Here is a 113,202-nt window from a genome sequence, read left to right on the forward strand (position 1 = left end):
ACGTCGTGCTGATGGACGTGCGGATGCCGGACGTCGACGGCATCCGCGCCACCGAGCAGCTGCTCCGCACCATGCCCGCGCCGCCCCGCATCGTCGTCGTCACGACCTTCGAGAACGACTCCTACGTCTACGACGCCCTCCGCGCCGGCGCCGCCGGCTTCCTCCTCAAGCGCTCGGCCGCCGAGGACCTGGTCCAGGCCGTGCGCCTGGTCGCCCGCACCGACTCGCTCCTCTTCCCCGCCGCCGTCCGCGCCCTGGCCGCCGAGCACGCCCGGTCCCACCGCACCACCGGGCTGCGCGCCCGGCTCACCGACCGCGAGGCGGGGGTGCTGCGGCTGATGGCGGAGGGGCTGACGAACGCGGAGATCGCCGCCCGGCTGGACGTCGGGCCGGCGACGGTGAAGTCGCACGTCGCCGCGGTGCTCGCGAAGCTGGGCGCGCGCGACCGGACGCAGGCGGTGATCGCGGCGTACGAGTCGGGCTTCGTCACCCCCGGCTGACGAGCCGGGCGCAGCGCACCCGCCCCTCGGTGACGTGCTGCCGGGGCAGGGCCAGGCCGAAGGCCCGTTCCAGCCCGGCGAAGAACAGCTCGAAGGGGTCGGTCCAGTGGGTCACCTCCTCCGCGCGGCGGAGGTGCCGGTTGAGGAAACCGAGCGGCGCGTCGGGGACGAAGGGCATCTCGCCGGGGGTGTACCAGATGAGTTCGTACATCTCGGGCCGCGGCACGAGGACGTCCTCGACCGGGAAGGGGTTCTGGTGCTCCCCGCCCCGTAGGTAGTGGAAGGAATAGATGGCCTTGGCCGCGGTCGCGACCAGGGTGATCCGCTCCGCGGGCGGCGGATCGAGGACTCCGGCGTAGTCGTCGTGGTGGTGGCCGAGCCACGTCCACCCGCCCGTCTCGCCGAAGGCGAGCACGTCCATCAGCTCCTCGGTGCCGTCGCCCAGGTCCCGCAGGAGCAGCCCGTCGGCGATGTCCCCGGGGTCGGCCCCGTAGGCGAGGGCGACGTCCTCGGCGGCGACGCCCTTGAGGAATTCGAGCACCCTGAAGGGCCGCTGTTCCCGCCAGTCGCCGGCGATCCACGCGATGCCGTCCGGGAACGGCGGCTGGCGGGCGAGGAACTCCTCGAACGCCGCCGCCTGCTCGGGCGGCATGGCGGTCGCGCGGCCGCCGTCCGCGGTGGCCTCCACCCACTCCAGCTCGGCCACCGACCGCAGCTCGGCCACCACCGCCCGGTCCCGCAGGAACGTCATCCGCACGCCGTCGCTGTGCACGAACCGGGTGTACGGGCCCTGCTCCGTCGGGCCGTGGGGCCGCCACCGCTCGTCCGTGGGCCGGGGCCGCCGGTGGACGTGGCGGTCCGGCTGCGCGAAGTGCTCCAGCTCGGCCAGCTCGCCGGCCGCGAGCAGCACCCGCGCCGGCTCGCCGCCGTCGGTGACCCGCACCCGCTCGCCGGTCTCCGCCACCCGGCGGACGGCCGGCGCGAAGTCCGCGACGAACTCGCTCAGTTCGACGCTCTCCATGCCGCGCACGCTACCCGGCGGCACCGACACCGGCCCTCACACCCCGAGCAGGTCCTCGATCGGCTCGATCGCGAAGTAGACCACGAACAGCGCCGACACGGCCCACATCAGCGGGTGCACCCGCCGGGCGCGGCCCATCACCGCCTGGAGGAGCACGTAGGCGATGAAGCCGGCGCCCAGACCGTTGGTGATGGAGTACGTGAAGGGCATCACGGCGATCGTCAGGAAGGCCGGGACGGCGATGTCGTAGCGGGTCCAGTCGACGTGGCGTACCTGCGTCATCAGCAGGAAGCCGACCGCGACCAGCGCCGGCGCCGCCGCCTGCGAGGGGACGACCAAGGCGAGCGGGGTGAACAGGAGCGCGAGCCCGAACAGGGCGCCGGTGACGAGGTTGGCCAGGCCGGTGCGGGCGCCCTCGCCGACGCCGGCGGCGGACTCGATGTAGCTGGTGTTGGAGGAGCCGGAGGCGGCGCCGCCGGCGACGGTGGCGAGGCCGTCGACGAACAGGAGGCGGCCCAGGCGGGGGACGCGGCCGCGGTCGTCGAGGAGCCCGGCCTCGCTGGTGACGCCGACGGCCGTGCCCATGGTGTCGAAGAAGTCGGTGAGGAAGAGGGTGAACACGAGCAGCACCACGGTCACCGCGCTGACCTCGTCGAACGCCCCGAAGAAGCTGAACTCCCCGAGCAGCCCGAAGTCCGGTGCCTCGACCACGTCGCCGGGCCAGTCGGGGACGGTCAGGCCCCACGCCTCGTCGGCGATGTCCGCGACCGAGTTGATGACGATGGCGACCACGGTCATCGCCAGGATGCTGAGGAGGATCGCGCCCTTCACGCCGCGGGCGAGCAGCGACACGGTGAGCAGCACCCCGGCGCAGAACACCACCACCGGCCAGCCGCTGAGCGTCCCGCCGCCGCCGAGTTGCAGCGGGACGGTGGTGTTGGCGGCGTCCGGGATGCGGGTGGCGAAGCCGGCGTCGATGAAGCCGATGAGCGCGATGAACATGCCGATGCCCACGCTGATCGCCATCTTCAGCGGCTGCGGGATGGCGTTCATGACGGCCTCGCGCACGCCGGTGGCGGCGAGCAGGCAGACGAGGATGCCCTCCAGCACGACGAGGCCCATCGCGTCGGGCCAGGTCATCAGCGGGGCGATCTGGTACGCGACGACGGCGTTGATGCCGAGCCCGGCGGCCAGCGCGAGCGGCAGGTTGGCGGTCAGCCCCATGAGGACCGTCATCACGGCGGCGACGAGCGCGGTGACGGTGACGAGCTGGCCGAAGTCGAGCTGGTTGCCGTACTTGTCCTCGGCGCCGCTGAGGATGATCGGGTTGAGCACGAGGATGTACGCCATCGTGAAGAAGGTGGCGAGACCGCCGCGTATCTCCCGGGCGGGGGTGGAGCCGCGGGCGCGGATGCGGAAGAGGCCCTCCAGGGCGGCAGGGCCCGGCGCCGGGGCCGGGGACGGGGACTTGTCGGTGACGTGGTCGGACACGGGGGTGCTCCTGAGCCGGGACGGGGACGGTGGCCGTGGGCACGGCAGCTGGCATTGTGCCTGCTGAGGAGCCTGATCGGATAGCCCGGGGCACGCCCCGGCGGCGGATCCGTACCGCTGCCGGGGCCGCGCCCACGGCCCGTCCCGCGTCAGCGGAGCCGGCCGGCGCCCGCCCGCGCGCGCACCACCCCCGGCACGGCCCGCGGGTGGTCGACCCGGGTGCGCAGCTCCGGGGTCCACCCGGCGCCGCATTGCAGCGGGGTGTCCGGGTTGGCCGCGTTGTGGGCGGCTACGAGGTCGGTCGGGACGCCGTTGACGTGGTTGCGGACGGCCGTCACGGGCGCCTCGCTCCACTTCTTCAGGATCCGGCCCGGGCCGATCCCGGCGGGCAGCCGGAAGGAGTTCTTCTCGGCGACCAGCCGCGACTCGAAGCCGATCCCGAAGGAGTACGCGTACGACTCGTCCGCCGTGCCGGTGACCACGTAGTGGTTGTTGTACGCGTCGACCCGGCCGAAGCGCACCCGCGGCGCCCGCTCGCCCACGCCGCGGAACAGGTTGTGGTGCAGCGTCACCCGCAGCCGGCCGCGGTCGGTGTCGCCCGCCGAGTCGCTGTTGCCGATGAGCATGGTCTTGCCGTGCTCCTCGAAGACGTTCCAGGAGACGGTCACCAGGTCGGCGCCGCGGACCACGTCCAGCTCGCCGTCGTGCTGCTGGTACAGCTCGCCGTAGTACCGCGGCAGGGAGCTGTCGGGGTGGCGGCCGTCGGTGAAGGTGTTGTGGTCCAGCCAGACGTGGGTGGAGTTGTGGACGACGGCCGCGTCGTACTCCGAGTTCCAGGCGCCGCGTTCGCCGTCCGTGGGGTCCCACTGCGGGAAGCAGTCGAGCGGGCTCTCCACGGTGAGGTTGCGGACGATGACGTTGTCGGCGTCCTTGATCTGCAGGCTGGCGCCGGTGATGCCGGCGTTTCTGCCGACGCCGACGATGGTGGTGTCGGAGGGCACGTACGCCTTGATCGCCGCGGCCTGGTTGGCGGCGGAGGCGGCGCGGGCGTCCTCCTGGGGGCCGCTGACGGGGGTGTCGTAGCCCCACACGGCGGGGTCGTAGTCGGCGAGGTAGGTGGCGAAGTCGTAGCCCGGGGCCTCGAACGAGGCGCAGCCGGCGGCGTTCGCGTCGATGGTGCCGACGACGCGGATGATCCGCGGCCCGCCGCCGCCCGCCGCCAGCGCGGCCCGGAACCCGTCCCAGGTGCGGACCGTGCGGACGTCGTCCCTCCCGGCCGCGGCGCCGCCCGTGGTGCCGCCGGCCGCCGAGGCCCAGCCGTCGCCGGCGGGGAGGGTCCCGCGGGCCGGGTCGTGCCCGGGCGCGGCGGCGGCCGTGGCCACCGCCGGTCCCAGGAGTGCTGCGCAGCACGCGAGCGACCCCGCCGCGTGCCGTGTCCGTTGACGCATGGTGCGGCTCCTTCTCTGAGCTGGTGCGGGCATGGGAAGGGCCGGCGGCGGTGCGCGACGCGACCTGTACGCGGGCCGCCGCCGGCCCGGTTCGAAAGGGACCGGGCGGTGCGCTACTGCTGCTGCTCCTGCCACTCCGCGCGGGCCTCGTTCAGCTGCTCCGCCAGCTGGTCGAGGAAGTCCTTCGCGCTCATCTCGCCGAGGAGCACCTTCTGGAAGGCGGGCTCGTTGTCCGTCTTGCTGATGCTGTTCCAGTCGGGCAGGTAGTACGGCAGCTGCACGAGGGTGGTGCTGCCGTCCGTCAGCGACGCGAAGGCGCCGTTCTCGCGCGCCGACTCCTTGACCCACGCGTCCTGGGCGGCCTCGGTGTTGGCGGGGATCTGCGCCGCCGACTCGTTCCACGTGCTGTTCGCCTCGTGGCCGGCGGCGAACTCGATGAACTTCCACGCGGCGGCCTTGTTGTCGCTCGACCTGAACAGCCCCAGGCCGTCCACCGGGTTGGAGACCTGCACCCGCTTCCCGCCCGGCCCGGTCGGCTGCGGCAGCCCGGCGAAGTCGTCGCCCAGCGCCTTCAGATGGTCCTGGTAGGAGCCGAGGTTGTGGCTGAGCATCCCGATGTCGCCGTTGTCGAACTGCGCGACCATCTTCACGAAGTCGTTGTTCACGTCCGCCTCGGGCGTGACCCTCTTGTACAGCCCGGTGTACTTCTCCAGCGCCGCGACGTTCTCCGGCGCGTTGACCGTGGTCTCGCCGCCCTCCCAGAACTCGGTGATGCCGGACTGCCCGTACATCACGTCGAGCGCCTGGGCGATGGAGCCCTCGCCGCCGCGGATGGTGTAGCCGAAGGCGTTGTTCTCGCGGTCGGTCAGCTTCTCCGCGGCCTCGTAGAAGGCGTCCCAGGTGGTCGGGGCGTCGAGCCCGGCCTCGGCGAACAGGTCGGTGCGGTACCACAGCGTGCCGTTGTTGGCGGAGGTCGGCACGGAGTACATCTTGTCGCCGCGCCCGCCCGCGGCCTGGACGCTCTCGGTCATGCTCTCGGCCAGCACGCCGTTCAGCGCTCCGGCCGCGATCCGGTCGCCGACGGGCTCCAGCGCGTCCTGCGCGACGATGTTGGCGAGGTACGAGGTGGCGACGCCGCCGACGTCGGGCAGGCCGCCGCCCGCGATGGCGGTGTCGTACTTGGACTGCACGTCGTTGATCGGGATCGGCACGTACTCGACGTCGATGTCCGGGTGCGCCTTCTCGAAGTCCGCGATGATCTCCTTCCACACCGGCGTGCGCACGCCGCCGTTGTTGTCCCAGAAGGTGATCGAGCCGGTGCCCTCCCCCTCGCTGCCGCCGCCGGCGGTGCCGTCGTCGCCGCAGGCGGACGCGGTGAGGGTGAGCGCGGTCGCCAGGCACACGGCGGCGGCCGCTCTGAGTGGTGTGGTCATGGTCATGTGTCGGCTCTTTCCGGTGGAGGATGTACGGGGTCGGTGGGGGGGGCGGCGGCGCACGGGCGGGGGCGCACGGGCGGGGGCGCACGGGCCCTCAGGCCACCGCCCTGCGGGCCAGCGCCGCCGCGGCGGCGCGGTCCAGCCGGCCGTCGGCCACCGCCGTGACGACCCGCCGCGTCAGCGTCGCCCCCGGCGCCAGCGGCACCCGCTCGGACCAGGCCAGCGCGGAGCCGACGCCGGGGTAGTCCCGGACGCGTACGAACCAGGGGTCGCGGCGCGTGGCGTCGGTGGCGCCGGCGAAGACCAGCGTCCAGTCGTCCGCCGCCAGCGCCAGCCAGCCCGCGGTGCGCCCGTGCACCGCCGCCTCGCCCTCGGCCGCCGCGGTGAACACCCGCGGCGGGCGGTCCGCGCGCGGCGCGCGCCAGAAGTAGCCGCCGTAGCCGGCGCCGGGGCGGCCGTTGACGGCGGGGCTGGCGAACGACAGCGGCGCGCCGGAGACGTTGGTCAGCGCGAACGACACGCCCAGCGCCCACGCCGCGTCGCCCGCCGGGGCGACGGCGACGGCCCGGCGCTCGCGCAGCACCTCGGCCCCGGCCGCGTACCAGCTCAGCTCCTCGACGAAGCCGTCCGGGTCGCGCAGCAGCCAGCCGGCGTGCCGCTGTTCGCCGTGGTTGTCCAGCTCGACGGGGCCCTGGCCGCGGACGAAGGTGCGCCCGCCCCAGAAGTTGCCGCCCGCGACGTCCGGGACGGCGATGCTGACGCCGAGGTGGTGCGGGTGGTCGGCGGGCATCAGCTCGGTGACCGGCAGGCCGGCCAGGGTGGTGAGCGGGTGGAGGTACGGGCGCGGGGCCAGCCGGTGGTCGAGGTGCGGGCGGTGGACGTAGCGGCCGACGCGGCGGCCGCCGCAGCACAGCAGGGTGGCGGCGTCGGCGGGGGTGCGGCCGGGCTGCCGGTCGCGGGAGGGGATCGTCATGCGGGGCTCACCTCGCTGCCGGCGGCCCAGGGGGCGCCGAGTTCGGAGTAGAGGGCCAGCCGCTCCGCGCCGGCGGCGACGAGCGCGTCGACGCCGGGCACGACGCGGCGCGCGCCGGCCGGCCCGGCGGCGGGCACCTCGCGCCAGGCGGCGGCGGGCAGCGGCACGGGGGCGGGGGCGGTGCGTACGGCCTCGGCCACCCGCATGAACGCGCCGGCGGCGGCGACGGGCGCGAGCAGCGGCGTGCCGTCGCGGAGGTGGTCGAGGAGATTGCCGAGGAGGTCGGTCCTGGGGTAGGTGATCTCCTCCGGGCCGTGCCCGGCGCGCTGGAGCAGGACGCGGTCCTCCTTGTACCAGAACGTGATCCGGCCGCGGGTGCCGTGCACCATCACGTACGGCTCGGCCGCGCGCTCGGCGCAGAGCGTGACGGCGGCGACGATCTCGGTGCCGCGGGCGGTGGTCAGCCGGACGGCGGAGGTGTCGTCGGCCTCGATGTCGTAGGCGCGGTACAGCTCCAGGTCGATGCCGGTGACGTCCCGGGCCCGGGCCGTGCCGTCGAGGGCGAGCGCGGTGGCGACGGTGTGCGCGAGCGGGTTGGTGAGGACGCCGTCGCCGACGTCGGCGCCGTCGAGGCGGCGCCGGCCGGTCCAGTGCGCGCGGCGGAAGTACGCCTCGTCGCGCACCCACGCGCCGGCGGCGCCGATGCCCCGTACCGCGCCGACGGCCCCCTCGGCGACGAGCGCGCGGACGGCGGGCAGGGCGTGCGAGCCGAGCGACTGGAAGCCGATCTGGCAGGCGACGCCGGCGGAGCGGCAGGCGGCCTCGATGCGCTCGTACAGCGCGAACGACGGCGCGGGCGGCTTCTCCAGCAGCAGGTGCACGCCGTGCCCGGCGGCGGCGACGGCGAAGTCGGTGTGGGTGGGGATCGGGGTGGAGACGACGGCCAGCGCCGCGCCGGTACGCCCCAGCAGCGCGGCGAAGTCGGCGTCCTGGGCGACGGGGGCGCCAGCGAACTCCGCGGCGGCCAGCGGCCGGGTCTCGCAGACGCCGGCCAGCTCGACCAGGCCCGCGCGCTCCAGCCTGCGGATGTTCTCCAGGTGCCGGCGGCCGTGGCCGCGGGCCCCGGCCAGCACGACGCGCACGGGGGTACGGGAACCGTTGCGGAGGATCATCCCTTCACCGCCCCCGCGCTGAAGCCGGTGATCAGCCACCGCTGGATGAACGCGAACACGATCACCACCGGCACCGCCGCGATCACCCCGCCCGCCGCCAGCGCGCCCAGGTCGACGCTGTCGGCGCCGATGAGCGTGTTGAGGCCGACGGGGATCGTCTGCTTGTCCTGCTCGCTGAGGAACATCAGCGCGAAGAGGAAGTGGTTCCAGCTGTGCACGAAGGCGAAGGAGCCGACGGCGATCAGCCCGGGCCGCAGCAGCGGCAGCACCACCGCGCAGAACGCCCGGAAGCGCCCGCAGCCGTCGACCCAGGCGGCCTCCTCCAGCGCGTACGGGACGTTCTTGACGAACGTGCTGAGGAGGATCAGCGACAGCGGGAGCTGGAAGACCGTCTCGGCGACGACGACGCTGCCCAGCGAGTTGATCATCTGGAGGTTGCGGAAGATCTCGAAGAGCGGGACGAGCATCAGCGCGCCGGGGATGAACTGCGAGCACAGCAGCCCGAGCAGGAAGACCTTCTTGATGCGGAAGTCGAAGCGGGCCAGCGCGTAGCCGCCGGCGAGCGCGACGCCGGTGGTCATCACCAGCGTGGCGAGGCCGACGTACATGCTGTTCTGGAAGAAGGTGGCGAAGCTGCGCTCCGTCCACACCTTCTCGAAGTGCTCGCCCGTCATCGGCCACGGCACCAGCGAGGTGGACCCGGCGGGGCGCAGCGCGAAGAGCAGCATCCAGTAGAACGGGACGAGCGTGAACAGCAGGTAGAACCCGAGCGGGAGCCAGATCTGCCAGCGCGGCACGGTGTTCATCGGTCGTCGCCTCCGAACTTGCTCAGGCGCAGGTAGAGGATCGAGCAGAAGAGGAGGATCACGAACGCGACGGTGGTCAGGGCCGCGGCGTAGCCGAAGTCGTGGCCGTGGATGCCGGTGTTGGCGACGTAGAGCGGCAGGGTGGTCGTCTCGCCCGCGGGGCCGCCGCCGGTGAGGGTGTAGAGGAGGTCGACGTTGTTGAACTCCCAGACCGCGCGCAGCAGCGTCGACAGGACGATCGCGTCCCGCAGGTGCGGCAGCGTGATGTGGACGAACTGCCGGAGCCGGCCGGCGCCGTCGACCGCGGCGGCCTCGTACAGGTCCTTCGGGACGGACTGGAGGTCGGCGAGGATGAGGATGGCGAAGAAGGGCACGCCGCGCCAGAGTTCGGCGAGGACGGCGGCCCAGAAGACGGTGCCGGTGTCGGAGAGGACGGATGTGCCGTACTCGCCGATGCCGGCGTCGGCGAGGTAGCGGCTGACGCCGGTGGCGGGGTTGTAGAGCAGCATCCAGATCGTGGTGGTGAGCACGCCGGAGACGGCCCACGGGGAGAACACCAGCGCCCGGGCGAACGCCCGGCCCAGGAAGGTCTGGTTGACGATCAGGGCGAGGGCGAGGCCGAACGCGAGTTGCAGCCCGACCTCGACGACGACCCACTTGGCGCTGAAGGCCAGGGAGTCCCAGAACAGCGGGTCGTCGGTGAGCAGGGTGGTGAAGTTGTCCAGGCCGGCGAAGCCGTTCCGCCAGGGCTTGGTGACGTTGTAGTGCCGCAGGCTGTAGTAGAAGACGCTGAGCATCGGGTACGCGATGAAGCCCAGCATCAGCAGCCCGGCGGGGGCGATCAGCAGATACGGAAGGTGCCGGGGCCCACCGCGCCGGCTGCCGCCGCGCCGGCTTCCCCCGCTGCGGGTCTCCGCGCGCCGCCGGGCCGTTCCGGGCGGCCGGGCCACGGCTTGGGCCATGTCTGCTCCTATCGATGCCGTCGAAGCGCTTCGCGAACGTCGTTCGGTGGGTCGGACAGGTGGAGCGGGGTCGGGCGGGGGCGGCTCGGGGGTCAGCCCGCGTAGGGCTCGGGCACCCGGCCCGTACGGGCCAGGAAGGCGAAGTCGCAGCCGGTGTCGGCCTGCGTGATCTGGTCGGCGTACAGGGCGCCGTAGCCGCGCCCGTAGCGCGGGGGCGGCGGGGTCCAGGCGGCGCGGCGGCGGGCCAGCTCCGCGTCGCCGACCTCCAGCCGCAGGGTGCGCGCGGGGACGTCGAGGGTGACGGGGTCGCCGTTCTCGACGAGGGCCAGCGGCCCGCCGACGTACGCCTCGGGGGCGATGTGCAGCACGCACGCGCCGTAACTGGTGCCGCTCATCCGGGCGTCGGAGATCCGCACCATGTCGCGTACGCCCTGCTTGAGCAGGTACGCGGGGATCGGCAGCATGCCGTACTCCGGCATGCCGGGGCCGCCCAGGGGGCCCGCGTTGCGCAGCACCAGCACGTGGTCGGCGGTGAGCGCGAGGGCGGGGTCGTCGATGGTGCGCTGCAGCTCGCGGTAGTCGTCGAAGACGGCGGCGGGGCCGGTGTGCACGAGCAGCCGGGGCTCGGCGGCGACGTGCTTGACGACGGCGCCGTCCGGGCAGAGGTTGCCGCGCAGCACGGCCACGCCGCCCTCGGCGGCGACGGGGTTGTCGCGGGGGCGTATCACCTCCGGGTCGTGCACCCGGGCCCCGGCGAGCTGCTCGCGCAGGGTGCCGGCGGCGGTGGGGCGGTCGAGGTGCAGCACGTCGGCCAGGCGGGACAGCAGCGCGGGCAGCCCGCCGGCGAAGTGGAAGTCCTCCATCAGGAACCGGCCGCCGGGGCGCACGTCGGCGAGCACCGGCACCGTGCGCGCGATCCGGTCGAAGTCGGCGGGGGCCAGGGCGACGCGGGAGCGGCCGGCCATGGCGACGAGGTGGATGACGGCGTTGGTGGAGCCGCCGAGGGCGAGGACGGTGGCGGCGGCGTCCTCGTACGCCTCGCGGGTGAGGATCCGCGCGGGCGTCAGGTCCTCCGCCACCATCGAGACGATCCGCGCGCCGGCCGCGGCGGCCATCCGCTCGTGCCCGGAGTCGACCGCGGGGATCGACGAGGCGCCGGGCAGGGTCATGCCGAGCGCCTCGGCGGCGGCGGTCATGGTGGAGGCGGTGCCCATCGTCATGCAGTGGCCGGGCGAGCGGGCGAGCCCGCACTCCAGCTCGGCCAGTTCGCAGTCGCCGATCAGCCCGGCGCGGTGGTCGTCCCAGTACTTCCACATGTCGGTGCCGGAGCCGAGGACCTCGCCGCGCCAGCGGCCGGGCAGCATCGGCCCGGACGGGACGAAGAGGGCCGGCAGGCCGGCGCTGGCGGCGCCCATGAGCAGCGCGGGCGTGGTCTTGTCGCAGCCGCCCATGAGCACGGCGCCGTCGACGGGGTACGAGCGCAGCAGCTCCTCGGTCTCCATCGCCAGGAGGTTGCGGTAGAGCATGGGCGTGGGCTTCTGGAAGGTCTCCGAGAGCGTGGCGACCGGGAACTCCAGCGGGAAGCCGCCGGCCTGCCACACGCCGCGCTTGACGGCCTGGGCGCGCTCGCGGAGGTGGGCGTGGCAGGGGTTGATGTCGGACCAGGTGTTGAGGATCGCGACGACCGGTTTGCCGAGGTGCTCCTCCGGCAGGTAGCCCAGCTGCCGGGTGCGGGCGCGGTGGCTGAAGGAGCGCAGTCCGGCGGCGACCCCGTCCCCGTACCAGCGGTGGCTGCGCAGCTCGCGCCCCCGGCCGGGGGCGTCGCCGGTCATATGTCCCACCCCCGTACGAGCCGCGCCACCCGCTCCCGCACCGGCTCCGGCAGCCGGCGGCCCGGCGGGCGCACGTCGCGGCGGGCGAGGCCGAGGGCGGCCAGGGCCTCCTTGACGACGGAGACGTTGTCGGCGGAGGCGTCGGCGGCGCGCAGCTCCTCGAAGGGGCGGATCTGCTCCCAGACCCGCATGGCGGCGGGGTAGTCGGCGGCGCGCAGCGCCGCCAGCATGGCGAGCGAGACCCCGGGCGCGACGTTGGCCAGGCCGGAGGTGAAGCCGGTGGCGCCGCAGGCCCAGTAGGCGGGCGCGTACAGCTCGGCGAGCCCGGCGACCCAGACGAACCGCTCCCCGCCGGCGTCGCGCGCGAAGGCGGCGAAGCGGGCGGCGTCGGGGACGGAGTACTTGACGCCGACGACGTTGGGGCACAGCTCGCCGAGCCGGGCCAGCCGGGCGCCGTCGAGGCGGTCGCTGCGGATGTACGGGACGACCCCGAGCCCGGGGACGGCATCGGCGACGGCCCGGTGGTAGTCGACCCAGCCGCTCTGCGAGACGTACGGGTGCACCGGCTGGTGCACCATCACCATCTCGGCGCCCGCGTCGCGGGCGTGCCGGGCGGCGTCGACGGCGGTGGGCAGGTCGTGGCCGACGCCGGCGACGACGACGGCCTCGCCGCCGGCCTCGGCGACGGTCAGCTCGGTGACGCGGCGGCGCTCGGCGGGGCCGAGGGAGTAGTACTCACCGGTGTTGCCGTTGGGGGTGAGGGTCCGCACGCCGGCGTCGAGGAGGCGGCGGAGCAGCGCGCGGTAGGTGTCCTCGTCGACGTCGCCGGCGGCGTCGAAGGGCGTGACGGGGACGGCGACGGCCTCGGCGAGCGCGGGCCTGAGGTGGTCCATGGGGCCGGCCTTCCTGTCGGTGTCGGCGGGGGCGCCGCGGGGGCGGCGGTGGTGCGGACCGTCGCCGGGGGTCACGCGGGGAACGCCCGGGCGAGGAAGGAGGCGATGTGGTCGTGGAGCGCCGCGCCGGCCGCCGCCGCGTCGCCGGCGGCGGCGAGCCGGAGGATCTCGCGGTGCTCCCCGGCCTCGCGCTCCCAGGAGGGGTTGGCGGACCAGGCGACGGTGGAGACCAGCGCGGCCTGGTCGCGGAGGTCGTCGAGCATGCGGCTGAGCAGCGGGTTGCCGCAGGGCAGGTAGAGGGCGCGGTGGAAGTCGCGGTTGGCGAGGCTGCGTTCGGCGGCGTCGGGGGCGGCCTCGGCGAGCTCCAGGGCGTCGGCGGCGGCCTGGAGCGAGGCGCGGAGCGCGACGGTGCGGCGCAGCGCCTCGGGTTCGAGGAGGAGCCGGACGTCGTAGACCTCGCGGGCCATGGTGGCGTCCACGGTGCGCACGGTGACGCCCTTGTACTGGCTCATCACCACCAGGCCGGAGCCGGCCAGGGTCTTGAGCGCCTCGCGCACCGGCGTCTTGGAGACCCCGAACTGCGCGGCGAGGTCGGCCTCGACGAGCGGCTGCCCGGGGGTGAGCTTGCCGGTGAGGATGGCGTGTTTGATCGCTTCCCGCACGTACTGCGTGCGGGAGGGGATCGGGCCGGGAGCGAAGGTCATGGCCGCCCTTAGGTGTCTCAGGTATCGCGTCTCATATATGACGTACGAAGTACGACGCGCCGAAGGTAGGACGGGGCCGGGAGTTCGTCAAGGGGTGCCGCGGCGACGACTTCCACGCCGGGCGGGGCGGCGGCGGGCGCGGTGGGAAAGCGCTTGCGCCCCGCCGCTGCCGCGACTGCGCCGCGGCCGGGCGCCGACCTGGGGTGACGTCAGGCGGTGCAGCCGGCGCGCAGCAGCGCGGCCTCGGCGAGCCGCCGGGAGACGGTGACGGGGTCGGGCACGGCCGACAGCCCGTAGAGCACGGTCGCGCCCTCGTGGATCAGCAGCAGCTCGTCGGCGAGCAGCCCGGGGTCGGCGGCGCCGGCCCACTCGCACAGGTCGCGCAGGTACCCGCGCAGCCAGTGCTTCTGATCGGCGATGACCTGGCGCCCCGCGTGCCCGGGGTCGGGCAGCTCGGCGGCGGCGTTGACGAAGCTGCACCCACGCGGGGACTGCCCGCCCATCCAGGTGCCGAGCGCGTCGAAGGTGGCCAGGATCCGGTCGCAGGCGCTGCCGCCGGCGGCGGTGCGCTCGACCTCGGCGGGCAGCCAGGTGCGCCAGCGCTCGTCGCGCCGGCGCAGGTAGGCGGCGACGAGGGCGTCCTTGGAGCCGTAGCGGTCGTAGATCGTCTTCTTGGTCACGCCCGCCCGGCGGGCGATGAGGTCCACGCCGACGGCGGTGATGCCGCGGCTGTAGAACAGCGCCTCCGCGGCGTCCAGGACCTTCCGCGCCGCGGGCGTGAGCCGCGTCGCCGGCGCCGCCGCTCCGGCCGTCTGCGTCGCCATCTCCGACCACCTCCGCCCGCGAGTATACCGACCTGTTTAGTACACTGGCCAGCGGCAGTAAACAGATCGGTTTAATCAAGGAGGTCGGCATGGGTGCGACGGCCGTGTCAGCCGGGCTGGTCGCCTTCTGGAGCTCCGGCTTCATCGGCGCCGAGCTGGGCACCCGCGAGGCCGCGGCGGACACCCTGCTGATGTGGCGGTTCCTCGCCGCCGCGGCGCTCTTCGGCGCCGGCTGGCTGCTGCTGCGCCGGCGCCGGCTGCCGCGCCGGGCGCTGGCCGAGCAGGCCGCGATCGGCGCCCTGTCGCAGGGCGGCTACCTGGGCGCCATCGTCTGGGCCGTGGGCCTCGGCGTCCCCGCCGGCACCGCCGCGCTGATCGCCGCGCTCCAGCCGCTGGCGGCCGGCGCGCTCGCCGGGCCGCTGCTCGGCGAGACGGTGACCCGGCGGCAGTGGGCGGGGCTCGCGGTCGGGCTCGCGGGGGTGGCCCTGGTCGTACGGGACGACCTCGGCGCCGGCGGCGCCGCCCCGCCGTGGGCGTACGCGCTGCCCTTCGCCGGCATGGCCGCGCTCCTGGGCGCCAGTTTCCTGGAGCGCCGGGCCCGCTCCCCGCTGCCGCCGGCGGACGCGGTGCCGGTGCACGTGCTGGTCAGCGCCGCGCTCTTCGGCGCGGTCGCGCTGGCCGGCGGGCGGGGCGCGCCGCCCGCGGGGGCCGGGTTCTGGCTGGCGGTGGCGTGGGTGGTGGTGCTGTCCACGGCCGGCGGGTACGGCTTCTACTGGCTGAGCCTGCGCCGCGGCGGCGTCACCCGGACCAGCGCGCTGATGTATCTGACGCCGCCGGTCACGGCGCTGTGGGCGTACGCGATGTTCGGCGAGGCGCCCGGGCTCGCGGCGGTGGCCGGAATGGCGGTGGCGGCGGCCGGGGTGGCGGCGGCGACCCTGCGCCCGCCGGGGGCGGCCGCGGCCGCCGGGGGCGCGGGGCGTACCAGCTCACGGACGGTCCTCTTCCGGCGTACCCGGGAGGAACCGCGGACCGGGGCCGTTCGTTAGCCGGGGCATGACTGCGATGACCCCTGGCTCGAACCTACCGCTCAGCGCCGCCCGGGTGGCCGTGGACGTCACCGCGCCGGTGCGGCTCGACGTCTCGGGCCTCCTGCTCACCACCGCCGGCAAGGTGCGCTCCGACGACGACTTCGTCTTCTACAACCAGCCCTCGGGTCCCGGGGTGAGCCACCAGTCGGCCGGCACCGCCGACACCATCACGGTGGACACCGCGGGCGTGCCCGCGGACATCGACAAGGTCGTGGTCACCGCCAGCCTGGACAGCGGGACGTTCGCGGGGACCGAGCCGACCGCGACGGTGCGGGACGCGGCCAGCGGCGCGGTCGTCGCCACGTTCACGCCGCCGCGGCTGTCGAGCGAGACGGCCCTGGTCGTGGTGGAGGTCTACCGCCGCGGCGACGCGTGGAAGGTGCGCGCCGTGGGCCAGGGGTACGCGAACGGGCTGGCCGGCATCGCCACCGACTTCGGCGTCAGCGTCGACGAGCCGGCCGCCCCCGCACAGGCAGCCCCCGCGCAGGCCGCGCCCGCCGCGGCGCCGCCGCCGGCCGCCCCGGCTCCGGCGGCTCCCCAGCCGCCGCCCGCCCCGCAGGCCCCGGCCGCCCCGCAGCCGCCGCCGGCGCCCGCCGCCCCGCAGCCGCCGGCCGCGCCCATGCCGGGCTCCGCCCCGGCACCGCTCCCGAACCGCTCCGCCCCCGGCGCCCCGCCCCCCGCTCCCCCGGCGCCCGCCGCCCCGGCCGCGCCCGCCGCCGGCGGCTTCGGCCCGCCGCCGGCCGCCGCCCCGCAGCAGCAGCCCGGCCCGCCGCCGGCGGGCGGGCAGCCCGGGAAGGTCAACCTCGACAAGGGCCGCGTCAACCTCCAGAAGAACCAGACGGTCTCCCTGGTCAAGGGCGGCCAGCCGCTGCTGACCACGGTGAAGATGGGCCTGGGCTGGGAGCCCGCCTTCGGCGGCGGCCGCCGCCGGGCCAAGTCCATCGACCTGGACGCCTCCGTCATCGCGTACGGCCCCCAGCGCAACAAGATCGACAACTGCTTCTTCGGCAAGCTCCAGATCCTGAACGGCGCCATCCAGCACTCCGGCGACAACCTCACCGGCGAGGGCTCGGGCGACGACGAGGTCATCACCGTCCACCTCGGCGGCCTGCCGCCGGACGTCACCGGCCTGGTCTTCACGGTGAACTCCTTCTCCGGCCAGAAGTTCACCGACGTCGCCAAGGCGTACTGCCGCCTGCTCGACGGCCAGACCGGCGAGGAGATGGTCCGCTTCGACCTCACCCACTCCGAGCCGCGCACCGGCGTGCTGATGGCGAAGTTCGTCAAGCAGTTCAGCGGCGAGTGGGAGATGACCGCCCTCGGCGAGTACGTCGACTCCCGCACCGTGAAGGGCATGGTCAAGCCCGCCGCCTTCGTGGGCGCCCCGGGCTACGCCAGGTCGCGTACCCGGATGTTGCGGAACTCCACGACCGACTGCGTGTCGTGGTTCTGCAGGCCGACGTAGCCCTCGGCGAACTGCCGGCCGCTGGTGCCCGGGTCGTCCGGGCGGCCCGGGAAGGGCAGGCCGGGCTCGTTCTCGAACTCGTTGATGACCTCGCCGTTGCGGATCACCGTGTAGTGCTGCCCGACCACCCGGATCTCCAGGTCGTTCCACACGCCCTTGTCGGCCGGCCGGGCGGCGGCGAGGTCCAGGTCGGCGAAGCCGTAGACCGAACCGGTCTTGCGCGGGTCGTTGCCGGCGGTCTCGGCCGAGTCGTTGATCTGGATCTCGTGCCCGCAGTTGACGGCCACCCACGCCGGGTCGTTCGTCCGGCACTCGGGGTGGGCCGCCGGGTCGACGCCCGGGAAGCGGACGAGGACGCCGCTGTTGGAGCGGCTGTCGTCGGCCCGCAGGTCGCGGAACTGGAGCCGCAGCGAGAAGTCGCCGAACTTCTCCTCCTCGTACCAGAGCATGCCGAGCCCGCCGGTGGCCGGCTCCGGCCCGGTGGCCATCGAGCCGTCGTCGTTCAGCTCGAAGCCGCGCCCGCCGACGTAGCCCCAGTCGTCGAACGACTCCCGGCTGCCGTCGAAGATCACGTCGTACGGCGCGGGCCCGTGCTTGCCGCCGATGCCGGACTTCGCCGCGGTCACGATCAGCCGCGCGTACTCCCACGGACTGACCACGTCGGCGCGCATCAGGGAGCGCGACACCCTCTCGGTGTGCGCCACGAACGCGCCCCGGCTCTTCCAGGCGCGCTCGTCGTCGATGAGGTCGTTGACCGTGCAGCCGCCCCCGGCGGTGCGGTTGGGCACCCCGCTGTCGTCGTCCAGGAAGCGGACGGTCGGGCGGGCGTCGGGGGCGGCGCAGGTCGTGTCGCCGGCGGCGCCGGCGGCGGACTCCCCGGCGGCGGCCGCCGTCGGGGCGAGCAGTCCGCCGGCGAGGGTGGCGGCGGCCAGGGCGGTGCCGGCGAGCGGCAGGCTCGTACGACGCATGGTGTGGCTCCTCGGGTGGTGTCGTCGGGCGTACGGGTGATGGCCTGAGGGGCCGTGGGGGGACGGGGTGCCGCGGCGCGGAAGGCGCCCGGAGCCGACCGGTGCGGACCCGGCTCCGGGTGGGCCGGGCGCGGGAACGTGCCGCGCCCGGCGCCGCCGTCTCCGCCCCGCCGCGCGGGTCTCCCGCGCGCGGCGGAGGCGCGTGCGTGCCTTCCCCGCCGCCGCGGCCCGCCGGCGCTCCCTCGGGGCGCCGGCGGCCGTGCGGTGGCGGTGCGGTGTGGCGCGCGGCGTCAGCCGCGGCCCAGGTGGAAGCTGTCCAGCGCGAACTCCCCTCCGGTGAGCACCAGGTACAGCGACGTCGTCCCGGCGGGCGCGTCCGTGACCTCGGCGCTCACCTCGCTCCAGCCGGCGGCCCCGCCCACCGGGGCGGTGGCGAGCACCGGCCCGTCGGGCGCGCCCGCGCGCAGCTCCAGCGCGCCGCCGGCGCCGCCGGCGGCGTCGACCCGGGCGGACAGGTGCGCGATGCCGCTCAGGACGTACGGCTCGAAGGCGATCCACTCGCCGCCCCCGCCGGTGACGGCCCGGCCGCCCTCGGCGCCGTCCGCGTCGGCGGCCGCGGCGCCCTCGGCGGTGTCGAAGTGCTCGGCCTGCCGGTGGGCGGGCTGAAGCTTGTGCTCGGCGCTGGTGTTCAGCGCGGGTACGCCGGCGGTGGCGCCGCCGCCGTCGGTGTAGGTGGCGCGGATGAGGCCGAAGAGGTTGGCGTGGTCGTCGTGCCGGTCCTCCGCGAAGATCTCGATGGTGCCGGTGCAGCCCTTCTCGAAGGTCATCGGGTGGCCGTGGGTGTCGTGCCCGAGCGCGTAGTCCACGCGCACCCGGGAGCAGTCGGCCTCGCCGTCCTCGGCGTCGGTGGCCGAGACCTCGAACGGGATGGCGTCCCCGTACTCGAAGACCGTGCCGTCCTCCGGCAGCTTCAGCTCCACCTCCGGCGGGGTGTTGCCGACGACGACGCGGACGGCGGAGGTGCCGGTGTTGCCGTCCGGGTCGGTGACGGTGAGGACGGCGGAGTACTCGCCGTCCTTGCTGTAGGTGTGCTTCGGGTTCGGCTTGCCGGAGGTCCTGCCGTCGCCGAAGTCCCAGCGGTAGGTGAGGTATTCGCTGTCCCGGTCGGCGGTCCCGGCCGAGGAGAACGCGACCTTCAGCGGCGCGTGCCCGCTGGTCGCGTCGGAGGAGGCGGCGGGTTCGGGGGCGAAGCCCTGGGCGGCGTTCTGGATGCGGTACAGCGCGGAGTTGGCGTCGCCGTTGAAGAAGCCGGTGCCGTAGTCGAGGAAGTACAGCGCCCCGTCCGGGCCGAACTCCATGTCCATGATCTTGCTGCCGGACGAGAAGTCCTCGATGCCGGCGACCCCGCCGTCCTCGCCCACGGCGACGGTCTTGATCCACTCGCGGCCGTGCTCGCCGGCGAAGAACAGCTCGTCGTAGCGCTCGGGGAGCTGGAGCCGGGAGTCGAGGTCCGGGTTGTGGCGGAAGACCGGGCCGGCCATCGGGGACTCCGAGCCGCTGCCGAACTCGGGCAGGGAGTCGCCGTCGTAGGCGATCCAGGCGGGCTGGGCCGGGGGCAGTTCGGTCAGGCCGGTGTTGCGCGGCGACTCGTTGCGGGGCGCGGCGCAGTCGAACGCCGCGCCGGAGGTGCCGGTGGCGAAGTCGTAGTCGATGTAGGCGTCGTTCTCGCCGTGGCAGTACGGCCAGCCGAAGTTCCCGGCTTCGGTGATCCGGTTGAACTCGACCTGGCCGCCGGGCCCGCGCGCCGGGTCGGCCGCGCCGGAGTCGGGGCCGTAGTCGCCGACGTAGACGGTGCCGGTGGCCTGGTCGACGCTCATCCGGAACGGGTTGCGGAAGCCCATGGCGTAGATCTCGGGCCTGGTCTTCTCGGTGCCGGGCGCGAAGAGGTTGCCGTCCGGGACGGTGTACGAGCCGTCGGCCGGGTCGACCTTGATCCGCAGGATCTTGCCGCGCAGGTCGTTGGTGTTGCCGGCGGAGCGCTGCCCGTCGAAGGACGGGTTGCGGGTCTCGCGCTCGTCGATGGGCGTGTAGCCGTCGGAGGCGAAGGGGTCGGTGTCGTCGCCGGTGGACAGCAGCAGGTTGCCGGCGCTGTCGAAGGCGATGTCGCCGCCGTTGTGGCAGCACCGGCCGCGGTCGGTGCCGACTTCGAGCACGGTCTTCTCGCTGCCGAGGTCGAGGGTGCCGTCCTCGTTCAGGGTGAAGCGCGAGAGGCGGTTGACGCCCTCGTACGCCTCGAAGTCGGCGGGCTGGCCGTCGCTCGGCGCGATGCCGTGCGGGGTGTCCATGACGGGGGCGTAGTAGAGGTAGACGGCGCGGTTGTCCTCGAAGTCCGGGTCCACGCCGACGCCCTGGAGGCCGTCCTCGTCGTGCGGGTAGACGGGCAGCCGGGCGGCGACGCGGGTGCCGCCCGCGGCGCCGGTGTGCCAGAGGGTGCCGTCGCGCGAGGTGTGCAGCACGGCGCCGTCGGGCAGCACGGCGAGCGCCATCGGCTCCCCGACCTGGTCGACGCCCTTGGCGAGGGTCACCTGTTGCAGGTCGGGGGCGACGGGCCCGTCGTCCCGGGCGGCCGGCGGCTCGTGCGCGGCGCCGGCGGCGGTCAGGCCGGGGGCGAGGCCGCTGCCGAGGAGCAGGGCTCCCGCGAAGGCGGCGAGTGCGGTGCGGAGTCTCGGTCGGGTCTTGTGCACGTTGCGTCCTCCCGTGAAGTGACGGGTGACTCGGATGCGGACGGGCGCGCGCCGCCGTCAGGACCGTAACCGCTTTCGCCCCGGCCGAAAAGAGCTTTGGCAGGAACGCCAGTCCACTTCATCCCGGCATAGGACAAAGGCCGCGTGGGGGCGCACGCGAGCGCCCGGCCGCGTACGGTACGGGGCCGGGCGCTCGCGGGCGCGTTACGCGGTGGGCCGGGAGCGGGCCTTGAAGGCCGCCTTGCGGGCGTCCTTGGCGATCTGGCGGTCCGGGTGGAGGCGGCCCATCGCCTCCAGCACCTCCGGGGTCGCCGGGTGGTCCACGCGCCAGGCCGCGCCGAAGAAGCCGCGGTGCCTGCCCACCAGGTGCTCCACCAGCTCGCGCAGCTCCGGGGTGTCGTCCCGCAGCCCGCCCAGCTGGGCGGCGACCGTGTCGATGGCCAGCCAGAAGACCATGTCCTCGTCGGGCTGCGGCACCCCGGCGACGCCGCGCTCGGTGAGCCAGACCCGGGCCAGACCGCCGAGTTCGCGATCGTGGAGCACCTCCCGCACCGCCGGCTCCGCGTCCGCGCCGGCGACGGCCAGCGCCTGCTGGCAGGCGAGCCGGCGGGCCGGGGCGCGGTCGTCCGCGCCGCGGGCGGCGTCGAGGAGGGCGGTGGCCGCCTCGGCGGGCTTGCGGTCCTCCAGCCAGGCCACCGCCTCCGTCTGCGCGACGGAGTCGGGCAGCCGGGGCAGGGCGTCGAGGAGGACGTAGGCGTCCTCGCCCGCCAGCTCGCCGACCAGCGGGGCGGCCAGCCCCTCGGCCAGCATCCGCTGGCGCAGCGCGTAGATGCCGAGGGGGGTGAGGCGGACGACGCCGTAGCGGGAGACGTCCCCCTCGTCCGCGTCGTCGTCCGGGGCGGCGCCGGCGGCTTCGAGGAGGATCTCCTCGGCCACCGGGCGGTACGCCACGGCGCCCACCGGCTCCAGCATCCGGAACTGCTCGTCGAGCCGCAGCACCGCCTCGGAGACCTCCGCGAGCACCTCCTCGGTCGGCTCGTCCATGTCGTCCGGTACGACCAGGGAGGCGGCCAGCGCCGGCAGCGGGACGGCGCCGTCGGCGCCGGGGCCCTCCATGGCGGTGAGCAGGTAGAGGTTGCCGAGCGCGCCGTCGAGGAAGTCCGCGTCGGCCTCCGGGTCCCAGTCCAGCCGGTCGAGGTCCGGCTCCTCGCCGGCGGTGATCTGCTCCACCAGCGCGCTCATGTCCGGCAGCGCCGCGTCGGACAGCACGCACTCGCAGGCGGCGGCCCACAGCTCCAGCACGTCGCCCGGGGCGCCGCCGGTGACCAGCCCGAGGTCGGCGCTCGGCGCCGCGGTGCCGAGGGCGTCGTCGCCGTCCTCCGGCGTGGTGACGTCGACCAGGCCGATGTCCACGGCGATACGCCACGCCTCGCCGGCGACGGCCCGCGCGTCGCCCTCGTCGCCGGCGCCCTCCGGCAGGCCCAGCTCCGCCGCGGCCGCGCGCACCTCGGCGTCGGGCAGCTCGCCGCCGGCGCCCACCCGCAGCCCCGGCCGGGCCCAGCGGGCCAGCCGGACGGCCCGCGCGAAGAGCGGCGCGGCCAGTGCCTCCCGCGCCAGCTGCGCCTCGGCGGGCAGCTGGACGGGCGGCAGGACGGTGCGGTCAGCGGTCATCGACAACTCCGAAGACTGGGGATCAATCGGACGCTGCCCAAGCGTAGCCCCCACCGGGCCGGGGAGCCGACGGCGCCGTTCCGGCGGCGGCCGCTCCCGGGCGGCACCCCGGTGTTCACTTCGCGTTCCTTGACAACACCCGTACGCGCGCACGACATTGACGCGCGTAGACGCACATCCCTTCGCCCCGTCCCGAACCTGTCATGCACCCGCTCGGTTCCCCGCCCCGTCCCCGGAGGACACCCCATGCACCGCAGCGCCCGCCCCGTCCCGTACGCCGTCGCCGCCGCGCTCGCCGCCGCGCTGCTCGCCGCCCCCGCCGCCGGGGCGGCGGGGGCCGGGGCCGGCCAGGACGCGCAGACCCGCATACGCGACATCCAGGGCGGCACCCGGATATCGCCGCTCGCCGGCGCGCAGGTGACCGGCGTGCCCGGCACCGTCACCGCCGTCCGCGCCTTCGGCTCCGCCCGCGGCTTCTGGATGCAGGACGCCCGGCCCGACACCGACGCCGCCACGAGCGAGGGCGTCTTCGTCTTCACCGGCTCCACGACCCCCGACGTCGCGCCCGGCGACGCGGTCGAGGTCTCCGGCTCCGTCGCCGAGTACTACCCGGGCGGCAAGGGCGCCGGGCTGCAGTCCGTCACCGAGCTGACCGACGCCGCCTGGACCGTCGTCTCCTCCGGCAACCCGCTCCCCCGCCCCTTCGCGCTCCGCGGCGCCACCGTCCCCGGCCGGTACGCGCCCGACGCGGACGGCGGCGGCATCGAGGAGCTGCGGCTGCGCCCCGGCTCGTACGCGCTCGACCGCTACGAGTCGCTGGAGGGCATGCGGGTCGCGGTGCGCGACGCCCGGGTCGTCGGGCCGACCAGCGAGTACCACGAGCTGTGGGTGACCGCCGAGCCCGCCCGCAACCGCACCGCCCGCGGCGGCGTGCTGTACTCCGGCTACCGCGACCCGAACGGCGGCCGGCTCAAGGTCGCCTCCCTCATCCCGTTCGCCGAGCGCCCGTTCCCGGTCCTCGACGTCGGCGACCACCTCGGCGGCGTCACCGCGGGCCCGCTGGACTACGACCAGTTCGGCGGCTACGAGCTCCAGGCCACCACCCTCGGCACCGGGGAGCAGACCGGCCCGGGCCGCGAGTCGACCCGCCCGCAGCGCGCCGCGGAGCTGTCGGTGGCCACGTACAACGTGGAGAACCTCTCCGCCCGCGACGGCGACGCGAAGTTCGACCGGCTGGCCCGCGCCCTCGTGGACCGCCTCGCCTCCCCCGACATCGTCGCCCTCCAGGAGGTGCAGGACGACAACGGCCCGGCCGACGACGGCGTCACCGGCGCCGGCGCGACCCTGCGCAAGCTCACCGACGCGATCGCCGCCGCCGGCGGGCCCGCGTACGAGTGGCGCCAGATCGACCCCGTGGACGACGCCGACGGCGGCCGGCCGGGCGGCAACATCCGGGTCGCGTTCCTCTTCGACCCGCGGCGGGTGTCCTTCACCGACCGCCCCGGCGGCGACGCCACGACCCCCGTCGAGGTCGGGGACGTCGGCGGCACCCCGGCGCTGTCCGCCTCCCCGGGCCGGATCGCCCCGGGAGACCCGGCGTGGAACGACAGCCGCAAGCCGCTCGCCGGCGAGTTCACCTTCCGCGGGCGCCCGGTCTTCGTCGTCGCCACCCACTTCAACTCCAAGGGCGGCGACCAGAGCCTCGACAGCCGCTTCCAGCCGCCCGCGCGCGGCTCGGAGGAGCAGCGGATCGCGCAGGCCGCGGCGGTGAACGGGTTCGTCCGGGACGTGCTGGCCGTCGACCGGAAGGCGGGGGTCGTCGTGGCCGGCGACATCAACGACTTCCCCTTCTCCCCGGCGGTGGAGCGGCTGACGGCCGGCCGCGCGCTCGTCGACCTGGTGAACCGGCTGCCGCGCGACGAGCGCTACGGGTACGTCTACAACGGCAACTCCCAGGTGCTCGACCACATCCTGACCAGCCCGGCGCTCGCCGCCCGGGCCGACTACGACATCGTGCACCTCAACGCCGAGTACGCCGACCAGGCAAGCGACCACGACCCCTCGGTCGCCCGGCTCAGGCCCTGACGGGCGGCGGCCCGGACGCGGGCGGCGGCCCGGCGGCGGGCGGTCCGCCGGGGACCGGCGGCCCCGCCGGCGGCGGGCCCGGGACCGGCGCCGGCCCCGGGGCCGCCACGTCGTCGCCGACGAGGTGGCGGGCGAGCAGCGTCGCGCCCGCCACCGCGCCCGGCATCACCACCACCGCGGCCAGCGGCACCAGGAACAGCAGCACCAACGGCACCCCGAAGCCGAGCGCGAGCATCTTGCGCCGCCGCAGCAGCGCCAGCCGCCCGCGCACGTCGATCCCCCGGCGCTGCAACGCGAACGAGGTCAGCTCGACGGTGAGGAAGAATCCGGCGACGGCGAAGCCGAGCGCGGGCACGACCGTCTGCCCGAGGAACGGCACGAACCCGAGGAAGAACAGCGGCACGCCGAACATCAGCGCCCGCGACAGCACATGGACGCTCTCCTTCAACGACCGCCACAGCCCCGGCAGCAGCGGCTCGTCCAAGCCCGGCGGGCAGTGGCCGGCGGACTCCTCGACGCGGCCGGACAGCGCCTCGTAGAACGGGTCCCCGATCAGCAGCGCGACCGCCGTGAACGTCAGCAGCGCGAACCCGATGCCGCCGAGCAGCAGCAGCGCGACGAAGACCCCGCGCAGCAGCCCCTGCCAGGGCGAGTCCCAGTCGTCGGCGAAGGGCGTGGCCCACACGGCGAGGTCGCCGGCCCAGTACGCGAGGGCGGCGAGCGCGGCGGCGTAGAGCACGAGCGCGATGAGCGCGGGCAGCAGCCCGAGGGCCCACGACCTCCCGTGCCCCGCGGCCCAGCGCAGCCCCTTGCCGACGTAGCCGAATCCGGTGGTGAAGTCACGCATGCCCGCCACCTTATGGGGTGGCGGGCATGCGTGGCGGCCGGGCGGGGAAGGCGGCCCGCGCCCTCAGCGCTCCGTGAACTCCGGGACCCAGCGGCCTGCGTCGCCGCCGTTGCCGGCGCGGGCGCCGGACAGCGGGATCACCGTGTCGCCGTCGAGGCCGATGACCACGAGCCGGTTCCTGAACTCGTTCTCCTGGCAGACCCCGGGGTCGCAGCCCCAGGCGATGAGCCGGTCGTCGTCGGCCCAGGCGAGGAGCTGCTGCCCGGGCACCTTCGTGACGCGCTCGCCCGTCTTCGCGTCGAGCACCTCGGAGGAGATCTCGTCGCCCTCGCCGGCGAACTCGCCGCCGACCAGCCGGCCGTTCGGCGACAGACCGGCCTCCGGGTACGAGACGTACTTCTCCCGCTCCGGCCGGTCGGCCTTCGTGCCGGACAGGTCGTAGTAGAGGCGCCCCGGCTCGTACGGGGAGTGCTCCCAGAGCAGTTCGCCGTCGCTGCTCCAGCTCAGGTCCTCGCGGCCGACCTCCGGGTCATCGGGCATATCGGGGTCCCCGCGGTGCGGCAGGGCCGCGTAGGCGGCGTCGCCGGAGTCCACGTCGACGACGTAGAAACCGGTGCGGCTGGGCTTGGCGCCGGGCACCTTGTCGTCGTTCAGCCAGTACGAGGCGTCCTTGAAGCGGCGGTCGGGGTTGTGCGAGTAGGCGGTGGCCAGGAGCCGTTCACCGTCCGGCGAGAACTCCACCGAGGCCACGCCGCCGCGGTCGAGCGGGATCCACCGCTCCACCTCGCCGCTGGCCAGGTCCAGCAGGCCGATGCGGTCCACGGGCAGGCCCCTTTCGAGGACGGCCGCGGTGCGCATGCCGGGGGCGACGTCGACCCAGGCCCAGTCGGTCTCCTCGTACCGGCCGGTGTCCGGGTCGTACAGGCGCCAGCTCCGCCCCTCGATGGTGTCGCCACCGGGGAGGGCCTCGGTCCTGCGGGTGTGGTACGCGGACAGGGCCAGGTCGCCGGCGGCGATGAGCTGCTGCGGCGGCGACTCCCCCGGCCGCCCGATCACGTCGTCCTGCGGGCTCGCGGCCGGCTCTCCCCCGCCGGAACCGGGCACGGCCAGCGGCACGGCGACGGCCACGGCGACGACGGCGGCGACGGCCGCCACGCCGCCGGCGAGCCCTCTCGCCCGGCGCCGGCGCCGCGTCCGCAGCGCCCGCCCGGCCAGTCCGGGGTCGGGGTGCGCGTCCGACTCCGCCATGTGGTGCAGCGATCGGCGCACCAGTTCCTCGACTCTCACGGCTTTACCTCCGTCAGCTGCTCTTCGCGTACGGGTCCGGGGGTGCCGGGCGGGTCGGGGTCGAGGGTGCCGGGTGGGGCGAGGGTGAGGGAGGCGAGCTCCGGGGACATGGCGCGCAGCTTGTCCAGCGACCGCCGGGTGGTGCTGCGCACGGTGCCGACCGAGCAGCCGAGGAGCGCGGCGACCTCGGCCTCCGGCAGGTCCTCGTAGTAGCGCAGCACGAGCATCGTGCGCTGCCGGGTGGTCAGCCGGCGCAGCGCCCGCGCCATGACGATCCGCAGCTCCGCGTCGTGCGCGGGGTCGCCGCCGGCCGCCGACCTGCCAGGTTCCGGCGGCTCGGCGACGACCTGCTCACGGGACCGCCAGCGCAGCCGCCACCGGCTGATCTGCTGGCGGTACAGCACCTGGCGGACGTACGCCTCCGGCTCGTCGATGCGCTGCCAGCGCCCCGCCGCCTTGATCAGCGCGTTCTGCAGCAGGTCCTCCGCCGCCGGGCGGTCGCCGCCGCTCAGCAGCAGCGCGGTCCTGAACAGCACGCCGGACCTGGACTCCACGAACTCGTGGAAGCCGGCCTCGCTCGCCGCGTCCATTCCCCTTGTCCTCCCTCGCCCGGGTCACCCTGCCCCTGTAGACGCCTCCCGCACACCCCCGCTATGCCTCGGGACGGCCCCGGATCCGAAAAAAGCCCGCCGCGCACGGAAACACCGTGCGCGGCGGGCTCGTACGCGGTGCCGGGCCGCGTCAGTCGTTGGCGTGGAGCGCCGCGTTCAGCCCGCCCCACGAGCCGGAGCGCTGCCGGGCCTGGACCGCGCCGGTGGTGGAGTCGCGCAGGAACAGCAGGTTGCTCGCGCCGGACAGCTCGCGGGCCTTGACCACGGCGCCGTCCGGCAGTGCGACCTTCGTGCCGGCGGTGACGTACAGCCCGGCCTCGACGACGCAGTCGTCGCCGAGCGAGATGCCGACGCCCGCCTGGGCGCCCAGCAGGCAGCGCTCGCCGAGGGAGATGACGTCCTTGCCGCCGCCGGAGAGCGTGCCCATGATCGACGCGCCGCCGCCGACGTCCGAGCCGTCGCCGACGACGACGCCCGCGGAGATGCGGCCCTCGACCATGGAGGTGCCGAGGGTGCCGGCGTTGAAGTTGACGAACCCCTCGTGCATGACGGTGGTGCCGGCGGCGAGGTGCGCGCCGAGGCGGACGCGGTCGGCGTCGCCGATGCGGACGCCGGCCGGGAGGACGTAGTCGACCATCCGCGGGAACTTGTCGAGGTGGGTGACCTGGAGGTGCTGGCCGGCGGCGCGGACCGCGAGCCGCGCCTCCTCGATCCGGTTGGGGGACACCGGGCCGTGGGAGGTCCAGGCGACGTTCGCCAGCAGCCCGAAGATGCCGTCGAGGCTCTGCCCGTGCGGGCGGACCAGCCGGTGGCTGAGCAGGTGGAGCCGCAGGTACGCGTCGTGGGCGTCGGCCGGCTTCTCGGCCAGCGAGGAGATCACCGTGCGCACCGCGACGACCTCCACCCCGCGCCGCGGGTCCGGGCCCAGCGCCGCCCGCGCGGGCTCCCCGAGCAGTTCGGCCGCGCGCTCGGCGGTCAGCCGCTCGGTGCCGGCGGGGCCGGGGTCGTCGGCGAGCGCGGGGGCGGGGAACCAGGTGTCGAGGACGGTGCCGTCGGGGGTGACGGTGGCCAGGCCGGTGGCGGCGGCGCCGGTGCGGTGGGTGGTGGAGGTCGCTGCGTCGGTCATACCCCGCACGCTAACCGGCGCCCGGCCGGGGAGGCGAGCCGGTCCGGATGGCGACACGCGCCGGCCGGCGCGGGGGCGGCGGGCCGCTCCGCCGCCGCGCCGCCCCCTCCCGCCGGTGACGCCCCCGGTCCCGTACGCCGCCGGCCGCTCAGGGGCGCACGCCCTCGCGGTCCACCAGCCCGGTGGTGACGATCGCCATGCTGATCACGACCTCGCCCTTCTTCGCCCGGTGCCCGGACTCCTGACCTTCCGTGTTCCTGGTGGCGACGTACCGGGTGCCCAGGTAGGCGTACGTGTCGGGGTCGATCAGCACCTCGTCCCGGAGCCCGTCCCCGTCGGGGTCCCGGGCGTCGTCGAGGGAGAACGCCAGGGCCTCCCGGCCGACCGCGTCGGCCACGACGGTGTCCGACACGCGCAGCCCCGGGAGGGTGGCCATCGCCTCGTAGACGCGGGACTGCCCCCGGGGGTGCATGGGGGTCGAGCGGAGCAGCAGGCGCAGCGCGTCGAAGTTCCAGCCGGCCAGCTCCTCGTCGCTGCGCCCGGCGCCGGGGTCCGCGGTGTCGGGCCGCCGGCCGTCCTCGGGGTAGAACCAGCGGGCCTTCTGGAGCACCTCGTCGGGGTCGTCGGGCAGCTCGGCGAGGTACTCGAAGCGCTCGCGCGGCGAGTGGTCGTCGCCCTCGTTCCAGTTCTCGAACTCGGGGTCGGCGTACTTGTACCACTGCTCGGTGGCGGCCGGGGACTCGTCCTCCGGGTTGCCGATCTCCATGTCGATGTCCCGCACGTACACCCAGTCCCCCGTCTCCGGCTTCGGCACCGGGTCGTCGGCGACCACCGCGGCGGCCTGCCGCAGCAGCTCCGGCGCGTCCTGGGCCACCGGCCTCGCCACCGTCACCCGGCCGCCGCCCTCCGCCGCGGACGCGCCCCGGTCGCCGCCCGGACCGCCGCCGTCCAGGTTCGTCGACAGCAGCGCCACCGCCGTGACGCCCGCGGCCACCGCGCCCGACACCACGCGCCAGTCGCCGAGCACCGGCAGCCGGCGGCGCTTGCGGCCGCCGGCGGCGTCGAGCAGGCGGCGGCGGCCGGGGGCGAGCCGGGCGCGGTCGGGGGCCGGCGCGTCGGCGCGCAGGTCGCGCAACTTCGACATCTCATCCATGGGTTGCCGCCTCCGGTGCGTCGTGAGGGGAGTGGGGATCGGAACCGACGGCCTCGCGGACCTTGCGCCGGGCCCGGCTCAGCCGGGAGCGCACGGTGCCGACGGGGATGCCGAGCGCCTCGGCGACCTCCGCGTAGGTGAGGTCGGCCCAGGCCACGAGCAGGAGCACGTGCCGGTCACCGGTCGCCAGCTGGGCGAGCGCACCCGCGAGCGGGGCGTGCGCGGCCTGCGCGGCGATCCGGTCGTCGGCCTCGTCCACCCAGGAGTGGGCCACCGGGTCGACGCCGGTACGGGCCAGGGCGCGCAGGCCCCGTACCTCGGCGCGGCGGTGCCGGCCGATGAGGTTGGCGGCGATGCCGTACAGCCACGGCCGGGCGCTGGTCCGGCCGGGGTCGAAGCGGGCGCGGGCGCGGAAGGCGGCCAGGAAGGTGTCCGCGGTGATGTCGTCCGCCGCGCCGGAGCCGAGCCGGCGGGCCGCGTAGCGGTGTATCGCGGGGGCGTACCTGTCGTAGAGCGCGGCGAACGCCTCGGGGTGATCCAGCGACTCCTCGATCACGGCGGCGTCTCCCTCGACGAGCGGCGAGACGTCCTCCGGCGGTTCCACAAATCTCTCCGTGATGTCGTGCGGTGGATCGATCACTGGTCGGTCCCCGATCGGGAAGGTGTGAGCGGAGTGCTGTCACCTCTTGTTGCCCGATCGGCCCGAACGCGTTCGCACGGGTTCTACGGTCCGTTCGCCCGCCCGGGTCCGCCGGAGTCACTTCAGACGCGACAGGCCCGCCCCGGACGTGCCGGGGCGGGCCTGCCGAGGGCTGCTCAGACGTTGAAGCCCAGGGCGCGCAGCTGTTCGCGGCCCTCGTCGGTGATCTTGTCGGGGCCCCACGGCGGCATCCAGACCCAATTGATCTTCAGGTCGTTGACGATGCCGTCGGTCGCGGCCTTCGCCTGGTCCTCGATGACGTCGGTCAGCGGACAGGCCGCCGAGGTCAGCGTCATGTCCAGGGTGGCGATGTTGCCCTCGTCGACGTGGATGCCGTAGACGAGGCCGAGGTTGACGACGTCGATACCCAGCTCGGGGTCGACCACGTCGTACAGCGCCTCGCGGATCTCCTCCTCCTCGGCGGGCTTCGTCGTCACGTCGGTGTCCGTCATGCTGCGGCCTCCTTCAGCGCCTGGGCCGTGGCGTCTTTCCACGCCATCCAGGACAGCAGGGCGCACTTCACGCGCGCCGGGTACTTGGAGACGCCGGCGAACGCGACCGCGTCCTCCAGCACCTCCTCCATGGCGTCGTCCGGCTCGATCCTCCCACGCGACTGCATCAGCTCCAGGAACCGCTCCTGGATCCGGTGCGCCTCGGCCAGCTCCTTGCCGACCAGCAGCTCGTTCAGCACGGAGGCGCTGGCCTGGCTGATGGAGCAGCCCTGGCCCTCGTACGAGACGTCCTCGATCGTCCCGCCGGCGAGCTTCACGCGCAGCGTGATCTCGTCGCCGCAGGTCGGGTTGACGTGGTGCACCTCGGCGTCGCCGGCCCGCAAGCCCCGGCCGTGCGGGTGCTTGTAGTGGTCGAGGATGACGTCCTGGTACATCGAGTCGAGCTTCACGCTGTTCCCACGCCCTTCAGCCGAAGAAGTTCCGGACGTACTCCAGGCCGTCGACCAGAGCGTCGACCTCGCCCGGGGTGGAGTACAGATAGAACGACGCCCGCGTGGTCGCGGGAATTCCGTACCGCAGGCAGACCGGCCGCGCGCAGTGGTGGCCGACCCGGACCGCGATGCCCTGTTCGTCGAGCACCTGGCCGACGTCGTGCGGGTGGATGTCGCCGAGCGTGAAGGAGATCGCGGCGCCGCGCTCCTCGGCCGTCGCCGGGCCGATGATCCTCAGGTCCGGCACCTCCTGGAGCCGCCGGAGCGCGTAGCCGGTGATGGCGTGCTCGTGCGCCTCGATCCGGTCCATGCCGATGCCGGCGAGGTAGTCCACCGCCGCGCCGAGGCCGACGGCCTGGGCGATCGGCGGCGTGCCGGCCTCGAACTTGTGCGGCGCGGGGGCGTAGGTCGAGGAGTGCATGGAGACGGTCTCGATCATCTCGCCGCCGCCGAGGAACGGCGGCAGGTCGTCCAGCAGCCCCTTGCGGCCCCAGAGCACGCCGATGCCGGTGGGCCCGGCCATCTTGTGCCCGGTGAAGGCGACGAAGTCGGCCTGGAGCGCCTGCACGTCCAGCGGCATGTGCGGGGCGGCCTGGGAGGCGTCCACGACGACCAGCGCGCCGACCTCCTGGGCGCGGCGGACGATGGCCTCGACGGGGTTGTGCGTGCCGAGGATGTTGGAGACCAGCACGAAGGACACGACCTTCGTCTTCTCCGTGATGACCTCGTCGAGGTCGCTCAGGTCGAGACGGCCGTCGTCGGTGAGGCCGAACCACTTCAGCTTCGCGCCGGTGCGCTGCGCGAGCAGCTGCCACGGGACGATGTTGGAGTGGTGCTCCATCTCCGTGATGACGATCTCGGTGTCGCGGTCCACGCGGTACGGCTCGTCGGCGAAGCCGAGCATGTTGGCCACGAGGTTCAGCGACTCGGAGGCGTTCTTGGTGAAGACGACCTCGTCCCGGCTGGGCGCGTTGATGAACTCGGCGACCGTGTCGCGGGCGCCCTCGTACAGCGCCGTGGCCTCCTCGGCGAGGACGTGCACGCCGCGGTGCACGTTGGCGTTGTACCGCTCGTAGTACGCGTTCAGCGCGTCGAGCACCTGGCGCGGCTTCTGCGAGGTCGCCGCGTTGTCCAGGTACACGACCTTCTTCCCGTCGTGGACGGTGCGGTCCAGGATCGGGAAGTCCTTGCGGATCGCCTCGGTGTCGAGGAGGCCCGGCAGCTGGCTCACTCGGATGCGCCGCCCTTCACGTAAGCCGCGTAGCCCTCTTCCTCCAGCTTGTCCGCCAGCTCCGCACCGCCGGACTCGGCGATCCGGCCGCCCGCGAAGACGTGCACGTGGTCGGGCTTGATGTAGCGCAGGATGCGGGTGTAGTGGGTGATCAGCAGGGTGCCGACCTGGCCGGTCTCCCGGACCCGGTTGACGCCCTCGGAGACGATGCGCAGCGCGTCGACGTCCAGGCCGGAGTCGGTCTCGTCGAGGATCGCGATCTTCGGCTTGAGCAGCTCCAGCTGGAGGATCTCGTGGCGCTTCTTCTCACCGCCGGAGAAGCCCTCGTTGACGTTGCGCTCGGCGAAGGCGGGGTCGATGTTCAGCCGCTCCATCGCCTCCTTGACCTCCTTGATCCACGTGCGGAGCTTGGGGGCCTCGCCGCGGATGGCGGTGGCGGCGGTGCGCAGGAAGTTGGAGACGGTGACGCCGGGGACCTCGACCGGGTACTGCATGGCGAGGAAGAGGCCGGCGCGGGCGCGTTCGTCGACGCTCATCTCCAGCACGTCCTCGCCATCGATGGTGACGGTTCCGGAGGTGATCTGGTATTTGGGGTGGCCGGCGACGGAGTAGGCCAGGGTGGACTTGCCGGAGCCGTTGGGGCCCATGATGGCGTGGGTCTCGCCCTGCTTCACGGTCAGGTCGACGCCCTTGAGGATCTCCTTCGTGGCGTTGTCGGCCTCGACGGAGACGTGCAGGTCGCGGATTTCAAGCGTTGCCATGGTGCCTTCAGGACTCCTGGGTGACGGAGACGAGCACGTCGTCCCCTTCGATCTTGACGGGGTACACGGGGACGGGGCGCGTCGCGGGCAGCCCGGAGGGCTTGCCGGTACGCAGGTCGAAGGTGGAGCCGTGCAGCCAGCACTCGATCTGGCAGTCCTCCACCTCGCCCTCGGAGAGCGAGACGTTCGCGTGCGAGCAGATGTCGTTGATCGCGAACACCTCGCCTCCGGTCAGCACGACCGAGACGGGCGTGCCGCCGAGTTCCACCCGCTTGGGGAGGTCCTCTTCCAGCTCGCTCAGCGCACAGGCGCGGACGTACGTCGCGTTGGTCGTGTCGGTCATGCCACGGACGCCTCCAGCTCGGCCTCGATCTTCTCGATGAGCCGCTCCTCGACGTCCCGGATGCCGATCTGCTGCACGAGCTCGGCGAAGAACCCGCGGACGACCAGGCGGCGGGCCTCGTCGGCGGGGATGCCGCGGGCCATCAGGTAGAACAGCTGCTCGTCCTCGAAGCGGCCGGTTGCCGACGCGTGCCCGGCGCCGACGATCTCGCCGGTCTCGATCTCCAGGTTGGGCACGGAGTCGACGCGGGCGCCGTCGGTGAGGACCAGGTTGCGGTTCAGCTCGTACGTGTCGGTGCCCTCGGCGCGCTTGCGGATCAGCACGTCGCCGATCCACACGGCGTGCGCGTCGGCGCCCTGGAGCGCGCCCTTGTACGCCACGTTGCTGCGGCAGTGCGGGGCGTCGTGGTCGACGAACAGCCGGTGCTCCTGGTGCTGGCCGGAGTCGGTGAAGTACAGCCCGTACAGCTCGGCCTCGGCGCCCGGGCCCGCGTAGTGCGCCCGGGGGTGCAGCCGGACCAGGTCGCCGCCGAAGGTGACGACGACGGACTTGAAGCTCGCGTCCCGGCCGATGAGCGCGGACTGCTGGGCGACGTGCACGGCGGTGTCGGCCCAGTCCTGCACGGAGACGACGGTGAGCTGGGCGCCGTCGCCGAGCACGTACTCGGTGTTCTCCGCGAGCACCGCGTCGCCGGTGTGGTCGATGACGACGACGGCCTCGGCGAAGGCGCCCAGCTCGATGAGCTGGTGCCCGTACGACACGCCGCCCTCGCCGTGCACCGAGATCCGGATGGGCTCGGTGAGCTGCGTGTCCTTCGGCACCGTCACGACGGTGGCCTTCTCGAACGAGGAGTACGCCTGGGCGGCGATCCGGTCCACCGGGGTGCCGGCCCGGCCGAGCCGGGCGTCGTCGCGGCCGACGGTCTCGACGGCGACGCCGTCGGGCGCGGTGATGGCCACCTTGGGCTCGCCGGTCGCGGCGGCGCTGCCGTCGTGCAGCCCGCGGGCCCGCTCCAGCGGGGTGAAGCGCCACTCCTCCTCCCGGCCGTGCGGGACCGGGAAGTCGGCCACGTCGAAGGACGGCGGCGCGCTCATCCTGGTGGCGACGGTGGACTCGGCGGCCACCGCGATGGTTCCGGCGGCGGTGGAGCCGGCCGGGATCTTCTGGGCGTCGGCCATGGCTGTTCTCGTACTCGCTTTCTGCCTCATCGTGTTCGCTGATCTCCGGGGACCCGGCTCCGGCGCGCGTTTCGCCACCGGCGGGCCCCCGGGCCGTGCGGTGCTGCCGGGGCGGCTAGCCCACGGCACCTTCCATCTGCAGCTCGATCAGCCGGTTGAGCTCCAGCGCGTACTCCATCGGCAGCTCCTTGGCGATCGGCTCGACGAAGCCGCGGACGATCATCGCCATCGCCTCGTCCTCGGACAGGCCGCGCTGCATCAGGTAGAACAGCTGGTCGTCGCTGACCTTGGAGACGGTGGCCTCGTGGCCCATCGTCACGTCGTCCTCGCGGACGTCGACGTAGGGGTAGGTGTCCGAGCGGGAGATCGTGTCGACCAGCAGGGCGTCGCAGAGCACGTTGGACTTGGAGTTCTCCGCGCCCTCGCCGATCTCGATCAGGCCGCGGTACGAGGTCCGCCCGCCGCCCCGCGCCACCGACTTGGAGACGATGTTGGACGAGGTGTTGGGCGCCATGTGCACCATCTTGGCGCCGGCGTCCTGGTGCTGGCCCTCGCCGGCGAAGGCGACGGACAGGGTCTCGCCCTTGGCGTGCTCGCCCATCAGGTAGATCGCCGGGTACTTCATGGTGACCTTGGAGCCGATGTTGCCGTCGACCCACTCCATCGTCGCGCCCTCGTAGGCCACCGCGCGCTTGGTGACCAGGTTGTAGACGTTGTTCGACCAGTTCTGGATGGTGGTGTAGCGGCAGCGGGCGTTCTTCTTCACGATGATCTCGACGACCGCGGAGTGCAGCGAGTCCGACTGGTAGATCGGCGCGGTGCAGCCCTCGACGTAGTGCACGTACGCGCCCTCGTCGACGATGATCAGCGTCCGCTCGAACTGGCCCATGTTCTCGGTGTTGATCCGGAAGTAGGCCTGCAGCGGGATCTCGACGTGCACGCCCTTCGGGACGTAGATGAACGAGCCGCCGGACCACACCGCGGTGTTCAGGGAGGCGAACTTGTTGTCACCGGGCGGGATGACCGTGCCGTAGTACTCCTTGAACAGCTCCGGGTGCTCCCTGAGCGCGGTGTCCGTGTCGAGGAAGAGGACGCCCTGCTCCTCCAGGTCCTCGCGGATCTGGTGGTAGACGACCTCGGACTCGTACTGCGCGGCGACGCCGGCGACCAGGCGCTGCTTCTCCGCCTCGGGGATGCCGAGCTTGTCGTAGGTGTTCTTGATGTCCTCCGGCAGGTCCTCCCAGGACTGGGCCTGCTTCTCGGTGGACCGGACGAAGTACTTGATGTTGTCGAAGTCGATGCCGGAGAGGTCGGAGCCCCAGGTGGGCATGGGCTTCTTGCCGAACAGACGCAGCCCCTTCAGGCGGGTCTTCAGCATCCAGTCGGGCTCGGACTTCTTGTCGGAGATGTCCCGGACGACGTCCTCGGACAGGCCGCGCTTCGCGGCGGCGCCGGCCGCGTCGGAGTCGGCCCAGCCGTACTCGTAGCGTCCCAGTCCTTCGAGCTCGGGATGCTCCGAGGAGGCGGTCTCGATGGGCGCAGTCATGCGGGGTTCCTCCCGGGGGTCGGTGGCTGCCTGCGAGCGTGGTGCTCGCGGTTTTCGGGGACGAACGTCGTACACACCCCGTCGCCGTGGGCGATCGTGGCCAGACGCTGCACATGGGTGCCGAGCAAGCGGGAGAAGACCTCGGTCTCCGCCTCGCAGAGCTGCGGGTATTGCTCGGCGGTGTGCGCCACCGGGCAGTGGTGCTGGCAGAGCTGCTCGCCGGGGGCCCCGGGCGCGCTGCGCGCGGTGGCAGCGTACCCGTCCTCGGAGAGCAGCCGGGCGAGAGCCTCGACCCGGCTCTCGGCGGGCATGCCGGCCAGCTGGGCGGCGTACCGCTCGGCCTGCTCGGCGACCCGGTCGCGGGCGAAGGCGGCCACGGCCTCCTCCCCCCGCACGCCACCGCCCGCGCTCTGGGCGATCCAGCGCAGGGCGTCGGCGGCGAGCTGGTCGTACGCCTGGTCGAAGGCGTCCCGGCCGCAGTCGGTCAGGGCGAAGACCTTGGCCGGGCGCCCGCGGCCGCGGGCCCCGTAGACCCGCTGGTCGCGGGGCTCCACGATGCCCTCGGCGACGAGCGCGTCGAGGTGCCGCCGGACGGCGGCGGGGGTGAGTTCGAGCCGGTGGGCCAGGTCGGCGGCGGTCGACGGGCCGTGGTCGAGGATGGAGCGGGCCACGCGGTTGCGCGTCCCGTCAGCGGGCACGGCAGCGCCGACGGCCGGCCCGGCCGCCTGCTCCTTCGCCGTGCTCCCACCCGGGTCCACGTTTTTCACAACGCCATTGTTGCTTAATTCGCCGGGGCGGGACAAGCCGGGTCCCGATCACCGTGCGGTGGGATGCATCACTAAGGGTTACCTAAGTTCTCTCCGCGGCCCGCACACCCCCTGGCGTGAACCCTCCCGGCCCGGCGCCGGGCGGGCCGCCGGGCTCTTTACACTCGCAGTCATGCAACAGCCCTCCACCGACGCGGCCGTCGAGGTGTCCGGCCTCGTCAAGCGGTACGGCGGGAAGACCGCCGTGGCCGGCCTCGGCCTCACCGCCGCCCGCGGCGACGTCACCGCCGTCCTCGGCCCCAACGGCGCGGGCAAGACGACCACCGTCGAGATCTGCGAGGGCTACCGCCGTCCGGACGCCGGCACCGCGCGCGTCCTCGGCCTCGACCCCCTCGCCGACGCCGCCCGGCTGCGGCCCCGGGTCGGCGTGATGCTCCAGTCCGGCGGCGTCTACCCCGCCGCGCGGGCCGACGAGATGCTGCACCACATCGCCCGGCTGCACGCCCACCCCCTCGACGTCGTGGCGCTGATCGAGCGGCTGGGCCTCGGCTCCTGCGGCCGCACCCCCTACCGCCGGCTCTCCGGCGGCCAGCAGCAGCGGCTCGCGCTCGCCATGGCCGTCGTCGGCCGCCCCGAGCTGGTCTTCCTCGACGAGCCGACCGCCGGCCTCGATCCGCAGGCCCGCCGCGCCACCTGGGAGCTGATCCGCGAGCTGCGCGCCGACGGGGTGTCCGTGCTGCTCACCACGCACCACATGGACGAGGCGGAGCAGCTCTCCGACCGGGTCGCGATCATCGACGGCGGCCGGCTGCTGGTCGACGGCACGCCGGAGGAGCTGTGCCGCGGCGGCGCGGAGAACACCATGCGCTTCACCGGCCGGCCCGGGCTCGACCTCGGCTCGCTGCTGAAGGCGCTGCCGCCGGAGACGGCGGCGCTGGAGCTGTCCCCGGGCTCGTACCGGATAAGCGGCGAGATCAACCCGGAGCTGCTGGCCACGGTCACCACCTGGTGCGCGCAGAACGGGGTGCTGCCGGAGCAGATGACGGTGGAGCGCCGCACGCTGGAGGACGTCTTCCTGGAACTGACGGGAAAGGAACTGCGCTCGTGAACCGGACCACCCGGGGGTACGGGGGTCGCCCCCCGGGAAACAGCAGCCTGGAACCGACGGGCAAGGAGCTGCGCGGATGAGTGCTCGGCAGGCCGGAACCGGCGTCCACGCGCCGCGTCCGGGGGCGGCGCCGCTGCCCCGCATGATCACCGCGCAGGCGGGCCTGGAGACCCGGCTGCTGCTGCGCAACGGCGAGCAGCTGCTCCTCACCATGGTCATCCCGGCGGTGCTGCTGCTGCTCTTCAGCGCCGTGGACGTCGTCGACACCGGCCCCGGCCAGCGCGTCGACTTCCTCACCCCCGGCGCCATCGCGCTCGCCGTCCTGGCCACCGCCTTCACCGGCCAGGCCATCGGCACCGGCTTCGACCGCCGCTACGGCGTCCTGAAGCGGCTCGGCGCCTCGCCGCTGCCGCGCGCCGGGCTGATGGCGGCGAAGGCGGCCGCGGTGCTGGTCACGATCGCGCTCCAGCTGGTGCTGCTGACCGCCATCGCGCTGGCGCTCGGCTGGTCGCCGCGCGGCGGGGCGGGCGGGGCGCTCGCGGCGGCGCTGCTCGTGGTGCTGGGCGCGGCGGCGTTCTCCGGTCTCGGGCTGCTGATGGCCGGCACGCTCCGGGCGGAGGCGACGCTCGCGGCGGCGAACCTGGTCTTCGTACTGCTGCTGGTGGCCGGGGGCGTGATCGTGCCGCTGGAGAAGTTCCCCGACGGCGCGCGGGCGGTGCTCGAAGTGCTGCCGGTCGCGGCGCTGTCGGACGGGCTGCGGGACGTCCTCCAGGACGGCGGCGGGGTGCCGTGGGGCGACCTGGGGCTGCTGGCCGGCTGGGCGGTGCTGGGGCTGGCGGCGGCCGCGCGGTTCTTCCGCTGGGAGTGAGCGGCCGGGCGGCGCGCACGGGCTCTCGCGTACGGACGGTCGCGCACCGGCGTACGGGACCCCCGCCGCACCCCTCGTGAAACCGCGCACAAGGGGCGTCATACGATAGGCGCCGTGCAGAACCCCCTCGCCCTCGTCGCCGAGCGCTGGACCCCGACGCAGCGGACGGTCCGGCGCGCGACGCTCTCCGCGCTGCTGATGAGCATCGTCATCGTCGTCACCGGGGGCGCGGTCCGGCTGACGGGCTCCGGGCTCGGCTGCGACACCTGGCCCAAGTGCTCCGACGACAGCCTGCTGGCGACGTCCGAGATGGGCGTGCACGGCGCCATCGAGTTCGGCAACCGGCTGCTGACGTACGTGCTGTGCGCGGCCGTCGGCTGGGCCATCGTCGCCGCCCGCGCCACCAAGCCGTGGCGCCGGGAGCTGACCCGGCTCGGCTGGGTGCAGTTCTGGGTGGTCATGGGCAACGCCGTCCTCGGCGGCGCCGCGGTGCTGACCGAGCTGAACCCGTACACCGTCGCGGCCCACTTCCTGCTCGCCACCGGGCTGATCACGATCACGTACCTCACCTGGCACCGCGCCCGCGAGGGCGACGGCGGGCCCGACATGCTCGTCGGCGCCGTGGTGCGCCGGCTGACCCGGGCGCTGGTGGCGGTCTCGGTGGTGCTGCTGGCCGCCGGGACCGTCGTGACCGGCACCGGGCCGCACGCGGGCGACTCCAGCGACGTGCCCCGGATGGGGTGGATCAGCTGGGAGAGCGCGGCGAAGGTGCACTCCTTCACGGCCTGGGCGGTGGTCGCCCTGACGGTCGCGATCTGGGTGACGCTGAAGCTCGTCGACGGCCCGCCGGGACCGCTGTCCCGCACCCGCGACCTGTTCTGGGTGCTGATGTCGCAGGCCGTCGTCGGCTACGCGCAGTACCTCACGGACGTGCCCGAGTTCCTGGTCATGATCCACTTGTTCGGCTCGACGCTGGTGTGGATCGCGGTGCTGCGGGTGGTCGTCTCGCTGCGGCACCGGCCGGAGACGGGCCCGGCGGAAATGCCGCCGCAGGCGGCACCGGCGGAGGCCCGGACGGTGGGTTCCGCGGCGCCGTAGGCGCGGGTCGCCTCCGGCGGGGACGGGGGCCCTCCGGGGGGCGAAAGCCGACGCGGACGGAACGGACGGGCGGCGGTCAGGAGCCCTTCTCCCCGGCGCCGCCGCCGCTCCCCGCGCCCGTGGCACCGCCTGCCGCCGTACCGTCGCCAGGCTCGGCTCGGTCCGCCGCGGCCCGGGCGGGGTCCGTGGGCGGGGCCACACTCCGCGGCCGGCGGACGGCGCTCAGGGGCTTTTCTGCCCGCCGCCGCCGGTACCGTCCGGGCCGGCCTCCCCCGGCTGCCCGGCGCCGGTCGCCGGCGGCTCGGCCGGCCCGCCCGCTTCCGGGCCGGAGGCCGCCGGCGCGGCCGGGTTCGCCGGGCCGCCCAGCTGGATTCCGGCCATCCGCGTCCACTCGTAGGGCCCGGTCCGCACCCCCGCCGCCAGCTCGCCGTCGAAGCTCTCCTGCAACGCCACCCCCGCGGCCTCCGCCGCCGCGGTCGCGCTCTCGGTGCTGGGCGCCACCAGGTCGCCCCACGCCCCGTCCGCCCCGACCAGCACCAGCCGCGCGCCGGGTTCGCCGAGGTACGCCACCTGCCCCCGCGCGCCGCCGTGGCGGCCCGCGAAGGACTCGATCTGCCGGGTGAGCCGGCGGGTCCTGCGGTCGTCGTCGCTCATGACGCAGATGCTACCCGTCGGTAATCAGCGCAGGAAAGGATCCACGGCCACCGCGATGAACAGCAGCGACACATAGGTGATGGACCAGTGGAAGAGCCGCATCTCCTTGAGCTTCCCGCCCACGACCCCGGCCCTCGCCCGCCGCAGCAGCCCGTGCGCCTCGCGCAGCCACACCGCGCCGAGCACCGCCGCCACCACCGGGTAGAACCAGCCGGTGTAGCCCAGCGGCCACAGCAGCAGCGAGACGCCGACCATCACCCAGCTGTAGGCGACGATCTGCCGGGCGACGACCTTGTTCGACGCCACCACCGGCAGCATCGGCACCTTCACGCGCGCGTAGTCGTCCCTGACCTTCATCGACAGCGGCCAGTAGTGCGGCGGCGTCCAGAAGAACATCACCAGGAAGAGGATCAGCGAGGCCCAGGAGACGGAGTTCGTCACCGCGGACCAGCCGATCGCGACCGGCATACAGCCGGCGATGCCGCCCCACACGATGTTCTGCGAGGTACGCCGCTTCAGCAGCATCGTGTAGACGAGGACGTAGAAGAGGTTCGCGCCCAGCGCGAGCGCCGCCGACAGCGGGTTGACGAGGGTGGCGAACCACACCGTGGACAGCACCGTCAGCGCCAGCCCGAAGGCGAGCCCCTCGGCCGGCCGGACCATCCCGGTCACCAGCGGCCGCTGCTCCGTGCGGTGCATCAGCGCGTCGATGTCGCGGTCCAGGTACATGTTGAGCGCGTTGGCCCCGCCGGCGGAGAGATAGCCGCCGATGCAGGTGACGAGCACCAGCCACAGGTCGGGCACGCCCTCGGCGGCCAGGAACATCACCGGAACGGTGGTGATGAGCAGCAGTTCGATGATGCGCGGCTTCGTCAGCGCCACGAACGCCTTGACCCGGGCACCGGCCGGCCGGTGCGCGGCCTCCTGCCCGAGCACACCCGCTGGTCGGGATTCGACGGCCGTCACGGACACCTCTGCTCGGGGTCAAGGGATTTCTGTACGTCGTCACTGTAGACGCTGCGTATCGGCCCCCGGCGCGGGGGGTGCCCCGTGTTGAGCGGGTACGCGTTCCGCCCGGGGCGCCCGCGCGGGGGGCTGCGTTCGGCGGAGGTCCGGCAGGCGGGAGCGGCCCGGCACCGGCAGTCTGGTACCAGCGGGATAGGCTCGAAGGCGCCCGGTGCTTTCCGGTCGCCGGAGTTCCCGACCGTGGAGAGAGGAGCCCTGAACAAGGGTGAGCACGCAGCCGACCACCGATCTCGAGTGGAACGAACTGGACGACCGCGCGGTGGACACCGTCCGCGTTCTGGCCATGGACGCCGTACAGAAAGTCGGCAACGGCCACCCCGGCACCGCGATGAGCCTGGCCCCCGCCGCGTACACCCTCTTCCAGAAGGTGATGCGCCACGACCCCGCCGACCCGCAGTGGACCGGCCGGGACCGCTTCGTGCTCTCCGCGGGCCACTCCAGCCTGACCCTCTACATCCAGCTCTACCTCGGCGGGTTCGGCCTGGAGCTGGCCGACCTGGAGGCGTTCCGCACCTGGGGCTCCAAGACCCCCGGGCACCCCGAGTACGGGCACACCACCGGCGTCGAGACGACGACGGGGCCGCTCGGCCAGGGCCTCGCCAACGCCGTCGGCATGGCGATGTCCGCGCGGTACGAGCGCGGCCTGTTCGACCCGGACGCGCCCGCCGGCACCTCCCCGTTCGACCACCACATCTGGGTGATCGCGGGCGACGGCTGCCTCCAGGAGGGCATCTCGCACGAGGCGTCCTCGCTGGCCGGCCACCAGAAGCTGGGCAACCTCATACTGCTCTGGGACGACAACCACATCTCCATCGAGGGCGACACCGCCGCCGCCGTCTCCGAGGACACGATCGCGCGCTACGAGGCGTACGGCTGGCACGTCCAGCGGGTCGACCAGAAGCCGAACGGCGACCTGGACCCCGAGGCGCTGTACCGGGCCTTCGAGGAGGCCCGGGCGGTCACCGACCGGCCGTCGTTCATCGCGGCCCGCTCGATCATCGCCTGGCCGGCCCCGAACGCGCAGAACACCGAGGCCGCGCACGGCTCGGCGCTGGGCGAGGAGGAGGTCGCCGCGACCAAGCGGATCCTCGGCTTCGACCCCGCCAAGCACTTCGAGGTCGACCCCGACGTGCTCACGCACGCCCGCGCGCTCGGTGAGCGCGGCGCGGAGGCGCACGCCGCGTGGGACAAGCAGTTCGCGGTCTGGCGGCAGACCAACCCCGGGCGCGCCGCCGAGTTCGACCGGATCCGCGCCGGCGAACTGCCCGCGGGCTGGGCGGACGAGCTGCCGTCCTTCCCGGCCGGCAAGGCCGTCGCCACCCGCAAGGCGTCGGGCGAGGTGCTGAAGGCGCTCGGCCCGGTGGTGCCCGAGCTGTGGGGCGGCTCCGCCGACCTCGCCGGGTCGAACAACACCACCATCCCCGGCTCGGCCTCGTTCCTGCCCGCCGACAACCCGCTGGCCGGCGCCGATCCGTACGGCCGGACCGTCCACAACGGCATCCGCGAGCACGCGATGGCCGCCGTCATGAACGGCGTCACGCTGCACGGCAACACCCGCGTGTACGGCGGCACCTTCCTGGTGTTCTCCGACTACATGCGCAACGCGGTGCGGCTGTCGGCGCTGATGCACCTGCCGGTGACGTACGTGTGGACGCACGACTCCATCGGCCTCGGCGAGGACGGCCCGACCCACCAGCCGGTCGAGCACCTGTCGAGCCTGCGCGCGATCCCCGGGCTGAACGTGGTCCGCCCGGCGGACGCCAACGAGACCGTCATCGCCTGGCGCGAGATCATGCGCCGCTACACCAAGGAGTTCGGCGTCGGCGCCCCGCACGGCCTGGCGCTGACCCGGCAGGGCGTGCCGACGTACGAGCCGAACGAGGAGGCGGCCCGCGGCGGCTACGTGATGTTCGAGGCCGAGGGCCCCGGCGGCGAGCGGGCCGAGCCGCAGGTGATCCTCATCGGCACCGGCTCCGAGGTGCAGCTCGCGGTCGGCGCCCGCGAGCAGTTGCAGGCCGAGGGCGTGCCGACGCGGGTGGTGTCCATGCCGTCGGTGGAGTGGTTCGACGAGCAGCCGCGGGAGTACCGCGACGCCGTGCTGCCGCCCGCCGTCCGGGCCCGGGTGGCGGTCGAGGCGGGCGTCGGGATGTCGTGGCACCGGTTCACCGGGGAGGCCGGACGCGTCGTCTCCCTGGAGCACTTCGGCGCCTCCGCCGACTACAAGGTCCTGTTCCGCGAGTACGGCCTCACCGCCGAGGCCGTCGCCGAGGCCGCCCGGGAATCCCTGCGGGGCTGAAGTCGCTGAACGCATACAGACGCGCACCCAGACGATAACGACGGCAGGAGATGCAATACCGATGACCGACGCACTAGAGCGCCTCTCCGGTGAGGGCGTCGCGATCTGGCTCGACGACCTGTCCCGCAAGCGCATCACGTCCGGCAACCTCGCCGAACTGATCGACGAGAGCCACGTCGTGGGCGTGACCACCAACCCCACGATCTTCCAGAAGGCCATCTCGGCGGGCGACGGCTACGACGGCCAGCTCACGGACCTCGCCGCCCGCGGCGTCACCGTCGAGGAGGCCGTCCGTATGATCACGACGGCCGACGTGCGCGACGCCACCGACGTGCTCCGCCCGGTGTACGACGCCACCGAGGGCCAGGACGGCCGGGTCTCCATCGAGGTCGACCCGCGCCTGGCCCACGACACCGCCGCCACGATCGCCGAGGCCAAGCAGCTGGCCTGGCTGGTGGACCGGCCCAACCTGTTCGTGAAGATCCCTGCCACCCGGGCGGGGCTGCCCGCCATCACCGAGGTGATCGGCAAGGGCATCAGCGTCAACGTCACGCTGATCTTCTCCCTGGAGCGCTACCGCGAGGTGATGGACGCCTTCCTCGCCGGTCTGGAGCGGGCGAAGGCCGCCGGCCTGGACCTGGCGGAGATCCGCTCGGTCGCCTCGTTCTTCGTCTCCCGGGTGGACACCGAGGTCGACAAGCGGCTCGACGCCCTGGGCACCCCCGAGGCGAAGGAGGCGCGCGGCAAGGCGGCCGTCGCCAACGCCCGGCTGGCGTACGAGGCGTACGAGGAGGTCTTCTCCTCGGACCGCTGGGCCGCGCTGGAGAAGGCCGGCGCCCACAAGCAGCGCCCCCTGTGGGCGTCGACGGGCGTGAAGGACAAGGCGTACAAGGACACGCTCTACGTGGACGAGCTGGTCGCGCCGGGCACGGTCAACACCATGCCGGAGCCGACCCTGCACGCCGTCGCCGACCACGGCGCGATCCGCGGCGACGCGGTACGCGGCACGTACGCGGAGGCCCGCGCCGACCTCGACGCCCTGGAGAAGCTGGGCATCTCGTACGACGAGGTGGTCGCCCTGCTGGAGGACGAGGGCGTGGAGAAGTTCGCGAAGTCCTGGACCGACCTGCTCGACTCCACCCGGACCGAGCTTGAGCGCCGCGCACCGAAGGGGGCGTAGTCGACGGTGACGGCCTCCGGCACCAACCCGCTGCGGGACCCGCAGGACCGGCGGCTGCCGCGGATCGCGGGCCCGTCGGGCCTGGTGATCTTCGGCGTCACCGGCGACCTGTCGCGCAAGAAGCTGATGCCCGCCGTGTACGACCTGGCGAACCGGGGGCTGCTGCCGCCCGGCTTCTCCCTCGTCGGCTTCGCCCGCCGCGAGTGGGAGAACGAGGACTTCGCGCAGGTCGTGCACGACTCGGTCAAGGAGCACGCCCGCACGCCGTTCCGCGAGGAGGTGTGGCAGCAGCTCTCCGAGGGCTTCCGGTTCGTCCAGGGCGACTTCGACGACGACGCGGCCTTCGAGCGGCTCCGCACCACCATCGAGGACCTGGACAAGGCGCGCGGCACGGGCGGCAACTTCGCGTTCTACCTCTCCGTGCCGCCGAAGTTCTTCCCGCTGGTCGTGCAGCAGCTCAAGGAGCACAACCTGGCCGACCCGGCGGGCGGCTCCTGGCGGCGCGCGGTCATCGAGAAGCCGTTCGGGCACGATCTGAAGAGCGCCGAGGAGCTCAACCGGATCGTGCACGAGGTCTTCGAGCCCGACCAGGTCTTCCGCATCGATCACTACCTGGGCAAGGAGACCGTCCAGAACATCCTGGCGCTGCGCTTCGCCAACACGATGTTCGAGCCGCTCTGGAACCGGTCGTACGTCGACCACGTGCAGATCACCATGGCCGAGGACATCGGCATCGGCGGCCGCGCCGGCTACTACGACGGCATCGGCGCGGCCCGCGACGTCATCCAGAACCACCTGCTGCAGCTGCTGGCGCTGACCGCGATGGAGGAGCCGACGGCCTTCGACGCGCAGCCGCTGGTGGCGGAGAAGATCAAGGTGCTGGAGTCGGTGCACCTCCCCGCCGACCTGGCCCGGCACACGGTACGCGGGCAGTACACGGCCGGCTGGCAGGGCGGCGAGAAGGTCCGCGGCTACCTGGAGGAGGAGGGCATCGACCCGAAGTCCGGGACCGACACCTACGCCGCGATCAAGCTGGAGATCGACAACCGCCGGTGGGCGGGCGTGCCGTTCTACCTGCGCGCCGGCAAGCGGCTCGGCCGCCGGGTCACGGAGATCGCCGTCGTCTTCCAGCGGGCGCCGCACCTGCCGTTCGACACCACCGACACGATGGAGCTGGGCCAGAACGCGCTGGTGATCCGCGTCCAGCCGGACGAGGGCATCACCGTGCGGTTCGGCTCCAAGGTGCCGGGCACCTCGATGGAGGTGCGGGACGTGACGATGGACTTCGCCTACGGCGAGTCCTTCACCGAGTCCAGCCCGGAGGCGTACGAGCGGCTGCTGCTGGACGTGCTCCTCGGCGACGCCAACCTCTTCCCGCGGCACCAGGAGGTCGAGCTGTCCTGGAAGATCCTCGACCCCATCGAGGAGCACTGGGCCGCGCACGGCAGGCCCGAGCCGTACACCGCGGGCACCTGGGGGCCGAGGGCGGCGGACGACATGCTGGCACGAGACGGACGGAGCTGGCGGCGGCCATGAACATCGACCTCACCGAGACCACCTCGGCCCAGATCAACTCCGCGCTCGTCGGCGCCCGGCGGGCCACCGGCACGCCGGCCGTCGGGATGGTGCTCACCCTCGTCATCGTCACCGACGAGGGCAACCACTACGACGCGCTCAAGGCCGCCAGCCAGGCGTCCAAGGAGCACCCGTCGCGCATCCTCGTCGTCATCAAGCGCCCCGGCCGCTCCCCGCGCGAGCGCGCGCTGGCGCGGCTGGACGCGGAGGTGCGCGTCGGCAACGAGACGGACACCGGCGAGACGGTGCTGCTGCGGCTGCACGGCGAGCTGGCCGGGCACGCGGCGAGCGTCGTGCTGCCGCTGCTGCTGCCGGACGCGCCGGTGGTGGTGTGGTGGCCGGAGGACGCGCCGGAGAACCCGGCGGAGGACCTGCTCGGCAAGCTCGCCACCCGCCGGATCACGGACGCGGCGGCCTGCGAGGACCCGGTCGGCGCGCTGCGCCAGCGGGCCGCGGCGTACGAGCCCGGGGACACCGACCTGGCGTGGACCCGGATCACGCCGTGGCGCAGCATGCTGGCGGCGGCGCTGGACCAGCGGCACGCGACCATCGAGTCGGCGGTGGTGGAGGGCGAGGAGTACAACCCCTCCACGGAGCTGCTGGCGCTGTGGCTGGCGGACCGGCTGGGCGTGCCGGTTGAGCGGACGGGCTCGCCGGGGCCGGGGCTGACCGCGGTGCGGCTGCTGACGACGGACGGCGTGATCTGCCTCGACCGGCCGAACGGGGCGCTGGCGGAGCTGGCGGTCCCGGGGCAGCCGGAGCGGCACGTGGCGCTCAAGCGGCGGACGACGGCGGAGCTGATCGCCGAGGAGCTGCGGCGGCTGGACCCGGACGAGGCGTACGCGCACGCGGTGGCGTACGGCGTGGAGCGGCTGGCGCCGCCGGGAGCGGTGGAGCGGGCCGTCGCGGGCTCCGCGGCCGCGGAGGCCCCCGCTGCGGCCACGGAGTCCGCGGAGTCCGCGGAGTCCGCGGCGGCCGGCGGGAAGAGGAAGCGGCCCGCGAAGAAGGCGGCGCCGGACTCGAAGCCGTCCTCGTGAGCGCGCCGCAGATCGTCGTCCACCGCGACCGGGAGCTGATGGCCGAGGCCGCCGCCGCCCGGCTGATCACCAAGGTCGTGGACGCGCAGGCCGCCCGCGGCGCCGTCTCGGTCGTGCTCACCGGCGGCCGCAACGGCAACGGCCTGCTGGCCGCGCTCGCCGCCGCGCCGGCCCGGGACGCGGTGGACTGGTCGCGGCTGGACCTGTGGTGGGGCGACGAGCGCTTCCTGCCGGCCGGCGACCCCGACCGCAATGCGACCCAGGCGCGCGCCGCGCTGCTGGACGCGGTGCCGGTCGACCCGGCGCGGGTGCACGAGATGCCGGCGGCGCAGGCGGAGTTCGGCGCCGACGCGGACGCGGCGGCGGCCGCGTACGCGCGCGACCTGGCCGCCGCGGCGCGGCCGGAGGACCACGGGCCGGTCCCGGCGTTCGACGTGCTGCTGCTGGGCGTCGGCCCGGACACGCACGTCGCGTCGCTGTTCCCGGAGCTGCCGGGGGTACGGGAGACGGAGCGCACGGTCGTCGGCGTGCACGGGGCGCCGAAGCCGCCGCCGACACGGATCTCGCTGACGCTGCCGGCGATCCGCGCGGCGCGGGAGGTGTGGCTGCTGGCGGCGGGCGAGGACAAGGCCCGGGCGGCGGCGATGGCGCTGTCCGGCGCGGGCGAGATCCAGACCCCGGCGGCGGGCGCGCGCGGCCTCCGGCGGACGCTGTGGCTCCTGGACCGCCCGGCGGCGGCCCTGCTGCCCCCGACGCTGTACCCGCCGGCGTCGCCGTAGCGCGCGCTGCGGCGGCCCCGGGCGGAGGGAGACACCGCCGCGGGCGGCGCCTTGCGGCCCCGCGACCGGCCGCCCGGCCGGAAGGGAAGCGGCACCCGGCCCGAAGCGACGCGCGGCGGCAGCCGGGCGCCCGCCCGGAGGCGCCCGTCAGCACCGCCGTCGTCGGCGGGCCCTGGGCAGGGGCGGCCGGAGGCAGCCCCCGGCCCGCGGCGGCCGCACCGCCCGAACGCGCCGCGCGCCCCGGGGCGCGCGGGACGTCGCCGGGCCGGGAGCGGATCTCCCCCACCGCCCCCGCCGTGCGCGGCGAGGAACCCGCCCCCGGCTCGCGTCAGCGGATCGCGCGCGCCAGCGCGACCGCGCCGGCCAGGCCGTCCGGGACCGGGGCCGGGGTCAGGCCGTACGCGCGCATGCGGGCGGCGAAGCGGGGCAGCAGCGGCCCGCCGGGGCCGAGGAGGCCGCCGGTGGTGACCAGGGGCTCGCCGGGGACCGGCGCGTGGACGGCGGCCGTCTCCGCGAGGCGGTCCGCGGCCTCGTCCAGGATCGCCGCGGCCACCGCGTCGCCCGCCTCCGCGGCCCGCACGACCACCGGGCACAGCCGCGCGATCGCCATCGGCGCCCCCGCGAACCCGGCGTCCACGAGCGCCATCCGCACCCCCGCCGACCGGGACCCGGTACCGAGCGGCGCCGCCGTGGGACCCCGGCCCCGCCCGCGCGCCCCCGCCGCGCCCGGCCCGTGCCCGTCCGGCCCGTGCCCGTCCACCGCGCCCGACCCGGCGCCGCCCGACTCCGGCGCACCCGGCCCGCCGCCCGCCTGCGCCGTCCCTTCCGCACCCCCGCCCCCGCCGGCCCCTGGCCCTCCGCCCGTCGCCGCCGCCAGCAGCTCCGCCAGCGCCGTCGCCGGCCCGCGGCCGTCCAGCGCCCGCAGCGCCGCGCGCAGCGCCTCGCGGGCGATCCAGAAGCCGCTTCCCTCGTCGCCCAGGAGCCACCCGTGGCCGTCGGTCGACGCCGTCTGCCGCCGGTCCGCGATCCGGGACGCCGACGCGCCCGTGCCCGCGATCACCACCACCCCGGACGCCGGCGCGCCCGGTCCCGCCGCGAAGGCGATCTCCGCGTCGCCGCACACCCGCACCGGCGCGGCCCCCGCCCCGCTGCGGCGCAGCGCCGCGCGCAGGGCCGCGTGCACCACCCGCGTGCCCCTGTCGTCCGGGTTCCGGGGGTCCGCGCCCGCGACGCCCGCCACCACCGCCGCGACCGTCCCGGCCCCCGCGCCCGCCGCTTCCGCCAGCGGCGCCACGCACGCCGTCAGCCGCTCCGTGAGCACCTCCGCCGGCACCGACCGCGGGTTCCCCGCCCCCGCCGACGCCGTGCGCAGCACCGCGCCCCCGGCGGCCGGCGCGAGGGCCGCGCGGAGGCTCGTACCGCCCGCGTCGATGCCGATGACCAGCTTCTCCATTGCCCGCTCCCGGTGGTCGACGCCCCGCCGCGGCCGCACCCGCACCCTTGACGGGCCGTACGCGACTGCCTGAGATTGACCCCGCGTACGGCACGTTGTCCAGACCACTCCCGGGAGCCCCGATGACCGACAAGCCGATCAGCGCAGCCGCCTTCACCGCCGCCGCCCTGGCCTCGCTCCGGCGGGTGGCGGAGGGGCAGCGCGCCGAGGTCGACGCCGCCGCCCGGGTGTTCGCGGACGCGCTCGGCGGCGACGGCGTGGTCCAGGCGTTCGGCACCGGGCACTCCGAGTCGCTGGCCACCGAGATCGCGGGCCGGGCCGGCGGCTTCGTACCGACGAACAAGATCGCCCTGCGCGACCTGGTGATCTACGGCGGCGAGCCCCCCGAGCTGCTCAGCGACGCCAGGCTGGAGCGCGACCCGGGCACCGCGCGCCGGCTGTACGAGCTGGCCGCGCCGGCCCCCGAGGACGTCTTCGTCATCGCCTCGAACTCCGGCATCAACGGCTGCGTCGTCGAGATGGCCGCCGTCGTCAAGGAGCACGGCCACCCGCTGATCGCGATCACCTCGCTGGCCCACGGCGCCCGCGCGGAGTCCCGGCACCCCTCCGGGGGGCGGCTGACCGACCACGCGGACGTGGTCCTCGACAACGGCGCCCCCTTCGGCGACTCCGTGCTCACGCTGCCGGGCGGCGGCACCGCGTGCGCGGTGTCGTCGATCACCGGCGCGCTGCTGGTGCAGCAGGTCGTCGCCGAGGCGGTCCGGCTGCTGCTGGAGCGGGGCGCGACGCCGCCGGTGTACCTGTCGGCGAACATCCCGGCGGGCGACGAGCACAACGCCGCCCTGGAGGCCCGCTACGCGGGCCGGATCCGGCGCGGCGCGTAGCGCAGCAGCACCAGCGCCGAGTCGTCGTGCAGCTCGGGCGTCCAGTCCGCCAGGTCGCGGCGCAGCGCCGCCAGCACCTCCGCGGGCGGGCCGTGCCGCGGCCCGCGGGCGTAGTGCTCCGCCAGCGGGAAGAACTCGCCCGCCGCGTCGCGCGCCTCCAGCACGCCGTCGGTGACCAGCAGCAGCTCGTCGCCCTCGGCGAGGACCACGGTGCTCTCCTTGACCTCCGCGACACGCTTCGTCAGGCCGAGGCCCAGCGGCGGGCCGCTGTACACGTCGGTCTCGCGTACGCGCCCGGCGACGGTGCGCAGCAACGGCGGCGGATGGCCGTGGCTGAGGGCGCGGCACACGCCCTGCGGCGAGATCGTCAGCAGCAGGACGGTGGCGAAGCTCTCGGGGCCGCCGTCCCGCGCCAGGCTGCGGTCCATGCGGGCGGCGATCCGGTCCAGCTCCGGCTCCTCGTACGCGGCCTCGCGGAAGACGCCGATGACCATGGCGGTGGTGGGGATGACGGAGAGGCCGTGGCCGCGCACGTCGCCGATGACGACGCGCACGCCCCAGCGGGTGTCGAGCACCTTGTAGAAGTCGCCGCCGATCATCGCCTCGTCCGCGGCGGAGCGGTACGAGTGCGCCACCTGGACCGGCCCGGCGCGCCCCGGCGGCGGAGGCAGCAGGGCCCGCTGGGCGACGTTGGCGACCCGGGTGACGTTCACCAGCCGCCGCTCCCGCGCGAGGCGCTCGTGGTGGACGGCGAGGCCGATTCCGACCGCGATGACGATGGCGGCGACGCGGGCCCAGAACTCCAGGTCCAGGTGGAAGTTCCACCAGCTCAGCAGGGCGGTGACGGGCAACGCGACCGCCCCGGAGACGAGGATCGCGGTCCGGGAGCCGTTGACCGCGACGAACACCGGAGCGACCGCGAGCAGCGTGGCCATCGAGTGTCCGCGCCCGGTCGCCAGGTCGACGGCGGTGGCGGCGGCGAAGTACACGCCCACGATCCAGTAGGACCAGGAGGAGGTTCCGCGCAGCACCCGCATCCCTCCAGGCTGCCGCGCGGCCCTCCGCCCCGCGAGCCGAGCGCCGCCGGACGCCGCAGGTCAGCGCCCCCGCAGCGCCCGGTAGGCGTCGACGAGCGCGACGGTCGAGCCGTCCAGCCCGGGCACGTCCGCGCCGTCGGTGAGCGCCGGCTCCAGCCGCTTGGCCAGCACCTTGCCCAGCTCGACGCCCCACTGGTCGAAGGAGTCGATGTTCCACACCGCGCCCTGGACGAAGACCTTGTGCTCGTACAGGGCGACGAGCTGCCCCAGCACCGAGGGCGTGAGGCCGTCGGCCAGGATCGTCGTCGTCGGGTGGTTTCCCGGGAATGTACGGTGCGGCACCTGCGCCGCGGGCACGCCCTCGGCCGCCACCTCCGCCGCCGTCCTGCCGAAGGCGAGCGCCTGGCCCTGGGCGAAGAGGTTGGCCATCAGCAGGTCGTGCTGCCCGGCCAGGTCGCCCAGCTCGGCGACGGGCCGGGCGAAGCCGATGAGGTCGGCGGGGATCATCTTCGTGCCCTGGTGGAGCAGTTGGTAGTAGGCGTGCTGGCCGTTGGTGCCGGGCGTGCCCCAGACCACCGGCCCGGTCTGCCAGCCGACCCGCTCGCCGCCGCGGTCGGTGGCCTTGCCGTTGGACTCCATGTCGAGCTGCTGCAGGTAGGCGGTGAACTTCGACAGGTAGTGGCTGTACGGCAGGACGGCGTGCGACTGCGCGTCGAAGAAGTTCCCGTACCAGATGCCCAGCAGCCCCAGCAGCAGCGGCGCGTTGTCCTCCGGCGGCGCGGTGCGGAAGTGCTCGTCGACGAGCCGGAAGCCGGCGAGCATCTCCCGGAAGGCGACCGGGCCGATGGCCACCATCAGGGACAGGCCGATGGCGGAGTCGTACGAGTAGCGCCCGCCGACCCAGTCCCAGAACTCGAACATGTTGTCCGTGTCGATGCCGAACTCGGCGACCTTCGCGGCGTTCGTCGACAGGGCGACGAAGTGCTTGGCGACCGCCTCGTCGCCGGCGCCCAGGCCCGCCAGCAGCCAGCGCTTGGCGGCGGCGGCGTTGGTGATCGTCTCGATGGTGGTGAAGGTCTTGGAGGCGATGACGAACAGCGTGGTCTCGGGGTCGAGGTCGCGCACGGCCTCGTGCAGGTCGGCGCCGTCGACGTTGGAGACGAAGCGGACGGTGAGGTCCCGCTCGGTGTAGGCGCGCAGCGCCTCGTACGCCATGGCCGGGCCGAGGTCGGAGCCGCCGATGCCGACGTTGACGACGGCGCGGACCGGCTTGCCGGTGTGGCCGCGCCACTCGCCGGAGCGGACCCGGTCGGCGAAGGTGGCCATGCGGGTCAGCACGTGGTGCACGCCGGGGACCACGTCGGTGCCGTCCACCTCGACCGACTCGGCGCTGGGCGCGCGCAGCGCGGTGTGCAGCACGGCGCGGTCCTCGGTGATGTTGATCTTCTCGCCGCGGAACATGGCGTCGCGCAGCCCGGCCACCCCGGTCGCGGCGGCCAGTTCGCGCAGCAGGCGCAGCGTCTCGTCGGTGACGAGGTGCTTGGAGTAGTCGAGGTAGAGATCGCCGACGCGGAGCGTGTACCGGCGGCCGCGCTCGGGGTCGGCGTCGAACAGCTCGCGCAGGTGCGTGGCGCCGAACTCCTCGCGGTGCTTGGCGAGGGCGTGCCACTCGGGGGTCTGGTCGAGCCTGGTGCGTGACGTGGTGTCGGCCATGGCACCCAACCTAATTGATCCCGGAGCGCGCCGCCGGTCCGAGCGTGAGCACCGCCAGGCCGACGAGCGCGGCGGCGGCGAGCGCCGGGGTGTTCATGCCGTACGAGCCGGCCAGCACCCCGCCGAGCACGGCCCCGAGCGGCACGACGGAGACCGCCAGGGTGCGGAACGCGGCGCTGACCCGGCCGATGGCGCCCGCGGGGCTGCGCCGCTGGAGGACGGTGACCTCGGTGGCGGTCCAGAGCATCCCGGCGAAGCCGAAGACGGCGAGCGCGGCGCCGGCCGCGGGCAGGCTGCGTACGGTGCCGAACGCCGCCAGGCACGCCGCCTGCGCGAGGCCCGCCCCGACCAGGGTGCGCGCCTCGCCGAGGGCGGCGGCGACGCGGCCCGCGGCCACGCCGCCGGCGACGCTGCCGGCCCCGTACGCGGTGAGCGCGAGGGCGTAGCCGGTGGCGCCCGCGCCGAGCCAGCCGGTGAGGTGCAGGACGAGCGTGGCGACGAGGGCGCCGATGCCGGTGTTGGCGACGGCGGTGGCCGCGCAGACGCCCCGGAGCACCGGGTCGCGCCACAGCGCGGCGAGGCCGTCGCCGATGTCGCGGCGCAGCGGAGTACGGGGCCGCGCGGCGGCCGGTCGCGGGGCGGTCCGGTGCGGCAGGCCGGCGACGAGGACGGCGGCCAGCAGGTACGTGACGGCGTCCACGGCGTACGGCACAGCCGCCCCGGCGCCGACGAGCACGGGCACCAGCGGGGTGCCGGCGAAGCGGTGCACGGCCTCCTGGCCGGCGAGCAGCCGCCCGTTGGCGGTGCCGAGCGCCGCGGCGGGCACGACGGCGGGCAGCAGGGCGGTGGCGGCGTTGTCGAAGACGGTCTGGAGCGCGGTGAGCGCGAAGGCGAGGACGAGGAGCAGGGCGATGCCCGCCCGGTCCAGCCACACCGCGAGCGCGAACGCGGCCATGAGCAGGCCGCGCAGCACGTCCACGGTCCACATGGCGCGCCGCTGGTCGACCCGGTCGGCGAGGGCGCCGCCGAGCAGCCCGAAGAGCAGCCAGGGCAGGTGTCCGCAGGCGGTGACGAGCGCGACGAGCAGCGCGGAGTCGGTCAGCTCGACCGCGAGCAGCGGCAGCGCGGCGCCCCGCAGGGCGTCGCCGAAGCGGGAGACGACGGCGGCCGACCACAGCCGCCCGAACCCTCCCCCTACGCCCTGCGGGCGTGGGGGCACCCCCACGCCAGGCGGTGCGGCGGCGTCCCGCGGGGGTGTGGCCTCAGCGGCCATCGGCGGACCCCGGCACACCCGGTCTCGGGGCGGCACTTCGCCGTGCGGGGAACGGCACCGGACGCCCGCGGGTACCGCGCACGCGCGGCCGCGCGCCGTGGGGGGACCCGCCCTCCGGGCGGACGACGGGGGTGTGGGACGGCTCCTCGGATCGCATGCCGGGACCGTAGGCGCGCCCGGCGGGCGGCCGCCTCGGGCGGTTGCCCTATCCGCCGCCTCAGATCGGCGGCCGGTCGGTCAGATCTCGCCGCGGAGCTTGGCGAGCGCCTCGGCGAGGATCGCCTCGCCGTCGGCGTCGCTGCGCCGCTCACGCACGTAGGCGAGGTGGGTCTTGTACGGCTCGGTCCGCGGCGGGTCGGGCGGGTTGTCCCGGTCCTGGCCCGCCGGGAAACCACAGCGCGGGCAGTCCCAGGTGTCCGGGATCTGTGCGTCGGAGGCGAAGCTGGGCCGGGTCTCGTGCCCGTTGGAACACCAGAAGGGGACCCGCAGGCGGGGCGCTGACTCGCCTCGCTCCGCCTCGCCCATCGGCCCGGCGCCGACCCGGCTTCCCCGGATCGCGTTGCCACTTGCCACGGTCGTAACTCCCTGCGTGAAATGCGGCGAGGCATCGTCGGCGACCCCGCCGCGGGCGCCCCAGTCTACGTACCGTCAGCCGTCGTGGTGGCTCAGCTGTCGAACTTCATCAGCAGGCCGAGCACGACGATGATGGCGAACCAGATCAGGCCCACGACCACCGTGATCCGGTCGAGGTTTCGCTCGGCGACGGAGGAGCCGCCGACGGAGGACTGCATGCCGCCGCCGAACATGTCGGACAGGCCGCCGCCCTTCCCCTTGTGCATGAGAACGAGCATCATCATCAGCCCGCTGAAGATGATCAGGGCGATGGAGAACGCCACGGTCACGGCTTTTCCAACTCTCTCGGTGACGGACGGGTACGGAAGGGGGCCGGCGCGGTCGTCCCGCGTGCCCGGCCCCCGACAGCCTACGCCGAACAGGCGGCCCGGGCCTACTCCCCGGCCTACGGAGAGTGGGCCCGGGGTCACGGGCTACTGGTCGCGGAAGCGGACGATCTTGACGAACTCGTCGGCGTCCAGGGAGGCCCCGCCGATCAGCGCGCCGTCCACGTCCGGCTGCGCCATGATCGCGGCGACGTTGCCGCTCTTCACGGAGCCGCCGTACTGGATGCGCACCGCGGCCGCCACCTCGTCGCCGTACAGCTCCGCCAGCCGCCGCCGGATCGCGCCGCAGACCTCCTGCGCGTCCTCCGGGGTGGCGACCTCGCCGGTGCCGATGGCCCACACCGGCTCGTACGCGACGACGACGCTCTCCGCGTCCGCCGCGGGGACGTCCTTCAGCGCGCCGTCGAGCTGCGCGAGGGTGTGCGCGACCTGCTCGCCGGCCTTGCGCACCTCCAGGCCCTCGCCGATGCACAGGATCGGCGTGATGCCGTGCTTGAAGGCCGCCTTGACCTTGGCGCCCACGAGCGCGTCGTCCTCGCCGTGGTACTGCCGGCGCTCGGAGTGGCCGACGACGACGTAACGGCAGTGGAGCTTGGCCAGCATGGGCCCGGAGACGTCGCCCGTGTACGCGCCGGAGTCGTGCGGCGAGATGTCCTGGGCACCGTACTTGATCTTCAGCTTGTCGCCGTCCACGAGCGTCTGCACCGAACGCAGGTCGGTGAACGGCGGCAGGACGGCGACCTCGACGGCCTCGTAGTCCTTGTCGTGCAGCGCGAACGCGAGCTTCTGGACGTGCGCGATGCCCTCAAGGTGGTTGAGGTTCATCTTCCAGTTGCCCGCCATGAACGGGGTACGGGTCGGCTTGTCACTCATCGTTCGGGTCAGTCCTCCAGTGCGGCGAGGCCGGGGAGCGTCTTGCCTTCGAGGTATTCGAGGCTGGCGCCGCCACCGGTCGAGATGTGGCCGAACGCGTTCTCGTCGAAGCCCAGGATCCGGACCGCGGCGGCGCTGTCGCCGCCGCCGACGACGGTGAACGCGGAGCTGTCCAGCAGGGCCCGCGCCACGGCGCGGGTGCCCGCGGCGTAGTCGGGGTGCTCGAAGACGCCCATCGGCCCGTTCCAGAAGACCGTGGCGGCGTCGGCGATCTTCGAGGCGAAGAGCCGGCCGGACTCCGGGCCGATGTCCAGCCCCATCATGCCGGCGGGGATGGCGTCGGCCGGTACGGTCTCGGGCTCGGTCGGCGCCTGCGCCTTGACGTCCGGGAACTCGCGGGCCGCGACCACGTCGACGGGGAGCACGAACTCCACGCCGAGCCGCTCGGCCCGGGCCAGGTACTCGCGGACCGCGGGCACCTGCTCCTCCTGCAACAGGCTGGCGCCGACCTCGTAGCCCCTGGCCTTGAGGAACGTGTACGCCATGCCGCCGCCGACGAGGATGCGGTCGGCCTTCTCCAGCAGGTGATCGATGACCCCGAGCTTGTCGGAGACCTTGGCGCCGCCGAGCACGACCGCGTACGGCCGGGCGACGTCCTCGGTGAGCCTGCGCAGGACGCCCACCTCGGTGGCGATGAGGTGGCCGACGTAGTGCGGCAGCCGGGCCGGCAGGTCGTACACCGAGGCGTGCTTGCGGTGCACGGCGCCGAAGCCGTCGCCCACGTACACGTCGGCGAGCTCCGCCAGCTCGTCCGCGAACGCGCCGCGCTCGGCGTCGTCCTTCGCGGTCTCGCCGGCGTTGAACCGCAGGTTTTCGAGCAGCGTGACCTCGCCGTCGCCGAGCCCGGCGACGGTGGCCTTCGCGCTCTCGCCCACGGTGTCCGTGGCGAACTCCGTCTTCTTCGCGGAGTCCCCGAGCAGTTCGCCCAGCCGGCGCGCCACCGGCGCGAGCGAGAAGGCCGGGTCCGGCGCGCCCTTGGGGCGGCCGAGGTGAGAGGCGACGACCACCCGCGCGCCGGCCTCGGCCAGCTTGGCGATCGTCGGGGCGACGGCGCGGATGCGGCCGTCGTCGGTGATGGCGGTGCCGTCCAGCGGCACGTTGAGGTCGGCGCGGACGAAGACCCGCTGGCCGGCGACGCCTTCGCCGAGGAGGTCGTCGAGCGTCTTCATGGAGACTCCTGCGTCACTGCTGACGCCGCCCGCGCACCGCCGCGTAGCGGCGCGCACGGCGGCCCGGTCGTCGGAACGAGCGGGGCCCGCCGCCCTGCGGCGGCCGGGCCCCGGCCCACGTGAACTGCGCGGGGAGCCGCGGCGCCCCGGCTGCCGTGCGGCGTGGCCGGCACGGCGGGTGCACCGCCCTAGAGCCGCTCGCCGACGAAGGTGGTGATGTCGACCAGACGGTTGGAGTAGCCCCACTCGTTGTCGTACCAGCCGACGATCTTGACCTGCTTGCCCTGCGCCATGGTCAGCAGGGAGTCGAAGGTGCAGGACGGCGGGGTGTTGACGATGTCCGAGGAGACGATCGGGTCCTCGGTGTACTCCACGATGCCCTTCAGCTGCCCCTCGGCGGCCTTCTGGTACGCGGCGTTGACCTCGTCCTTGGTGACCTCGCGGCTCAGCTCGACGACCAGGTCGGTCACGGAGCCGGTGGGCACCGGGACGCGCATGGCGATGCCGTCCAGCTTGCCCTTGAGCTGCGGGAGGACGAGCGCGGTGGCCTTCGCGGCGCCGGTGGTGGTCGGAATGATGTTCTCGGCGGCGGCGCGGGCGCGGCGCAGGTCCTTGTGCGGGAAGTCCAGGATGCGCTGGTCGTTGGTGTAGGCGTGGACGGTGGTCATCATGCCCTGCACGATGCCGAAGTTCTCGTCCAGCACCTTCGCCATCGGCGCGACGCAGTTCGTCGTGCACGAGGCGTTGGAGATGATGTGGTGCGCGGAGGGGTCGTAGGAGTCCTCGTTGACCCCCATCACGATGGTGATGTCCTCGCCCTTGGCGGGCGCGGAGATGATGACCTTCTTCGCCCCGGCGGCCAGGTGCTTCTTGGCGTCCTCGGCCTTGGTGAAGATGCCGGTGGACTCGATGACGACGTCCACGCCCAGCTCGCCCCAGGGCAGGTTCGCGGGGTCGCGCTCGGCGAGCATCTTGATGGGGCGCCCGTCGACGGTGATGGCGTCGGCGGTGTGGCTCACCTCGGCCTTGAGCTTGCCGAGCAGGGTGTCGTACGTGAGCAGGTGTGCGATGGTCGCGGCGTCACCCAGGTCGTTGAACGCCACGACCTCGATGTCCGCACCCTGCTCCAGGATGGCGCGGAAGTAGTTGCGGCCGATGCGGCCGAAGCCGTTGATGCCTACGCGGATCGTCACGAACCGATCTCCTCGTTGGTACGCCGGTCCTTCATCGACCGGTGCTCTGACTGGGAATCCCCGACCACATCCGACCCTACCGCTTCCACCCCCTCGTGGCGGCCCGGACCCCGCCGGTGACGCGGACGGCGGCCCGCACCCCCCGGTTGGGCTGCGGGCCGCCGCCGCGGTCCGGCGTCGTCGCCGGTCAGCGGGTGTGCGTCAGCGCCTCAGATGGGACAGGGCGCGGCTCAGAAGAGCGGCTCGTGCGGCCCGGTCGTCCAGGTGCTCGACGCCGAAGCCGACGAGGACGGTGTCGCGGGTGGCGACGGCCCCGTAGCTCTCGAAGAGCTTGCCGGAGCGGGTCCAGTCGGCGTCCGCCGGCGGGCTGCCGGGCGGCGGGCCGGGCGTCGACCAGGCGCCGAGTCCGCTCTCGAATCCCTCGGCGCCGGTCGCGGCGCCGCCGACGACCACGGCGGTGTCGTCGACGAGGACGCCGCTGCCGCCGCTGCCCGGGTCGGTGACGTACGACAGGGACAGCTCGACCTGTTCGCCGGCGTAGGCGGAGAGGTCGTACGAGACCTCCTGCCAGCCGCCGGAGGAGTCGGTCAGGCCGTGCCAGGCGCCGCTGGTGCCACCGGCGGTGCAGCCGTCGGCACCCTGGGTGAGGTAGTGGCGCAGGAACGGGTGGGCCCTGATGAAGAAGCCCTCGCCGCACTCCTCGGGCACCTCACCGGTGGTGGCCCCGCCGGCCTCCGGCAGCGTGGTCCAGTCGTCGCCGCCGGCGGTGCGGGCCTCCAGGAGCACGAAGTCGTAGCCGGCCTCGGTGTCCCAGTTGAGCGCGGTCCGCAGCGCCGGCGCCTCGGCGGCGGTGACGCCGGTGAGGTCGACGGTGCGGGTGAGCCGCTGCCAGTCGTTGTTCTCGTGCCCGGCGACCGCCATCCACTCGCCCTCGTACGGCGCGTACGGGTTGACGCCGCCCTCGTACGCGCCCGCCGGTGCGGACGCGAACTGCGGGAAGTCCGCCGGGGGCAGGGTGTCGGAGGTGACGGTGTACGCCCCGGCGCCGTCCAGCGGGTTGCCCGCGGCGTCGCCGAGGCCGCCGGCGGCGCCGCGCAGGGCGCCGGCGCCGGTGAAGCCGTCGGGGCCGACGGTGGCGGAGCGGGAGTAGGCGCCCAGGTAGTACTGGCTGAAGTCGTCCGTCTCGGCCCGGCCGACGACCGCCTCGCCGCCGGCCCGCTCGCCGGCCTCGACCAGCTTGCCGCCCTCGTTGAGGTAGGCGCGCAGGGCGAGCTGGGTGTCGCCGCCGGGGGCGCCGGCGCCGGTGTAGTGGACGACGGCGCGGAAGTGGCCGAGCACGCCGAGGGCGTGCGGCGGCCCCTGGGTCGCGACGTCCCAGACGGCGGCGGAGCGGCCGGAGGCGCGCAGGGCGTCGACGTAGGTGCGGGCGTGCTCGGCCTTCGCGCCCTCCTCGGCGACGACGAGCGTGCCGGCGCGGGGGCGTTCGGCGACGGTGAACGTGAAGTGCTCGCTCGCGGTGCGCTCTCCGGCGCGGGTGCGGCCGGTGAACCAGACCTCGACCTCGTCGCCGGGCTCGACGTCCTTCACCTCGGCGCGGTACTCGTCGAAGCGGATGTTGTCCTCGCCGCCGTAGGTCTCGCCGCCCCGCCAGGGCCTGAGGTGCCGGTCGCGGGTGCGGCCGTCGTTGACGCGGTAGTTCAGCTCCTTGTGCCGGACGGACTTGCGGGCGACGACGGAGACCTCCTGGTCCGCGTCGTGGCGGCCGCGGGCGTAGGAGACGTCGAAGGCGTCGACGGTGAAGTCGGGGGCCTCCGTGCCGACGGCGGAGGACGGCCGGTCGGGGTGGGCGGCGGTCTCGGCGACGGAGAGGGCGAAGGGGATGTTCTTGGCGAACTCGTCCTGGATCAGCTTCTCGTCGTCGGGGAAGTTGAAGCCGGACTGGCAGTCCGCCGGGTTCCAGGCGTCGTCCGGATCGAGTTCGGACGCCGTCCGGCACGTGGTCATCTCCGGGGTGAACATCATCATCCCGTTGACGTTGGCGGCGTGGCCGTCGGATTCGCCGTTGGTGGTGTACAGCTCGGAGGAGACCTGGGGGCGGTAGCCGGGCACGGCGGGGTTCTCCGGGGTGCCGGCGAGCGCGCGGTAGAGCACGTCGTCGGGGGTGTCGGTGGCGACCTGCCAGCCGACGCCGTAGAGGATCAGCTCGGCGGCGGAGTGGTAGTTGATCCCGAACTCGAAGCCGATGCGCTTCTGGAACCTGTCCAGGGCGCGGGTCTCGGGCTCGGACATGGGCCCGGGCCCGCGGTAGGTCTGGCTGCCGGGGCTGGGCGAGGAGCCCTCGTTGTCGTAGCCCCACTTGTAGGCGAAGTTGCGGTTCAGGTCGACGCCGTCGCCGGTGGTGTACGCGCCGTCGCCGTTGACGTCGCGCATGTTCTTGCGCCAGAGGCGCTCGCCGTCGGGGTGGTGGGTCCAGTCGTAGCCGTCGGGGTTGGCGGAGAGGACGAACCACAGCTCGGTGGTGTCGACGATGCGGGTGAGCTTGCGGTCCTCGCCGTAGCCGTCGAGGAAGTGGTGCAGCAGCCGGCGCGTCATCTCGGGGGTGATCCACTCGCGGGCGTGCTGGTTGGACAGGTACAGCACGGCGGGCCTGGCGCCGTCCCGGACCTTCCTGGCGCCCTTCGTGAGCTTCAGGGCGAGGATGTCCCGGCCCTGGAGGGTCGTGCCGATCGACACGAGCTTGGTGAGGTCCGGGTGCTCCCGGGCGATCCCGGTCAGCTCCTCCCGGAGCCCGCCCGGACCGCTGTACGGGCGGAACACGCCGTCGGCCGCGGCCTCGGTGCGCGCCTTCGCGCGGGCGGGGACCTTGCGCTCGGTGAGGTCGACGCCCTGCCGCTCCAGACCGGCCGCCTGGGCGTCGGTCAGGAACAGCTCGACCTCGGCGGTGCCGCGGGCGGGGGCCCGTTCACCGAGTTCGTGGGCGTCCTGCCCGGCTGCCAGCAGCAGCGGGACCTGGGCGCGGGTGACGTCGGCGGTGAAGACCTTCACCTCGTCGTCGGTGGCCGCGGCGGTGGCCGGGTCCGGCCCGGCGGCGCCGGCCGCGGGCGCGGCGGCGAGGCCGCCGAGCAGCAGGGCGGCTGATGCGAGGATCGCGCTCGCTCTTCGTCTCATGTGCCCCTCTTCGGGTCGTCTGTCTCGTGGACGAACAGCAGCAAGGCTGCGGACGGGCCATGCCCACGTCAAGATGCCGAGAGGTACGGAGAACGTGCGGCGGGTGCCGCGGCGAGGTGCGCCGGTGCGGGCGTACCGGAGGGGGCGCCGTCCAGGGGCGTCAGCCCACCATCTCCTCCGTGAGGTTCGCCTCGGTGCCGGGAACGCCCAGGTCGCCGGCCCGCTTGTCGGCCATGGCGAGCAGCCGGCGGATACGCCCCGCGACCGCGTCCTTCGTCAGGGGCGGGTCGGCGAGGGCGCCCAGCTCCTCCAGGGACGCCTGCTTGTGCTCCATGCGCAGCCGGCCGGCCGCCGCCAGGTGCTCCGGCACCTCGTCGCCGAGGATCTCCAGCGCCCGCTGCACCCGCGCGCCGGCCGCGACCGCCGCGCGCGCGGAGCGGCGGAGGTTGGCGTCGTCGAAGTTGGCGAGCCGGTTGGCGGTGGCGCGCACCTCGCGCCGCATCCGGCGCTCCTCCCAGGCCAGCACCGACTCGTGCGCGCCGAGCCGGGTGAGCAGGGCGCCGATGGCGTCCCCGTCCCGGACGACCACGCGGTCCACGCCGCGCACCTCGCGGGCCTTGGCCGGGATGCTGAGCCGGCGGGCGGCGCCGACCAGGGCGAGCGCCGCCTCCGGGCCGGGGCAGGTGACCTCCAGCGAGGAGGAGCGGCCGGGCTCGGTCAGGGAGCCGTGGGCGAGGAAGGCGCCGCGCCAGGCGGCCTCGGCGTCGCAGGTGGCGCCGGAGACGACCTGCGGGGGCAGCCCGCGGATGGGCCGCCCGCGGCCGTCGACCAGGCCCGTCTGCCGGGCCAGCTGCTCACCGCCGGCGACCACCCGGACCACGTACCGGCTGCCGCGGCGCAGACCGCCCGGGGCCATGACGATCATCTCGGAGCCGTGCCCGAAGATCTCCAGGATGTCCTTCTTCAGCCGGCGGGCGGCGGCGCCGGTGTCCAGCTCCGCCTCGATCACGATCCGGCCGCTGACCAGGTGCAGCCCGCCGGCGAACCGCAGCGTCGAGGAGACCTCCGCCTTGCGGCAGCACGTCCGGGTCACGGGGAGCCGCGAGATCTCGTCCTTCACCGCTGCCGTCATCGCCATGGCCCGATCCTTCCATGCATCCGAAAAATACGGTCGTACGCGGCGGCCAGCAGCTCCGGATCGTGCCGGGGAGTCCCGTCGGTCCGCGCCACCGGCGCCAGCTCGACCGAGCCCGCAAGCTCATTCGCAGCCTCGCGCAACCCGTCGCGCTCTGCCGCACCGGGCACTGCATCCTTGTCGGCCAGCACCACGTCGAGGGCGAGTTTAGGGGCGTGTCGTCGCAAAACCTCCAAATGACGCCGCGGGGAAAATCCGTCCGTTTCCCCCGGCTGCGGGGCGAGGTTCAGCGAGAGGACCTTCCGCGCCTGGGTCTCCACCAGGGCCTCGCGCAGCTCGGGCACCAGCAGGTGCGGGATGACGGAGGAGAACCAGGAGCCCGGGCCGAGCACCACCCAGTCCGCCTCGCGGACGGCCTCGACCGCCGCGGGGACGGCCGGCGGGTCGGCGGGCACCAGGTGGACCCGCTGCACCTCGCCGGGGGTCAGGGCCACGGTGGCCTGGCCGGCCACGGTGACGACCTTCTCCGGGTGCTCCGGCAGGTGGCCCCGTACGTCCGCGCGCAGCTCCAGCGGGACCGCGGACATCGGCAGCACCCGGCCGTGCGCGCCGAGGAGCGTGCCCACGAGGTCGAGGGCCTGGACGTGGTCGCCCAGCTGCTCCCAGAGCGCGACGATCAGCAGGTTGCCGACGGCGTGGTCGTGCAGCTCGCCCTTGCTGGTGAAGCGGTGCTGGATGACCCGGGACCAGGTCTGGCCCCAGTCGTCGTCGCCGCACAGCGCCGCCAGCGCCTTGCGCAGGTCGCCCGGGGGCAGCACGCCCAGCTCGGCGCGGAGCCGGCCGGACGAGCCGCCGTCGTCGGCGACCGTGACGACGGCGGTGAGATCGCCGGTGATCCGGCGCAGCGCGGCGAGGGAGGCCGACAGGCCCATCCCCCCGCCGAGCGCGACCACCTTCGGCTGCGAACCGGGCCCGCGGGCGACCCGGCGGCGCAGCCGGAGGTACCGGGCGCCGGCGATCCGGCTCACTCGCGCCCCATGTCCCGGTGGACGACGACGGTCTCGATGCCGTCCGAGGCGAGCCGGCGGGCGAGCCGCTCGGACATGGCGACGGAGCGGTGCTTGCCGCCGGTGCAGCCGACGGCGATGGTCACGTACCGCTTGCCCTCGCGCCGGTACCCCTCGGTGACCAGGTGCATCAGCTCGGCGTAGCCGTTGAGGAACTCCTTGGCGCCGGGCTGGTTGAAGACGTACTGCGCGACGTCCTCGTTGAGCCCGGTGAACTGGCGCAGCTCGGGGACCCAGTGCGGATTGGGCAGGAAGCGGCAGTCCACGACCAGGTCGGCGTCCACCGGCAGGCCGTACTTGTAGCCGAAGGACATCACGGTGGCGCGCAGCTCCGGCTCCTCGCCGCCGGCGAACTGGGCGTCCATCTTCGCGCGCAGCTCGTGCACGTTCAGGCTGGAGGTGTCGATCACCAGGTCGGCGTCGCCGCGCAGCTCGCGCAGCAGGTCGCGCTCGGCGGTGATGCCGTCGAGGATCGTGCCGTCGCCCTGGAGCGGGTGCGGGCGGCGCACCGACTCGAAGCGGGCCACCAGCGAGTTGTCCGACGCCTCCAGGAAGACGATACGCCGCGAGACCTGCTTCTCCTTCAGATCGGCCAGGGACTCCTTGAGGTTGTCGAAGAAGCCCCGGCCGCGGACGTCCACGACCACCGCGATCCGCGCCACGTTCCCCTGCGAGCGGGCGCCCAGCTCCACCATGGTGGGGATGAGGGCGGGCGGCAGGTTGTCCACGACGAACCAGCCGAGGTCCTCCAGGCACTTCGCGGCGGTGCTCCGGCCGGCCCCCGACATCCCGGAGATGATCACCAGCTCAGGGGTGCCCGTCTGTCCGGTGTCGGCGGCGTCCGCGGCGTCCGGGGACTCCGCCGTCCCGTCCGGCCCGAGGCCCGGGTCACCCGTGGTCACGGCGGCCTCGCCGGTTTCGTCCGTCCCGTTCTCGTTCATCCCTCTGTCCCCCGGTCCTCACTCGTCCATGATCTCTCCGGTGGCGGTGTTCACCGCCGGCGCGGCGGGTGCCGCCTGCGCGAGGGTCGCGGCAATGGTTTCGGCCGTCTTGCGGCCGATGCCGGGAACCTCACAGATCTGATCAATAGTCGCATTTCTCAGCCGTTTCACCGAACCGAAGTGCTTCAGCAGCGCCCGGCGGCGGCTCTCCCCCAGCCCGGGCACGGCGTCCAGCGGCCCGGCCTTCATGCTCTTGGCCCGCTTCCTGCGCTGGTAGGCGAGGGCGAAGCGGTGCGCCTCGTCCCGTACCCGCTGGAGCAGGTACAGGCCCTCGCTGCTGCGCGGCAGGATGACGGGGTCGTCGCTGTCCGGCAGCCACACCTCTTCGAGGCGCTTGGCCAGCCCGACGACGGCCACGTCGTCCACGCCCAGCTCGTCCAGGGCCCGCTGGGCGGCGGCGACCTGCGGCTGCCCGCCGTCGACGACCACGAGCTGCGGCGGGTACGCGAACTTCCTGGGCCGCCCGGTGTCCGGGTCCCGGCCCGCGGGGCCCTCGGCGGGCCCGTCCTCCGGGGAGACACCGTTCCGGCCGTTCGGGCCATGCGCGCCGGCCTGGCCGTCCGGCGCGGCCGCGCCCCCGGTGCTCCCGGTGCCTTCGGCGTCCTCGGCGTCCTGGGCGCGCTCGGCCGCCGCCTCCGCCTCCGGGTCGCCCCACTCCCCCGTCTTCTGCTTCTCCTGCACATAGCGCCGGAACCTGCGGGTGATCACCTCGTGCATCGCGCGCACGTCGTCCTGGCCGGCGAAGCCCTTGATCTCGAAGCGGCGGTACTCGCTCTTGCGGGCGAGGCCGTCCTCGAAGACGACCATGGAGCCGACGACGTCGTCGCCCTGCAGATGGGAGATGTCGTAGCACTCGACGCGCAGCGGCGCGGAGTCCAGCTCCAGCGCCTCGGCGATCTCCTCCAGCGCCCGGGAGCGGGTGGTGAGGTCGGAGGCGCGCTTGGTCTTGTGCAGGGCGAGGGCCTGCTGCGCGTTCCGCGCGACCGTGGCGAGCAGGTCCTTCTTGTCGCCGCGCCGCGGCACCCGCAGGTCCACCCGGGCGCCGCGGCGCTCGGCCAGCCACTCCCGTACCGGCCCGGCCGGCTCCGGCAGCGCCGGGACCAGCACCTCGCGGGGGATGCCCTCGCCCTGCTCGTCCCCGTAGAGCTGCTGCAGCGCGTGCTCGACGAGGCCGGCGGTGTCGACGGCCTCCACCCGGTCGGTGACCCAGCCGCGCTGGCCGCGCACCCGGCCGCCGCGGACGTGGAAGATCTGCACCGCCGCCTCCAGCTCGTCCTCGGCGAGGGCGACCAGGTCGGCGTCGGTGGCGTCGGCGAGGACGACCGCGTTCTTCTCCATGGCGCGCTTCAGCGCCCCTATGTCGTCGCGCAGCCGGGCGGCCTTCTCGTACTCCATCTCCTCGGCGGCCTCGTGCATCTGCCGCTCCAGCCGCTTGAGGTACGCGCCCGTGCGGCCGGCCATGAAGTCGCAGAACTCCTCCGCCAGCTCCCGGTGCTCCGCGGCCGTGACACGGCCGACGCAGGGCGCCGAGCACTTGCCGATGTACCCCAGGAGGCAGGGACGGCCGATCTGCGCGCTGCGCTTGAACACGCCGGCGGAGCAGGTCCGTACGGGGAAGGCGCGCAGCATCAGGTCGACGGTCTCGCGGATGGCCCACGCGTGCGCGTACGGGCCGAAGTAGCGCACGCCCTTGCGCTTGGGGCCGCGCATGACCTGCACCCGCGGATACTCCTCGTTCATCGTGACGGCGAGGGAGGGATAGCTCTTGTCGTCGCGGTACTTGACGTTGAACCGCGGGTCGTAGTGCTTGATCCAGGTGTACTCCAGCTGGAGCGCCTCGACCTCCGTGGCCACCACGGTCCACTCCACCGAGGCGGCGGTGGTGACCATCGTGCGCGTGCGCTGGTGCAGTCCGGCGAGGTCCTGGAAGTAGGAGGAGAGGCGCTGGCGCAGGCTCTTCGCCTTGCCGACGTAGATCACCCGGCCGTGCTCGTCCCGGAACCTGTACACCCCCGGGGAGTCGGGGATCTGCCCGGGCCTGGGACGGTAGCTGGACGGGTCTGCCATGGTCCCCACCCTACTGTCGGCCACCGACGCCCGGCGGGCTGTCCACAGCCGTGTACCGAGCCCGCGACAGTCCGGTGACATCCGGCGCGCCACCGCGCCGCCGTGCGAGGGTGTCGGTGGCGGCGGACATCGGGGAGGTTCCGGGTGGGGGCGCGGCGGGAACTGGTATCCCTCCTGGCCACGGCGGCGCGCGGCGGCGGCACGCACAGGCTGCGGAGCCCGTGGGTCCGGCCGCGGCGGCTGGCGGCCTTCGTCTACGTCGCCGAGCAGTACGGCTACCGCTACGACGGCATCGCCTCCCACCCCACGGCGTCCGCCCCGACCCTCCTTTTCCGCCGCCTGCCGGACGCCGCCGAGCGCGCGGACCGCACCGCGCGGCGCCACCCGGACGCACCCCGCGGCGGACCGCTGCCGGGCATGCGCCCCGGCCGCCGGCGGCTCGTCCCCCTCCCGGAGGTCCGGCCCGAAGTCGAGCTGCTGTTCGCGCCGTTCCTGCTGGACTCGACCGAGGAGTCCTACGCCCGCAAGCGCCGGCGCCACGTCCTGATCACCGTGGTCCTGTGGATGGTCCTCGTCGCGGTGACGGGCGCCTTCTCCACGGACTCCCTGAGCGTCTATCTGGAGCTGGTCCTCGTCGTCGACGGCGTCCTGGCCGCGCTCCTGGTGACCGTGCTGCCGCTGAGCCGGGCCGCGACGCGGCGCACCCGGCGGCGGGCGGACCGGGTGCTGGCCCGGGCGGGCGCCGCCCGGCCGGCGCGGCGGGCGGAAGGCGGGCGGCGGACCGCCGGATAACGGGCGTCCGGTGTGGGCGGGGTGCCGTCATACTGGGCGCATGATCGTGGTGGGTGGCGAGGCACTGATCGACCTCGTCCCGGCCGGCGGCGGGGGTGCGCTCCCCGCGTTGCAGCCGGTGCGGGGCGGCGGGCCGTACAACACCGCCGTGGCGCTGGGGCGGCTCGGGGCGCCCGTGGCGTTCGCCTCGCGGGTCTCGACGGACGCCTTCGGGGCGTCGCTCATGGCGGGGCTCGGCGCCGCGGGGGTGGACACAAGCCTCGTCCAGCGGGGTACGGAGCCCACGACGCTGGCCGTCGCCGACGTCAGCCCGGACGGCTCCGCCGGCTTCCGCTTCTACGCCGAAGGCACCGCCGACCGGCTGTTCCGGGCGCCGGACACGCTGCCCGCGGAGCTGCGGGCGCTGGCGGTGGGGACCTGCTCGCTGGTGCTGGAGCCGGGGGCGACCGCGTACGAGACGCTGCTCGAACGGGTCGCCGCGGACGGGCTGTTCACCCTTCTCGACCCGAACGTCAGACCCGGCCTGATCGCCGACGCCGACGCCTACCGCGCCCGCTTCCGCTCCTGGCTGCCGCACGTGGCGCTGCTGAAGCTGTCGGTGGAGGACGCGGAGTGGCTCGCCGGCGGGCGGCCGTGGGCCGAGGCGCTGCCGGAGTGGCTGGAGGCGGGGCCGCGGGCGGCGGTGCTGACCCGCGGCGGCGAGGGCCTGACGGCGGTGACCGCGGCGGGCCTCAGGCGGTACGACGTGCCCGCGCCGCCGGTCGACGTCGTCGACACGATCGGCGCCGGCGACACCGTCAACGCCGCCCTGCTGCACTGGTTCGACACGCACGGCGCCCTGGCCCCCGGCGCGCCGGCCGCCCTGGACGACGCCGGGTGGCACGCCGCGCTCGGCCACGCCGCGCGCGCGGCGGCGATCACCTGCTCGCGCGCGGGCGCCGAGCCGCCGTACGCGGCGGAACTGGCGGAGCCGCCGGAGCCGGCCGGCTGATCCGCGGCGGCGCGGTCGCGGAGCCCCGCGGGGCCCCGCGACCGTCCGGCCCGCGGGCTACCGGGTGACCGTCACCCGGTCCCCCCGCGTGACGCCGTTGACCGTCACCGTCAGCGTGACCGTCCCCGGCCGCAGCCCCGTCACCTCGCCGGTGGCCGGGTCGTACGCCGCGATGTCACGCCGGTCCGCCTGCCGCGGCGGCCCGATGTGCAGCCGGTCCGTACCCGACCAGTCCGCGCTGACCGGCCAGCCGACGGGCACCTGCCGCGCGCCCTGCGCCACCGACGCCGACGCGGGCGCCGAGCGGCCGGCGCGCACCTCCTCGGGCGCGGTCACCGCCAGCCCGTCCACGTGCGGCCGGGTCTGCACGGACACCCAGTCGGGCTGCCCGCGGTGCGGCCGGTGCCGGGCCCGGTGCTGCTCGCCGCGCGAGACGTGGTCGACGCCGATCAGCGACCAGCCGGAGAACCCGCCCTCGCCGGGCGGGGTGGCGGGCGCCTTCCCGGAGTTGCCGTTGATCAGGTACGGCACGCCGTCGACGTGCTCGGCGTGGAAGGTGCCGACGTGCCCGCCGACGAACGCCGCGCCCTTGCCCGTACGCGCCCGGAAGTCCGCGAGCCAGTCCTCCAGCACCCGCGCCTCCTTGCGGTCGCCGAGCTGGCTGGCCCGCTGCGGCGTCGGGTCGCGCGGCGGGACGTGCTGGACGACGGTCACCGAGCGCACCGACGGGTCCTCCGCCGCCGCCTCCAGCTGCCGCTTCAGCTCCGCGATCTGCGCGTAGCCGCCGCCGCGGAGCGTCAGCGAGGAGGTGTCGAGGGTCAGGAAGCGGGTGCCCTTGTGGTCGAACGTCCGCTGCGCGGGGCCGAACTCGGCGACGAAGTTGTCGACGGAACCGCCCATCACCTCGTGGTTGCCGGGCACGTAGTACCAGGGCACGGCGTCGCCCAGCTCCTCCTCCAGTATCGTGCGGGCGAACTTCAGGTCCTCGGGCGAACCCTCGTCCACCAGGTCGCCGTTGATGAGGACGAAGTCCGGGCGGGCCGCCCGGATCTCCCGCAGCGTGCGCCGCGCCTGCCGCACCAGGTCGCTGTCCGGGTCGCGGGCGACGAACTGCGCGTCGGACATCACCGCGTACCGCCAGTCCCGGTCCGCCGTCTCGGCGGCGGTGTCGATCAGCGGGTCGGGGTGCGCCGGGGTGCGCGGCAGGTCGACCTCGGGTGGGCTCTGCGCGGTCAGCTCGTCGATGACCACCTCGCTGCTGTACTGGCTGGCGGGCTTGGCCTCCGCCAGGTAGAAGCGGAAGACGGACAGCGGGTACTGGGTGCCCTCCGGGACCTGGAAGATCACCTTCCTCCAGCCCTGCCAGGTGACGTAGTCGCCGCGCAAGACCAGGTTGGCGCCCGCGCCGTCCTTCAGGTGCAGCGACGGCCAGGCGCCCTTGCCGTCGCCCTTGATCCACAGCCCGAAGCTCAGCGGCTGGCCGGGGATCTCGATGGCCCGCGGCGGGGTGACGTAGGCGGCCCGGGTGGCGGTCGACTGGGAGAAGTCGTACGTGATCTTCATGCCGGTGCCGGTGTGGCCCTCGGGCTCCGGGCCGAGCGAGCCGGTGGCGCGGGCCGTGGAGAACTTCCAGTCGGCCGCGTCGTCGAAGTCCGCCAGCTCGGCCTCGGTGAGGCCGACGGTCAGCGCGACGTGCGTGACCTTCCCCTGCACGGTCGCCTTGAGCACGCCGGACGCCGTCGGGTCGGCGCCGGCGGCTCGTACGGTGAACCCGCCGCTGCGCGGGTCCGGGTCGATGTCGAAGAGCGCGCGGTCGTAGTCGAGGCGTACGTCCGCCGGGTCGACGGGTGCGCTGGCGCCGTGGGCGTCGAGGCCGACGATCCCGAAGGCCGTCTCGTCCCGCGGGTCGGCAAGGCCGACGCGCTCGCTGGTGGGCGTGATCCGGTCCAGCCGGTCGAGAACGGTCAGCTCCGTGCTGCCCGACGCGTGGCCGCGCCGGGCGGTGACCTTCACGGTGCCGCCGCGGCGGGCGGTGAAGGTGCCGTCGCCGTCGACGGTGCCGACGCCGCGGCGCGAGGTGTACCAGTACGGGCGGCCCCGGGCCGGGCCGTACGTCTCGTCGTAGCCGGCGGCGTCGAGGTCGCGGGTCAGGCCCGGAAAGACACGCTCGGGGTGGCCGCCGGGCACCGGGTCGACACCGGGCGCGAGCGCCGGGTCGGCGGCGGTGGTGACGCGGAAGTCCCGGAGCTTGCCGCTGCCGCCGGAGGCGGTGAACGCCAGACCGTTGGGGACCTCCCGCTCGTGGCCGTCGGACGGCGAGTTCTCCACGAACCGCTCGTCGGAGCCGGGCGCGCGGGCGACGAGGGTGGAGGAGCCGCCGCCGTCGAGGTTCAGCGCGTCGTACGCGCCGAGGGCGTCCATCATCTTCGCCAGCTCGGTGAGCGTGACGCCGCCGGCGTCCGCCTGGCGGCCGTCGACGGTCAGCACGTGCATGGTGCCGCCGTCCCGGGAGAAGCCGACCGCGGTGCGGGGGGCGGCGGTGTTGTTCGGCCGGCCCTCCCAGTCCTGCGGCACGCCGTCCTCGACGAGGACGCCGCGACCGCCGACCGCGGTACGGGGCACGGGGCTGCCGTCGTCCGTGCGGACGTCGTACTCCACCCCCACCCGGTCCCCCGGCACCAGCCGGCCGAGGAGCTTGGCGCCGGTGTCGCGGCCGACGAGCACGGTGGTGCCTTCGGGTATCGCGCCCTTCCCGGGCCCCTCGGTCACCTCGGTGACCCTGCCGTCCCGCACGGCGACCTCGGTGACCTCGGTGGCGCCGTCGACGGTCAGGGCGCGGTCGGCCGTGCCCCAGCGGGTGTCGTACACGCCGATGCCGTCGGCGGGGACGTTGGCGGCATTGTGGCCGCCGAGGGGGTGCTCGCCGTCGGGGAGGGTGAGGGTGCCCTCGAAGTAGAGGTCGAGGACGCGGCCCGCCTGGTCGGGGCCGACGCCCACGGCGTCGGAGACCCCGGCCGCGGGCGAATGGGTGAGACGGCCCTCCTCGACGCCGGGGCCCAGGGGGGCGCCGGTCTCGTTGATGTCGAAGAAGTCGGCGTTGATGGCGGCGACGGTGGTGCGGCCGGGGCCGGGGTCGTGCTCGGCGGCCAGCTCGGAGACGGGGGCGCGGTCGGAGACGTCGCCGGCGAGGTAGTCGACGCGGGTGCCGGCGCCCAGGTCGACGCTGAGCGCGTCGGCCTTGAGCCACTTGTCGGTCTCCAGCCGCTCGAAGGAGGTCAGCTCCATGCCGGGGGCCACGGGCCGGGAGGTGGAGGCGATGTCCATGCCCTCCCCGGCGGGCACGGAGACGAGACCGGCGGCCGGGGCGGCGGGCGCGGCGGGCCGCTCCTGACCGGCGGCGACCGCGGGGGTACCGAGGAGCAACACGGAAGCCGTCGCTGCCGCGACGGCTCTGGGCCGGAAGGGTTTACTGCGTACTCCCGCTCTGAGCACGTTTTCTCCTTGGAACGACACGGGAACGCACGCTTCTTGCGCACGGCGGGCCACAGCCTGGCAGCGGAAAGTGGTCTACACCAGAGGGCGCGCGCAAACTCCGACCGAACAATTGCCGCCGCGGGTCTGTCATTTGAGACCGGGTCAGAAAGGTCCGTACCAGGTAGGAGGGGGTGGGCGTGTCGGCGTGACACGGGTACGGCGCGGCCTGCGGCCCGCACCGCGGGGTACGGGCAGGCAGGCGGTCAGGCGGGGCAAGGGCGGGCCGGCACGCCGGGCCGCGCCGGCAGCCGCGCGCTCGCCCGTGCGAGGCGCCCCGTCCCTAGGGCAGCCGACGACCAGGGCCGCCGCGCCCGGCCGCGCGACGAGCCCCGCCCAAGGACAACCGACGACCAGGGCCGCCACGCCCGGCCGCGCGGTGAGCCCCGTCCCGCGGCAGCCGACAACCAGGGCCGCCCGTCCGGCCGCGGGACGTGCCCCGTCCCAAGGACAATCGACGACCAGGGCCGCCACGCCCGGCCGCGCAACGTGCCCGGCCCCAGGGCAACCGACGACCAGGGCCGCCACGCCCGGCCGCGCGACGAGCTCCGACCCGAGGACAACCGACGACCAGGGGCGCCGCGTCCGGCCGCATGACGTGCTCCGGCCCGCAGGCGCCGCGCGGGCCCGTGCCCCGCCCCGTCCCGGCCCGTGCCCCGCCCGGGCACTCGCGCCCGACCGCGCGCCAGGGTCGGCCGCCTCAGCCGCGGCGCTTGGCCGCCGTCTTCTTCGCCGTCGCCTTCTTCGCCGCCGCCTTCTTGGCCGGTGTCTTGACCGACGTCGCCTTCGCGCCCGTCCCCGCCTTCTTGGCGGTCACCCGCTTCCGCGCCGGAGGCGAGTCGCTCACCCGGTCGCCCAGGATGTCCCGCAGGAACTTCCCCGTGTGGCTGGCCGGCACCGCCGCCACCTCCTCCGGGGAGCCCTCCGCCACCACCAGTCCGCCGCCGCTGCCGCCCTCCGGGCCGAGGTCCACGACCCAGTCGGCGGTCTTGATGACGTCCAGGTTGTGCTCGATGACGATCACGGTGTTGCCCTTGTCGACCAGCCCCGACAGCACCCCGATCAGCTTCTTGATGTCCTCGAAGTGCAGCCCCGTCGTGGGCTCGTCGAGCACGTACACCGTGCGGCCCGTCGACCGCTTCTGCAGCTCGCTCGACAGCTTCACCCGCTGCGCCTCGCCGCCCGACAGCGTCGGCGCCGGCTGCCCCAGCCGCACGTACCCCAGGCCCACCTCGTTGAGCGTCTTCAGATGGCGCGCGATGGCCGGCACCGCCTCGAAGAAGGCCAGCGCCTCCTCGATCGGCATGTCCAGCACCTCGGCGATGGACTTGCCCTTGTAGTGCACGTCCAGGGTCTCGCGGTTGTACCGCGCCCCGTGGCAGACCTCGCACGGCACGTACACGTCCGGGAGGAAGTTCATCTCGATCTTGATCGTGCCGTCGCCCGAGCAGTTCTCGCAGCGGCCGCCCTTGACGTTGAACGAGAAGCGGCCCGGCTGGTACCCGCGGACCTTCGCCTCCGTCGTCTCCGCGAACAGCTTGCGGACGTGGTCGAAGACCCCGGTGTACGTCGCGGGGTTGGAGCGCGGCGTACGGCCGATGGGCGACTGGTCGACGTGCACCACCTTGTCCACGAGGTCGTCCCCGTCGACCCGGGTGTGCCGTCCGGGCACGCTCCGCGCGCCGTTCAGCTCGCGGGCGAGGTGCGTGTACAGGATGTCGTTGACCAGGGTCGACTTTCCCGACCCCGAGACCCCCGTCACCGCCGTGAGCACCCCGAGCGGGAACGCCACGTCGATGTCCTGCAAGTTGTTCTCCCGCGCCCCGCGCACGACGAGCTGCCGCTCGCCGTCGACCGGCCGCCGGATCTCCGGCGTCGGGATCTCCTTCTTCCCCGACAGGTACTGCCCGGTGACCGATCCCTCGTTGTCCAGCAGCTCCTTCAACGGGCCGCTGTGCACCACCTTGCCGCCGTGCTCACCGGCGCCCGGGCCGATGTCGACGACCCAGTCGGAGGTCGTGATGGTGTCCTCGTCGTGCTCGACGACGATCAGCGTGTTCCCCAGGTCGCGCAGCCGGACCAGGGTCTCGATCAGCCGGTGGTTGTCGCGCTGGTGCAGTCCGATGGACGGCTCGTCCAGCACGTACAGCACGCCGACGAGGCCGGAGCCGATCTGCGTGGCGAGCCGGATGCGCTGGGCCTCGCCACCGGAGAGGGTGCCCGCGGCGCGGTTGAGCGACAGGTAGTCCAGGCCCACGTCGACCAGGAAGCGCAGCCGCTCGTTGACCTCCTTCAGCACCCGCTCCGCGATGGTCTTCTCCCGGTCGGTCAGCTCCATCGCCCCGAGGAAGTCGGCGCAGTCGCTGATGGACATCGCCGAGATGTCGGCGATCGAGCGCCCCTGCACCGTGACCGCGAGGACGACCGGCTTCAGCCGCGTCCCGTCGCAGGTCGGGCAGGGGACCTCGCGCATGTACCCTTCGAAGCGCTCGCGGCTGCTGTCGCTCTCCGCCTCCGCGTGCCGCCGCTTGACGAACGGCACGGCGCCCTCGAAGGACGTCGTGTACGACCGCTCCCGCCCGTACCGGTTGCGGTAGCGCACCTCGATCTTCGTCCGGTGCCCCTGGAGCAGCGCCTTCTGCGCCCGCTGCGGCAGCCCGGCCCACGGGAGGTCGGTGCGGAAGCCGAGGTCGTCGGCGAGCGCGCCGACGAGGCGGGCGAAGTAGTCCCTGGTGTGCCCGTGCGACCAGGGGTGGATGGCGCCCTCGTCCAGCGACTTGTCCGGGTCGGGGACGATCAGCTCCGGGTCGACCTCCATGCGGCTGCCGATGCCCGTGCAGTCGGGGCAGGCGCCGAACGGCGAGTTGAAGGAGAAGGAGCGCGGCTCCAGCTCCTCGAAGGACAGGTCGTCGTACGGGCAGTAGAGGTGCTCGGAGTACATCCGCTCGCGGTCCGGGTCGTCCTCGTCCAGGTCGACGAAGTCGAGGATGACCATGCCGCCCGAGAGCCCGAGGGCGGTCTCGACCGAGTCGGTCAGCCGGCGCTTGGCGCTCTCCTTGACCGTGAGGCGGTCGACGACCACCTCGATCGTGTGCTTCTCCTGCTTCTTCAGCTTGGGCGGGTCGGTCAGCGACGACGTCCGCCCGTCGACCCGCGCCCGGCTGTACCCCTTCGACTGCAGGTCGGAGAAGAGGTCCACGAACTCGCCCTTGCGCTCGCGCACGAGCGGCGAGAGCACCTGGAAGCGGCTGCCCTCCGGCAGCGCGAGCACCTTGTCCACGATCGCCTGCGGCGACTGCCGGGTGATCGGCCGGCCGCACTGCGGACAGTGCGGGTGGCCGATGCGGGCGAAGAGCAGCCGCAGGTAGTCGTAGACCTCGGTGATCGTGCCGACCGTGGAGCGCGGGTTGCGCGAGGTCGACTTCTGGTCGATCGAGACGGCCGGCGACAGGCCCTCGATGAAGTCGACGTCGGGCTTGTCCATCTGACCGAGGAACTGCCGGGCGTAGCTGGACAGCGACTCCACGTAGCGGCGCTGGCCCTCGGCGAAGATCGTGTCGAACGCCAGGGACGACTTGCCGGACCCCGAGAGTCCCGTGAAGACGATGAGGGAGTCGCGGGGCAGGTCGAGCGAGACGTTCTTCAGATTGTGCTCGCGAGCGCCACGGACGAGGAGACGGTCTGCCACGCCGGTCGGACCTTTCGTGATGAGCGGCGGGGACCGTCCGGTCGGGCGGCACCCCTTGTCAAGCGTATGGGGGTGGCCGCGGAGCTGTCCGCAGCTTTCTCCCATCGAGCCACACGCTAACGTCTGGGTCTGACAACGACGTCCGGCCCGGCATTCCCGCCCGCTCGACACCAGGGGTTCCGATGACAGAAAGCGCAGGTCGCACGTACGACCCCGTACGTGACATGGCCACCCTACGAGCCGCCACCGACAGCCTCCTCGACCGCGCCGCCCGCCTCGACGACGACGCGGTCCGCGCCCCCAGCGCGCTCCCCGGCTGGACCCGCGGCCACGTGCTCACCCACCTCGCCCGCAACGCGGACGCCCTGGTCAACGTGCTGACCGGCCGCCCCATGTACACCAGCGCCGAAGCCCGCGACGGCGACATCGACGCCGGCGCCCCCCGCCCGCTCGCCGAGCAGCTCCACGACGTGCGCACGACCGCCGCGCGGCTGGCGGCGACCGCGGCGGACATCCCGCCGGACGGCTGGTCGGCCCGCTGCGAGCTGCGCGGCGGCGTGACGGACGTCATGGCGCGGATCCCGTTCCGGCGGCTGGTGGAGGTGGAGCTGCACCACGTGGACCTGGACGCCGGCTACACGCTGGACCAGCTCCCGCACGACTTCGTCGCCCGCGAGATCGACTTCCTCACCGCCCGCTTCGACGGCAACGAACAGGTCCCGCCGCTGACGCTCTCCGCCCCCGGCGGCGACACGTGGACCACCGGCGCCCCGGTGCCGTCCGGTGCCTCCGCGGTGCGGGTGACCGGCGCCCCGTACGCCCTGATGGGCTGGCTCGCCGGCCGCACCACGGGCACCGGCGTCCGCGTCGAGGACGGCGCCGTCCCCCTGCCGACCCTGCCCCCGCTCTGAGAAGCTGGAACCATGTCGTACACGGGCAAGGTCACCGTCGGCGGCGCGGCGGACGTGCACGAGCTGACGGACCTGATGATCTCCAAGGTCGCCGTCGGCCCGATGATCAACAACGCGTACCTGCTGCGCTGCCGCGCCACCGACGAGCAGCTCCTCATCGACGCCGCGCACGAGCCGCACACCCTGCTCACCCTCGTCGGCCCCGACGGCATCACCTCGGCGGTCACCACCCACAGCCACGGCGACCACTGGCAGGCCCTGGCCCCGGTCGTCGCGGCCACGGGCGCCCGCACCTACGCGGGCCGCGCGGACGCCGCCGACATCGACGTCCCCACGGACGTCCTCGTCGACGACGGCGACATCATCACGGTGGGCCGCGTCCCCCTCACCGCCCGCCACCTCGTCGGCCACACCCCGGGCTCCATCGTGCTGGTCTACGACGACCCGCACGGCCACCCGCACGTCTTCACGGGCGACTGCCTCTTCCCCGGCGGCGTCGGGAACACCTGGGACGACCCGGACCGCTTCGCCTCCCTCCTGCACGACGTGGAGACGAAGGTCTTCGCCGAACTCCCGGACGAGACCTGGGTCTACCCGGGCCACGGCGACGACACCACCCTGGGCGCGGAGCGCCCCCACCTCCCGGAGTGGCGCGAACGCGGCTGGTAACGACCGAGGCGGTGCCGGGTCACCGCGCCGCCTCGGCCTCCTCCAGGGCCTCCACGTACTCGCGGTTCCAGGCGGCGCCGCGCAGCTCCTCCGGGAGCCCGGCCAGGCCGCTGCGCAGGTGGTCGGCCGCCTCGTCGTGGCGGCCCAGCGCCAGGGCCGAGAGGCCGAAGGACAGCCGGCTGAACTCGGGCGTCAGCCAGTACGCCGTGGCGGGCGGGGGCAGCCTGTCGGCCTCGTCCATCAGCCGGGCGCCCTCGTCCAGCATCCGCAGGGCCTCGTCCCGCTTGCCCAGGTGCCCCAGCCCGGCGGCCGCCTGCAGCAGATCGCCGAGCCGCTGGGCAGGGTGCGCGCCGGGGGTGTACGCGGCGGCCGAGAACCAGCGCGCGACCCCCTGCTGCCGTCCCTGCTGCCGCGCGAGGTATCCCTTGAAGTTGAGCGCCTGAGCGGCAAGTGTGCCGTTGCCGATCTCGTCGGCGAGTTCCACGGCCTCGTCCAGGAGCTTCACGGCCGCGGCGTCCCGCCGCACCTCCGCCAGCAGCCACCCGCCGAACTGGATGTACTCCGAGGCCACCGCGGCGAAGGCGTCCCGATGCGGCCCGCGCGCCTCTTTGAGCATGCGCGTGACCTCCCTCATCTGCGCGAGCGTCGCCGGCAGCACGCATTCCGGATTCGCGGAGTCGTCGAGGCGGCGTAACGCGGCCAGCACCCCGGCGGTGGCCTCGACCGTGCCCTCGTCCATACGGGACGGGTGGCCGGCGATGCCGGCGACCCGCACGGAATCGTCGGGGTGCATCAGCGTTCCGGCCAGCGCTCCCCCGGCTCCGACCAGATCGTCGAGGTCGTTCGCGATCTTCACCGAGGGCTCCCGGACCCCGGCGAGGACGCGCCCGAGTTCGCCGGGGTCCTGGTCGATCGCGCGGGCAGCGTCGTGCACCGAGTAGCCGCGGTCCCGCAGCGCGCGGCGGGCGAGGTCGGCGAAGTCGGCCACGGAAAACCTCAGCAGCTTCGAGGGGGGCGCTCCAGCATACCCAACTCGCCCTAAACCGCCCTCGATGACGACGGTCTGAGCCTGGATCACCGTCTGGGCCTGGACGTCCTCCAGTTCGTTGCGGACGTCGTCGGTGGCCTCGGCCGCCACACCGCCCCCTACGGGTTCGTGTTCCAGGTGACGTTCTGTCCCTGCACGAGATTCGTCACCCGGGCATGCCCACCGACGCTGTTGGTCACCTGCGTGGGCCCCAGCGCCTCCTCGTGGCACCTCTGCCATTCGGCGAACGCCGCGGCGAACGCGCGGTCCTGAAGTGCCCGGGCATGGATCAGCGCGGCAAGCGCCCGGACCTGCCTTTCGTCCTGCCGCTCCAGCGGCAGCGCCGCCCCCTCCGGCGCCCCCGCGTCCCGGCCGAACGCCCGCCGGACCAGGGAGGCGAGAGAAGCCCATGCCTGCCGCCCGGCTTCCGACGCACCGCCCTGGGCAGCCGCCGATACCGCGGCCTGGACGGTTTCTAAGCTCGCTGGGTCCACGGCGGCCCCCGCTCCTCGGCTACGACACGGATACGCCTGGCAACCGAGTGTAGGGCGCGGCATGACGCCGAGTCACCCGCAGGTGTGACTCAGGGGTGGCGATTTCCGACTTCGCAGAGCTGCGGCCCGGAAGCCCCGCTGACGCCCTGGAGCCCCGCGTGCCCTGCCCCGGACGCCCTCCGGGGCAGGGCACTTCCGTGGGCCCGTCAGTCGTCGCCCGGGCCCGGGCGGCGGGCCTCCGCGGGCTCCGTCTCCTTCTGCTTCTCCTGCTCCGCGTCGATCCGCCGGGAGGCGCGGAGGCTCGTGAGCGTCGTGACGACCAGGACGCCGCCGATGACGCTGAGGGACACCGCCGTGCTGATCTCCGGGACGTGGACCCCGGACTCGTGCAGGGCGTGGAGCACCAGCTTCACGCCGATGAAGCCGAGGATGACCGACAGGCCGTACGAGAGGTGGACCAGCTTCTTCAGCAGGCCGCCGATCAGGAAGTACAGCTGCCGCAGGCCCATGAGCGCGAAGGCGTTGGCCGTGAAGACGATGTACGGGTCCTGGGTGAGGCCGAAGATCGCGGGGATGGAGTCCAGGGCGAAGAGCAGGTCCGTCGTGCCGATCGCGAGCATGACGATCAGCATCGGCGTGATCAGCCGCTTGCCGTTCTCGGTGATGAACAGCTTCGTGCCGTGGTACGTGTCCGTGGCGGCGAAGCGGCGCTCGACGGCCTTGAGCAGTCGGTTCTCCTCCCACTCCTCGTCGGCTTCCTCGGCCCTGGCCTCCTGGACGAGCTTCCAGGCGGTGTAGATGAGGAACGCGCCGAAGATGTAGAAGACCCAGGAGAACGAGGCGATCAGGGCGGCGCCCGCGGCGATGAAGGCCGCGCGCATCACGAGCGCGATGAGGACGCCGACCATGAGCACCCGGGCCTGGTACTGCGGCGGGACCGCGAACTTGCCCATGATGATGACGAAGACGAAGAGGTTGTCGACGCTCAGCGACTTCTCGGTGACGTAGCCGGCGAAGAACTCACCGGACGCCTGGCTGTCGCCCCAGATCCACAGCCCGATGCCGAAGAGTCCGGCGAGGACGATCCAGATGATCGTCCAGGTGCCGGCCTCCCTGAGCGACACCTCATGGGGTTTGCGTCCGACGAAGAAGTCGGTGCCGATCAGGGCACACAGGCCCACGATCGTGAGCACCCACAGGGTCAGCGATACGTCCACTCGTCCTCCGAGGCAGGTCCGGCATCTTCAGCGTCTTGGCTGCCGGGCGTGCCTTCCACCTGAACGACTGGAAGCTCACCCCCAACATTCGACTGTATAGAAAGAGCCAATGCTTGGCAAAGTCTTGATCAAAAGCCGAGGTCACAGGGTGGAGAGAGGTCAGCGGGCGGCAACGCGAACGGCCCGCGGGCGCGATGCCTGCGGGCCGTGTGTGCGGCGAGGGCGAGCGGTCAGCGGCGCAGCGCGCGGCGGGCCGCGGCGACCTGGGCCAGCACCTGTTCCAGCACCCGGCTGCCCAGGGGGGCGCGGGCGGGTTCGTACGTCCAGGCGTGGCCGATCCAGGGGTCGGCCAGGTGGTCGTCCGGGGTGGGGGTGAGGCGCAGCAGGCCGCGCCAGAGCGGGTCCAGCAGCGGGCCGTAGCCCTTCGCGTCCTCGCGGTCGGCGACGATCAGCAGGTGCACGCCGACCGACGGGCCCTCGTCGGCGAGGTACCGCAGCTGGTTGATGGCGCGGTCGTCGAAGCCGTGCGGGAAGTCGTTGACCACGAGGAGCTGCTGGGCCGGGTCGAGGTCCGGCGGCAGCGCGTCGGCCGCGCCGCTGCGCAGCGCCATCTGTACGAGGTCGATCCGCTGGGTCAGCCGGGTGAGGGTGTCGGTGACGGCCGCGGCGCCCTTCGGCGGGGGTTCGGCGAGGACGCCGGAGTGGAGCAGCGGGGTGAGCGCCGCGGTGGCGGTGCCGCCGGGGTCGATGAAGTGGACGTTGAACTCGCCCGCCGGGTGGACCGACAGCAGCCGGGCGGCGTGCGCCACGGCGGTGTCGAGGGCGAGCGCGCGCCGCTCCGCGGCGTCCGGGAAGCCCCGCTCCGGGTCGCCGTCGAGCGCGCCCGGGCCGAGCGAGGAGGTGCCGCTGTCCACCCACAGGCCGCGCTCCAGCGGCAGCCGTACGAGCAGCGGGATGCGCAGCTCCGTGTGCTCGGGGAGGTGGAGGTCGCCCAGGCGCAGGGCCATCGGGGCGTCCGCGGGCACCTCGTACTCGTGCCACACCGGGCTCGCCCAGGAGGCGTACGCGGGCGGCAGCGCGGGCTCGACGACGCCGGCCTCGGCGACGAGCTGCGCGAGGTCGCGGTCCAGGACCTCGCGCGCCCGGTCGACCAGGGTGGAGTGGCGGGAGAGCGCCTCGGCGCGCGCCGAGTCGGCGATGGAGCCCATGCGGGCGCGCGGGTCGGCCAGCAGCTGGTCGAGCTCGCGGTCCATGCGGGAGTCGGCGAAGTCGACGGCGCTGCGGTACGCGGCGACCGTGCGGGCCAGGTCCTCGAACATGCCCCAGACCTGGTTGTACAGCCGCTCCTCCATGCTCCAGCCGGCGGCGTCGCCGGCGACCGGCGCCGCCGGGCCCGAGGCGCCGCGGCCGGATTGCGGCGGTACGCCGCCGCCGGTGGTGCCGGCGCCCGGCCGTGGGCCGGCTCCGGTGGCGCTCGCGGCGCCGGCCCCGGGGGCCGGGGGTGCCGTGGCGGGGGCGCGCGGCGCGCCGGACGCGCCGCCCGGCGTGCCGGGCCCGCCGCCCGAGGCGCCCGCCGCGCCGGTCGCGGTGGCGCGGCGCGGGTGGCGGTAGTCGACGGGGCCGGACCGGGTCTGCCGCTCCTCGGCGGCCGGCTGCGGACGCCGTGCGCCCGCGCCCGTCGTCCCGCCCGCGGTCGGCGGGGGCGCCGGGGCGACGGCGCGGGCGAGGCCCTCGGCCACGGCCCGTTCGACGTCCGCGGCGAGCTGCTGGGCCTGCGGCAGGCCCTGGTCCGCGAGCATGGCGGCGAGCCCGCCCGCGTACCCCTGGCCCACGGCCCGGATCTTCCACGCGTCGGACCGCCGGTACATCTCCACGGCGGTGACCGCCGACTCGCTGTCCAGGCCGGTGATGACGAACCGCGCTATCGCCGTGCCGTCGAGGCCGGTGACGGCCACCGACGGCGGCGCGATGGCGCCGAAGCTCCGCGGCCCCGGCACTCCCGCGGGCAGCGCCAGCAGCACGTGGACGCGCTCCACGTCCGGCGGCATCGCGTCCAGGTCGACCGCCAGCCGGTGCTCCGCCGCCGCCTGGCCGGGCACCTCCAGGCCCGGCAGGTGCGGCGCACCGGGGTGCGCGATGCGGCCGGGGTCGCTGACCCTGCCGTCCTCTCCGCCCAGCGTGGCGCCCGGCGTCACCGGGCTCCCCGCCGAGATCCTGATCTCCACCCGGGTCTGCGGGAGTGGATGGTTCTGCCCGCGGACCAGTTCGGCCGTCATGCGGCCCTCCCCTGCACTCGCTGCGGCCGTCGACGTCGTGACATGCCTCGGAACCCGGTCCCGCCGCCCTTAGAGGAGCGACTGGATCGACGGCATGAGGTCCTGGAATGTGCGGCCGTTCGCGGGCGAGCCGAGGGCGGTCATGCCCCAGCCGCCGCCGGTGCGCTGCACCTTGGCCATGATCTGGGCGGTGTACGTGCCGCCGCCGGTGAGGGTGTAGCGCGCGATCTCCTGGCCGTTGCTCTCGTCCACGAGCCGGCAGAACGCGTTCTGCACCTCCTCGAAGGTCTGGCCGGTGAAGGAGTTCACGGTGAAGACGATCTGGTCGATGTGGACCGGCACCCGCTCCAGGTCGACCAGGACCGACTCGTCGTCGCCGCCCTGGCCGGCGCCGCCGACGAGGTTGTCCCCGGTGTGCCGCACCGAGCCGTCGTCGCTGACGAGGTGCTGGAAGAAGACGACGTCGACGGGCTGCTTGTCGGCGAAGAGCACGGCGGAGGCGTCGAGGTCGATCTCGCGCGTGCGCTTACCGAAGAGACCGCGACGCTCGGCGGCCTGCCAGCCCAGCCCCATGCGCACCACGCTGAGGGAGCCCCCGTCGGACTTCTGCAGGCTGACGGCCTGGCCCTTGGTCAAGTTGATCGACACGCTTGTGTTTCCCCTCCTGCTCCGAGCACGCCATGTCCGGCGCGCTGCCACGAACATTACGCAGGACAGCGGCCCTGTGCTCCCCCTGGTGGAGGATTTGTGGCGCTCCTGCTACACAGCACCGGTTGTGCGCCCCCGTACGGCCACGCTCCGCGCACGCCCGGCCGGGGGCTCCGCGGTCCCGTCACGCCCCCGTGCCCCGGGCTAGGACAGCCCGGCCTCCTTCATCTGCCGCAGCTCCTTCTTCATCTCCGCCACCTCGTCCCGCAGCCGGGCCGCCACCTCGAACTGCAGGTCGGCGGCGGCGGCCCGCATCCGGGCCGTCATGTCCTCGATCTGCGCGGAGAGGTCGGCGGCGGGCGTCTCGGAGGGCGCGGCCCCGGCGCCCTCCCCGGCCCGGGCGGCGGCCTTCGTCTGCTGCCGCAGCTCCGGCACCGGTGCCTTCCCGGGGGTCTCGAGCTTGGTGGACCGGTAGCCGGTGCCCAGCAGCGCCTCGGTGTCGACCTCCTCGCGGGCGATCTGCGCGACGATGTCGTTGATCTTCTTGCGGAGGGGCTGCGGGTCGATCCCGTGTTCCTCGTTGTACGCGATCTGCTTGGCGCGGCGCCGGTTGGTCTCGTCGATCGCCTTCTCCATGCCCGGCGTGATCTTGTCCGCGTACATGTGCACCTGGCCGGAGACGTTGCGCGCGGCGCGGCCGATGGTCTGGATGAGCGACGTGCCGGACCGGAGGAAGCCCTCCTTGTCGGCGTCGAGGATGGCGACGAGCGAGACCTCGGGCAGGTCCAGGCCCTCGCGCAGCAGGTTGATGCCGACGAGCACGTCGAACTCGCCGGCGCGCAGCTCGCGCAGCAGCTCGACGCGGCGCAGCGTGTCGACGTCGCTGTGCAGGTAGCGCACCTGGATGCCCAGCTCCAGGAAGTAGTCGGTGAGGTCCTCGGCCATCTTCTTCGTCAGCGTGGTGACGAGGACGCGTTCGTCCTTCTCCGCGCGCGTGCGGATCTCGTGCACCAGGTCGTCGATCTGGCCCTCGGTCGGCTTGACGACGACCTCGGGGTCGACGAGCCCGGTGGGCCGGATGATCTGCTCCACGACGCCGTCGCCGCGGGACAGCTCGTACGGCCCGGGGGTGGCGGAGAGGTAGACGGTCTGGTCGATGCGCTCCAGGAACTCCTCCCACTTCAGCGGGCGGTTGTCCAGCGCGGACGGCAGCCGGAAGCCGTGGTCGACGAGGGTGCGCTTGCGGGAGGCGTCGCCCTCGTACATGGCGCCGACCTGGGGGACGGTGACGTGCGACTCGTCGATGACGAGGACGAAGTCCTCCGGGAAGTAGTCCAGCAGGGTGTGCGGCGGGGAGCCGGTCTCGCGGCCGTCCATGTGCAGCGAGTAGTTCTCGACGCCGGAGCAGGTGCCGATCTGCTGGAGCATCTCCAGGTCGTACGTCGTGCGCATGCGCAGCCGCTGCGCCTCCAGCAGCTTGCCCTGCTTCTCCAGCGCGCCCAGCTGCGCGCCCAGCTCGGTCTCGATGCCGGCGACGGCCTTGGCCATGCGCTCGGGGCCGGCGATGTAGTGGGAGGCGGGGAAGACGTACAGACTGTCGTCCTCGCTCATCACCTCGCCGGTCAGCGGGTGGAGGGTGGAGAGGGCCTCGATCTCGTCCCCGAACATCTCGATGCGGACGGCCAGCTCCTCGTAGACCGGGAAGATCTCGACGGTGTCGCCGCGGACCCGGAAGGTGCCGCGGGTGAAGGCCTGGTCGTTGCGCGCGTACTGGATGTCGACGAAGCGGCGCAGCAGCTGGTCCCGGTCGATCTCCTGGCCGACCTTCAGCGGCACCATGCGGTCGACGTACTCCTGGGGCGTGCCCAGGCCGTAGATGCAGGAGACGGAGGCGACCACGATGACGTCGCGCCGGGTGAGCAGCGAGTTCGTCGCGGAGTGCCGGAGGCGCTCGACCTCCTCGTTGATCGAGGAGTCCTTCTCGATGTAGGTGTCCGTCTGGGGGACGTACGCCTCGGGCTGGTAGTAGTCGTAGTACGAGACGAAGTACTCCACGGCGTTGTTCGGCAGCAGCTCGCGGAACTCGTTCGCCAACTGGGCGGCCAGCGTCTTGTTGGGCGCGAGGACCAGCGTGGGCCGCTGGAGGCGCTCGACCATCCAGGCCGTCGTCGCCGACTTGCCCGTGCCGGTCGCGCCGAGCAGCACGACGTCCTTCTCGCCCGCCCTGATCCGCCGTTCGAGCTCGTCGATGGCGGCGGGCTGGTCGCCGCTCGGCCGGTAGGGGCTGACGACCTCGAAGGGGGCCGTGGTGCGTTCGATGTCTGTGACGGGCCGCATGCCCCCACCGTACGACCCGCCACCGACAACGCGGATCTGATCGCCCGGGCACCCTCGCCGACCTGGCGCAATACCGAAGGATGCGGTCACCCGACCAGATGATTTCCGGCCAGATCGACGGCGCCCGGACGCGGGCAGTAAGCGCTTCCCCAGGACGTTCACCTGCACCGACCCGGATCCGCCCGCGTTCACCGCGCCGATATCGGCGTTCAATCTCTGGCCATCCCCGGCCTCGTACTCTGTCGCCTGCCACTGGGACCCTGCGGCGACAAGTGATCACCTCTAGTCGAGGAGACTGCATGCCCTCCCGCACGCTTACGCGCGCGTCCGGCGCCCTGACGGCCCTGGCCGGCATCGTGCTCACCGCGGCCGCCACGACCGCCACCGCGACCGCCGCCGAGTCCGCGGCCGACTCCGCCCCGGCCTCCGGCTCCGCCGCCCCGGTCGTGACCGTCGCCCACCGCGGCGCCTCGGCGGTCGCCCCGGAGAACACCCTCGAAGCCGTCGACGCGGCCCGCGAGATGGGGATCGACTGGGTCGAGAACGACGTGCAGCGCAGCAAGGACGGCGAGCTGGTCATCATGCACGACGACACGCTCGCCCGGACCACGAACGTGGAGGAGCTCTACCCCGGCCGCGCCCCGTGGAAGGTCGCCGACTTCACCTGGAAGGAGATCAGCACCCTCGACGCGGGCAGCTGGAAGGGCGAGGAGTGGGCGGGCGCGCGGGTGCCGACCCTGCGCCAGTACATGAAGCGGGTGACGCAGAACCGCCAGAAGCTGGTGCTGGAGATCAAGAAGCCGCAGCTGTACCCGGGGATCGAGAAGGAGATCCTCACCGAGCTGCGCAAGTCGGGCTGGCTCAGCCGCGCGGCCGTCAGGAACAAGCTGGTCGTGCAGAGCTTCGGCGCGGACTCCATCCAGACCGTGCACGAGCTGCGGCCGGACGTGAAGACCGGCTTCCTCGGCACCCCCGCGGTGGCGGACCTGCCCGAGTACGCCGCCTTCTCCGACCAGATCAACTCCAACCACGGCACCATGTCCGCGGAGTACTACGCGGCGGTGCACGCCCTTGAGGGCCCGCACGGCAAGCGGCTGGAGAGCTACACGTGGACGGTCGACGACCCGGCGCGGGCCGTGGAGCTGGCCGGGTGGGGCGCGGACGGCATCATCACCAACAAGCCGGACGTGATCGCCGAGGCGCTTAAGGACGCCGGCTTCGGGGTGGCCGCGGAGTAGGGCGCGGGCGGTGGGCGCGGGCGCCGGTCAGCCGCCGCCGTGCCCGGCGCGCCGCTCGAAGTACGACGCCGCTCCCGAGCCCGCCGGCTCGGGGGCGGCGGCTCCGCCGGCGGCGGTGCCCGCGTCCGCCTCGTCGACGGGCACCCGCCACTCGTTCTCCAGCGGGTCCATCCCGACGAACAGCCCGACGAACACCAGCAGCAGCACCGGCCCGATCAGGATCGGCGCCAGGATCTCCGCCGGGCTCTTGCCCTCCGCCGCCGCGTTCACGGCCTGGGCCTGCACCTCCAGCGCCGCCATCCCCGTGTAGTGCATGCCGGAGACGGCCACGCCCATGATCAGCGCGGCGCCCACGGCGACGCCGAACCGCTTGACGGTCATCGACAGCCACAGCGCGGCGGTGGCGGCGACCACGGCGATGAGCACCGACAGCGCGACGACCGCGCCGTCGTACACCAGCCGGCCGCGGTCCATGTTCATGCCCGCCATGCCGAGGTAGTGCATGGCCGCGACGCCGAGGCCGGTGACGATGCCGCCGGCGGTGAGGGCGAACGCGGTGCGGCCGAGGTAGCCGACGGTGAAGACGCCGACGCCGACCACGACGATCGCGACGCCGAGGCTCGCCAGCGTGATCGGCACGTCGTAGCTGATGTGGACGGAGTCGGCGGTGAAGCCCATCATCGCGATGAAGTGCATGGTGAAGATGCCCGTGCCGATCGCGACCGCGCCGAGCAGCAGCCAGCCGGCCCGGCGCGCGGGCTCGACGGTCAGCGCGCGCATGGTGCAGCGCAGCCCCAGGGCGCTGCCGACCGCGGCCATGACGAAGGCGGTGACGGGGGTGAGCAGGCCATACGTGAACCCGTCGACGGGCACGGGGGCAGCGAGCACGGAGTGACTCCCGGTCTACTGATGCGGCTACGGAATTGTCGACAGATGTACAGGGCAACCACAGGGAATCGTAGGTCTGTGCGAGTCGGGACCGAAGTGGTTCCCCCCGCCCTCGACGCAGCCGATACGCAATCGGTACCCGCGCGTTTTCCCACGTCGAAGCGGAATCCCGGGTGCCGGACGGCGGGCGGAGGCGGTTGTCGGTGCCGTGTTCTACGCTCGCGGCATGGACGTCACGAAGGCCCGCGCGCCCCGGCAGAGCCGCCGGGTGGTCGATTCGCCGATCGGCCCGCTGCTCCTCGCCGCCACGGACCGCGGGCTGGTCAAGGTCGGGTTCCACGCCCCTCCGGACGCCGCGGGCCGGGGTGCCGGCGGCGGGGCCGAACCGGCGGGTGCCGCGGGGCACATAGCGGAGGCCGAGGAGCAGCTGCGGACGTATTTCGCGGGCGGGCTGCGGGACTTCCGGCTGGAGCTGGACTGGTCGCTGTCCGACGGCTTCAACCGGCGGGTGCTGGAGGAGCTGGCGGCCCGGGTGCCGTACGGATCGGTCGTCAGTTACCAGTTCCTCGCCGACCGCGTCGGCGAGCCGGGCGCCGCGCAGGCGGTCGGGCGGGCCATGGCGTCGAACCCGCTGCCGATCGTGGTGCCGTGCCACCGCGTGATCGAGAGCGACGGCGGCCTGGGCGGCTTCGGCGGCGGACTGGAGACGAAGCGGAGCCTGCTGGCGCTGGAGGGCGTGCTGCCGGAGCCGCTGTTCTGACGCGGTGAGCGGACGGGCACGGCCGTCGGCGGGCCCGGGGCGGGCCGGGACGACGGAGGGACGAGGGAGGCTCCGGGCATGAGCAAGCAGATCGCGCTGCTGCGCGGCGTCAACGTCGGCGGCAGGAACAAGGTCCCCATGGCCGCGCTGCGCACCGCGCTGACCGGCCGCGGCTTCGGCGGCGTCGTCACGTACGTCGCGAGCGGGAACGTGGTCTTCGACGACCCCGGCACCCCGCCGGAGGAGACCGCCGCGGCCGTGGAGGCGGTCGTGGCGGAGGAGTTCGGGGTACGGGCCGGGGTCGTCGTCCGCACCCGCGACGAGGTCGCCGCCGCCGTCGCCGCCAACCCGCTGCCGGAGGGGGCCGCGGAGCCGTCCCGGTTCCTGGCCGTGTTCCTGTCCGGGCCGGCGCCCGAGGACGCCTGGTTCCGCACCGCCGACCCCGGGGCGTACGCCCCCGACCGGTACGAGATCGGCGACCGCGTCGTCTACGTCTGGTGCCCCGGCGGGCTCGGGCGGTCCAAGCTGGCGGCAGACTTCTCCGGCCGCAGGCTGGCGGTGACCGCGACCGGCCGCAACTGGAACACGGTCCTCAAGCTGCTGGAGCTGGCCGACGGCTGACTCCCCGGCACGCGGGCGGCGGGCGGCGGACCGCGCGCCCGCTCATCCCGGCCGGCTCCGCTCCAGCTCCCGGGCCCACTCCTCCAGCGCCTCGAAGTCCTCCTCCACCAGTCCGCGCGCGGGGTTGATCTGCCGCAGCAGCGCCTCCCCCGCGTGGTGCTCGGCGATCCACGCCGCGTCGGCCGCCGTGATCTCGTCGTCCACCCAGGCGAACGTCCGGCCGGCGGTCCAGGCGGCGACGTGCCGCGTCTTCCAGTACAGCCCGTCCGGGTCGTCGGTGGTGAACATCGACGGCCACTCGATGACCGGCAGCGGCGGCAGCCCCAGCACGCGGTCGCCGATGACCGTGTTGGCCTCGTGCATCCAGGTCGTCGCCCACACCAGTTCGTACGGCAGCGACAGCAGCCGCTCCCCGTGCGCCGGGCGCAGCCACAGCCGGAGGGGTCCGGCGGGCATGCCGGTGACCACGTACTCGCCGTAGCCGGGCGGCGGGCCCCCGGCGGCGTAGGGGTTGAGGGGGCCGTCGACGTCGAGCAGGAGGAGGGGGCGGGCGGGGGTCGGGGTGGCGTCGGAGTCGTCGGTTGCGCCGGTGGGCGGGGCGGCGTCTCGGTCGGCAGCGCGGTCAACGTCGTCCATTCTCCGACCGTAGGCGCTGCCGCCGCCGGTGTGGCCCCCCGCGCGTCCGCGCGCTCGCGCGGCGCGCGCCGCCGCCCGCCCGGGGCGGGGCCCGGATGCGGGCCGTTCCGCCCACCCCCTAAGGTCTGGGCCATGGCGATCCCCGAGGTCATCCCGATACGTCACGAGCCCGGCTACCGCACCGAGAACATCGGCCGTTACGACGACGGGCAGTTCTTCGCCTCGATCACCGCCGCGTACCCGCCCGGCTACCGCATGGGCCCCGACTGGCTGGAGCACCGCCGCTGGTTCGCCGTTCTGCACCGCTTCGGCGCCGACGGCCACCACACCGGCTCCGACATCTGGACCCCGGGCCCCGGCGTCCCCGCGGACGGGCGGCTGGACGCGAAGATGGAGGGCTGGCTCGACGAGTTGCCGGGGCTGGTCTTCGGCGACATCGCGATCAGACCCTTCGAGGTCACGGTGGACGGGATCCGCTTCGGGCTGGTCGCCGAGCGGCACGCGCCGCCGGCGCCGGGCGCCGCGGGCGGCGGCGCGGACGCCGGCGAAGACGAGCCGGACTGGGCGGAGTTGTACCCGGACCGGCTCGGGTTCCACGAGCCGTGGGACGGCCTGTACGACACGTAGACCGCCGGGGTGCGGCGGCACGTACCGTGGGCTCATGCACCTGACAGACGAGGTCCGCGACGCGCTCGCGGACCGGCGCCCGGTCGTCGCGCTGGAGTCGACGATCATCGCCCACGGCCTGCCCCGCCCGCGCAACCTGCGGGTGGCGGCGGAGCTGGAGGACATCGTCCGCTCCGCCGGCGCCGTGCCCGCGACCGTCGCCGTTCTCGACGGCACCCCGCACGTCGGCCTCGACGGGGCGCAGTTGGCGCGGATCGCGTCCGACGACGCCGTGCGGAAGCTGACCGTACGCGACCTCGCGCCGGCCGCCGCCCTCGGCGCGAGCGGCGCGACGACCGTCGCGGCCACGGCGTTCCTCGCGGCCCGGGCCGGCATCGGCGTCTTCGCCACCGGCGGTCTCGGCGGGGTGCACCGGGAGTGGGCGGAGTCGCAGGACGAGTCGGCGGACCTGCGGCTGCTGGCGCAGACGCGGATCGCGGTGGTGTGCGCGGGGGTGAAGTCGATCCTGGACGTGCCGGCGACGCTGCAACGGCTGGAGACGCTGGGCGTGACGGTGCTCGGCTACGGCACGGCGGAGTTCCCGGGGTTCTACCTGCGGACCTCCGGCGAGCCGGTGGAGTGGACGGTCCGTACGCCCGCGGAGGCCGCGGCGGTGCTGCGCGCCCAGCGGGACCTCGGCGTGCCGCCGTCGGCGGTGATCGTGGCCAACCCGGTGCCGGCCGGCGAGCAGCTGGACCCCGCGGTGCACGACGCGGTGCTGGCCGACGCGCTGCGGGAGGCGGACCGGCGGGGGGTGAGCGGGCAGGCGATCACGCCCTTCCTGCTGGCGTACCTCACGGAGCACACGGCGGGGGCGTCGCTGGCGGCGAACCTCGCGGCGGTACGGGGCAACGTGCGGCTCGCCGCGGAGATCGCGGTGCAGGACGCCGCGTGAGTTGCCGCGCGCGCCGGGCGGCGCGTGGGCGGCGGCGGGTGCGGGACCGGGTGTGACGGGCGGCGCGGTGCTGCTGGTGGTCGGCGACGTCGTCACCGACGTGGTCGCCCGCCACGCCGCGCCCCTCGCCCCCGGCACGGACACCCCGGCCGAGATCGCGATCCTGCCCGGCGGCGCCGGCGCGAACGTCGCCGCGTGGGCGGCGCACTGCGGCGCGCGGGCGCGCCTGCTGGCGCGCGCGGGCCGGGACTCCGCCGACTGGCACCGCGCCGCGCTGCTGCGCGCCGGGGTCGAGGCACACGTCCGCGTCGACCCCGCGGCGCCCACGGGCAAGGTCGTCGCCCTGGTCGACGGCGGCGGCGAGCGGTCGTTCCTGACGGACAGCGGGGCGGCGTTCCGGCTGGGCCCGGCGGACTGGGACCCGGAGCTGCTGGCCGGCGTCACGCACGTACACCTCTCCGGCTACCTGTACTTCACCGCCCCCGGCCGCGCCCTCGCCGCGCTCGTCACCGCGGGGGCACGCGCGCGTGGGGCGACGGTCAGCGTGGACCCGGCGTCGGAGGGATTCATCGCGCGGTCGGGCGTACGGGACTTCCTCGCGGCGATCGCGAGCGCGGACACCGTCTTCCCCAACGCCGCGGAGGCGACGCTCCTCACCGGCCTGCCCTCCCCCGCCGCCGCGGCCGGCGCCCTGGCCGCGGCGCTCGACGCCACCGCGGTCGTCACCGCCGCCGCCGGCGGCGCCCACCTCGCCGCCCCCGGCGCCCCCGCCGTGCACGTCCCCGCGACCCCGGTCACCCCGCTCGACACGACGGGCGCCGGCGACGCCTTCGCGGGCGCGTATCTGGCCGCCGCGCAGGCGGGACGCGCGCCGCGCGAAGCCGCGGCGGCGGGGTGCGCGACGGCGGCGACGGCGGTCCGCACCCCGGGCGGGCGGCCGGGGCGGCCCGGGCAGGGGGCGTAGCGGCGGGGCCTCCACCTGCCCGCGACGTCTCCCGGCGCTAACTCCCCCCGTCCCGCACCCGCTTGTCCACCCGCCTGCGCCACGGGCGCGCCCGCAGCCGCTCGCCGGGCGGGCCGTGCGGGGCCGCGGCGAGGGCTTCGCGGACGGCGGCGGTGAAGGCGTCCGGTTCGCGGAACAGCTGGTGGGGCGTGGTGTGGACGAGGTGCAGGCCGAGGGATTCCAGGGCGTTGTGGTGGTCCACGGTGCCGTCGTCGTCGCGGTACGGCGGCTCGGCGAGGTGGAGGAGGACGCCGGTGCGGGGCCAGTGGGCGTGCGGGGTGGTGAGCCAGTAGCCGTCGAGGTGCAGCGGGACGCCCCAGAGTGGGGGCGGCAGGGCGGCGGCGGCGATCAAGGCGCGGGCGCGGGTCTCGGCGGGCGGGCGGACGGCGCGGCCGAGGGCGGCGAGCGCGGCGGCGACGTCGGGGCGGGTGTGCAGGGCGGCGGCGCGGAGCGCGGTCGCCAGGTCGGCGGGCGGGGTGCCGTGGGTGTCCTGCAGTTCGCCGAGGAGGGCGGCGGTGCGGTCGCGGTCGAGGGCGGTGTGTACGGCGTCGACGGCTGCGCGCAGCGGCGGTGCGGCGGGGAGCCCCGGCGGCAGGTGAACGGGCGGGGGCAGGCGGCGCAGCGGCTGGTGGACGCGTACGCCGGGGGGCGGGGTGAGGCGCCGGGCGGGCGGTACGAGGACGTCGACCACGCGCACGTCCGCGGCGGCGGGCACGCTGCGGAACCCGTACAGCGCGAGCGCCGCGGCTCCCGTCAGCAGCGCCTCCCCGCGGCCGCCGGCGCGCGCGAGCGCCGCGCGGTAGCGCGTCTCCCAGTCGCCGTGCGGGGTCTCGCGGGGGCCGTGCGCGTACGTCATGGCTGCGCCTTGCCCGCCGCCGGCCGCGGCTACGGCGCCGCGGCCGCGGACTCACCGGGTCGGGCGATGCGGGGCGCGGGAGTTGACCGCGGGGACTACGCCGCGTGGACGGCCCGGTCCGCGGGGGCGCTTGCGGGGGCTTCCGGCCCGGGTACGGCGCAGGCGCCGGCCAGGGTGTCGAGGGAGACGTCCAGGGTGGCGGCCAGGGCGGCGACCGTGAAGAACGCCGGGGTGGGGGCGCGGCCGGTCTCGATCTTGCGGAGCGTCTCGGCGGAGATGCCGGCCGCGGCGGCGACGTCGGTCATGCTGCGCTCGCCCCGGGCGGCGCGCAGCAGGGCGCCGAAGCGCTCGCCGCGGCGGCGCTCCTCGGGGGTCAGTGGAGTGCGAACCATGAGCGTGATACTAATACCGGTATAGTAATTGGGGAACCCGAGGGAGAGTCACGCCATGGTCGAGATGAAGAACGACGCCGCGCTGGACGCCATGCGCGAGGCCGGGCGCGTCGTCGCCGACGCCCTCGCCGCCGCGCGGGACGCGGCCGGCGTGGGGGTGAGCCTGCTGGAGCTGGACGAGGTCGCGCGGGAGGTGCTGGACAAGGCGGGGGCGGGATCGCCGTTCCTCGGCTACCGGCCGTCGTTCGCCGCCACGCCCTTCCCCGCGGTCCTCTGCACCTCCGTCAACGACGCGATCGTGCACGGCATCCCCACCGGCTACCGGCTGCGCGACGGCGACCTCGTGTCCCTGGACTGCGGCGCCGAACTGGACGGCTGGACGGGCGACGCGGCGATCAGCTTCACCGTGGGCACGCCGCGGCCCGAGGACACCGCGCTGATCGACGCCACGCAGCGCGCGCTCGACGCCGGGATCGCGGCCGCGGTCGCGGGCGGGCGGCTGGGGGACATCTCGTCCGCCGTGGGGCGCGTCGCCGCCGAGGTGGGCTGCGGGATGCCGGCGGACTTCGGCGGGCACGGCATCGGGCGGCGGATGCACGAGGACCCGCCCGTGCCCAACCGGGGGCGCGCGGGGCGGGGTTTCCGGCTGCGGCACGGGCTGACGCTGGCGATCGAGCCGATGCTGCTGTCGGGCGGCTCGGACGCGTACGGGGTGGACGACGACGGCTGGACGCTGCGGACGGCGGACGGCAGCAGGGCGGCGCACGTCGAGCACACGGTCGCGGTCACGGAGGACGGGCCGCGGGTGCTGACGGCGCGGTGAGGGCAGCGGCGTCCGTACGCGGGCGGGGTCAGCGCCAGCCGTAGCGCAGGCGCAGGCGGTGCTCGACGAGGTGGAACCGCTGGCGGTCGAGCGAGCACGCCTCGCGGCGCATGCCGCCGTCGTGGAGGCGGAGCACGCGGTCCAGGTCGACCCACGAGTCGCGGCCCGCCCGGTCCCACGGGCCGGCGCCGATGCGTACCCAGTCGTGGTCGTCGTCGCGGCGCTTGCTGGACAGCTGGACGGCGAGCACCGTGCCGGCGCGCTCGCGGGCGACGACGAGGACGGGGCGGTCCTTGCCGCGGCCGTCGTTCTCCTCGTACGGCACCCAGGTCCAGACGATCTCGCCGGGGTCCGGGTCGCCGTCGGGGTCGGGGGCGTAGGAGGTGCGGACGTCGCCGGCGGCGCGGGGGTCTATCTCGGTGGTGGCGGTGGGGCCGTGCTGGCCGGGCTGGCCCACTGGGCCGTCGCCGTGGGTGGGCGTGGTCACGCCGGTCACGGTAACAACCGGGGGCGGCCGGCCGACTGCCCGGTACGGGCCGGGGCCGTCGGCGGCGGGGCGGGCCGCGGCGGGGCGGGCGCGAGCGCGGCGCAGCGGGGCGTCTGCGGCAGGGCGTCATATGCCGGGGGAAAAAGGGCACAGAGGCCGGGCGGGGCGGGCGTTGTCAGTGGAGGGTTGTAGCTTCCAGGCATGGACTACCACGACGTTGTCGACGAGCTTGAGTCGGCGGAGCACGAGCTCGGCCTGGCCGCGTGCGACGTGGACGAGACCGAGGGGGCCGGGCTGGATCTGGCGGGGCTGGTCGCGGAGCTGGCGGAGCGTACGGAGCCGACCGGCGCGGGCCGGCCCGGCGCGCCGGCGGACGGCCGGGACGGGCCGGAGGCGGCGGCGTGGGCCGCCCGCCGGGCCGACGGGCTCGCGGACGCCGAGCGGGCGGAGGGGCTGCCCGAAGCCGTGTGGCAGCCGGGCCGGCAGATATCCCTGGCGCGCTGCGCGCGGTAGGCGGTCGTACGCGCAGCGTGCCGCGTTGGACCCCGCCCCCCGGATGGCCGGATGCTGGAGGCAGGAGGTGCTGAGCATGAGGCCGAACCGCTCCGGTGACGAGCCCGTGCACGCCCGCACTCCGCTCCGGATGCGCTTCTGGCTGTCCCTCTGGGGAGTGCTCTGGATGGTCGCGGGCACGGTGTTCTTCATCGTCGTCGACGAACCGGTCTGGGCCGCGGTGACCGCGGCTCTCGCCGCGATCACCGCCGTCGACATGGTGGTGGTGCTCCGGCACATCAGACAGGGCCCGCACTTCCAGCCGGGCCGGTCCATACCCCCGTACGAGCCCGTGCGGCAGGACGACGAACCGCCCGGGCCGAAGCGGCTGCCCTGACGCCGCCACGCCGCGACCTCCTGCGGCCGGTGGCGGTCGCCGACAACCGCTGACGACCGCCTACGGCCGCTCCGGGCGCCAGGCCGGCCGCCGCGGGTCGTCGAGTCCTATGAGCACGTCCGCGGCCGCGGCGGGGTCGGCCTCTTCCTCGTAGCGGGCGAAGGCGGGCAGTGTCCATCGGTCCCGCTCCGGTGTGCGCCGGGAGAGGGCGGCGGCGGAGAGACGGAGGTGAACGACCAGGTCGAAGGGGAACCAGCGGCCGAGCAGCAGCGGACCGTGCAGCAGCACGACGGCGCCGGGCGGGAGTTGCGTGTACGGGCTGCGCGTCGCGCGGTCCGTGCCGGGATCCCAGAAGTCGGGCAGCACCCGGCCGTCACCGCCGGGCTCCAGCGGGCCGAAGACCTCCCGCCAGAGCGCGCCGGTGTCGAGCCAGGTGTCGTAGTACGCGTCGGGGTCCTCGCGGCCGAACTCGTAGCGGAGAGAGGCGGGCCGCAGGAACGCGCCCGCGTCGAGGACGAGGCTCTCGCGCCCGCGGACCCGCAGGCCGTCGCCGACGCGGGCGGCGAGCGCACCCGGCTCCGCCGCGGGGGCGCCGTCCACCGCGACGCGCAGCCACGGGCCGCCGTCCGCCGCCTGCGACTCCGCGACGCGCTCGACCAGCGCGTCGGTGAGCCGCTCCCAGGTGATCGCTTCGAGCCGCACGCTTCCATGATGCAGGGGGCGGGCCGGTAGGCGGCGCCCGGGCGCGGGCCCGCGGGCGGCCGACCCCGGCGGCGGTGGACGGGCGCGGGTCCTGCGGGAGTTGCCCGGCCCGGCCCGGCGGCGGTGCCGGGCCGTGGTCGGTCGGTCGGTCGGTCGGTCGGTCGGTCGGTCGGTCGGCGGGAGGATACGCGGTCGGCGACGGGGCCGCTCGGCGTGCCCGGGGGGCGCCTCTCCGGTACCGCAGCGCTCGCCGCCGTGTCCGCGGGGCGGCCTCCCGGCGTCCCGGCGTCCGGCCCTTCCCGGGCCCCGCCCCGCCCGGCGCCGGGCGGCGCCCTCGGGCTGCTCCGCGCGCCGGGCCCGCGGGCCGCCCGCGCCCACCCGGCCCCGGCGCCGTGCCGCGCGGTGATCCGGTGGGCCGCCCAACCGGGGGGCCCGCGGGGGTGGTTGAGTACGGGGCGGACGCAGGCGCGCGCCCGCGCCGGGTTCGGCGCGGGGAACGAGGGGGACGGCACACGTGGGACCGGAGGATCTGAGCCCGACCGAGCGGCGGCTGTGGGACGCCTTCCCCACCGCCGGCCGCGTCGACCTCCGCGTCGGCGACCCCGCCACGGACGACCCGGCCCGCGGCGCCGCCTGGGGCCCGGAGCGCGTCGTGCGCGCCGAGGTCGTCGCCGCGCTGCTGCTCGGCGCGCGCGAGGCCGAGTCGGGGCACACCGCCGGGATCCACCTCGTCGGCGCCCGGATCGCCGGCCGGCTCGCGCTCGACCACGCGGAGATAGAGCACCATCTGCAACTCCGGGACTGTTCGTTCGAGGAGTCGGTCGACCTCTACGGCGCCCGCACCCGCCGGCTCAGCTTCAACGGCTCGCACCTGCCCGGCCTGCTCGCCTCCCACCTCTGGGCCGAGGGCAGCCTCCGCATGACCGGCTGCACGACGACCGGCAAGGTCCGGCTCGTCGCCACCCGCATCGCCGGCACCCTCATCTTCAACGGCGCCCGGCTCCACAACCCCGACGGCCACGCGCTCGACGCCACCCGCCTCCAGGTCGACAACGACGTCCTCATGCGCGACGGCTTCACCGCCGGGGGCACGATCGTGCTGCGCAGCGCCCGCATCGGCGGCAGCGTCGACCTGCGCGCCGCCACCCTCGACGCCGCCCCGGACGGGATGGCGCTCGACGCCGCCCGGATCCAGATCGACGGCGACCTGTCCGCGTACCGGCTGGCGGCCACCGGCAGGCTCGCCGCCCGCGGCGCCGCGATCACCGGCGCGCTGTTCCTGCGCGCCGCCACGCTCGACCACCCGGGCGGGCGGACCCTCGACGTCCCCGGCGCGCACATCGGCTCCGACGTCGTGCTCGACGACGGCTTCCGCTCCCGCGGCGAGGTGCGCATCGCCGGCACGGCCATCGGCAGCCGGCTGGTGATGAGCGGCGCGGAGCTGCGCGGCGACGCGGAGGGCACCGCCCTCAATGCGTACGGGATCCAGGCCGGCGGCGACGTCGAGTGCGACCGCGTGACGGCCACCGGGCGGGTCGTGCTGTCCGGTTCGCAGCTCACCGGCCGCCTCGACCTCGGCGGCAGCAGCGTCGCGCGGCACACCCCCGACGCCGTCGCGCTGTCCGTCCGCCGCACCAGCGCCCCGGAGGCCGACCTTCGCACCGGCCGCCTCGCCGGCGCCCTAGACCTGCGGCACTCCACCTTCGGCGTGCTGCTCGACACCGCCGGCTCGTGGCCGTCCCGCGTCCACCTCGACGGCGCCGTCTACGAGCAGCTGGACAGCCCGCTCTCCGCCGCCGAGCGGCTGCCCTGGCTGCGCCGCGGCGACGGCGCGTACGTCCCGCAGCCGTACGAGCAGCTCGCCGCGGTGTACCGCCGGCTCGGCCACGAGGACGACGCCCGCCGCGTGCTGCTCGCCAAGCAGCGGGCGCGCCGCGCCCGGCTGCCCTGGTACGCCCGCGCCTGGGGCCTCGTCCAGGACGTCACCGTCGGCTACGGCTACCGTCCCGAGCTCGCGGTCGGCTGGCTGGCGGGGCTGCTGGTGCTGGGCTCGCTGCTCTTCCACGCGGAACGGCCGCGGCCGTTGGAGCCGGGGAAGGACATCGTGTTCAACCCGTTCGTCTACACGCTCGACACGCTGCTGCCGGTCGTCGACTTCGGCCAGGGCACCGCGTTCACGCCCGACGGCGGCTCGCGGTGGGTGGCGTACCTGCTCGTCGCGGCCGGCTGGGTCCTCGCCACCGCCGTGGCCGCGGGTGCGGCCAGGGCGCTGAACCGGCCGTAGCGGGGCCCGGCGGCAGCGGCCGTCGGCGGGAGCCAGGAGAGCCCGCCGAGAGGGCCGCTGCCGCCGCGCCGGGACCCGCGGACACCCGCCCGGGTGCGGGTCCGCCCGGCGCGCCCCCCGCCCGGGGAGGCGCCGGAGGCGCTCGGTGATCCGGCGGCGCGCGTCAGTAGCGCAGCGCTTCGAGGTGCTCGTAGCTGTTGCGCGCCGTGGCGAACGGGTCGGAGGGGTTGTCGTGCTCGACGAGCCACTGCCTGACCCCGCCGCTCTTCGCGCCCTGGAACATCTCCGCGAAGTCGAGCACGCCGGAGCCGACGTCGGCGAAGTCGCCGTTCGGCGCCATGTCCTTGACGTGCAGCGCGGGGAAACGCCCGGGGTGCCGGCGGAAGTACGTGAGCGGGTCGGCCCCGCCGCGCACCGCCCAGTACAGGTCGAACTCGAAGCCCACCAGGTGAGGATCGGTCTCGTTGACGAGGATGTCGAAGAGCACCTCGCCGTCCACGGTGTCGTGGTCGCCGCCGTGGTTGTGGAAGAGCACCTGCTGCAGACCGGCGTCGCGGCAGGCGCGGCCCGCCTCGTTCAGAGCGCGGGCGGCCTCGCGGAAGCCGGCCGGCGAGTGCATCCCGCCGGGGAGGCTGGGGACGACGACCCACTTGCCGCCCAGGGTGTGAACGTCCTCGATCGCCTGCGGCAGGCCGCTGCCGGCGACGGTGCCGTAGCCGACGTGCTCCAGCACGGCTTCGAGCCCGGCGTCGTCGATCATGCCGCGGATCTCCCGGGCGCTGTGGCCGTGCCGGCCGCTGACGCCCACGGTGGCGTAGCCGATGTCGGAGAGCTGCCGCAGGGTGCCGGCGAAGTCGGTGGCCAGGGGCCGGCGCATGGTGTAGAGGTGCATGCCGATGCCGCCGGGCGGGATACGCCGCTTGCCGTGGCACCCGCCCCCGGCCGCCGTGTCGGCCGCCGCGGCGGGACCGGCCGCGCCACCGAGCGCGGCGGCCGTGCCGGCGCCGAGCGCCGCGGCGAGCAGTGCGCGCCGTCCCATCGCGCCGGCCGCCGGCTTCCGGGACCTGCCCGCCCCGTCTGCTCCGGGGTCCGTCTCGTGCCTGCCGTTCATGCGCACAACCGCCTCTCCCGCGTCTGAATCCGCCATTAGAAAGCGCTTACTGGCATGCGGGCATCAGACTAAGCGCGCCGCGTTGCGCGGTCAACGGTCGGTGCACGGTCCCCGGCCGCGCGCTGCGCGGCGGCACGGCTCGGCACGGGCCCAGGCTCGCGGCGTACGACGCGCAGGGGGCCCGGCGCCTCAGAGCCGGATCAGCACGTCGTCCAGCTCCTTGCGCCGGATGTCCGGCACCCGCGCCCCGTCCGCCGGGTAGCCGACCGGGATCACGTACGCCGCCCGCTCCTCCGCGGGCCGCTCGCACACCTCGCCCAGGAACCGCATCGGGCTCGGCGTGTGCGTGAGCGTCGCCAGCCCCGCCTGGTGCAGCGAGGCGAGCAGGAAGCCGACGGCGATGCCGACCGACTCCTTGGTGTAGTACGGGCGCGGGCTCTGCGGCCCCTTGTGCACCTCGAAGACGACGATCACCGCGGGCGCCGTCTCCAGGAACGGCTTGTGCCAGTCCGTGCCCAGCGGCGCCAGCGCCGCCAGCCACTCCGGCGAGGCCCGGCGCGCGTAGAACTCCCGCTCCGACTCCTCCGCCGCCTCCCGCAGCCGCCGCTTGCGGTCCGGGTCGGTGACGACGACGAACCGCCAGGGCTGCACGTTCGCGCCGCTGGGGGCGGTGGCGGCGGTGCGCACCGCCCACTCCAGGACGCCGTCCGGGATCGGGCGCGGGGAGAAGTCCCGCACGGTGCGGCGCCGCGTCATGGCGTCGTGGAAGGCGCGGCTGCGCTCCTCGGCGTCCGGCGCCGGCACACCGAGCGGCTCGTACGGGACGGTGGGATACGGGGCCGGATACGGCTGCGAGATCGTCATCCGGCCAGCAGAACACGGCCCCGCGGGCTTGGACCAGACCTGATCCGGCGATAGCCCCGGCGCACTAGTCCTCGAACCCGGCCGCGTCCCAGAAGTCCGGCCGCGGGTCGAGCGCCGCCGCCAGCCGGAAGTGCCGCCGCACCTCGTCGGGGTCGCCGCCGGCCCGCTCCAGCGTGCGGGCCAGCGCGAAGTGCGCGTAGGCGTTGTCCGGCTCCCGCTCGACGACCGTGCGGAAGTCGGCCTCGGCCGCGCGCAGCCGGGCGCTCATGAAGTGCGCGCGGGCGCGCAGCAGCCGCGGCGAGACCTTCTCGGGGTGGGCCTCGACCAGCGGGTCGAGCAACTGGACGGCACCGCGCGGATCGCGGGCGGCGAGCAGTTGCTCGGCCGCCCGGTAGTCGACGACGTCGGTCTCCGGGCTGCGCTCGGCCACGGCGTCTCCTTCCTCGTCCTCTCCGGCTTCCCTGTCGTGGCGTCCGGCATCTGTCTTCCGTGCCGGATTCGTCCCCCCAACACGGGATCATGCCCCGCTATTCCGCCCCCTGACCCCCTGGAGCGCCACCAGTTGCTCCCAGACCTCCCGTACCCGCGGCGCCAGTTCCGCCGGGGTCCCGTCGTTGTCGACGACGATGTCGGCGATCGCGAGCCGCTCCGCGCGCGTGGCCTGCGCCGCCATGCGGGCGCGGGCCTCGTCCTCGGTCATGCCGCGCAGCCGCACCAGCCGGTCGAGCTGCGTGGCGGGCGCGACGTCGACGACCACGACCACGTCGTAGAGCCCGGCGAGGCCGTTCTCGGTGAGCAGCGGCACGTCGTTCACGACGACCGCGTCCGGGCCCGCCGCCTCCGTCAGGGCGGCGGAGCGCTCGCGCACCAGCGGGTGAACGATGGCGTTGAGCGCCTCGCGCCGGCCGGCGTCGGCGAAGACGATGCCGCCGAGCTTCGCCCGGTCCAGGGTGCCGTCGGCGGCCAGCACGTCCGGGCCGAACTCCGCGACGACCGCGGCCAGCCCCGCCGTGCCGGGCTCCACCACCTCGCGGGCGATCTTGTCGGAGTCGACGATCACCGCTCCGTACGAGGCCAGCAGCTCCGCCACCGCGCTCTTGCCGGCGCCGATCCCGCCGGTCAGTCCCACCGTCAGCATGACCTCAGCCTAGGTGCCGTACGCCACCGGCCCCCCGCCCGCCGCAGGCGCGAGGGGCCGAACCGTCCGCGCCCCGGCCCTCCTTCGCGCGCGCCGGGCGTCAGTCGCCCTCCTCGCGCTCCGCGAGGAACTGCTCGAAGGCGCTGCCCAGCTCGTCCGCCGAGGGCAGCTCGGCAGGCTCGGCCATCAGGTTCTCCCGGTCCTCGCCGCCGGCCAGCGCGTCGTACTGGTGCTCCAGCCCGCGGACCATGCCCACCAGCTCCTCGTCGCCCTCGTCGACCTGGCGCTCGATCTCGTTCTGCACCTTGAGGGCCTCGGAGCGCAGCGCGTGCGCCACGCCCGGGAGGACCAGGCCGGTCGCCGAGGTGATCGACTCCAGCACCGTCAGCGCCGCGTCGGGATACGGGGTGCGGGCCAGGTAGTGCGGGACGTGGGCGGCGACGCCCAGGACGTCGTGCCCGGCCTCCCCGAGCCGGTACTCCAGGAGCGCGTCGGCGCTGCCGGGCACCTGGGCCTCGTCGAAGACGCTGCGGTGGCCCGGCACCAGGTCGATGCGGTTGCCGTGCGGCGTGAGACCCACCGGGCGGGTGTGCGGCACGCCCATGGGGACGCCGTGGTAGTTGACCGCGAGGCGCACGTTCAGCCGCTCGACGATCTCCCGCACGGCCGCCGCGAAGCGCTCCCACTCCACGTCGGGCTCGGGGCCGGACAGCAGCAGGAACGGGCTGGCGGTCGCGTCGCGCACGAGGTGCAGTTCGAGCGCGGGGACCTCGTACGCGGCCCAGTGGTCGCGGCGGAAGGTCATGAGGGGGCGGCGCGCCCGGTAGTCGACGAGCCGGTCGTGGTCGAAGCGGGCGACGACCTCGTGCGGCAGGTCGCCGAGCAGCCGCTCGGTGATCTGGGCGCCGGTCTCGCCGGCGTCGATGAAGCCTTCGAGGTGGTAGAGCAGGGTCAGCCCCGCCGAGTCGTGCTCCAGCACCGCGTCGACTGCCGCGAGCCCGCTGGGGTCCCATTCGTACATGCTCATGAGTGTGTAACACCCCGCGTGCCCGCGGTGATTCCCGGTGACGCAAACGGATTGTGCGCACGCCCCCGGGCGGGCCGGCGCGGCCCGGCCGTACGGCAGGTCAGCGCCGCTGCCGCCGGCGGAAAGACGGCCGGATCTTCTGGTGCGGGGACGGAACCCCGCCGCGGCCGATTGCGTCCTTCCCGGCGGAAGGAGGGGGTCGTCGTGCCTCAGGAGGGGCCGGGACGTGAAGTCCCGGGCGGGCGCGGCGCGTTGCGGGATCGGCTGTGGCACCGGCGTGGAGGCCGGGGCCGTATGTCACGCTCGCTGACGCTCGCCGCCATAGGTGCCTGCATCCTCGTGATCGTGAGCATCGTCGTGTCCGCGTGGCCCGGCGGCACCGGGCTGCGGCCGGGCGGAGCGCCGTCGCCGGACGCCACCACGGCCGCCGCCTTCACCGGCGTGTACCGCATCGGCGCCCTGGGGGACGCCGACCCGGGCGGCGGCCGGGACAGCGTCCTGACCCGCAGCGTGACCCGGGCGCTCGCCGACCACGGCGGCACCGGCGCCGGCAACGGCGGCGTGGCCGCGCCGCCGCTGGGCGTCACGGACCTCACCGCCCACAAGGAGTCCGCCGAGCCCGCGAACCGCCGGCTGATAGCGCGCTGGCTGCAGCTGGAGCCGGGCCTGACCGGGGTGGTCGGCGGCGACCACACCCTCCGGCTGCCGGAGAGCGGCCTGACGTCCTTCCGCCTCCCGGTCGTACGCGCCTGCCGCCACGACGGCGCCGAACCCGAGCCCCGCTACGCCGACACCGGCGAGCTGCGCTCCTCCGCCTCCACCGCCGACATGGCCGTCGTGCTGGCCCGCCACCTCGCCGCCACGCCCGGCGTGCACAAGGTCTACGTCCGCGGCGACGCCGCCGCCGACCCCACCCGGGCGGTGGTGGCCCGGCTGCGCGCGGAGGGCGTCGAGGTGCGCGCCGACGACACGGGGCCGCCGGCCGAGGGCATCCGCCGGTTCCGGCCGGACGCGGTGTTCCTGGAGGGCGGGGTGCGGAGCCTGGCGGAGTGGCTGGAGGAGGTGGAGGACAGCGGGTTCGACGGGGTGAAGGCGCTGTGGGACCCCACCGCGCCGGCCTGCACCGGCCGCAACGCCGCCGCCGACGCGGACTTCTCCGTACCGGACGGCTGGCTGACCGTCCGCGGCCACTACGACATCCGCCTGGACCCCGACGCCGACCGCCGCGCCGCCGTGCGCGAGGCCCTCGGCGCCGACCTGGCCGGACGCCCGTACGCCGTCGAGACCTACGACGCCGCCCGCGGCCTGCTCTCCGCCTGGGACACCGTCTCCGCCGAGGAGCGCAACAGCGACGAGCCCGACATGGCCCGCGCGGCGCTGGCCGAGGCGCTGCCGACGGTGGTGGTGCGGGGTGCGCTGGGCGGCTGGTGGACGCGGCTGTCGGAGGCCGAGGAGCACCCGGTGGTGTGGCTCGACCGCCGGGAGGACGGGCAGTGGCGGCAGGAGGCGGAGAAGCGCCGCTGAGCGCCCGGAGGCGCCGGCGCGCGGGGGCGGACGCCGGCGTACGGGCGTGCGGGCCCCGCGCCCGTACCGGACGCGCACGGGCCCCGTACGCACGGGCCCGCACGCGCGGGCCCGCCCGTGGCCGCGGCCGTACGGGCGGGCCCGCCGCATCCGCGCGGTACCCGGTGCCCTACGGGATCCCGGCGCCCCGCGCCCCGGAGCGCTCCGCCCCCTCGTACTCCGCACGCCCCTCGGGCTCCTCGGGCCGCTCCAGCGCCACCCGCGGCAGCTTCCTGGCCAGCGGACCCGGCAGCCACCAGGCGTGCCGGCCGAGCAGCTGCATCACCGCGGGCACGATCAGGCAGCGGATCACCACGGCGTCCAGCAGGATCGCCACCGCCAGCCCCAGGCCGAACTGCTGGAGCATCCGCTCCGGGCTGAGGATGAACGCGCCGAACACCACGATCATGATCAGCGCCGCCGCGGTGATCACCTGCCCGGTGACGGCCAGGCCCTCGCGCACCGCGTGCGTGGCGTTCCTCGTACGCTCCCACTCCTCGTGCATCCGGGAGACGAGGAAGACCTCGTAGTCCATGGAGAGCCCGAAGACGATCGCGAAGATCATCACGGGGATGAACGCCTCGATGGGCCCCGGCTGCACCCCGAACCAGCCCTCCTGGAACACCAGCGTGATCACGCCGAGCGCGGCGCCGATGGACAGCAGGTTCAGCACGGCGGCCTTCAGCGGGATCCACAGCGAGCGGAAGACCACCATCAGCAGCAGCGTCGACAGCCCGACGACCAGGGCGACGAACAGCGGCATCCGGTCGGCGACGGTGTCGGAGAAGTCCTGGGTGCCGGCGGTGGACCCACCGACCAGGTACTCCGCGCCGGTGTCGGCCGCCAGCGGCGGCAGCACGTCGTCGCGCAGGTCGTGCACGAGGTCCGCGGTCGCGGCGTCCTGCGGCGCCGAGTCCGGGAAGACGACGACGGTGGCGACCTCGCCGTCCTCGGACGGCAGCGGCGGGGTCGTCGCGGCGACGCCGCCGGCCTGCGCGATCCGGGCCTGCGCCCGCTCCGCGGCCGCCGCGGCGCCGCCGTCCCCGCCGCCCTCCGCGACGACGACGAGCGGGCCGTTGAAGCCGGGCCCGAAGCCCTCGGCGAGCAGGTCGTACGCCTGCCTGCTGGTGCTGGACGGCGCGTCGTTCCCGGCGTCGGCGAAGCCGAGCCGCATGCCCAGCGCGGGCGCCGACAGGGCCAGCAGCGCGACCAGGGCCGCGACCAGCGCGGGCAGCGGGCGGCGCTGCACGGCGGTCGCGAGGGCCCGCCAGCGCCGGCCCTCGACCCGGCCCTTCGCCGCCGCCTTCCCGGCGCGCGCGAGGACGTGGCGCTGGATGCGGCGGCCGAACACGGTGAGCAGCGCCGGCAGCAGCACCAGCGACGCGGCCATGGTGACCAGCACGGTCAGCGCCACCGCGAGCGCTACCCCCTGGAGCGACCCCAGGCCGAGGGCGACCAGGCCGAGGAGGGCGATGATCACGGTGCAGCCGGCGAAGAAGACCGTGCGCCCGGCGGCGTCGAGCGCGATGCGCGCGGCGCTGTCCCGGCCGGCGCCGCGGATCAGCTCGTGGCGGTACCGGTAGAAGATCAGCAGGGCGTAGTCGACGCCGACGCCGAGGCCGACGAGCATCATGATCGGCGGGGTGAAGTCGGCGACGGTGAAGGCGTGCCCGGCCAGGGTGATCAGGCCGACCGCGGTGCCGACCGCGAGCAGTGCGGTGACCAGCGGCACGGCGGCGGCCACCAGCGAGCCGAAGAGCAGCACGAGGATCACCAGCGCGGCGAGCATGCCCGCCCCCTCGGCGGCCCCGCCGCCGCCCTCCTCGGCGCTGCGCACGGCCTCGCCGCCCAGCTCGACCTGGAGCGCGTCGCTCCCGGCCCGCTGCGCGGTGTCGATGATCTCCTCGACGTCCGCCTTCGGCACGGACTCGGCCTTGCCGTCGAGGGTGACGGTGGCGTACGCGATGTCGCCGCCCTCGGAGACCGCCGCGCCGCCGTCGGCGTACGGGCTGCGCACGTCCACGACGCTCGGCAGCCCGCGCACCTGCTCCAGCAGGCGTTCGACGCCCTGCTCGGTGCCGGCCGCGCGCATCCCGCGCTCGTCCTGGAACACGATCTCGATGCTGTCGCCGGCCTGCGCGGAGCCGTGCCGCTCCAGCAGGTCGGTGGCGGCCTGCGAGTCGGTGCCGGGGAGGGAGAAGTCGTTGCGCCAGTTGCTTCCGGCGGCCTGGGAGCCGGCGGTGACGCCGAGGAGGACGGCGACCCAGAGCAGGATCGCGAGCCGGCGGTGCCGGCGCGACCAGTCGGCGAGCCGGGCGAAGAGCCCGGGGCGCGCGTCGGGCGGGGGCGGTGGAGGTGCGGTGTGTGCGGACATGACGCCAGCGTGCGGCGGCGGCCGCGGCCGGCACGTCGCCCGTACGCGGACACCGTCCCTACCCCGCTGGTTGCGCCCCCCGGCCGACCCGTACTACCCGGGTTGCGACCGGCCCCCGAACCCGCGCCGATCCCCTAGGTGGCACCCCGACGGCCCCGTACGGGCCCCGATCCCGCGCCCCCGGCCGGCGCCTTGCTCCAGCCCCGCACACCCGCCCCAGGGTAGGCCGCCCCGCCGACACGGACGCCCTCGCCCGCACCACCCGGGGGCAGCCGCACTCGCCGGCACCACCCGTGCCCGACGCGCCCGCCGACACCCCCGTCCCGCGCACCCGACGTGCCCGGCGTTTCCCTACACGCACGCGCCCGCGCCGGCCGGCCACGGCTCCAGACCCGCGAGCCCGTCCCGTCAGGGCCCCAGCCACCCGGGCCGCACCATCCCCGACTCGTACGCCAGCACCACCAGCTGCGCCCGGTCCCGTACCCCCAGCTTCGTCATGATGCGGCTCACGTGCGTCTTCGCCGTCGCCGGGCTCAGCACCAGCCGATCGGCGATCTCGTCGTTCGTCAGCCCCGCCGCCACCAGCTCCATCACCTCGGCCTCCCGCTCCGTCAGCGCGTTCAGCCGCGGGCTCGGCTCCGGCGCCTTCACCCGGCCGGCGAACTCGGCGATCAGCCGCCGCGTCACCGACGGGCTGATCAGCGCGTCGCCGCGCGCCGCCACCCGCACCGCGTGGACCAGTTCCTCCGGCTCGGTGTCCTTGACCAGGAACCCGGCGGCGCCGGCACGCAGCGCCCCGTACACGTAGTCGTCGAGGTCGAACGTCGTCAGGATGACGACCCGCACGCCTGCCAGCCGCTCGTCCACGGCGATCCGCCGGGCGGCCTCCAGGCCGTCGGTGCCCGGCATCCGGATGTCCATCAGCACGACGTCGGGGCGCAGTTCGCGGCACGCGGCCACCGCCTCGTCGCCGTCGCTCGCCTCCCCGACCACGTCGAGGTCGGCCTCGTCGGCCAGGATCGAGCGGAAGCCGGCGCGCACCAGCTTCTGGTCGTCCGCGAGCAGAATCCTGATCATGCCTGCGCGTGCTCCGTTCCGTAGGGCAGCCGGGCGGTGACGACGAAGCCGGCGCCGTCCGGCCGCGGCCCGGCTGCCAGCTCCCCGCCGACCGCCCTGGCCCGCTCCCGCATGCCGCCGATCCCGCTGCCGCCGCCGAGACCGCCGCCGGACCCGCCGCCGGACCCGCCACGCCCGTCGTCCTCGACCTCCAGCCGCAGCTCACGCTCACCGTAGTCCAGCCGTACGGTCACGGCCGTGGCCCCCCGCGCATGCCGCGCGACGTTCGTCAGCGACTCCTGTACGACGCGGTACGCGGCCAGATCCAGCTCCGCCGGCAGCGTCCGCTCCGCGCCCGCCACCACCGTGCGCACCCGCAGCCCCGCCGTGTCCGCCGTGCGCTTGGTCAGCTCGCCCAGGCGCGTCAGCCCGGGCGGGGGCGCGGTGGGCGCCGCCTCGTCGACGTGCCGCAGCACGCCGAGGGTGGTGCGCAGCTCGCGCAGCGTCTCGCGGCTGGTCTCCTTGATGGTCGCCAGCGCCTCGGCGGCGGCCGGGTCCGGCGCGTCGCTCTTCTTCAGCCGGTGCAGCGCGGCGCCGGACTGGACGTTGATGAGCGAGATGCTGTGCCCGATGACGTCGTGCAGCTCGCGCGCGATGCGCAGCCTCTCCTCCGTCGCGCGCCGGCGCGCCTCGTTCTCGACGTGCGCCCGCCGCCCGTGCCACATGGCGCCCAGCGCCACGACCGCCACGATCCAGCCGGTGAGCATGAACAGCGCGGCGCCGTTGATGTCGTCGTTGCCCGACACCGTCCCCGCGGTGGTGCCGGCGATGACGAGCAGCCCCAGCGCCACCGCCGCGCGCACCCGCCCCGCGGCCGCCACGTTGTACAGGGCGACGACCAGCGCGCCGAACAGCGGACCGTCGTACGCGCTGCTCACGTAGTAGACGCCGACGGCCAGGACGACGAACACGCCCACCGCCGCCGGATAGCGGCGGGCGAAGTACAGCGCCCCGCAGCTCAGCGCGATCAGCGCCCAGCCCAGCGCCGTCGTCGCCCACGACTCGCGGCGCTGGCCCACGAGCGCTTGCACCGTGCCCAGCGCCACCAGCACGCCGACCCCGGCCGCGAGGGCGGCGTCCGCGGCGCGCCCCCGGGGCAGGCGAAACCGGCGTACGGACAGGGACATGACCCCAGCGTACGCGCCCGGAGCAGCGGCCCCGGCGCGCCTGCACGCGCCCCGCCCACCCCCGCACGCCCCCGGCGGACGCCCACACACCCGCGGCGGAGGACACGACAGGCGGAAGCCCGCCGCCCCCGGAGGGACAGCGGGCTTCCGCCTGTCGTACAGCCGTGCTCTCGTGCCGCGCGTCCTACCCGCTACGCCACGCGAACCCGGTCAGCTCTGGCCGCCGGCCAGCTTCTCGCGGAGCGCCGCCAGCGCCTCGTCCGAGGCCAGCGCGCCGGAGTCGTCGGCACCCTCGGAGGAGTACGAACCGCCGCCGGCCGGAGCCGGCGCCGCCTCGCCCGACTCGGCCGCCGCCTGGGCGTCGGCCTCGCGGGACTTGACGACCTGCGCCTGGTGCTGCTCGAAGCGGGCGTGGGCCTCGGCGTACTGGCCCTCCCACTCCTCGCGCTGCTTCTCGTACCCGTCGAGCCACTCGTTGGTCTCCGGGTCGAAGCCCTCGGGGTAGATGTAGTTGCCCTGGTCGTCGTACGAGGCGGCCATGCCGTAGAGCGTCGGGTCGAAGTCGACGGCCATCGGGTCCGGCCCGAAGGTCTCGTTCGCCTGCTTCAGCGACAGGCTGATGCGGCGACGCTCCAGGTCGATGTCGATGACCTTGACGAAGATCTCGTCGCCGACCTGCACGACCTGCTCCGGGATCTCCACGTGCCGCTCGGCCAGCTCGGAGATGTGGACCAGGCCCTCGATGCCCTCGTCGACCCGGACGAACGCGCCGAACGGCACCAGCTTCGTGACCTTGCCGGGCACGACCTGGCCGATCTGGTGCGTACGGGCGAACTGCTGCCACGGGTCTTCCTGGGTCGCCTTCAGCGACAGCGAGACCCGCTCGCGGTCCATGTCGACGTCCAGCACCTCGACCGTGACCTCCTGGCCGACCTCGACCACCTCGGAGGGGTGGTCGATGTGCTTCCAGGACAGCTCGGACACGTGCACCAGGCCGTCCACACCGCCCAGGTCCACGAAGGCGCCGAAGTTGACGATCGAGGAGACCACACCCGACCGCACCTGGCCCTTCTGCAGGGTGGTGAGGAAGGTCTGGCGGACCTCCGACTGGGTCTGCTCCAGCCAGGCACGGCGGGACAGAACCACGTTGTTCCGGTTCTTGTCCAGCTCGATGATCTTGGCTTCGAGCTCCTTGCCGACATAGGGCTGCAGGTCGCGCACGCGGCGCATCTCGACCAGCGACGCGGGCAGGAAGCCCCGCAGGCCGATGTCGAGGATGAGACCGCCCTTGACGACCTCGATGACGGTACCGGTGACGATGCCGTCCTCTTCCTTGATCTTCTCGATGGTGCCCCACGCGCGCTCGTACTGCGCACGCTTCTTCGAGAGGATCAGGCGGCCCTCCTTGTCCTCCTTCTGCAGGACAAGGGCCTCGATCTCGTCGCCGACGGCGACGACCTCGTTCGGGTCGACGTCGTGCTTGATCGAGAGTTCCCGCGAAGGGATGACACCCTCGGTCTTGTAGCCGATGTCGAGCAGGACCTCGTCCCGGTCGACCTTCACGATGACGCCGTCGACGATGTCGCCGTCGTTGAAGTACTTGATCGTCTCGTCGATCGCGGCGAGGAAGGCTTCCTCGGAACCGATGTCGTTGACCGCGACCTGCTCAGTGGCGGCCGCGGTGTTCTCGGTGCTGCTCGTCATGTGGGATTGGGCTCCGGTACGGGCAATTGAGTCGTCGTCACTCCACGCCGAGAGCCCTGTGATCGCACCGCCGAAGCCGGACAGCCTGAGAGGCGCTTTCCCGACTCCCACCCGGAAGTCCGGCAGCGCCTCGTGAACCGAGGGGACATACAACAGATGCGAGCGCGGCCTGCTCCGTCCGAGGCACGCAGGCCCGCAGCGCAACTTGTAGCATACGGGGGCAGCCGGGCATGGTCAATGCGCGAAGAGTGCACCTGGGGCATGCCGCCCCATACCCGGCAGCAGTGGCGCTCCGTCACTTCGCGCCTGCCAGGAAGAGAGTACGACGGGTCCGGCCCATGGTCCACGAGTACGAAACCCACGCCCACGAGGCCGACGGCACCACCCCCGCGGATGTTCCGGCAGAGGCTACCCGACGTCCCGTCCCCGCGCGGGAAACCCGACGAGCGAGCCGAAGCTGGTGGGACCGCAACGCCGACGACTACCAGCGCGAACACGGCGGATTCCTCGGCGGCCCCGACGGCGCCCGCTTCGTCTGGGGCCCCGAAGGACTCGACGAGGCCGACGCACGGCTCCTCGGCCCCCCGGACTCGCTGACCGGACGCACCGTCCTGGAGGTCGGCGCGGGCGCCGCACAGTGCGCGCGCTGGCTCGCGGAGCAAGGGGCGAAACCCGTCGCGCTCGACCTCTCCCACCGGCAGCTGCAACACGCCCGCCGGCTGGCCACGGCCGCCACCGGACACCCCACCCGGCCCGGCGCCACCGAACCCGCACCGTTTCCGCTGCTCCAGGCCGACGCGACCGCGCTGCCGTTCCGCGACGCCACGTTCGACCTCGCGTGCTCCGCCTACGGCGCCGTACCGTTCGTCGCCGCCCCCGCCGCCGTCATGCGGGAGGTCAGACGCGTCCTGCGACCCGGCGGCCGGTGGGTCTTCTCCGTCACCCACCCCGTGCGCTGGGCCTTCCCGGACGAACCAGGACCCGAAGGGCTGTCCGTCGCCGCCTCGTACTTCGACCGCACGCCCTACGTCGAGCAGGACGACGACGGACACGCCGTGTACGTCGAACACCACCGGACAGTGGGCGACCGCGTCCGCGACGTCGTCGCCGGCGGCTTCCGGCTGCTGGACCTGGTGGAACCGGAATGGCCGGACTGGCACGACCAGGAATGGGGCGGCTGGTCCCCGCTGCGCGGCCACCTGATCCCCGGAACGGCGATCTTCGTGTGCGAGGCCGCCTGAAGGCCCCGCAGCACCACCCCGCACCCCGACGACCGCGGGCGGCCACCCCCCGCCCCACCGCCCATAGCACACTGACCTCCGTGGCCCTCCGCTCCGACGCACTCGACGCCCTGCCCGTACGGCACGCCCTCCCCGCCCTGCACGCCGCCCTCGACGGCCCCGGCGCCGCCGTCCTCGCCGCCCCGCCCGGCACCGGCAAGACCACCCTCGTCCCCCTCGCCCTCGCCGGCCTCACCCCCGGCGCCACCCCCGGCACCCCACCCCGCCGCGTCCTCGTCGCCGAACCCCGCCGCATGGCCGCCCGCGCCGCCGCCCGGCGCATGGCCTGGCTCCTCGGCGAGGAAACCGGCGACCACGTCGGCTACACCGTCCGCGGCGAACGCCGTGCCGGACCCCGCACCCGCGTCGAAGTCGTCACCACCGGCGTCCTCCTCCAACGCCTCCAGCGCGACCCCGAACTCCCCGGAACCGACACCGTCCTCCTCGACGAATGCCACGAACGCCACCTCGACGCCGACACCGCCCTCGCCTTCCTCATCGACGTACGCGCCACCCTCCGCCCCGACCTCCACCTCCTCACCGCCTCCGCCACCTCCGACACCGACGCCTGGGCCCGCCTCCTCACCCCGCCCGACACCACCGCCCCCGCCCCCGTCGTACGCGCCGAAGGCACCATGCACCCCGTCGCCATCGCCCACCGGCCCCCACCCCCCGGCACACGCCCCGCGCACGGCACCCGCGTCGACCCCGCACTCCTCACCCACGTCGCCGACGTCGTACGCGAAGCACTGCGCCGACCCGACGGCGACATCCTGTGCTTCCTCCCCGGCGCCGGAGAGATCGCCCGCGTCGCCGCGCAACTCACCGGCGTGGACGCAACCGTCCTGCAACTCCACGGACAGGCACCCGCCGAAACCCAGAACACCGTCCTACGCGGCGGCGCCCCCGACGAACGCCGCATCATCCT

At 74.3% G+C, this 113,202-nt stretch carries 97 protein-coding genes and 1 pseudogene (2 of these 98 running past the window's edge); 30 read left to right on the forward strand and 68 right to left on the reverse strand.

The genetic code is table 11. The annotated features are described in order from the left end of the window. On the forward strand, positions 1-500 hold the 3' portion of the coding sequence (locus ACHZ99_RS01240) for a response regulator transcription factor (protein WP_420303167.1). The gene continues 142 nt to the left of window position 1, outside the view; only the last 500 of its 642 coding nucleotides appear in the window; the start codon falls outside the window, past its left edge; it ends in the stop codon at positions 498-500. Here the strand turns inward: ACHZ99_RS01240 and ACHZ99_RS01245 are convergent. The 12 genes from ACHZ99_RS01245 to ACHZ99_RS01300 form a co-directional block, all read right to left on the reverse strand. Continuing rightward, a complete protein-coding gene (locus ACHZ99_RS01245; RefSeq protein ID WP_420302399.1) occupies positions 487-1,521 on the reverse strand; it encodes a type II toxin-antitoxin system Phd/YefM family antitoxin in 1,035 nt (344 codons plus the stop codon). The genes ACHZ99_RS01240 and ACHZ99_RS01245 overlap by 14 nt on opposite strands. Before the next feature lie 36 nt (positions 1,522-1,557). Further along, positions 1,558-3,012, reverse strand: a complete 1,455-nt coding sequence (locus ACHZ99_RS01250) for an NCS2 family permease (protein WP_420302400.1) — start codon at positions 3,010-3,012, stop codon at positions 1,558-1,560. Positions 3,013-3,161: 149 nt separating this feature from the next. After that, entirely contained in the window at positions 3,162-4,460 is a 1,299-nt protein-coding gene (locus tag ACHZ99_RS01255; protein ID WP_420302401.1) for a pectate lyase family protein, read from the reverse strand. Positions 4,461-4,573: 113 nt separating this feature from the next. Next, positions 4,574-5,899, reverse strand: coding sequence for an ABC transporter substrate-binding protein (locus ACHZ99_RS01260; protein WP_420302402.1), 1,326 nt, complete (start codon positions 5,897-5,899; stop codon positions 4,574-4,576). 91 nt (positions 5,900-5,990) lie between these two features. Next, positions 5,991-6,869, reverse strand: coding sequence for a PmoA family protein (locus tag ACHZ99_RS01265; RefSeq protein WP_420302403.1), 879 nt, complete (start codon positions 6,867-6,869; stop codon positions 5,991-5,993). Further along, entirely contained in the window at positions 6,866-8,041 is a 1,176-nt protein-coding gene (locus ACHZ99_RS01270) for a Gfo/Idh/MocA family protein (RefSeq protein WP_420302404.1), read from the reverse strand. Before ACHZ99_RS01270 ends, ACHZ99_RS01265 begins: the two co-directional genes overlap by 4 nt. Continuing rightward, positions 8,038-8,895 (reverse strand): carbohydrate ABC transporter permease, encoded by an 858-nt coding sequence (locus ACHZ99_RS01275; protein ID WP_420303168.1) that lies wholly within the window; start codon positions 8,893-8,895, stop codon positions 8,038-8,040. Before ACHZ99_RS01275 ends, ACHZ99_RS01270 begins: the two co-directional genes overlap by 4 nt. Further along, the gene (locus ACHZ99_RS01280) at positions 8,844-9,809 is read right to left on the reverse strand and encodes a carbohydrate ABC transporter permease (protein ID WP_420302405.1); all 966 of its coding nucleotides are present in this window, start codon (positions 9,807-9,809) and stop codon (positions 8,844-8,846) included. Before ACHZ99_RS01280 ends, ACHZ99_RS01275 begins: the two co-directional genes overlap by 52 nt. 92 nt (positions 9,810-9,901) lie before the next feature. Continuing rightward, the gene (gene araD / locus ACHZ99_RS01285; protein WP_420302406.1) at positions 9,902-11,641 is read right to left on the reverse strand and encodes an L-arabinonate dehydratase; all 1,740 of its coding nucleotides are present in this window, start codon (positions 11,639-11,641) and stop codon (positions 9,902-9,904) included. Further along, positions 11,638-12,534 carry a dihydrodipicolinate synthase family protein gene (locus tag ACHZ99_RS01290; RefSeq protein ID WP_420302407.1) on the reverse strand — a complete coding sequence of 299 codons (897 nt, stop codon included), beginning with the start codon at positions 12,532-12,534 and terminating at the stop codon, positions 11,638-11,640. The genes araD and ACHZ99_RS01290 overlap by 4 nt, the downstream gene beginning before the upstream one ends. A gap of 71 nt (positions 12,535-12,605) precedes the next feature. After that, the gene (locus tag ACHZ99_RS01295) at positions 12,606-13,238 is read right to left on the reverse strand and encodes a GntR family transcriptional regulator (protein WP_420302408.1); all 633 of its coding nucleotides are present in this window, start codon (positions 13,236-13,238) and stop codon (positions 12,606-12,608) included. A gap of 209 nt (positions 13,239-13,447) precedes the next feature. Beyond that, positions 13,448-14,062, reverse strand: a complete 615-nt coding sequence (locus ACHZ99_RS01300; RefSeq protein ID WP_420302409.1) for a TetR/AcrR family transcriptional regulator — start codon at positions 14,060-14,062, stop codon at positions 13,448-13,450. 89 nt (positions 14,063-14,151) lie between these two features. On the opposite strand from ACHZ99_RS01300, the gene ACHZ99_RS01305 reads away from it, so the two are divergent. Further along, on the forward strand, positions 14,152-15,108 hold the full coding sequence (locus ACHZ99_RS01305) for a DMT family transporter (RefSeq protein WP_420302410.1): 957 nt from the start codon (positions 14,152-14,154) through the stop codon (positions 15,106-15,108). Between the two features lie 16 nt (positions 15,109-15,124). Further along, positions 15,125-16,615: a TerD family protein gene (locus tag ACHZ99_RS01310; protein WP_420302411.1), complete on the forward strand. Its 1,491-nt coding sequence runs from the start codon at positions 15,125-15,127 to the stop codon at positions 16,613-16,615. Here the strand turns inward: ACHZ99_RS01310 and ACHZ99_RS01315 are convergent. From ACHZ99_RS01315 to ACHZ99_RS01325, 3 genes are all read right to left on the reverse strand, one after another. Then, complete coding sequence (locus tag ACHZ99_RS01315; RefSeq protein ID WP_420302412.1) at positions 16,540-17,583, reverse strand: 3-keto-disaccharide hydrolase; 1,044 nt, start codon at positions 17,581-17,583, stop codon at positions 16,540-16,542. The genes ACHZ99_RS01310 and ACHZ99_RS01315 overlap by 76 nt on opposite strands. A 290-nt stretch (positions 17,584-17,873) precedes the next feature. Then, a complete protein-coding gene (locus ACHZ99_RS01320; RefSeq protein ID WP_420302413.1) occupies positions 17,874-20,327 on the reverse strand; it encodes a PQQ-dependent sugar dehydrogenase in 2,454 nt (817 codons plus the stop codon). 204 nt (positions 20,328-20,531) lie between these two features. Beyond that, the gene (locus ACHZ99_RS01325) at positions 20,532-21,998 is read right to left on the reverse strand and encodes a hypothetical protein (RefSeq protein WP_420302414.1); all 1,467 of its coding nucleotides are present in this window, start codon (positions 21,996-21,998) and stop codon (positions 20,532-20,534) included. Positions 21,999-22,244: 246 nt separating this feature from the next. Here ACHZ99_RS01325 and ACHZ99_RS01330 point away from each other — a divergent pair, with 246 nt between their 5' ends. Continuing rightward, on the forward strand, positions 22,245-24,083 hold the full coding sequence (locus ACHZ99_RS01330) for an endonuclease/exonuclease/phosphatase family protein (RefSeq protein ID WP_420302415.1): 1,839 nt from the start codon (positions 22,245-22,247) through the stop codon (positions 24,081-24,083). On the opposite strand, the gene ACHZ99_RS01335 is transcribed toward ACHZ99_RS01330, so the two are convergent. The 14 genes from ACHZ99_RS01335 to ACHZ99_RS01400 all read right to left on the reverse strand — a co-directional run bounded on the left by ACHZ99_RS01335 (position 24,073) and on the right by ACHZ99_RS01400 (position 36,567). Beyond that, on the reverse strand, positions 24,073-24,930 hold the full coding sequence (locus tag ACHZ99_RS01335) for an EI24 domain-containing protein (protein WP_420302416.1): 858 nt from the start codon (positions 24,928-24,930) through the stop codon (positions 24,073-24,075). The two genes, ACHZ99_RS01330 and ACHZ99_RS01335, sit on opposite strands and share 11 nt — an antisense overlap. 63 nt (positions 24,931-24,993) lie before the next feature. Further along, positions 24,994-26,217 carry a hypothetical protein gene (locus ACHZ99_RS01340; protein ID WP_420302417.1) on the reverse strand — a complete coding sequence of 408 codons (1,224 nt, stop codon included), beginning with the start codon at positions 26,215-26,217 and terminating at the stop codon, positions 24,994-24,996. Then, on the reverse strand, positions 26,214-26,807 hold the full coding sequence (locus ACHZ99_RS01345) for a SigE family RNA polymerase sigma factor (RefSeq protein WP_420302418.1): 594 nt from the start codon (positions 26,805-26,807) through the stop codon (positions 26,214-26,216). Before ACHZ99_RS01345 ends, ACHZ99_RS01340 begins: the two co-directional genes overlap by 4 nt. Positions 26,808-26,958: 151 nt before the next feature. Next, the gene (gene dapD / locus ACHZ99_RS01350; protein ID WP_420302419.1) at positions 26,959-27,954 is read right to left on the reverse strand and encodes a 2,3,4,5-tetrahydropyridine-2,6-dicarboxylate N-succinyltransferase; all 996 of its coding nucleotides are present in this window, start codon (positions 27,952-27,954) and stop codon (positions 26,959-26,961) included. Between the two features lie 148 nt (positions 27,955-28,102). Further along, positions 28,103-29,107 (reverse strand): CU044_5270 family protein, encoded by a 1,005-nt coding sequence (locus tag ACHZ99_RS01355; protein ID WP_420302420.1) that lies wholly within the window; start codon positions 29,105-29,107, stop codon positions 28,103-28,105. Continuing rightward, on the reverse strand, positions 29,100-29,711 hold the full coding sequence (locus tag ACHZ99_RS01360) for an RNA polymerase sigma factor (RefSeq protein WP_420303169.1): 612 nt from the start codon (positions 29,709-29,711) through the stop codon (positions 29,100-29,102). The genes ACHZ99_RS01355 and ACHZ99_RS01360 overlap by 8 nt, the downstream gene beginning before the upstream one ends. Before the next feature lie 212 nt (positions 29,712-29,923). Then, positions 29,924-30,259 (reverse strand): metal-sulfur cluster assembly factor, encoded by a 336-nt coding sequence (locus ACHZ99_RS01365; RefSeq protein ID WP_420302421.1) that lies wholly within the window; start codon positions 30,257-30,259, stop codon positions 29,924-29,926. Continuing rightward, positions 30,256-30,708 carry a Fe-S cluster assembly sulfur transfer protein SufU gene (gene sufU / locus ACHZ99_RS01370; protein ID WP_420302422.1) on the reverse strand — a complete coding sequence of 151 codons (453 nt, stop codon included), beginning with the start codon at positions 30,706-30,708 and terminating at the stop codon, positions 30,256-30,258. Before sufU ends, ACHZ99_RS01365 begins: the two co-directional genes overlap by 4 nt. Positions 30,709-30,724: 16 nt before the next feature. Further along, positions 30,725-31,981 carry a cysteine desulfurase gene (locus tag ACHZ99_RS01375; RefSeq protein ID WP_420302423.1) on the reverse strand — a complete coding sequence of 419 codons (1,257 nt, stop codon included), beginning with the start codon at positions 31,979-31,981 and terminating at the stop codon, positions 30,725-30,727. After that, a complete protein-coding gene (sufC, locus tag ACHZ99_RS01380; protein WP_420302424.1) occupies positions 31,978-32,742 on the reverse strand; it encodes a Fe-S cluster assembly ATPase SufC in 765 nt (254 codons plus the stop codon). Before sufC ends, ACHZ99_RS01375 begins: the two co-directional genes overlap by 4 nt. A 7-nt stretch (positions 32,743-32,749) precedes the next feature. After that, positions 32,750-33,085, reverse strand: coding sequence for a non-heme iron oxygenase ferredoxin subunit (locus ACHZ99_RS01385; RefSeq protein WP_420302425.1), 336 nt, complete (start codon positions 33,083-33,085; stop codon positions 32,750-32,752). After that, complete coding sequence (sufD, locus tag ACHZ99_RS01390; RefSeq protein ID WP_420302426.1) at positions 33,082-34,263, reverse strand: Fe-S cluster assembly protein SufD; 1,182 nt, start codon at positions 34,261-34,263, stop codon at positions 33,082-33,084. The genes ACHZ99_RS01385 and sufD overlap by 4 nt, the downstream gene beginning before the upstream one ends. A gap of 115 nt (positions 34,264-34,378) precedes the next feature. Further along, positions 34,379-35,809 (reverse strand): Fe-S cluster assembly protein SufB, encoded by a 1,431-nt coding sequence (gene sufB, locus ACHZ99_RS01395; protein ID WP_420302427.1) that lies wholly within the window; start codon positions 35,807-35,809, stop codon positions 34,379-34,381. Continuing rightward, entirely contained in the window at positions 35,806-36,567 is a 762-nt protein-coding gene (locus tag ACHZ99_RS01400; protein ID WP_420303170.1) for a helix-turn-helix transcriptional regulator, read from the reverse strand. Before ACHZ99_RS01400 ends, sufB begins: the two co-directional genes overlap by 4 nt. A gap of 181 nt (positions 36,568-36,748) precedes the next feature. Here ACHZ99_RS01400 and ACHZ99_RS01405 point away from each other — a divergent pair, with 181 nt between their 5' ends. The 3 genes from ACHZ99_RS01405 (at position 36,749) to ACHZ99_RS01415 (ending at position 39,650) form a co-directional block, all read left to right on the forward strand. Beyond that, entirely contained in the window at positions 36,749-37,684 is a 936-nt protein-coding gene (locus ACHZ99_RS01405; protein ID WP_420302428.1) for an ABC transporter ATP-binding protein, read from the forward strand. Positions 37,685-37,760: 76 nt separating this feature from the next. After that, positions 37,761-38,552 carry an ABC transporter permease gene (locus ACHZ99_RS01410; RefSeq protein ID WP_420302429.1) on the forward strand — a complete coding sequence of 264 codons (792 nt, stop codon included), beginning with the start codon at positions 37,761-37,763 and terminating at the stop codon, positions 38,550-38,552. A 114-nt stretch (positions 38,553-38,666) separates the two neighbouring features. Continuing rightward, positions 38,667-39,650, forward strand: coding sequence for a COX15/CtaA family protein (locus ACHZ99_RS01415; protein WP_420302430.1), 984 nt, complete (start codon positions 38,667-38,669; stop codon positions 39,648-39,650). Positions 39,651-39,998: 348 nt separating this feature from the next. Here ACHZ99_RS01415 and ACHZ99_RS01420 read toward each other — a convergent pair. Beyond that, a pseudogene (locus ACHZ99_RS01420) lies at positions 39,999-40,304 on the reverse strand (hypothetical protein); the annotation flags it as partial. A gap of 24 nt (positions 40,305-40,328) precedes the next feature. Beyond that, positions 40,329-41,270, reverse strand: coding sequence for a heme o synthase (locus ACHZ99_RS01425; RefSeq protein ID WP_420302431.1), 942 nt, complete (start codon positions 41,268-41,270; stop codon positions 40,329-40,331). A 265-nt stretch (positions 41,271-41,535) separates the two neighbouring features. Between ACHZ99_RS01425 and tkt the strand changes: the two genes are divergently transcribed. The 5 genes from tkt to pgl all read left to right on the forward strand — a co-directional run bounded on the left by tkt (position 41,536) and on the right by pgl (position 48,197). Beyond that, a complete protein-coding gene (tkt, locus tag ACHZ99_RS01430) occupies positions 41,536-43,626 on the forward strand; it encodes a transketolase (protein WP_420302432.1) in 2,091 nt (696 codons plus the stop codon). 61 nt (positions 43,627-43,687) lie between these two features. Next, positions 43,688-44,806 (forward strand): transaldolase, encoded by a 1,119-nt coding sequence (tal, locus tag ACHZ99_RS01435; RefSeq protein ID WP_420302433.1) that lies wholly within the window; start codon positions 43,688-43,690, stop codon positions 44,804-44,806. Positions 44,807-44,812: 6 nt separating this feature from the next. Further along, entirely contained in the window at positions 44,813-46,342 is a 1,530-nt protein-coding gene (gene zwf, locus ACHZ99_RS01440; protein ID WP_420302434.1) for a glucose-6-phosphate dehydrogenase, read from the forward strand. Next, positions 46,339-47,418, forward strand: a complete 1,080-nt coding sequence (gene opcA / locus ACHZ99_RS01445) for a glucose-6-phosphate dehydrogenase assembly protein OpcA (protein ID WP_420302435.1) — start codon at positions 46,339-46,341, stop codon at positions 47,416-47,418. Before zwf ends, opcA begins: the two co-directional genes overlap by 4 nt. Next, entirely contained in the window at positions 47,415-48,197 is a 783-nt protein-coding gene (gene pgl / locus ACHZ99_RS01450) for a 6-phosphogluconolactonase (RefSeq protein WP_420302436.1), read from the forward strand. The genes opcA and pgl overlap by 4 nt, the downstream gene beginning before the upstream one ends. A gap of 328 nt (positions 48,198-48,525) precedes the next feature. On the opposite strand, the gene ACHZ99_RS01455 is transcribed toward pgl, so the two are convergent. Further along, positions 48,526-49,650 carry a BadF/BadG/BcrA/BcrD ATPase family protein gene (locus ACHZ99_RS01455; protein WP_420302437.1) on the reverse strand — a complete coding sequence of 375 codons (1,125 nt, stop codon included), beginning with the start codon at positions 49,648-49,650 and terminating at the stop codon, positions 48,526-48,528. A 122-nt stretch (positions 49,651-49,772) separates the two neighbouring features. Here ACHZ99_RS01455 and ACHZ99_RS01460 point away from each other — a divergent pair, with 122 nt between their 5' ends. After that, a complete protein-coding gene (locus ACHZ99_RS01460; protein ID WP_420302438.1) occupies positions 49,773-50,534 on the forward strand; it encodes a sugar isomerase domain-containing protein in 762 nt (253 codons plus the stop codon). Here ACHZ99_RS01460 and ACHZ99_RS01465 read toward each other — a convergent pair. From ACHZ99_RS01465 to uvrC, 13 genes are all read right to left on the reverse strand, one after another. After that, the gene (locus ACHZ99_RS01465; protein ID WP_420302439.1) at positions 50,504-51,571 is read right to left on the reverse strand and encodes a PP2C family protein-serine/threonine phosphatase; all 1,068 of its coding nucleotides are present in this window, start codon (positions 51,569-51,571) and stop codon (positions 50,504-50,506) included. The genes ACHZ99_RS01460 and ACHZ99_RS01465 overlap by 31 nt on opposite strands. A gap of 60 nt (positions 51,572-51,631) precedes the next feature. Then, positions 51,632-53,284 carry a glucose-6-phosphate isomerase gene (gene pgi / locus ACHZ99_RS01470; protein ID WP_420302440.1) on the reverse strand — a complete coding sequence of 551 codons (1,653 nt, stop codon included), beginning with the start codon at positions 53,282-53,284 and terminating at the stop codon, positions 51,632-51,634. Between the two features lie 10 nt (positions 53,285-53,294). Continuing rightward, positions 53,295-54,557, reverse strand: a complete 1,263-nt coding sequence (locus ACHZ99_RS01475) for an MFS transporter (protein ID WP_420302441.1) — start codon at positions 54,555-54,557, stop codon at positions 53,295-53,297. 237 nt (positions 54,558-54,794) lie between these two features. Then, positions 54,795-55,130, reverse strand: a complete 336-nt coding sequence (locus ACHZ99_RS01480; RefSeq protein WP_420302442.1) for an RNA polymerase-binding protein RbpA — start codon at positions 55,128-55,130, stop codon at positions 54,795-54,797. Between the two features lie 92 nt (positions 55,131-55,222). After that, positions 55,223-55,453, reverse strand: coding sequence for a preprotein translocase subunit SecG (gene secG / locus ACHZ99_RS01485; RefSeq protein ID WP_420303171.1), 231 nt, complete (start codon positions 55,451-55,453; stop codon positions 55,223-55,225). Positions 55,454-55,603: 150 nt separating this feature from the next. Beyond that, positions 55,604-56,389 carry a triose-phosphate isomerase gene (gene tpiA, locus ACHZ99_RS01490; protein WP_420302443.1) on the reverse strand — a complete coding sequence of 262 codons (786 nt, stop codon included), beginning with the start codon at positions 56,387-56,389 and terminating at the stop codon, positions 55,604-55,606. 8 nt (positions 56,390-56,397) lie between these two features. Continuing rightward, positions 56,398-57,618: a phosphoglycerate kinase gene (locus tag ACHZ99_RS01495; RefSeq protein WP_420302444.1), complete on the reverse strand. Its 1,221-nt coding sequence runs from the start codon at positions 57,616-57,618 to the stop codon at positions 56,398-56,400. A 188-nt stretch (positions 57,619-57,806) separates the two neighbouring features. After that, complete coding sequence (gap, locus tag ACHZ99_RS01500; protein ID WP_420302445.1) at positions 57,807-58,811, reverse strand: type I glyceraldehyde-3-phosphate dehydrogenase; 1,005 nt, start codon at positions 58,809-58,811, stop codon at positions 57,807-57,809. A 201-nt stretch (positions 58,812-59,012) separates the two neighbouring features. Then, positions 59,013-61,979: a M14 family zinc carboxypeptidase gene (locus ACHZ99_RS01505; protein ID WP_420302446.1), complete on the reverse strand. Its 2,967-nt coding sequence runs from the start codon at positions 61,977-61,979 to the stop codon at positions 59,013-59,015. A 160-nt stretch (positions 61,980-62,139) separates the two neighbouring features. Beyond that, positions 62,140-63,117, reverse strand: a complete 978-nt coding sequence (gene whiA / locus ACHZ99_RS01510) for a DNA-binding protein WhiA (RefSeq protein ID WP_420302447.1) — start codon at positions 63,115-63,117, stop codon at positions 62,140-62,142. After that, on the reverse strand, positions 63,108-64,142 hold the full coding sequence (locus ACHZ99_RS01515; RefSeq protein WP_420302448.1) for a gluconeogenesis factor YvcK family protein: 1,035 nt from the start codon (positions 64,140-64,142) through the stop codon (positions 63,108-63,110). Before ACHZ99_RS01515 ends, whiA begins: the two co-directional genes overlap by 10 nt. Further along, the gene (rapZ, locus tag ACHZ99_RS01520) at positions 64,139-65,122 is read right to left on the reverse strand and encodes an RNase adapter RapZ (protein ID WP_420302449.1); all 984 of its coding nucleotides are present in this window, start codon (positions 65,120-65,122) and stop codon (positions 64,139-64,141) included. The genes ACHZ99_RS01515 and rapZ overlap by 4 nt, the downstream gene beginning before the upstream one ends. A gap of 18 nt (positions 65,123-65,140) precedes the next feature. Then, positions 65,141-67,249, reverse strand: a complete 2,109-nt coding sequence (uvrC, locus tag ACHZ99_RS01525; protein WP_420302450.1) for an excinuclease ABC subunit UvrC — start codon at positions 67,247-67,249, stop codon at positions 65,141-65,143. A gap of 144 nt (positions 67,250-67,393) precedes the next feature. Here uvrC and ACHZ99_RS01530 point away from each other — a divergent pair, with 144 nt between their 5' ends. Continuing rightward, positions 67,394-68,041, forward strand: coding sequence for a hypothetical protein (locus tag ACHZ99_RS01530; RefSeq protein WP_420302451.1), 648 nt, complete (start codon positions 67,394-67,396; stop codon positions 68,039-68,041). Between the two features lie 40 nt (positions 68,042-68,081). Continuing rightward, positions 68,082-69,032 carry a carbohydrate kinase family protein gene (locus tag ACHZ99_RS01535; RefSeq protein ID WP_420302452.1) on the forward strand — a complete coding sequence of 317 codons (951 nt, stop codon included), beginning with the start codon at positions 68,082-68,084 and terminating at the stop codon, positions 69,030-69,032. Between the two features lie 57 nt (positions 69,033-69,089). On the opposite strand, the gene ACHZ99_RS01540 is transcribed toward ACHZ99_RS01535, so the two are convergent. Both ACHZ99_RS01540 and uvrA read right to left on the reverse strand, forming a co-directional pair. Further along, positions 69,090-72,356, reverse strand: a complete 3,267-nt coding sequence (locus ACHZ99_RS01540) for a phosphodiester glycosidase family protein (protein ID WP_420303172.1) — start codon at positions 72,354-72,356, stop codon at positions 69,090-69,092. A gap of 907 nt (positions 72,357-73,263) precedes the next feature. Continuing rightward, complete coding sequence (uvrA, locus tag ACHZ99_RS01545; RefSeq protein WP_420302453.1) at positions 73,264-76,251, reverse strand: excinuclease ABC subunit UvrA; 2,988 nt, start codon at positions 76,249-76,251, stop codon at positions 73,264-73,266. A 224-nt stretch (positions 76,252-76,475) separates the two neighbouring features. Here uvrA and ACHZ99_RS01550 point away from each other — a divergent pair, with 224 nt between their 5' ends. Then, positions 76,476-77,162, forward strand: coding sequence for a maleylpyruvate isomerase family mycothiol-dependent enzyme (locus tag ACHZ99_RS01550; protein ID WP_420302454.1), 687 nt, complete (start codon positions 76,476-76,478; stop codon positions 77,160-77,162). Positions 77,163-77,174: 12 nt separating this feature from the next. Continuing rightward, positions 77,175-77,831 carry an MBL fold metallo-hydrolase gene (locus ACHZ99_RS01555; protein ID WP_420302455.1) on the forward strand — a complete coding sequence of 219 codons (657 nt, stop codon included), beginning with the start codon at positions 77,175-77,177 and terminating at the stop codon, positions 77,829-77,831. A gap of 19 nt (positions 77,832-77,850) precedes the next feature. On the opposite strand, the gene ACHZ99_RS01560 is transcribed toward ACHZ99_RS01555, so the two are convergent. The 6 genes from ACHZ99_RS01560 to uvrB form a co-directional block, all read right to left on the reverse strand. Beyond that, positions 77,851-78,969, reverse strand: a complete 1,119-nt coding sequence (locus ACHZ99_RS01560) for a hypothetical protein (protein ID WP_420302456.1) — start codon at positions 78,967-78,969, stop codon at positions 77,851-77,853. A gap of 8 nt (positions 78,970-78,977) precedes the next feature. Beyond that, on the reverse strand, positions 78,978-79,352 hold the full coding sequence (locus tag ACHZ99_RS01565) for a hypothetical protein (RefSeq protein ID WP_420302457.1): 375 nt from the start codon (positions 79,350-79,352) through the stop codon (positions 78,978-78,980). Between the two features lie 206 nt (positions 79,353-79,558). Further along, entirely contained in the window at positions 79,559-80,569 is a 1,011-nt protein-coding gene (locus ACHZ99_RS01570) for a TerC family protein (RefSeq protein WP_420302458.1), read from the reverse strand. Positions 80,570-80,799: 230 nt separating this feature from the next. Next, the gene (locus tag ACHZ99_RS01575) at positions 80,800-82,845 is read right to left on the reverse strand and encodes a TerD family protein (protein WP_420302459.1); all 2,046 of its coding nucleotides are present in this window, start codon (positions 82,843-82,845) and stop codon (positions 80,800-80,802) included. Positions 82,846-82,914: 69 nt separating this feature from the next. After that, complete coding sequence (locus tag ACHZ99_RS01580) at positions 82,915-83,493, reverse strand: TerD family protein (protein WP_420302460.1); 579 nt, start codon at positions 83,491-83,493, stop codon at positions 82,915-82,917. A 204-nt stretch (positions 83,494-83,697) separates the two neighbouring features. Further along, positions 83,698-85,830, reverse strand: a complete 2,133-nt coding sequence (gene uvrB, locus ACHZ99_RS01585) for an excinuclease ABC subunit UvrB (RefSeq protein ID WP_420302461.1) — start codon at positions 85,828-85,830, stop codon at positions 83,698-83,700. Between the two features lie 299 nt (positions 85,831-86,129). Here uvrB and ACHZ99_RS01590 point away from each other — a divergent pair, with 299 nt between their 5' ends. Continuing rightward, on the forward strand, positions 86,130-87,068 hold the full coding sequence (locus tag ACHZ99_RS01590) for a glycerophosphodiester phosphodiesterase (RefSeq protein ID WP_420302462.1): 939 nt from the start codon (positions 86,130-86,132) through the stop codon (positions 87,066-87,068). A 27-nt stretch (positions 87,069-87,095) separates the two neighbouring features. On the opposite strand, the gene ACHZ99_RS01595 is transcribed toward ACHZ99_RS01590, so the two are convergent. Next, the gene (locus ACHZ99_RS01595; RefSeq protein ID WP_420303173.1) at positions 87,096-87,941 is read right to left on the reverse strand and encodes an MHYT domain-containing protein; all 846 of its coding nucleotides are present in this window, start codon (positions 87,939-87,941) and stop codon (positions 87,096-87,098) included. A gap of 241 nt (positions 87,942-88,182) precedes the next feature. On the opposite strand from ACHZ99_RS01595, the gene ACHZ99_RS01600 reads away from it, so the two are divergent. Then, positions 88,183-88,716, forward strand: coding sequence for a methylated-DNA--[protein]-cysteine S-methyltransferase (locus tag ACHZ99_RS01600; protein ID WP_420302463.1), 534 nt, complete (start codon positions 88,183-88,185; stop codon positions 88,714-88,716). Positions 88,717-88,794: 78 nt separating this feature from the next. Continuing rightward, complete coding sequence (locus tag ACHZ99_RS01605) at positions 88,795-89,337, forward strand: DUF1697 domain-containing protein (protein ID WP_420302464.1); 543 nt, start codon at positions 88,795-88,797, stop codon at positions 89,335-89,337. A gap of 42 nt (positions 89,338-89,379) precedes the next feature. Here ACHZ99_RS01605 and ACHZ99_RS01610 read toward each other — a convergent pair whose 3' ends face one another. Continuing rightward, the gene (locus ACHZ99_RS01610) at positions 89,380-89,973 is read right to left on the reverse strand and encodes a hypothetical protein (protein ID WP_420302465.1); all 594 of its coding nucleotides are present in this window, start codon (positions 89,971-89,973) and stop codon (positions 89,380-89,382) included. A 132-nt stretch (positions 89,974-90,105) separates the two neighbouring features. On the opposite strand from ACHZ99_RS01610, the gene ACHZ99_RS01615 reads away from it, so the two are divergent. The 3 genes from ACHZ99_RS01615 (at position 90,106) to ACHZ99_RS01625 (ending at position 92,498) form a co-directional block, all read left to right on the forward strand. After that, positions 90,106-90,600 (forward strand): hypothetical protein, encoded by a 495-nt coding sequence (locus ACHZ99_RS01615; RefSeq protein ID WP_420302466.1) that lies wholly within the window; start codon positions 90,106-90,108, stop codon positions 90,598-90,600. A gap of 34 nt (positions 90,601-90,634) precedes the next feature. Beyond that, positions 90,635-91,534 (forward strand): pseudouridine-5'-phosphate glycosidase, encoded by a 900-nt coding sequence (locus ACHZ99_RS01620; RefSeq protein ID WP_420302467.1) that lies wholly within the window; start codon positions 90,635-90,637, stop codon positions 91,532-91,534. Positions 91,535-91,601: 67 nt separating this feature from the next. Then, positions 91,602-92,498 carry a carbohydrate kinase family protein gene (locus ACHZ99_RS01625; RefSeq protein ID WP_420303174.1) on the forward strand — a complete coding sequence of 299 codons (897 nt, stop codon included), beginning with the start codon at positions 91,602-91,604 and terminating at the stop codon, positions 92,496-92,498. A 37-nt stretch (positions 92,499-92,535) separates the two neighbouring features. Here the strand turns inward: ACHZ99_RS01625 and ACHZ99_RS01630 are convergent, their stop codons facing one another. Further along, on the reverse strand, positions 92,536-93,393 hold the full coding sequence (locus tag ACHZ99_RS01630; RefSeq protein WP_420302468.1) for a hypothetical protein: 858 nt from the start codon (positions 93,391-93,393) through the stop codon (positions 92,536-92,538). A 95-nt stretch (positions 93,394-93,488) separates the two neighbouring features. Further along, positions 93,489-93,785, reverse strand: a complete 297-nt coding sequence (locus ACHZ99_RS01635) for a helix-turn-helix domain-containing protein (RefSeq protein WP_420302469.1) — start codon at positions 93,783-93,785, stop codon at positions 93,489-93,491. A 55-nt stretch (positions 93,786-93,840) separates the two neighbouring features. On the opposite strand from ACHZ99_RS01635, the gene map reads away from it, so the two are divergent. Further along, positions 93,841-94,608 carry a type I methionyl aminopeptidase gene (gene map, locus ACHZ99_RS01640; RefSeq protein ID WP_420302470.1) on the forward strand — a complete coding sequence of 256 codons (768 nt, stop codon included), beginning with the start codon at positions 93,841-93,843 and terminating at the stop codon, positions 94,606-94,608. 28 nt (positions 94,609-94,636) lie between these two features. On the opposite strand, the gene ACHZ99_RS01645 is transcribed toward map, so the two are convergent. Then, positions 94,637-95,095 carry a type II toxin-antitoxin system PemK/MazF family toxin gene (locus ACHZ99_RS01645; RefSeq protein ID WP_420302471.1) on the reverse strand — a complete coding sequence of 153 codons (459 nt, stop codon included), beginning with the start codon at positions 95,093-95,095 and terminating at the stop codon, positions 94,637-94,639. Between the two features lie 201 nt (positions 95,096-95,296). On the opposite strand from ACHZ99_RS01645, the gene ACHZ99_RS01650 reads away from it, so the two are divergent. Continuing rightward, the gene (locus ACHZ99_RS01650; RefSeq protein ID WP_420302472.1) at positions 95,297-95,608 is read left to right on the forward strand and encodes a hypothetical protein; all 312 of its coding nucleotides are present in this window, start codon (positions 95,297-95,299) and stop codon (positions 95,606-95,608) included. A gap of 76 nt (positions 95,609-95,684) precedes the next feature. Next, complete coding sequence (locus tag ACHZ99_RS01655; RefSeq protein WP_420302473.1) at positions 95,685-95,984, forward strand: DUF6343 family protein; 300 nt, start codon at positions 95,685-95,687, stop codon at positions 95,982-95,984. A gap of 60 nt (positions 95,985-96,044) precedes the next feature. Here ACHZ99_RS01655 and ACHZ99_RS01660 read toward each other — a convergent pair whose 3' ends face one another. After that, on the reverse strand, positions 96,045-96,686 hold the full coding sequence (locus ACHZ99_RS01660; protein WP_420302474.1) for a uridine kinase: 642 nt from the start codon (positions 96,684-96,686) through the stop codon (positions 96,045-96,047). A 514-nt stretch (positions 96,687-97,200) separates the two neighbouring features. On the opposite strand from ACHZ99_RS01660, the gene ACHZ99_RS01665 reads away from it, so the two are divergent. Then, on the forward strand, positions 97,201-98,970 hold the full coding sequence (locus ACHZ99_RS01665) for a hypothetical protein (protein ID WP_420302475.1): 1,770 nt from the start codon (positions 97,201-97,203) through the stop codon (positions 98,968-98,970). A 163-nt stretch (positions 98,971-99,133) separates the two neighbouring features. Here ACHZ99_RS01665 and ACHZ99_RS01670 read toward each other — a convergent pair whose 3' ends face one another. The 5 genes from ACHZ99_RS01670 to ACHZ99_RS01690 all read right to left on the reverse strand — a co-directional run bounded on the left by ACHZ99_RS01670 (position 99,134) and on the right by ACHZ99_RS01690 (position 103,110). Next, complete coding sequence (locus tag ACHZ99_RS01670) at positions 99,134-100,009, reverse strand: sugar phosphate isomerase/epimerase family protein (RefSeq protein ID WP_420303175.1); 876 nt, start codon at positions 100,007-100,009, stop codon at positions 99,134-99,136. A gap of 261 nt (positions 100,010-100,270) precedes the next feature. Next, positions 100,271-100,945 (reverse strand): nitroreductase family protein, encoded by a 675-nt coding sequence (locus ACHZ99_RS01675; protein ID WP_420302476.1) that lies wholly within the window; start codon positions 100,943-100,945, stop codon positions 100,271-100,273. 64 nt (positions 100,946-101,009) lie between these two features. Beyond that, complete coding sequence (locus ACHZ99_RS01680; RefSeq protein WP_420302477.1) at positions 101,010-101,375, reverse strand: tetratricopeptide repeat protein; 366 nt, start codon at positions 101,373-101,375, stop codon at positions 101,010-101,012. An 87-nt stretch (positions 101,376-101,462) separates the two neighbouring features. Continuing rightward, positions 101,463-102,083, reverse strand: a complete 621-nt coding sequence (coaE, locus tag ACHZ99_RS01685; protein WP_420302478.1) for a dephospho-CoA kinase — start codon at positions 102,081-102,083, stop codon at positions 101,463-101,465. A 100-nt stretch (positions 102,084-102,183) separates the two neighbouring features. Beyond that, positions 102,184-103,110, reverse strand: a complete 927-nt coding sequence (locus ACHZ99_RS01690; RefSeq protein ID WP_420302479.1) for a PAC2 family protein — start codon at positions 103,108-103,110, stop codon at positions 102,184-102,186. Positions 103,111-103,404: 294 nt separating this feature from the next. Between ACHZ99_RS01690 and ACHZ99_RS01695 the strand changes: the two genes are divergently transcribed. Continuing rightward, complete coding sequence (locus tag ACHZ99_RS01695; RefSeq protein ID WP_420302480.1) at positions 103,405-104,634, forward strand: ABC transporter substrate-binding protein; 1,230 nt, start codon at positions 103,405-103,407, stop codon at positions 104,632-104,634. A gap of 169 nt (positions 104,635-104,803) precedes the next feature. Here ACHZ99_RS01695 and ACHZ99_RS01700 read toward each other — a convergent pair whose 3' ends face one another. From ACHZ99_RS01700 to rpsA, 4 genes are all read right to left on the reverse strand, one after another. Next, the gene (locus ACHZ99_RS01700; RefSeq protein WP_420302481.1) at positions 104,804-107,047 is read right to left on the reverse strand and encodes an MMPL family transporter; all 2,244 of its coding nucleotides are present in this window, start codon (positions 107,045-107,047) and stop codon (positions 104,804-104,806) included. Positions 107,048-107,455: 408 nt separating this feature from the next. Further along, the gene (locus tag ACHZ99_RS01705; protein ID WP_420302482.1) at positions 107,456-108,124 is read right to left on the reverse strand and encodes a response regulator; all 669 of its coding nucleotides are present in this window, start codon (positions 108,122-108,124) and stop codon (positions 107,456-107,458) included. Beyond that, complete coding sequence (locus tag ACHZ99_RS01710; protein WP_420302483.1) at positions 108,121-109,290, reverse strand: sensor histidine kinase; 1,170 nt, start codon at positions 109,288-109,290, stop codon at positions 108,121-108,123. Before ACHZ99_RS01710 ends, ACHZ99_RS01705 begins: the two co-directional genes overlap by 4 nt. Positions 109,291-109,500: 210 nt before the next feature. Next, positions 109,501-110,994: a 30S ribosomal protein S1 gene (gene rpsA, locus ACHZ99_RS01715; protein WP_420302484.1), complete on the reverse strand. Its 1,494-nt coding sequence runs from the start codon at positions 110,992-110,994 to the stop codon at positions 109,501-109,503. A gap of 338 nt (positions 110,995-111,332) precedes the next feature. Between rpsA and ACHZ99_RS01720 the strand changes: the two genes are divergently transcribed. Together ACHZ99_RS01720 and ACHZ99_RS01725 are read left to right on the forward strand one after the other, a co-directional pair. After that, on the forward strand, positions 111,333-112,235 hold the full coding sequence (locus ACHZ99_RS01720; protein WP_420302485.1) for a class I SAM-dependent methyltransferase: 903 nt from the start codon (positions 111,333-111,335) through the stop codon (positions 112,233-112,235). A gap of 80 nt (positions 112,236-112,315) precedes the next feature. After that, positions 112,316-113,202: the start of an ATP-dependent RNA helicase gene (locus ACHZ99_RS01725; RefSeq protein WP_420302486.1), read on the forward strand. Its footprint extends 1,789 nt past the window's final position; the window shows 887 of its 2,676 coding nt (coding positions 1-887); it begins with the start codon at positions 112,316-112,318; the stop codon falls past the right edge of the window.

Source organism: Streptomyces sp. MAR4 CNX-425 (assembly GCF_048656465.1).
Lineage (GTDB): Bacteria > Actinomycetota > Actinomycetes > Streptomycetales > Streptomycetaceae > Streptomyces.

Excerpts from the sequence above, each read along its gene's own strand:
- ACHZ99_RS01245 (WP_420302399.1), bottom strand. The coding sequence starts at position 1,521 with ATGGAGAGCGTCGAACTGAGCGAGTTCGTCGCGGACTTCGCGCCGGCC.
- ACHZ99_RS01255 (WP_420302401.1), bottom strand. The coding sequence starts at position 4,460 with ATGCGTCAACGGACACGGCACGCGGCGGGGTCGCTCGCGTGCTGCGCA.
- ACHZ99_RS01260 (WP_420302402.1), bottom strand. The coding sequence starts at position 5,899 with ATGACCATGACCACACCACTCAGAGCGGCCGCCGCCGTGTGCCTGGCG.
- ACHZ99_RS01265 (WP_420302403.1), bottom strand. The coding sequence starts at position 6,869 with ATGACGATCCCCTCCCGCGACCGGCAGCCCGGCCGCACCCCCGCCGAC.
- ACHZ99_RS01270 (WP_420302404.1), bottom strand. The coding sequence starts at position 8,041 with ATGATCCTCCGCAACGGTTCCCGTACCCCCGTGCGCGTCGTGCTGGCC.
- ACHZ99_RS01280 (WP_420302405.1), bottom strand. The coding sequence starts at position 9,809 with ATGGCCCAAGCCGTGGCCCGGCCGCCCGGAACGGCCCGGCGGCGCGCG.
- araD (WP_420302406.1), bottom strand. The coding sequence starts at position 11,641 with ATGACCGGCGACGCCCCCGGCCGGGGGCGCGAGCTGCGCAGCCACCGC.
- ACHZ99_RS01290 (WP_420302407.1), bottom strand. The coding sequence starts at position 12,534 with ATGGACCACCTCAGGCCCGCGCTCGCCGAGGCCGTCGCCGTCCCCGTC.
- ACHZ99_RS01295 (WP_420302408.1), bottom strand. The coding sequence starts at position 13,238 with ATGACCTTCGCTCCCGGCCCGATCCCCTCCCGCACGCAGTACGTGCGG.
- ACHZ99_RS01300 (WP_420302409.1), bottom strand. The coding sequence starts at position 14,062 with ATGGCGACGCAGACGGCCGGAGCGGCGGCGCCGGCGACGCGGCTCACG.
- ACHZ99_RS01305 (WP_420302410.1), top strand. The coding sequence starts at position 14,152 with ATGGGTGCGACGGCCGTGTCAGCCGGGCTGGTCGCCTTCTGGAGCTCC.
- ACHZ99_RS01310 (WP_420302411.1), top strand. The coding sequence starts at position 15,125 with ATGACCCCTGGCTCGAACCTACCGCTCAGCGCCGCCCGGGTGGCCGTG.
- ACHZ99_RS01315 (WP_420302412.1), bottom strand. The coding sequence starts at position 17,583 with ATGCGTCGTACGAGCCTGCCGCTCGCCGGCACCGCCCTGGCCGCCGCC.
- ACHZ99_RS01325 (WP_420302414.1), bottom strand. The coding sequence starts at position 21,998 with ATGACCGCTGACCGCACCGTCCTGCCGCCCGTCCAGCTGCCCGCCGAG.
- ACHZ99_RS01330 (WP_420302415.1), top strand. The coding sequence starts at position 22,245 with ATGCACCGCAGCGCCCGCCCCGTCCCGTACGCCGTCGCCGCCGCGCTC.
- ACHZ99_RS01335 (WP_420302416.1), bottom strand. The coding sequence starts at position 24,930 with ATGCGTGACTTCACCACCGGATTCGGCTACGTCGGCAAGGGGCTGCGC.
- ACHZ99_RS01345 (WP_420302418.1), bottom strand. The coding sequence starts at position 26,807 with ATGGACGCGGCGAGCGAGGCCGGCTTCCACGAGTTCGTGGAGTCCAGG.
- dapD (WP_420302419.1), bottom strand. The coding sequence starts at position 27,954 with ATGACCGACGCAGCGACCTCCACCACCCACCGCACCGGCGCCGCCGCC.
- ACHZ99_RS01355 (WP_420302420.1), bottom strand. The coding sequence starts at position 29,107 with ATGGATGAGATGTCGAAGTTGCGCGACCTGCGCGCCGACGCGCCGGCC.
- ACHZ99_RS01365 (WP_420302421.1), bottom strand. The coding sequence starts at position 30,259 with ATGACGGACACCGACGTGACGACGAAGCCCGCCGAGGAGGAGGAGATC.
- sufC (WP_420302424.1), bottom strand. The coding sequence starts at position 32,742 with ATGGCAACGCTTGAAATCCGCGACCTGCACGTCTCCGTCGAGGCCGAC.
- ACHZ99_RS01385 (WP_420302425.1), bottom strand. The coding sequence starts at position 33,085 with ATGACCGACACGACCAACGCGACGTACGTCCGCGCCTGTGCGCTGAGC.
- sufD (WP_420302426.1), bottom strand. The coding sequence starts at position 34,263 with ATGGCCGACGCCCAGAAGATCCCGGCCGGCTCCACCGCCGCCGGAACC.
- sufB (WP_420302427.1), bottom strand. The coding sequence starts at position 35,809 with ATGACTGCGCCCATCGAGACCGCCTCCTCGGAGCATCCCGAGCTCGAA.
- ACHZ99_RS01405 (WP_420302428.1), top strand. The coding sequence starts at position 36,749 with ATGCAACAGCCCTCCACCGACGCGGCCGTCGAGGTGTCCGGCCTCGTC.
- ACHZ99_RS01410 (WP_420302429.1), top strand. The coding sequence starts at position 37,761 with ATGAGTGCTCGGCAGGCCGGAACCGGCGTCCACGCGCCGCGTCCGGGG.
- tal (WP_420302433.1), top strand. The coding sequence starts at position 43,688 with ATGACCGACGCACTAGAGCGCCTCTCCGGTGAGGGCGTCGCGATCTGG.
- opcA (WP_420302435.1), top strand. The coding sequence starts at position 46,339 with ATGAACATCGACCTCACCGAGACCACCTCGGCCCAGATCAACTCCGCG.
- ACHZ99_RS01455 (WP_420302437.1), bottom strand. The coding sequence starts at position 49,650 with ATGGAGAAGCTGGTCATCGGCATCGACGCGGGCGGTACGAGCCTCCGC.
- ACHZ99_RS01460 (WP_420302438.1), top strand. The coding sequence starts at position 49,773 with ATGACCGACAAGCCGATCAGCGCAGCCGCCTTCACCGCCGCCGCCCTG.
- ACHZ99_RS01465 (WP_420302439.1), bottom strand. The coding sequence starts at position 51,571 with ATGCGGGTGCTGCGCGGAACCTCCTCCTGGTCCTACTGGATCGTGGGC.
- pgi (WP_420302440.1), bottom strand. The coding sequence starts at position 53,284 with ATGGCCGACACCACGTCACGCACCAGGCTCGACCAGACCCCCGAGTGG.
- ACHZ99_RS01475 (WP_420302441.1), bottom strand. The coding sequence starts at position 54,557 with ATGGCCGCTGAGGCCACACCCCCGCGGGACGCCGCCGCACCGCCTGGC.
- tpiA (WP_420302443.1), bottom strand. The coding sequence starts at position 56,389 with ATGAGTGACAAGCCGACCCGTACCCCGTTCATGGCGGGCAACTGGAAG.
- ACHZ99_RS01495 (WP_420302444.1), bottom strand. The coding sequence starts at position 57,618 with ATGAAGACGCTCGACGACCTCCTCGGCGAAGGCGTCGCCGGCCAGCGG.
- ACHZ99_RS01505 (WP_420302446.1), bottom strand. The coding sequence starts at position 61,979 with ATGAGACGAAGAGCGAGCGCGATCCTCGCATCAGCCGCCCTGCTGCTC.
- whiA (WP_420302447.1), bottom strand. The coding sequence starts at position 63,117 with ATGGCGATGACGGCAGCGGTGAAGGACGAGATCTCGCGGCTCCCCGTG.
- rapZ (WP_420302449.1), bottom strand. The coding sequence starts at position 65,122 with ATGAACGAGAACGGGACGGACGAAACCGGCGAGGCCGCCGTGACCACG.
- uvrC (WP_420302450.1), bottom strand. The coding sequence starts at position 67,249 with ATGGCAGACCCGTCCAGCTACCGTCCCAGGCCCGGGCAGATCCCCGAC.
- ACHZ99_RS01535 (WP_420302452.1), top strand. The coding sequence starts at position 68,082 with ATGATCGTGGTGGGTGGCGAGGCACTGATCGACCTCGTCCCGGCCGGC.
- ACHZ99_RS01540 (WP_420303172.1), bottom strand. The coding sequence starts at position 72,356 with ATGGACATCGCCTCCACCTCCCGGCCCGTGGCCCCCGGCATGGAGCTG.
- ACHZ99_RS01550 (WP_420302454.1), top strand. The coding sequence starts at position 76,476 with ATGGCCACCCTACGAGCCGCCACCGACAGCCTCCTCGACCGCGCCGCC.
- ACHZ99_RS01555 (WP_420302455.1), top strand. The coding sequence starts at position 77,175 with ATGTCGTACACGGGCAAGGTCACCGTCGGCGGCGCGGCGGACGTGCAC.
- ACHZ99_RS01575 (WP_420302459.1), bottom strand. The coding sequence starts at position 82,845 with ATGACGGCCGAACTGGTCCGCGGGCAGAACCATCCACTCCCGCAGACC.
- uvrB (WP_420302461.1), bottom strand. The coding sequence starts at position 85,830 with ATGCGGCCCGTCACAGACATCGAACGCACCACGGCCCCCTTCGAGGTC.
- ACHZ99_RS01590 (WP_420302462.1), top strand. The coding sequence starts at position 86,130 with ATGCCCTCCCGCACGCTTACGCGCGCGTCCGGCGCCCTGACGGCCCTG.
- ACHZ99_RS01600 (WP_420302463.1), top strand. The coding sequence starts at position 88,183 with ATGGACGTCACGAAGGCCCGCGCGCCCCGGCAGAGCCGCCGGGTGGTC.
- ACHZ99_RS01605 (WP_420302464.1), top strand. The coding sequence starts at position 88,795 with ATGAGCAAGCAGATCGCGCTGCTGCGCGGCGTCAACGTCGGCGGCAGG.
- ACHZ99_RS01610 (WP_420302465.1), bottom strand. The coding sequence starts at position 89,973 with ATGGACGACGTTGACCGCGCTGCCGACCGAGACGCCGCCCCGCCCACC.
- ACHZ99_RS01615 (WP_420302466.1), top strand. The coding sequence starts at position 90,106 with ATGGCGATCCCCGAGGTCATCCCGATACGTCACGAGCCCGGCTACCGC.
- ACHZ99_RS01620 (WP_420302467.1), top strand. The coding sequence starts at position 90,635 with ATGCACCTGACAGACGAGGTCCGCGACGCGCTCGCGGACCGGCGCCCG.
- ACHZ99_RS01630 (WP_420302468.1), bottom strand. The coding sequence starts at position 93,393 with ATGACGTACGCGCACGGCCCCCGCGAGACCCCGCACGGCGACTGGGAG.
- ACHZ99_RS01635 (WP_420302469.1), bottom strand. The coding sequence starts at position 93,785 with ATGGTTCGCACTCCACTGACCCCCGAGGAGCGCCGCCGCGGCGAGCGC.
- map (WP_420302470.1), top strand. The coding sequence starts at position 93,841 with ATGGTCGAGATGAAGAACGACGCCGCGCTGGACGCCATGCGCGAGGCC.
- ACHZ99_RS01650 (WP_420302472.1), top strand. The coding sequence starts at position 95,297 with ATGGACTACCACGACGTTGTCGACGAGCTTGAGTCGGCGGAGCACGAG.
- ACHZ99_RS01655 (WP_420302473.1), top strand. The coding sequence starts at position 95,685 with ATGAGGCCGAACCGCTCCGGTGACGAGCCCGTGCACGCCCGCACTCCG.
- ACHZ99_RS01670 (WP_420303175.1), bottom strand. The coding sequence starts at position 100,009 with ATGGGACGGCGCGCACTGCTCGCCGCGGCGCTCGGCGCCGGCACGGCC.
- ACHZ99_RS01675 (WP_420302476.1), bottom strand. The coding sequence starts at position 100,945 with ATGACGATCTCGCAGCCGTATCCGGCCCCGTATCCCACCGTCCCGTAC.
- coaE (WP_420302478.1), bottom strand. The coding sequence starts at position 102,083 with ATGCTGACGGTGGGACTGACCGGCGGGATCGGCGCCGGCAAGAGCGCG.
- ACHZ99_RS01690 (WP_420302479.1), bottom strand. The coding sequence starts at position 103,110 with ATGAGCATGTACGAATGGGACCCCAGCGGGCTCGCGGCAGTCGACGCG.
- ACHZ99_RS01695 (WP_420302480.1), top strand. The coding sequence starts at position 103,405 with ATGTCACGCTCGCTGACGCTCGCCGCCATAGGTGCCTGCATCCTCGTG.
- ACHZ99_RS01700 (WP_420302481.1), bottom strand. The coding sequence starts at position 107,047 with ATGTCCGCACACACCGCACCTCCACCGCCCCCGCCCGACGCGCGCCCC.
- ACHZ99_RS01705 (WP_420302482.1), bottom strand. The coding sequence starts at position 108,124 with ATGATCAGGATTCTGCTCGCGGACGACCAGAAGCTGGTGCGCGCCGGC.
- ACHZ99_RS01710 (WP_420302483.1), bottom strand. The coding sequence starts at position 109,290 with ATGTCCCTGTCCGTACGCCGGTTTCGCCTGCCCCGGGGGCGCGCCGCG.
- rpsA (WP_420302484.1), bottom strand. The coding sequence starts at position 110,994 with ATGACGAGCAGCACCGAGAACACCGCGGCCGCCACTGAGCAGGTCGCG.
- ACHZ99_RS01720 (WP_420302485.1), top strand. The coding sequence starts at position 111,333 with ATGGTCCACGAGTACGAAACCCACGCCCACGAGGCCGACGGCACCACC.